The following is a 113,537-nucleotide window of genomic DNA, read 5'->3' on the forward strand; positions in this document are numbered from 1 at the left end:
GCGCCTCGCGCGGGCGGTATTCGGCGAAACGCGGATCCTCGGTGAGATCGAGACGGTCCATGGCCCGGCACAACGAGTGCCAGAACTTCTGCGACGACGACAGGTGGATGGCCAGGGATTCTCCCGAAGCGGTGCGGACACAGAAGTTCTGGGCCTGCGGGTGCCTGCTCTCCCGGGTCGGGTCGGCGCCGAGTTCGAAGGACTGGGTGATGCCGTCGGCGGTCAGGACGCTGACCGCCTCCATGATCGAGGTCTCCAAATGCTGGCCCGCACCGGTCCGCAATCGGCCGACCAGAGCGGCGAGCACGCCCGCCGTCGTTGTCAGGCCGGTCACCAGGTCGGCGCTCAGGCCACCGGTCAGCTGCGGGTGGCCCTCGTCGCCGAACAGCGAGTACATGCCGCCGAAGGCCATGCCGATGGTGTCGTAGGCGGGCCGGTCGGCCAGCGGGCCACCGGCGCCGAAGCCGGTGACCGACCCGTAGACAAGGTCTTCCCGCAACTCCCGGCAGACCTCTGGGCCGAGACCGAGGGCGGCGAGCTTGCCCGGCCGCATGTTCTCCAGCACCACGTCGAATCGCGGGATCAGCGCCTTGACCAGGGCCACGCCCTCGGGGCGCTTGAGGTCGACGGCGAGGCTGCGCTTGCCCGTGTTGTACTGCCGGAAATAGGGACTGCCGTCGTTCTGATGACGGCGGAAGTCCTCGCCCACGACCGGCCGCTCCACCTTCACGACCTCGGCGCCGAGTGCGCACAGCATCGACGTGCCGAAGGGAAGGGAGATGTATCCACCGATCTCGAGGATCCGGATACCATCGAGCGGCTTGTGCTGCATTGCCTGCCTCCTGTGGTCAGCCTGTTCATATTATATATTGTCGCCGTGCTCGGAGTTGTCTCCGGTCACCTCGGCGCGACCGATATCGGCACGTGGCAGTGGGCATCCCTAGAGGATCGAGTGGCCCGAGCGCAACGAAATCTTGGTCTCAGCGATTCAATATTATATAGTTTGTATGACCGGGATCACGACGGGCACTCTGCACCGCGGCCCGGAGACACCGGCGGCCGGGGCCGACACCGCACCGAGAACGCCGTGATCGTGAGCGAGGAGCTACCCATGACTGTGCCGACGGACGTCCGGCAGGGGCAGTACGACAAGGTGTTCATCGGCGGCGCGTGGGTGATCCCCGCGACCGAGGACCGGTTCGATGTGGTCTCGCCGGCCACCGAGCAGGTGCTGGCCCGGGTCGCCGACGGTTCGGTCGCCGACATCGACGCCGCTGTCGCCGCCGCCAGGGCCGCTTTCGACTCCGGCCCGTGGCCGCGCCTGGACCTGAGCGAGCGCATCGCGGTGCTCACCCGGGTGAGCGAGGCACTGGCCGCTCGCCAGGACGAGGTCGCCCGGCTCATCAGCGCCGAAATGGGGTGCCCGATCACCCTGTCCACGCGGATGCAGTCGATGGGCACCCGGATGCTGCTCGATGCCTTCCTCGAGCTCGCCCCGCGGTACTCGTGGAGCGATGTCCGCCGCTCCGTGACCGGCAACGCCCTGGTCACCCGGGAGCCGGTCGGCGTGGTCGCCGCGATCGTGCCATGGAACGCGCCGCTGCAGATCGCCATCATCAAGCTCGCGCCCGCGCTGCTGGCCGGTTGCACCGCGATCCTCAAGCCGTCGCCGGAGACCGCGCTGTCGGCCTACCTGCTGGCGGAGATCTTCGCCGAGGCCGGTCTGCCCGAAGGCGTGCTGAACGTGGTGGTGGCCGGTCGCGAGGTCAGCGAGCACCTGGTCCGGCATCCGGGCGTGGACAAGGTCTCCTTCACCGGGTCCACCGCGGCGGGCCGCCGAATCGCGGCGATCTGCGGGCAGGATCTGCGGCGGGTCACCCTGGAGCTGGGCGGCAAGTCCGCCGCGGTGCTGCTCGATGACGCCGATCTGGACGCCGTGGTGCCGGTCATCCGAGCCCTGTCCTTGCGCAACAGCGGACAGGTGTGCAGCAACAAGACGCGTATCGTGGTCGCCCGCTCGCTGCGCGACGACCTCTACGACCGGCTGCGCGACATGATCGGCTCGATGCCGGTGGGTGATCCGTTCGATCCGGCCACCGAGATCGGCCCGCTGGTCAGCGCCGCGCAGCGCGATCGCGTCGAGCATTTCGTGGCCGCGGCGAAGGCCGAGGGCACCGAGATCCTGGTCGGCGGCGGGCGCCCCGACGGGCTGGAACGCGGCTGGTATGTACAGCCGACCGTGTTCGCCGATGTCGACCCCGACGCCCGCATCGCCCAGGAGGAGGTGTTCGGCCCGGTGTTGACGGTGCACACCTTCGACACCGAGGACGAGGCGATCGCCATCGCCAACAACTCGCACTACGGCCTCAACGGATCGGTGTTCGCCGCCGACCCGGCGCGCGCCCTGTCGGTGGCCCGCCGCATCCGGACCGGAACCGTCGAAATCAACGGCACCCCGGCCGGATTCTTCGCCCCCATCGGCGGTTTCAAGAACAGCGGCATCGGCCGTGAAGCCGGCCTGGAGGGCTTCGACGCCTACGTGGAACCGAAGTCCTACGGCCTGCCCCCGGCGCTGCTGGACACCCTCGGCTGATCCCACGCGAAAGGTTTACCCATGTCGACCACTCCCCCGCTCGAGTCCGCCGTCGCCCGGCTGGTCACCGAGCTGGACTACGACTCGATTCCGGCCGACGCCATCGACGGAGCCCGGCGGCTGATGCAGGATCAGCTGGCGGTGCAGATCGGCTGCGCGTCACTGCCGTGGAGCCGGGCCGTACTCGAGCTGACGCTGGCCTCGCACGCGCCCGGCGCGGCGCACGTCACCGGCTCCGCGCACACGATGAGTGCCGCCGACGCCGCGTTCGTCAATGCCACCTATGGGCACGGCTTCGAATACGACGACGCGCACCGCTCTAGCTCCAGTCATCCTGGCAGCACGGTTGTCTCGGCCGCGCTGGCCGTCGGCGAGGAAATGGGAGCGACCCTGCGCGAGGTGATCACCGGTATCGTGGCCGGTTACGAGGTCTACACGCGCATCGGCATCCTGGCCGCGCCGGAACTTCTGGAGCGCGGTTTCCATCCGCACGGACTGCTGTCGACGTTCGGCGCCGCGGCGGTCGTGGCCAAGATGCGTGGATTCGACGCCGAGACCACCGTGCACGCCTTGTCGATCGCGATGAGCCACAGCGCGGGCACCACCGAGTACACCTCCTCGGGCGGCTCGGTCAAGCGCCTGCACGCCGGTATCGGCACCCGCAACGGCATCCGCGCCGCGGAGATGGCGGCGGCCGGGATCACCGGTCCCACCACCTTCCTCACCGGCCGGAAGGGCCTCTACCGCAGCTACGTCGGGCGGCCGGTGGCCGAGAACGCCGCGCAGCTGTTCGCGCCGGACGCCCCCTTCGAAATCACCCGGCTCTGGATCAAGCCCTACTGCTGCTGCGGTATCAACCACGCCTACATCGACGGCGCCCGGCAGCTGGCGGCGAAAGCCGGTGCGGTGACCGCCATCCGGCTCGGCATCCAGTCCGGCGGCGATGTGATCATCGGCAACCAGAACGCCATCGCCTACGCCCCCCGGATCATCGAGCACCTGCAATACAGCCTGCCGTTCCAGTTCGCGCTCGCGATCACCGGGCACGGCAACGGTTTCCGCGTCCACCACGACTACCTGTCCGGTGCGCTGGACCTGGGTCCGGACAGTGCGGTGGCCGAGATGGCCCGCCGGGTGCGCATCGAGGTCGACACCGAACTCGACGCCGCCTACCCCGGCCGCTGGATCGCCGACATCACCGCCACCTACGACGACGGCTCCTCCGAGCACGTCTTCGTCGACAACCCTCTCGGCACCGCCGAGAACCCGATGTCGGCCGACGACCTCGACGCCAAGTTCCGTGATCTGACCGCGGTCGCCATGGGCACCGAGCGCAGCGAGGCCCTGCTGAAGTCGATCACCGCGAGCGACCCGGATCTGCCGGTCGCCGAATTCGCAGCCCTGCTGCGACCCTAGAACCGGCGCCGTATCCGGGGCCTACCGTCATCCCGGACACGGCGTCCCGGCCGGGCCGGGACGGACAACTGGTGATCGAAGTACCCGAGGGGGAGTCGGACTTCGATCGCCTCCGTCCCGGCCCGTTGCTGTGTCCGGACTCCGAATACTCTGCTTTGCAACGGAGTCGGGCCCCGGCCGACCTGTTCGATCGACCGGGGCCCGGCTCGTCTTACCCGAGTGGGTCTTTCAGGCAGTCTCGAAGGTGGCCGCGAGCCCCTGCCCGCCACCGATGCACATGGTGGCCAGGCCACGGCCGCCGCCGCGCCGTTTCAGCTCGTGCAGCAGGGTGGTCACCATGCGGGCGCCGGTGGCGCCGATCGGGTGTCCCAGAGAGATGCCGGAGCCGTTGACGTTGAGCTTGTCGTGCTCACGCCAGCCCCAGCCCTCCAGCACCGCCAGCACTTGGACCGCGAACGCCTCGTTCAGCTCGACCAGGTCCATGGTGTCGAGCAGCGACACGGTGTCGGAGCCCTGCCGCGCGGCCAGTTTCGCCACGGCGGGCACCGGCCCGATGCCCATGCGGGAGGGGTCGCAGCCGGCGGCGGCCCAACCGGTCAGATAGCCGATCGGTTCCAGGCCCAGCACGTCGAGCTGGTCCTCGGCGACAACGAGCATGCCCGCCGCGGCGTCGTTCTGCTGGCTGGAGTTGCCCGCGGTCACGGTGCCGCCGGGGGTGATGGTGCGCAGTTTCGCCAGCGACTGCGGGGTCGAATCGGCCCGGATGCCCTCGTCGGTGGCGAAGACGACCGGGTCGCCCTTGCGCTGCGGGACACGCACCGCTACGACCTCGTCGGTGAAACGGCCCTCGGCCCAGGCCGCGGCGGCGCGCTGGTGGCTGCGGGCGGCGTAGGCGTCGGCTTCCTCGCGCAGCACGTTGTAGTCCTGAGCGAGGTTCTCGGCGGTCTCGATCATCCCGGAGATCTTGCCGAATCGGGTCTCGGGCTGGGACCGCTCGCGTCCCCGGTCGAGCCGGTCGAACAGTTGGACGGTGCCCGCGCGGGCGCCCCAGCGGGTGGCGGTCGAGTAGTACTCGATGCGGCTCATCGATTCGACACCGCCCGCGAGCACCACGTCGGCGGCGCCGGTCTGCACCATCATCGCCGAGGTGACCAAGGCTTGCAGGCCGCCACCACAGCGACGGTCGAGCTGCATGCCGGGCACGCCGATCGGCAGACCGGCGTGCAGTGCCAGCCACCGGCCGACACAGGGCACCTCCGAGCTGGCGTAGGACTGGGCGAACACCACGTCATCGATGCGTTCGGGGTCGACTCCGGACCGTTCGACGACGGCGTTCACCACGGTAGCGCCCAGATCCTCGACCGGGACGTCACGAAGCGCGCCACCGAAGGTGCCGACCGCGGTGCGGGACGGTGCGACCAACGCGGCACGGCGGAGACTGGAAGTCATTGTCGGAAACTCCGATTCGGGTCAGATCGCGTTGCGGGCGATCAACTGTGCGGCGATGACATTGCGCTGGATCTCGTTGGTGCCCTCACCGACGATCATCAGCGGCGCGTCCCGGAAGTAACGCTCGACGTCGTACTCCTTGGAGTAGCCGTAGCCGCCGTGCACCCGGATGGCGTCCAGAGCGATCTGCATGGCGGTCTCGGAGGCATAGAGCTTGGCCATGCCCGCCTCCATGTCGGCGCGTTCGCCACGGTCGAGCTTCTCGGCGGCATCGAGGGTGAGCAGGCGGGCGGCACGCTGCTTGGTGGCCATGTCGGCCAGCAGGTTGCCGATCGACTGATGTTTCCAGATCGGCTTGCCGAAGGACTGCCGTTCCTGGGCGTAGCGCACGGCGGCGTCCAAGGCGGCCTGCCCGACGCCCAGCGCGCGGGAAGCGACCTGGATGCGGCCGACCTCGAGGCCGCGCATCATGTGCGCCCAGCCCTGGTTCGGCACACCGCCGAGGATCGCGTCGTCACCGACCCGGCGCCCTTCGAATACCAGCTCGCACGCTTCGACGCCGCGGTAGCCGAGCTTGGGGAGCTTCTTCGAGACGGTCAGTCCCGGTCCTGGTTCCACCAGGATCACACTCATGCCCTTGTGCGCGGGCTTCGCGTCGCGGTCGGTGACGCACAGCAGCCCGATCAGGCCCGAGTGTGCGGCATTGGAGATCCAGGTCTTGGATCCGGTGATCGACCAGGATTCCCCGTCGCGGGTGGCGGTGGTGCGCATGGCCTGCAGGTCCGAGCCGCCACCGGGTTCGGTCAGCGCCATGGTGGCGCGGATGGCGCCCTCGGCCATCTTCGGCAGGTAGCGGTCCTTCTGCCCCTGGGTGCCGAAGGTCTTGATGAGGTAGGTGATCACCGAGTGGCCGCCGATGGCGCCTGCCAGGCTCATCCAGCCGCGGGCGAGTTCCTCGGTGACGCGAGCGAAACAGGCGGTGCTCACGTCGACGCCGCCGTAGTCGGCGGGGACGAGCAGGCCGAAGAAGCCCAGCTTTTTCATCTCCTCGATGAATTCCTCGGGATAGATGTCGTTCTCGTCGAACTCCCGGACGCGCCCGGACACCCGCTGGTCCACGAATTCGGCGACCAGGTCGACCATCTGCTGTTCATCGGCTGTGAGACTCATCGTCGGTCACCACTTCTTTCGGTTCGGTTCAGTTCGCGCGTCATGGGCGCGCGACGGCGGAAGTGCCCGCGACAGGCGCGAATTCGGCCCGCAGCGCCTCGGTGTGCGCGCCGAGAGCGGGGACGGCGCCGTGCACAGCGGGCCAGTCCCGGGCCAGGACCGGCGGCAGCAGCGCGGGCACCGGGCCGGACGGGGTTCCGACCTCACGCCAGCGGCCGCGTTCGCGCAGCTGAGGATGATCGGCGAGCTCGCGCACGCCGTTGAGGCGCGCGTTGCCGATCCCGGCGGCGTCGGCCGCGGATTGGATCTCGGCGAGCGTGCGCTGCGCGCACCACTGCCCGACGATCGCGTCCAGTTCGTCGCGATGCCGGACCCGGTCGTCGTTGTGCGCGTAGCGCGGATCGGCGGCGAGTTCCGGGTTACCCATGAGATCGGTGAGGCGCAGCCATTCGCGATCGCTGGTGGTACCGAGCACGGCGGTCTGCCCGTCGGCGGTCGCGTAGGCGCCGTAGGGGGCGATCATCGGCGAGCCCATGCCGACCGGCACCGGTTCGGTGCCCGCGTGCAGCACCTGGTTGAGCGCGAAGCCCATCATCTCCGAGACCACGTCGAGCATCGCGACCGGCACCACCGAGCCACGGCCGGTGTGCTCGCGGTCGTAGAGCGCGGCCAGGATCGCCGAGTACGCGTAGAGCGCGGTGCCGATATCGGCCACCGGAATTCCCGGTTTGGCGGGGTGGCCCGGGGTGCCGGTGATCGAGCACGACCCCGCTTCGGCCTGGATCAGCAAGTCGTAGGCGCGCTTGTGGTCGAGGGGACCGCCGCGACCGTAACCGGAGATGTCGACCACGATCAGGCGCGGGAAACGTGCGGTCAACTCGTCCACGCCGAGGCCGAGGCGGTCCAGCGCGCCCGGTCCCAGATTGCTGACCAGCACGTCGGCCACGCCGAGCATGCTCTCCAGCACGGCCAGGTCCGCGGGAGCGCGCAGGTCGAGGGCCGCGGATTCCTTGCCGTGGTTCAGCCAGGTGAAATGCGCCGACAGACCGCCGACGACGGTGTCGTAGTGCCGGGTCGAATCGCCGTAGCCGGGCTGTTCGACCTTGATCACGCGGGCGCCGAGGTCGGCGAGGTGGCGGGTGCACAGCGGGGCGGCGATGGCCTGTTCGAGGCCGATCACCGTGACACCGGCCAGTGGGCCGTGCGCGCGGGGAGTGCTCATGAGAACTTCGGCTCCCGCTTCTCCCGGTGGGAGGTGACGCCCTCGATCACATCGGGGCCGGCGAAGTTGTAGAACTCCAAGCCCAGCGACGCGTCGAAGATCGGCATGGCCTGGCGGTACCAGCCGTTGAGGGCCATCTTGGTGCCCTGCAGACCGGCGCGCGACCCCGCGGCGAGCTTCTGCGCGACCTCGAAAGCCTTGTCCTGCACCTGATCGTCGTCCACGCACAGCGACACCATGCCGATGCGCTCGGCTTCCTCTCCGGTGAGCACTTCGTTGGTGAGCAGGTGGTACTTGGCCTTGGCCATGGAGGTCAGCAGCGGCCAGCAGATGGCAGCGTGATCACCGGCGGCGACACCGAGGCGCACGTGCCCGTCGACGATCTTGGCCTTGCGGCCCGCGATCGAGATGTCGGCCAGCAGCGCGGCCACCAGACCCGCGCCGACCGCGGGGCCGTTGATGGCGGAGATGATCGGCTGGGGCACCTCGATGATGTTGCGCACCAGGTCGCGTGCTTCGCGCATGACGCGGGTGCGGGAGGCGTAGTCGCCGATCATGTCGTCGATCAGGTCGAAGCTGCCGCCCGCGGAGAATGCCCGGTCACCCGCGCCGCGGATCAACACCGCGCGCACGGATTCGTCGAGCGCGACGACCGGCCAGATGTCGGCCAGGTGCCGATGCGCTTCGGCGCCCACCGCGTTCAGGTTCGGTCCGTCGAGCACGATGCGCAGCACGCCCTCCGCCGGGCGGTCGACCCGGAGCGCCGAGAATTCCTCGTAACCGGTCACTGTTGTCCTCTCATTCTCCGACCGACACGGCGTCGGTGCGAGTGGCGGCGGTCTCCCACCGGGCGTGGATGTCGGCGATGTCGTCCGGACCGGCGGGGGGAACAGTGGGCGTGCGGGCCGGCGTCCCGCTGAACCGCGGCGCGGGCGCGGGGTGCAGGACTCCCGAAATCCGGGTGTACACACCACGTTCCACGTTGTGCGGGTCGGCGGCGGCTTCGTCGAAGGTGAGCACCGGTGAGACGCAGGCGTCGGTGCCCCGGTAGATCCGCGCCCACTCGTCGCGGGTGCGCCGGGCCACCGCCTCGGCGATGAGCGCACGCAGCCGCGGCCACTGCGCGCGATCGTCCTGCTCGGGCCAGCCGGCGCTGTCGACACCCAGACGGCTGACGAACTCGGCGTAGAAATCCGGTTCGAGGGCGCCGACGGCCAGGTAGCGGCCGTCGGCGCACAAGTAGGTGTCGTAGAACGGCGCTCCGGAGTCCAGGAAGTTGGTGCCCGGTTCATCGGAGTACAGCCCGGCCGCCCGCAGCCCCTGCAGTTTGGCCGTCAGTACCGCCACACCGTCCACCATCGCCGCGTCGATCACCTGTCCCCGGCCCGTGCGCGTGGTTTCGACCAGCGCGCAGGCGATCCCGAACGCGCCGATCGCCCCACCACCGGCGTAGTCGCCGAGCAGATTGATCGGCGGCCGCGGTGCGCCACCGGCGGAGGCGAGCGCGTGCAGGGCGCCGGACTGGGCGACATAGTTGATGTCGTGTCCGGCGTCGTGAGCGCGCGGCCCGGTCTGGCCGTAGCCGGTGAGCCGGACGTAGACCAGGCGGGGGTTGCGGCCCAGCGCGTCGTCCGGGCCGAGCCCGAGCCGTTCGGTGACGCCGGGGCGGTAGCCCTCGACGAACACGTCGGCCGAAGAAGCGAGGCGCAGAACGGCTTCGCGTCCCTGCGGATCCTTGAGATCGACGGCCACCGAGCCGACGCCGCGGTTGACGACGTCGGTCTGCTCGGTGAGCCCGTCGGTCTGGCTCAGGGCCCGCGCGGAGCGGTGCGGCGGCCGCACGACGCGCACGACGTCGGCGCCCATGTCGGCCAGCAGCATCGACACATAGGGCACCGGGCCCATGCCCGCCAGCACGACGACCCGCACTCCCGCCAGTGGTCCCGTCATCGGTTCGGCTCCTCTTAGTACGACCGGGGCAGGCCCAGAACCTGCTGGGAGATGTAGTTGCGCACCATCTCCTGGGAGAACGGCGCGTTACGCAGCAGGCGCACCTCCCGCCACAGCCGCTCGATGTGATACTCCTTGGCGTAGGCGTACCCGCCCAGGGTGGAGAACGCCCGGTCACAGGCCTCGAACCCGGCCTCGGCGCCCAGGTACTTGGCCGCGGCGGCCTCGGGGCCGCACGGCAGGCCCGCGTCGAAGAGTTTCGCCGCCCGCAACGCCATTCCCTCGGCCGCCTCCAAGCGGATCCAGGAGTCGGCCAGCGGATGCGCCACGGCCTGGTTCCGGCCGATCGGCCGGTCGAACACGACCCGGCTCTTGGCGTATTCGCTGCCGATCCCGAGGGCGGCGCGGCCGAGGCCGATGCCCTCCATGCCGACCACGATGCGCTCGGGGTTCAGCCCGTCGAGCAGGTAGTAGAAGCCCTTGTCGACCTCACCGACGAGGCGGTCGTCGGACACTTCCAGATTGTCGATGAACAGCTCGTTGGTGTCGATGGCGGCGCGCCCGAGCTTGTCGATCTCGCGGACGGTGATCTTGGAGCGGTCCATGTCGGCCAGAAACAGCGACATGCCCCACAGCGGCTTGTCCTCGCGCCGCGGCGAGGTGCGGGCCAGCAGCAGAATCTTCTGCGCGTTCTGGGCGTTGGTGATGAACACTTTCTGCCCATTGACGATCCAGCCGCCGTCGACCTTGGTCGCCTTGGTCTTGATGCGCGAGGTGTCCACACCGGCGGTGGGTTCGGTGACGCCGAAGGCCATGAGCAGTTCGCCGGAGGCGAGCTTGGGCAGGTATTCCCGCTTCATCTGCTCCGAGCCGTACTTCACGACCGGGGCGGGCGGGAAGACATAGAAGTGAATGGCCGAGCCGCCGCTCATGCCGGCGCCGGAGGCCGAGATCTCGGCCATCATGACCGCGGCTTCCTCGAGGCCGAGGCCGATGCCGCCGTACTCCTCCGGGATCATCGCGCCCAGCCAGCCGCCCGCGGCGAAGGCTTTGACGAAATCCCAGGGGTATTCGTGCTTGCGGTCTTTGTCGAGCCAGTAGTCGTTGTCGAACTTGCGGGCCAGCTCGCGGGTGGCCTGGCGGACGACCTCGACCTTGTCGTCGGTGTCGGGGGTGGTCGTCATGGACTACTCCTGTTCGTCGCCCACGGACACGGGGATCGCGTCGAGGGGGGTGGTGGGATCGAGGGCGGACATGTCGCCGATGGGCGCCCCGAGGAAGCGCGCGCGGATGGCGCGGCGCATGATCTTGCCGTTCTTGGTCTTCGGCAGCGTGCTGACGACGTGCACCGCCGGGGAGAACGAGCGGCCCGCGTTGGCGGTGGCGGTCTCCTGCAGGTCGGCGGGTGCCTCGCCAGCGGCGCGCAGCACCGCGAAAGCGACCGCGCGCTGGCCGCGCTGCTCGTCGGGCACGCCGATGACGGCGACCTCGGCGATCCGGTTGTCCCGCAGCAGCGCCGCCTCGATCTCGGCGGGACCGACCCGGCGTCCGGACAGTTTGAGCGTGTCGTCGGACCGGCCGTGGATGCGCCACATGCCCGCCTCGTCGACGCTCGCGAGATCGCCGTGCACCCAGACGCCGTCCCAGCGATTCCAATAGGTGTCGAGGTAGCGCTCGCGGTCCTGCCAGAAGGCGTGCGTCATGCCAGGGAAGGTGTTGCGCACCACCAGTTCCCCGATCTCGCCGGTCACCGGTGCGCCGTCCTCGCCGAACACCGCGGCGTCCACGCCCGGCAGGGCGCCGTTGAACGCGGCCGCCCCGGCGGGCAGGAACGGGTAGCCGATGAGCAGGCCGCCGCCGACTTCGGTGCCACCGCTGTAGTTGACGATCGGCGTCTTCTTCCCGCCGATCTCCTCGAACAGCCACCACCAGGTCGGCTCGTCCCAGGCTTCGCCGGTGGAGACGAAGGCGCGCAACGTTTCCAGCGACTGGGTGACCGGTTCGCCCGCGGCCTTGAGCGCCCGCGCCGCGGTGGGCGCGATGCCTGCGACGGTGACCCCGTTGCGATCGATGATCTCCCACATGCGATTCGGCGTGGGGTGCACCGGAAGGCCCTCGATCATGACGATCGTGGCGCCCAGCTGCAGCGGGCCGGTCATCAGCATGGGCCCGACCAGCCAGCCCAGATCGGTGATCCAGGAGACCACGTCCCCGGCGTGCACGTCGAAGCCGTAGCCGAAGTCGACCGCGGTCTTCACCGCGAAACCGCCGTGCGAGTGCACGATGCCCTTCGGGCGGCCGGTGGTGCCGGAGGTGTAGACGACGGTCAGCGGATCGTTCGCCTCGGTGGGCGCGGTCTCCACCGGCGCGGGCGCCGGGTCGAGTTCGTCGTAGTAGACATCGCGTCCGGCCCGCATCGGCACGTCCGAACCCAGATGCCGCACGACCACCACCGAGCGCACCGCGGGCGCGGTGGTCAGGGCCTCATCGAGAGTGACCTTGAGCGGCACGGTCTTTCCGCGCCGGGTGGTGCCGTCGGCGGTCACCACGGCCACGGCCTCGGAGTCCTGCAGGCGGGTGGCCAGCGCGTCGGGAGCGTAGCCGCTGAAGGTGGGCACGGAGATCGCGCCGAGCATGGCGATGGCCAGGAACGCCACGGCCGCCTCTGGCACCACCGGCATGAACAGCAGCACCCGGTCGCCGCGGCGCACGCCACGGGCGGCCAGGTTCGCCGCGAATCGGCGCACCTCGGTGTCCAGTTCGCCGAAGGTCAAGGTGCGGCGCGCGCCTTCGTCGCCTTCGTAGACCACCGCGAGCCGGTCCGCGGCGGACCCGCGCGCGTGCCGGTGCGCGGTCAGCTGCGCGACGTTGACGCGTCCGCCCGGGAACCACCGGGGGAACGGCGTGCCGCCGGACTCGTCGAGCACCCGCTCGAACGGCGTGGTGAACTCGACATCGAGGTCCGATACCACCGCCCGCCAGAACCATTCGGGGTCGGCGATGGCACGCCGGTTGAGTTCGGTGATCGCGGCGGCATCGGTGTCGAGGCCCCACGAGCGCATCGCCGCCAGCAGGCGGCTGCGTTCGCGGTCCCCGTCACCGGGCACCCAGGCCGGCTGGTCCTCGGTCATGATGGACTCCCTCTCAGGCCTGCTCGGCCGGGCGCTTGAGCATCAGGCCGACGCGCACGGCGTCGCAGACGATCTCGTCGCGCTGGTTGATGCCCAGGTGGCGGAAGGTCACGATGCCGGAGTCGTCGCGGCTCTTGGACTCCCGGCGAGCCTCGATCTTGGTCTGCACGTGGATGGTGTCGCCGTGGAAGACCGGCTTGGGGAACTTGATCTGCTCGAAGCCCAGGTTGCCCAGGGTGGTGCCCTGGGTGGTCTCCGGCACGGTGATGCCCGAGACCAGGCCCAGGATGAACAGGCTGTTCACCAGGCGCTGACCGTAGATCGATTTCTTCGAGTACTCCGCGTCCAGGTGCAGCGGCGCCAGGTTCAGGGTCATGACACTGAACAGGGTGTTGTCGGCCTCGGTGACCGTCCGGCGGGTGGGGTGATCGATGACCAACCCGGGTTCGAGTTCCTCGAAGTACAAGCCCGGCATGTCGTGTCCTTTCGCGATACGTGCGGCCGATCCGCTGTCACGTATGGGGTAGCGCATGGATACTGGATATATTATGTATCAAATGCCAACGGTGGACGGTTTCCGAGATCCCGCCTTGCCGCCGATCGTATGCTATACGATCATATATTATATTGGAAATGGCGAGAGGAGCCGAGGGTGTCCGAACTCAGCGCAGAGGATTTCGAACCGATCCTGGCGCACGTGCGCACGTTCATCCGCACCAAGGTGGTGCCGCGGGAAGCCGAGATCATCGAAACCAATGCCATCCCCGACGACATCCGCCGCACGGCCGCGGAGATGGGACTGTTCGGCTACGCCATCCCCCAGCAGTGGGGCGGCCTCGGCGCGGACCTGACCCAGGACGTCGAGCTGGCGATGGAGTTCGGCTACACCAGCCTGGCCCTGCGCTCGCTGTGGGGCACCAACAACGGCATCGCCGGACAGGTGCTGGTCAACTACGGCACCGACGACCAGCGCAAGAAGTGGCTAGAGCGTATCGCCACCGGCGAGGTGCTGGCTTCCTTCGCGCTCACCGAACCCGGCGCCGGATCCAACCCGGCCGGCCTGCGCACCCGGGCCCGCCGCGACGGGGACGACTGGGTGATCGACGGCCAGAAACGCTTCATCACCAACGCGCCCCTGGCGAATCTGTTCGTCACCTTCGCACGCACCCGCGAGGCCACACCCGGCGACCCGGGCATCGCGGTATTCCTCGTTCCGGCCGACACCGCCGGGGTGATCGTCGGGCCCAAGGACGCCAAGATGGGTCAGGAGGGCGCCTGGACCGCCGACGTCACCTTCGACAACGTCCGCGTCCCGGCGGACGCTCTGGTCGGCGGCGCCGAAGACGTCGGCTACAAGGCGGCCATGGCCTCGCTCTCACGCGGGCGCGTGCACATCGCCGCGCTGGCCGTCGGCACCGCCCAGCGGGTCCTCGACGAATCGGTCGCCTATGCCGCCACCGTCACCCAGGGCGGCACGCCCATCGGTGACTTCCAGCTGGTCCAGGCCATGATCGCCGATATCCAGACCGGTATCATGGCCGGCCGCGCGCTGGTCCGCGACGCCGCGGCCAAATACGTCTCCGGCGAGGACCGCCGGATCGCGCCCTCGGTGGCCAAGCTCTTCTGCACCGAGATGGTCGGCCGCGCCGCCGACAACGGCGTCCAGATCCACGGCGGCAGCGGCTACATGCGCGAGGTCACCGTCGAGCACATCTACCGCGATGTGCGGCTGCTGCGCCTCTACGAGGGCACCAGCGAGATCCAGCGCCTGATCATCGGCGGAGGGCTCGTGCGCGAAGCGAAGAAGCGCGCATGAGCACGGTGAGGACCGGGCCGCGCGACCATACGGCGCCGACCGGCGCTCCGCCGGGACCCGCGACGCTCGATCGCGTCCGATCCGCCTCCACGCTGCTGTTCGTCCCCGCCGATCGTCCCGAGCGCTTCGACAAGGCCGCCGCGGCCGGCGCGGGACTGGTGGTGCTCGATCTGGAGGACGCCGTCGCCCCCGACGCGAAGGACGCCGCGCGCGCCGCCGCCGCCGAGTGGGTCGAGGCGGGCAAGGTATGCGCGGTGCGCATCAATGCCGCCGGAACCGCTTGGCACGCCGCCGACCTCGAAGCCTTGGCACCGCTCGGTTGCGCGATCATGCTGCCCAAGGCTGACGCCGGCTCGATCGGCTCGGTGGTCGCGGCCCTCGGCGCGGGCGCGAGCCGATCGGACCCGAACCGCACCCGCGCCGCGTCGCCGGCCTACGACGGTGCGGTCAGCCGGACTGACGGCACCCCGCTCATCGCCCTCATCGAGACCGCGGCCGGTGTGCTCGACGCCAGACAGATCGCGGCGACACCCGGTGTGCATCGGCTGGCGGTGGGCACTTTCGATCTGGCCGCCGAACTCGTCGTCGACCCCACCGACCGCGAGGCACTGGCCGGAACCAGACAGTTGCTGGTCCTGGCGTCGGCCGCGGCGGGACTGCCGGGCCCGATCGACGGGGTGACCGCCGCCGTCGACGACGCCGACCTGCTCACCGACGACGCCGCCTACGGCCGTCGCCTCGGCTTCGCGGGAAAGCTTTGTATCCATCCCCGGCAGCTACCCCCTGTGACTGCCGCCTTCCGTCCCACCGAGGCCGATATCGCCTGGGCGCACGCGATTCTGGCGGCGACAACGGACAGCGCGGGCGTGGCCGTCGTCGACGGCGCGATGGTCGACAAGCCCGTCGTCGATCGCGCCCACCGCATCCTCGACCTGCTCGACCGACTCCCCTTCGATACCGAGGACACCAAATGACCGGACCACTCCTGGCGGGCAAGACCGCCGTCGTCACCGGCGCCGCCCAGGGCATCGGCTACGCCATCGCCGAGCGCTTCGTCACCGAGGGCGCGCGCGTCGTCATCGGTGACATCGACGGCGCGGCCGCCGAAGCCGCCGCGGCGAAGCTCGGCGACCCCGAGGCGGCGCGGGGCGTGCGCTGCGACGTCACCGTGGCCGAGGACGTGCAGGCGCTGCTCGACGCGGCCGCGGAGTCCTTCTCCCCCGTCGACGTCATGATCAACAACGCAGGCATCACCCGCGACGCCACCATGCGCAAGATGACCGAGGACCAGTTCGACCAGGTCATCAACGTCCACCTCAAGGGCACCTGGAACGGCACCCGCCTCGCCGGTGCGGTCATGCGCGAGCGTGGCAGCGGCGCCATCGTCAACATGTCCTCGCTCTCGGGCAAGATCGGCCTGCCGGGCCAGACCAACTACTCCGCGGCGAAAGCGGGCATCGTCGGCCTGTCCAAGGCGGCGGCCAAAGAGCTGGCGCATCTGGGCGTGCGGGTCAACGCGATCCAGCCGGGCCTGATCCGTACCGCGATGACCGAGGCCATGCCGGCGAAGGTGTGGGACCAGAAAATGGCCGAGATCCCGCTGGGCCGCGCAGGCGAGGTGGACGAGATCGCCTCGGTGGCGCTGTTTCTCGCTTCGGATCTGTCCTCCTACATGACCGGCACCGTGCTCGAGGTGACCGGCGGGCGGTTCATGTGAGCACCTGGCAGCCGCACCTCGAGACCACCACGGAACTGCTCGACCCCGCCCCCGCCGCGGCACTGGCGGCGCTGTTCGACGACGGACTGCCCGCCCCGGCTCCGGGTGAGCAGTTGCCGCCGCTATGGCACTGGGTGGCGCTTCCGCGCTGGGCCGCGTCCGGGGTCCTCGGCCCCGACGGGCATCCACGCCGTGGATCGTTCCTGCCGCCGGTCGCGCTCCCCCGGCGGATGTTCGCCGGAGGCGAAGTGCGATTCCACGCGCCGCTGACCGTCGGCGAGACCGTGCGCCGCGAAGCCGAAGTGGTGTCGGTGACCGAGAAGAACGGCCGTTCGGGCGCACTCGTCGTGGTGGACGTGGCCATCCGGTTGTTCACCGCCGCAGGCGAACTCGCGGTCGAGGAGCAGCAGAACCTGATCTACCGGGAGGCCGCGCCGCGGCCGGACAAGCCCGCCGCGCGACCCGACTCACCAGAACCCGGCACTCCGCTGACCCGGATCTCCGGCACCGAATGGGCCCTGCGCACGGACCCCAGTCTGCTGGCCCGGTTCTCGGCCGCGACAGCCAACGCGCATCGCATCCACTACGACTGGCCGTACGCGACCGGCGTCGAAGGCTACCCCGGTCTGGTCGTGCACGGTCCGCTGCAGGCGCTGGCCCTGGCGGAGGTCCACCGGCTCATGGCCGGCGAGCAGGTCCGGGAACTGCGTCATCGCGGCCGCGCGCCGCTGTTCTGCGGCGAACCGGCACGACTACTGGCCACCACCGTGCCCGACGGCGTCGCGCTCGAACTGTTCGGTCCCCGTGGCGAATCCGCGGGCCCCAACGCGACCGTCGACATCGTCACCACCGACAGGAGCGACACGTGACCCGGATGTTCACCTCGGTCGATGACCTGCGCGCGGCGATCGGAGAGCCGATCGGTCCGAGCGCCCCGCTGCTCGTCGACCAGACGCGCATCGATGCCTTCGCCGAGGCGACCGGCGACCGGCAGTGGATCCACGTCGACCCCGACCGCGCCGCCCGCGGCCCCTACGGCACCACCGTGGCGCACGGCTACCTGACGCTGTCGCTGATCTCGCACTTCCGGCAGGAGCTGCTGGAATTCGGCTTCGGCACGGCACGAGTCAACTACGGGGTCAACAAGGTTCGCTTCCCGTCCGTGCTGGCGGCCGGCTCGCAGATCCGCGCCACCGCGACCGTCACCGAGGTCTCCGAGACCACCGCGGGCACCGCCGTGACCGCACGGTACGTCCTCGATGCCGGAGCGGCCAAGCCGGTGTGTGTGGCCGAGACGGTCGTCCTGATCACCGGGTGAGTCGATGACATCCCGGAGCCAGCCACCGCCGCAGCGCCGTCATCAGCAACTGCCCGACCGGGTCGCCGCTCACGTACGCGAGCAGATCATGTCCGGCGCCATGCGGCCGGGCGACTTCCTGCGGATGGAACCCATCGCCGAAGCGGTCGGCGTCAGTGTGACGCCCGTACGCGAGGGTCTCTTGACGCTCAGCAGCGAGGGTTTCGTCACGCTGGTGCCGCGGCGCGGGTTCGTCGTCGCCGCGTTCAGCCGCCAGGACGTGCGGGACCTGTTCTGGGCGCAGAGCAAGTTGGCCGGCGAACTGGCGGCCCGCGCCGCGCAAACGGCGACCCCACACGATCTCGTACTCCTGCGAACCCTGATCGCCGCATCCGTCGCGGCGAGCGACGCGGGCGACACCGCGCGCATCATCGCGCTCGGCCACGAATTCCACCGCGCCGTGAACCTTCTCGCCGGCTCGGATCGACTGGCACGCCTGCTGGCGGGGATCGTGCACCAGTTGCCAAACAGCTTCTACGCCTCGCTGGAATCCGACGCGGCGACCACAGCATCCGAACACGCTGAGCTGGTAGCCGCGCTGGAGCGACGGGATACCCACAGGGCGCGCGCGCTCGCCGAAACCCATATCGCGGACGGCGCCGATTTCGTCGTGGACGCACTCGATCAACGGGGAGTCTGGGCTGAGTGACCGTTCCGAATACCGGATCGAGCGCATGACATTTCCATTCGGGCCATGCCCAGCCCCGCCTGACTGCCGTCTTCTCGGAGATCCTGGAAAGACTCCGGACGCCCACGCAAGGAGATCATCGCCCACGACCCGCATGAGCTGCAAAACTCATCCCACTGCAGCGTGATACAGCTCGCGATGCTCCGCCCACGGACGCGCCCGCTCCTCCGCACTCATCGCCAACAACGCCCGCAACTTCCCCCACGCCACCTCATCCACCGGCGTATACACCTGCATCCACGCATTCGGCACCGACGGCAACGACATACTCGTCAAAAACATCTCCAACTCCCCCACCGCCAAATTCCGCACCGCCTTCGTCCGACTCACCGGCACCGCCACATCATTCAACGCCCACAACGACGCGAAACTCTCACTCTCCGCACACAACTCCGCAATGAACTCCTCCCACCCCGGATCACCAAGATTCTTCGCATACGCCCCACGCAAATACCCCACCATCCGCCTCAGATCATCCCAATTATGGCGATACGCGTTGCAGCACTCCGGAGTCAAAAACACCCGACGGGCCACATTACGCTCCCCCGCCAGAAACCCTGGGCACAACGCCTCATACGAAGAGTTGTGCGCCAACACGTCATACCTCGCACTCAACACCACCCCCGGCAACGGCTCCAAATGATCCAAAATCACCTGCAACTCCTCCGGCAACGCCGACCCCGAATCCACCGAAGGCACCGTCGGCACATCCGCCAACCGATACAAATGCGCCTTCTCCGCCGCATCCAACGACAACGTCCGCGCCACCGCATTCAACACCTGAACACTCACATTGATGCTGCGCCCCTGTTCCAGCCACGTATACCAGGTCACGCCGATTCCTGACAATTGGGCGACTTCTTCGCGACGGAGCCCCGGTGTACGTCGACGCGTTCCGGTGGGGATGCCGACATCCTCGGGTGCGATACGCGCTCGCCGGGATTTGAGGAAGGCTCCTAGTTCCGCGCGGCGCGCCCTGCGTACTGCTCGCACATCGACGACTTCGGTCATTCCAGAGATCATCCCGTACCGGGACACAAGTATCCAGGTGCTGCTGGTACCAGTTTCAGCGCGGTGCGGCGCCGGTGATGTTCGGTTCGTCCCGGCTGGGTACGACTGTGAAGTGGTGCGATGGCGTGAAGCACTCGAAGGCGTCACCGCGTTCCTGGCCGCCGCGGTGGCCGGGCTGTTGCTGGTCGTGCCGCTCAGCTTCGGCAGGACCTGTCATTGCACGCCCTATCAGGTGAACCGATTGGTGTTGAGCGTGCCGCGGGAGGCAGCGATCGGTGTGCTGGTCGCGGCGGTCACCGCGGTGGTCGCGGTCAGCCTGGCCCGGGCGCGTACCGCGTGGTGGATCGCGCTGGCGGCGACATCGCTGTTGTTCGTCACACACACGGTCGAAGCGAACAGTGCCTCGCCCGACGTCCTGACGACCACCGCCAACCTCGACGCGATCGGCAGCGGCATCCTGCTCGGCGCGACGGGCGTGGCCGTACTCGGCCGCCGCGTGCCCGCGACGGGTTTGGTACTCGGCGCTGTCGGCTGCTTCGTGGTCATCACGCTCTCGCAGGCATCGGGGCTGCTGGGCAACCCGCATCGGGCGACCGCCGAGCCACACGTGTGGTCGGTGTTGGAAACGCAACCTCTGTGGTTGCTGGCGGCGGTGGCCGGGCTCATCCTGACGTGCCAGGTGGTCACCCGGCACCGCTTCACGCCGGAACCGATCTATCCGGAACTGCCGCTCAGCCCGGTCATCGCCGCGATCGTGCTCGTGCTGACCGAATTGGCCGTCGCGGAGTGGCGCTTCCGTCACGGCGACGGCAGTCTCGCGCTGATCGTGACGGCGCTGTGCACGCTGCTGGCCACGACCCTCGCCGCCTGGCTGCTACCGCGCCGGGACGGGATCGCGATCTACCTCGCGGTCGGGCTCAGCGCCACAGGCAGCGCGGTGGGCAATGGTCCGCGACCGATATGGAGCGTGCCGCTCCTGCTGGGCCTGATCCTGCTCGGGTATCTGGTCGGAACCCGAATCCGACCCTCGGATCCCCTGATAGGCGCCGGTTTGCTCGCGGCCGTCGCGCTGTTCGCCTCCGTTGCCCCACCAGGTGGCACGCGCAACGTGGTCACGGCCGCGCTCGCCGTCGTCGCGGGGTATTGCGCGGTCTGCGTCCAGCCACGAACGGCGGGCAGCATTCTGGCGATCGCCATCCTGTGGCGCCCCTCGACCGTGGCGCCCACCCGCACCGAGTCGTTCGACTGGACGATGGTGTCGCCGCACCATCTGCACGATTGGGGTCCGGTCACCGTGGTGTCGGGCTCGGAATGGGCGGCGTTCGCCATCGCGGTGGGCTGCGGGATCGGACTCGCTCTCCGCGCTCTTCCGAGGCGAAGAGCCCGCGTGCCGCGCCGCGCTCCGGCCGACATGGCGGCGATGCGACCCGCGATGTCCAGGGCGTCGACGGCTCGACATGGGCGCATGGAACCGAGTTAGACGTACCTCCGCCTTCGTCCGGCCATGCGCGGGTTGAAGACCCACTACGTCCGACAGCACCCATTGGGCGATATGTAGCGGGCACGACCATGCTCCTGGTCGACGACGTCGCTACCGGCGCGAATATGCGCGCCGCGCTGGAGCGGTGCGGCGGCCGGGTCCGACGCGAATCGTGGTGGTCGTGCCCGCTGCTCCGAGTCCACGTGCCAGGAAGTGGGTCGCGCCTTGGACCGAATCGTGTGCGCGACCACGCCCACACCGGACGTCGCCACCGGCCGCGAACCGAGCGGCGCAGTCACTACTTCCGAGCACGGATCGCCCACCGGTTCGACGCGCTGATTCACATCGAGGAGACCCGCGCACTGGAACCGCTCGACGGCACCTCCCGATGGGAAGCCGGGGAAACTGCCCGAACCTATCCCTTCGCCGTGTGACCGGTCGCACCGCCGTGGTGTGGCAGCGAACGACCGTCCTGATGCGGCGCCGATATCCCGCCGTGGGGCGGCACAGGTCGACCGAGCGGCATCTGCGGTACCGGCGGCGCGGGCGGAACGAATCGCAGGATTTCGGAGAAACCCCGGAATCCACCGGGAATGGGAACCTCCAGCGGGAGATCGGGTTCGCCGACGGACGACGGCTCCGCCCCGGCGGGAGCGGCGGGAAGCATGGCTGCCGCGGCCGCACATACCGCGGCGATCGTCCGGGCGGCCCACGAACTGTGTTGTGCGCGTCGATCAGGTCGAACATCGGCGTCAGACGCCATGATGCGGTCCTCCGATCTGCGTCGGCCGGCCCGGTACGACCCATCCGGTGCCACGGGGACGTCACCGAGCCTCGAATTCGTTCGAAACACCACGGTGCTTGCGGTCCACTGGATCCGGAGAGTCATGCTCCCGCACACATTCGAAGAGCTGGCGCGGGACACACGACGAAACGATCACGAAAAGACAACGAACAAGCGGCCGGTCGGCACCGGCCGCTTGTTGGCGTCCGTCAGGCCTTCGCTTGCGCCGACGAGCGAGCCGGATTTGCTTGCCCGGCCGCCTTGGGGTCGAGTTCGTCCTGTTTCGCGCGCACCCCGGCCTCGACCCGGTCGCCGAGATTCTTGTCGACATTGCGCCAGTACTCGAATGCCCGGTCCAGCACCGGCGCACTGACGCCGTTCAGCAGGTGCCCGACGATGTTGTCCACCAGCCGCTGCCGTGCCGCGTCGTCGAGTACGTCGCGGACCATGGTGCCCGCTTGGCCCCAATCGTCGTCGTCCCGGTGCAGCGTGTAGGCCGAGCGCACGAGTTCGCCGTCGGTGTGCCACGTCGCGGGCGGGCCAGCGACGGCGGGATCGGCGTGCGGGCCGCCCTTCGAGTTCGGCACGTACACCGGATCGCCCGGGTTGTGGTGACGCAGCGCGCCGTCCTTGCTGTACGAGCGGACGGTGGTGGCGTGCGGCGTATTGACCGGGAGTTCTTTGTAATTGGCGCCGATGCGGTGCCGGTGCGCGTCGGGGTAGGAGAACCAGCGGGCCATCAGCATCTTGTCCGGGCTCGGCCCGGTGCCGGGTACCGAACTGCTCGGCTCGAATGCCGCCTGCTCGATCTCGGTATGGTAATCCGCCGGATTGCGGTCGAGCGTCATCCTGCCGACGTCGATCAGCGGATAGTCGCCGTGCGGCCAGACCTTGGTCAGGTCGAAGGGGTTGAACCGGTATGACTTCGCCTCGTCGAACGGCATGATCTGCATCTTCAACGTCCAACTCGGGAAAACGCCGCCTTCGATGGATTCCCACAGATCGCGGGTGTGATAGTCGGTGTCCATCGCCGCCATCTGATCGCCTTCGTCCTGGGTGAAGAACTCGATACCTTGATCGGTCTTGAAGTGGTACTTGACCCAGAACCGTTCCCCGGAGGCGTTCACCCACATGTAGGTGTGGCTGGAGTATCCGTTCATGTGCCGCCACGTGCGCGGGATACCGCGGTCACCCATCAACCAGGTCACCTGGTGCGCGGATTCCGGCGACAGCGTCCAGAAGTCCCATTGCATGTCGTGGTCGCGCAGATGGTTGTCGGCGCGGCGCTTCTGGGAACGGATGAAGTCCTGGAACTTCATCGGGTCGCGCACGAAGAAGATCGGCGTGTTGTTGGCGACCATGTCGAAGTTGCCCTGCTCGGTGTAGAACTTCAGCGCGAACCCGCGCGGATCGCGCCAGGTGTCGGGGCTGCCGCGCTCTCCTGCGACGGTGGAGAAGCGGGCCAGCATCTCCGTCTTCTTCCCCGGTTGGAAAACCTCGGCCATGGTGTAGGCACTCACGTCGTGGGTGACCTCGAAGACGCCGAACGCGCCGCCGCCCTTCGCGTGCGGCTGGCGCTCGGGCACCCGTTCCCGATTGAACGCCGCCATCTTCTCGATCAGATACCAGTCCTGCAGCAGGATCGGCCCATCCGGCCCGACGGTCAGTGAATGCTCGTCGCTGGGGACCGGGATACCGGCGTCATCGGTGGTGTAGTTCGGGCCAGACATCTCTCTCCTCTCCTACGAGCCGCGGGCAGGAGGCCGGCGACGAGACCGCAGAGACATAGCGGCGCGGTCAGCTTCACGACCGCGACGTGGTTTGCGGGTAGGCACGAACGGCATCGCCGCTGCGGCAGGCCGAAGGCCGATACCCGTCCCGTCGGTCATGTCGATCGACTTCCCAGGGGACCACGGCTCAAACTAGCGCTGACCAGGCCCTCCGCGACGGCGAGCGACCGGGTCCGCGCCACCGGCGGCGCGCGATCGGTACCCGCACGACCGGCACGGGGGCTCTTTCGCGGGGCGACCGGCGCCCGGCTAGGCTGCGTCGGCTGTCGCATGCCGAATTCCGTCCGACCACAAATTCTTTCGATGGGAAACGAAATGAAGCTCGCGCTGTGCGGGGTGCTGGTCGTCTGCACGTTGTCCGTCTCCGCGATCGCGGCGGCGTTCATCGTCGCCGAAGCGCGGGCGCACGCGCCGCGCGGCGCCACCAAAGGCTATTTCGCCGATCTACAGCGGCTCGGCGTGCGGACCGCGGGCGACGGCGTGACCGCGGCGCTGCTCGATCTGGGCTACGCGGTGTGCCGGGAATTGGCGGCGGGAACGCCCGAAGCCGACATCGTCGTGCGGGTGAGCGCGCACCAATCGGTGGACGAGGCCGCCGCCGTGGTGGTGGCGGCCGAGCGGAATCTGTGCTGAACCGCCACGATCGGCGAGCGAGGCGACCCGGTCCGCGGACGTCTCCGGCCGCGAAACGGCGTGCGATGCGGGCTGACCGGAAATTCGGCTCTCCTTGGGTAGATTCCCCCGCGATGTCCAGAATCCCTGCTACATCGAGTGTGAACGACGCGGCCGACGCCGCGGTGCCCGCCGCTATGGTCGGGCGCCGGTATCGCAGCGGCGATCACTACGAGGTCGCCCGCGAGAAGATCCGTGAGTACGCCCGCGCGGTGCGCAATCAGCACCCGGCGCACTGGTCGGAGGACGCCGCTGCCGACCTCGGCTACGGCAACCTGGTCGCTCCGCCGACCTTCGGCGCGGTGCCCGGGTATCTCGCCTATGCCGAGGTGTTCGACACGATCCTGCCCGGCTACGACCTGAGCCGGACCATCCAGACCGACCAGATGATCGAATTCCACCGTCCGCTCCTGGCCGGCGACCGGATCTGTTTCGAGATGTCCTTGGATTCGTTCCGGCACGCGTTCGGCGGCGACCTCATCGTCCTGCGCCAGACCATCCTGGACCAGGATGATCGGCCGGTCCTCACGTCTCGGACCAGCTTGGTCGGGCGGGCCGACGAGGCCTTGCCTGCTTGGTTGGACGCTGTGGTGATGCACGGAGTACGTCCGGAGGCCCGGCAGCAGCGCCGTGTCCCCGACCCGCGCCGCGTGGGGAACGGCAGCGAGCCCGCCCGCGAGACGCCCGTCACATCGGCGAACCCGCGGGGACGTCGGTTCGAAGCCGTGCGTCCGGGAGCGGAACTTCCCCCACGCACACTCACGGTCAGCCAGGGCGACCTGGTCAATTACGCCGGAGTGGCGGGCGACCCGAACCCCATCCATTGGAGCACCGAGGCGGCGGCCAAGATGGGAATGGGAACGGTTGTCGCGCAGGGCATGTTCACCATCGGGCTCAGTGTGGATTTGCTCACTTCGTGGCTGGGCGACCCCGGGGCCCTGCGCTCCTACAACGTCCGGCTGACCAATCCGGTGCACGTCGGCGCGACCGGAGGCCGGATCGAATTCTCGGGCCGGGTGAAACACCTGGACGCGGACACGCGCACCGCCACCGTCGCGATCACCGCCGAGCACGACGGCCACAAGATCTTCGGTCGCGCGACGGCCGAGGTCGTCCTCGCGTGATCGCGCGACCCGTTCGTGCCGCCGGATCGGTGTGTTTGGTCCGGAGCGACGCGGGCACGTTGGAGGCGGAGCACGCGCCCGCCGGGATCGGTGGACGCGAACTCGGCACTCGATCGAGCGGGCAACCGGCCCGCTCGCACCCGAAAGGACCGGTATCTGTCGTGGTTGTGCTTCTTGCTGTGATCGGCTCGGCTTCCCTTGCCGTCATCGCGGTCCATGCCACGGTCGTCGCACGCAGCTTGGCGGAAGTCCGCTCCCCGCGCCGCGAAGGCGCGACCCGGGACGACGAGCGGAGCACCGCACGACTGACGGGCACCATGGTCTGATCATCCGGCTCCCTTCGCGCCCAGCCTCCGCTTCCGCCCAGGTGAACACCGTCATGTCTCGGTCGGGTGGCGGATCGGATACGATCTTGCCTGCCTCTCGGTCCAGCAAACGGCCGCTGAGACAGTAGGCGTGCGCTGGTGCCGCCCTTGGGGATCGGAGGCCGGGTTGTCGGTGTTCGCCGACGACGGCATCAGTGCTGTCAGTCGTTCCGTCGCAACCGGACCCACGACCGGCGGTGTCCGTGCGGCGTGACGGGACAGACGACGATCCCGAGGTGATGGTCGGCGCGGATTGGCCGTGGCAGCAACCTTCGGTGCTCTTGATCGAGGACGATCCGGGGGACGCGCTGTTGGTGGAGGAACTGGTCGTGGACGGCGCGCCGGGCCTGCGACTGGACTGGGTCCGGTCGCTGGCGGAGGCCGCCGAGCACCTCGCCTCCGCCGAGCCCGACTGTGTGCTGCTGGACCTGCATCTGCCCGATGCAAAGGGGCTCGAGGCGGTGGAGCGCATCCGCAAGCACACCGACCAGGTCGCGATCGTGGTGATGACCGGGCTCGATCAGGAGCAGACCGGGTTGGCCGCGGTCGCGGCGGGAGCCCAGGACTATCTGGTCAAAGGCCGGGTCGAGCCGGAGCTGTTCGGGCGCGCCGTGCGGTACGCGATCCAGCGCAAGCAGGCCGAGCGCACCAGCGCGGCCCTGCAGGCGAGCAATATGCGCGCGCAGGAGAACGCGCGGCTGGAGCGCGGCCTGCTGCCCACCCCGCTGTTGCGGGGACAGCGGGTCGTCGACGTCGTGGCGCGCTACCGTCCCGGCCGGGCCCATTCACTGCTCGGCGGCGATTTCTACGACGTCGTGCAGGACGCGGACGGCACGGTGCACGCCGTCATCGGCGACGTGTCGGGGCACGGCCCGGACGAGGCGGCGACCGGCGTGGCCCTGCGCCTGGCCTGGCGCACCCTGGTGCTGAGCGGCGTCACCGGCGCACGGCAACTGCGGCTGCTCGAGCAAGTGTTGCTGGCCGAACGCACCGGCAAGCAGACTTTCGCGACGGTGACGAGCCTGGTGTTGCATCCCGGCGACCGCCGCGCCCAGGTGCTGCGGGCCGGGCACCCCGGGATGCTGCTGCGCTCGGCTTCCGGATTGACCTGGGTCGAGGTCCCCGGCGGGCCCGCCCTCGGCTTTCTGCCCGGTCGCGCCGAGTGGCCCGTCCACGATCTGGAGCTGCCGCTGGGCTCCGGGCTGATGGTGTTCACCGACGGCCTGTTCGAAGGCCACGCCGGGACCGACCGGGAACGACTCGGTGAGCAAGGGCTGATGGAGGTCGCACGCGCCGTGCGAGCCACGGATCCCGACTGGTTCGTCGACGAGCTGATCGGTCGCGTGGAGGCGCTGGCGGGTGCGTCCGGCGGATTGGACGACGATGTCGCCATTCTGTATCTGGGATGGAACGGCGACGGGCAAGGACAGGACCGATGACGATGACGACCGGTCGAGCGCCGCTCAGCGCACGATTGACCGCCCAGGCCTGGTTCCAACTGGTACTGGCCGCGATGGTGCTGGTGGTGATCATCGGCACCGTGGCAGGCGCCCAGGTGATCGCGCAGACCAACCGCGTGACCGATCGGCTCATCGACAAGTCGTTGCCCGCGGCGGCCGAAGCCTACCGGTTACAGAGTGCCCTGGTTAACCAGGAGACCGGTCTGCGCGGCTACCGGATCACCGCCGACCCGCAGTTCCTCCAGCCCTACCGGGACGGCACCCGGGACGAGGCGCAGTCGGCGACCCGCCTGCGCGAGCTGCTGACCGATCGACAGCCGCTGCTCGACGAGCTCGACGCCGTGGAGCAGGCCGCACAGCGGTGGCGCGACGAGTACGCGGAGCCGCTGGTCGCGGGCTTGGCCTCTGGATCAGCCCTCGGCACCGACCCCACCACGCCGGTCCGCGGTAAACCGCTGTTCGACGACCTCCGGACACGTTTCGACACCCAGAACAGCAGTCTCGCGGCGGCCATCGCCCACGACGAAGACGAGCTGACCCACACTCGCGCGGTCCGGGACGCCGTGCTGGCCGGGATGGTCGTGGCGTTCCTGTTGACCGGTGTCCTGCTGACCGTGCTGATCCGGCGCTTGATAGTCCGTCCCCTCGGGTCCTTGACGGATGCGTCGCTGCGGGTCGCGGGCGGCGACTTCGATCATCACATCGACGCCCACGGCCCCGCCGACCTGGCGACCGTCGCGAACGCGGTGGAGAGCATGCGCCGCCGCATCGTCGCCGAGCTGGATTCCTCCCGCGCCCAGGAAGCGGTGCTCGCGGAGCAGAAGACGGATCTGGACCTGCAGGCCGTGGAACTGCGCCGGTCCAACGCCGAGCTGGAGCAGTTCGCCTATGTCGCCTCGCACGATCTGCAGGAGCCGCTGCGCAAGGTGGCGTCGTTCTGCCAGTTGCTGGAGAAGCGCTACGGCGACAAGCTCGACGAGCGCGGCAAGCAGTACATCGACTTCGCCGTCGACGGCGCCAAGCGGATGCAGGTGCTGATCAACGACCTGCTCACCTTCTCCCGCGTCGGCCGCGTCACCGACCGCACCGAACCCACCGGTCTCGGCCCGTCCCTGGACAAGGCGCTGACCAATCTCTCCGCGGTGATCGACGACACCGCCGCGAGCATCCGGCGGCCCGACGAGCTGCCCGAGATCATCGGCGATCCGACCCTGCTGACCATGCTGTGGCAGAACCTGATCGCCAACGCCATCAAGTTCCGCGAGCCCGACCGCGCACCGCGGATCGAGATCACCTGCGAACCGGCCGAGAACGGCAGTGGCTGGCTGCTGTCGATCTCGGACAACGGCATCGGTATCGCGCCCGAATTCGCCGAGAAGGTGTTCGTCATCTTCCAGCGGCTGCACAATCGTGAGGAGTACAGCGGAACCGGTATCGGGCTGGCTGTCTGCAAGAAGATCGTGGAGTATCACGGCGGCCGGATCTGGATCGACACCGAGTACACCGCGGGCGCACGCTTCTACTTCACCCTGCGCACCGCCGAAGCCGACCTCTCCGCCCGCACCGCCGACGTACCCGCCCCTGAAGGAGCCACCGCATGACCGATCCCGGCCAGCCCATCGACATCCTGCTCGTGGAAGACGACCCTGGCGACGAGCTGATGACGCGAGAAGCCTTCGAGGACAACAAGATCGGCAACACCTTGCACGTCGCCAGGGACGGCGAAGAGGCGCTCGAATTCCTCTATCGCCAGGGACGGCACGCCGACGCTCCGCGGCCGGATCTGATCCTGCTCGACCTGAACCTGCCCAAGTACGACGGCAGGCAGGTGCTGGAGAAGATCAAAGCCGACCCTGATCTGTCGCACATCCCGGTGGTCGTGCTCACCACCTCCGCGGCCGAGGAGGACATCCTGCGCAGTTACCGGCTGCACGCGAACGCGTACGTCACCAAGCCGGTGGACCTCGACCAGTTCGTCGCCGCCATCAAACAGATCGACGAGTTCTTCGTCCAGGTCGTCCGGCTGCCGCGCCAAATGCTGTGATGGCGTTCGCCGCGGTGCCGGTGCCGGTGGTTCTCACCGACGGGACCGCGGCCTTGCTTGGGGAATGATCAACTGGGTATAGCTTCGGGGAGAACGGCACATCCACGGCGAACACGACAGCCGAGCTCGACGGGGGTCCACGTGCTCGGCGTGGCGAGTACAGCGCACCGATCCCCGATAGGGAGGTAACGAGGTGACGGCGCATCGACGCTATCGGCAAGGCACGACGACGGGAAAACCGGCCCGCGACAGACACACTGCGATCCCGGCGGCTGGTACGCGCTCGTGAGCGCGGGCGAGCGGGTTCCCCTACCCAACGCCGTGACGCCGCTGGAGCTGGACTTCCCCGCCGAGGCGGTGCAGTTGGCTACCGTCCGGCATACCTTGCAGGATTGGCTCACCCAGTGCGGCATGGCCGCGGCCCCGGCCTACGACGTGCTGCTCGCCGTCGGTGAGGCGTGTACCAACGCCGTCGAGCACGGCCATCAGGGCGACGGCGGCGTGGTCCGCTTGCGCGCGTCGCTCGACGGCGACGAACTCCGGGTGACCATTTCCGACAGCGGCCGATGGAAACAGCCCGATCCGCAAACCGATTCGCTGCGGGGCCGGGGCATGCCACTGATCCGCGCACTCATTCCAGAGGTCACCGTGACTGCCGGCGATACCGGCACGGTGGTCGATCTGCGCACACCTTTTTCGGCGTAGTCCCGGAACCTACGCGCCACCGGGCGGATGGTTCCGCGCGTCCCGCAGACGGACGTTGTCGGCCTGCAACCGGTCGTTGTCCGCGTGCAGCCGGTCGTTGTCCGCGTGCAGGTCGGCGTTCGCGTCCTCCAAGTCGAGAATGCGGCGGATGCCGGCCAGGTTCGCTCCCGTGGCGACCAAGTCGGTGATTCGCCGCAGCCGGGCCAGATCGTCGCCGCTGTAGCGGCGGGTGCCCCCGTCGCTGCGCGCAGGGGTCAGCAATCCGTGACGCTCGTAGAGCCGGAGCGTCTGCACCCCGATTCCAGCCAGTTCGGCAGCGACCGAAATCCCGTACACCGCTCGGTCGGGATCCGGCAGATGCACCGAGTCGCCCCTCTCCTGCGCCATCCATCCTCACTTCACTTCGGCCGACAGATTTCCTAGTTTAGCGCCTTGCGCTCAACTTTCTCTGGTGGTACAAAAAATCTATGCCAGACAACAGAGGTTATCTGGCCCCTACTATGGAGAATGGAGTGAGTTGGAGGTGGCGACCATGCTGATGCGCACCGATCCGTTCCGCGATCTGGACCGTCTGACGCAGCAGGTGTTCGGCACGAAGGCGCACCCCGCGGTGATGCCGATGGATGCCTGGCGCGCCGGCGAGGAGTTCGTCGTGGAGTTCGACCTGCCGGGTATCGATCCCGAATCCCTGGACCTGGACATCGAGCGCAATGTGGTGACGGTACGCGCGCGTCGTCCCGAACTGGACTCGGGCCGGGAGATGATCGCCGCGGAACGCTCTCGCGGCGTGTTCAGCCGTCAGCTGTTCCTGGGCGAGAACCTCGACACCGACAAGATTCGCGCCGACTACACCGACGGCGTTCTCCGCCTCACGATTCCCGTGGCAGAGAAGGCCAAGCCACGCAAGATCGAAATCGGCCGCGGTAACGGGCACAAGGCGATCGACGTCTGAGAAGCCGCGTAGACCGCGAGATTCCCGCACAATCGAAAGCGAGGTGATGTCGCAGCCAGTGATATCGGAATCAATCTGCGAAGAGTGTCATTCCCGCTTTTTCGGGCGGGCCCGGAATACCGGGCCCGCCTCTCGCCGGAATATGGAAGATGTTGTCGCACAGGTTGTTTCGTGCGAACGGAGCGTACTTGATGGAGCATCCGATTATGGCAGCCACCGATCCACCCGACCCCATGCTCACCGCGACCGAGGCCGGAGCCGGGATTTCCTCCGACGCCGCGATCGTCTGGCCCGACCCGAGTCCGCTGGACGCTTGGTGGCGGCGGATCATGCATTCCGATCCGGTGCGCCGCAGCGCCGCGTGATCCGGCCTCTATCCTTGACTTTCGTGACCGAACAGCCCTACCGCCCCCGTGCCGCGGCGGAATACTGGCGCCGCGGCACGGTGGTCTGGTTCAACATCGAGAAGGGCTTCGGGTTTCTACAGCCCGAAGACGATCCCACGCCGGTTTTCGTCGAGTACACCAGCATCGAGACCACGGGATACAAAGCGCTGTACGCGGGTCAGCCCGTGGTGTTCACCGCCGCCATGCGCAAGCGCGGCCCCGAGGCCACGGCGGTGCGCCCGGTGCTGCCCGACGCTTGACCACGGCCCTGGGCCCGGCGGCAACGGTCAGATGACCGTGCCGACGTCATCGGCCACCAAGGTGTCCAAAGCGCGCTCGGCAACAGCGGCAATCGTCATCGACGGGTTGCACGCCGCGGTGTTCCCGGGCATAAGAGCACCGTCGAGCACGTACAGGCCCCGCTGGCCGTGCACCCGGCCCTCCAGATCGCAGACGGCTCCCATACTCGCACCCCCCAAGGGGTGCCAGGTCGACGGGAACAGCAGGTTGGTGTCGGTGAGAATGCCTGCCGGACCGGCGATCCGGTGGGCCGCGGGACCGATGTAGTTGTCCTGGATGTAGCTGTCACCGTCCTGCGGCCACTGCAGAATCGCGTCGCCGCGGGCCGCGTCGTAGACGAAGTGCCCACGACCGTCGCTGACGCCGTACCCGACCATCATGGTGCTGTCGGCATCGGCGCCCATGGGCGGGATGGACGCCTGGATCAGGGTGTGAGCGGAGTGCGGGTCGGACCAGTTCTTGCTGCCGTAGACCACTGGACCGCCCTGCTCCGCACCGAAACTCGCGGTCGGATCGGTCCACAGGTAGATGCGGTCGGCGTTGGTGCCCCAGCCTTGGCCGAGTCCGTCGGGCATATCGGGGATCAAGCCTTTCGCCGAGGCGCGCACCAGCAGTCTTGTGGTGTTGAGGCTTCCGGCAGCCAGCACCAGCGCACCTGCGGTGATGATCTTGTTCTCCAGCACGGCGCCACTGGTGTCCAGGCGCTCGACGTGGACGATCCACTTGCCGTCGGCGGCACGCTCGACATCGGTGACCTGGTGCAGCGGCTCGACCGTCACCAGGCCGGTCGCCTCGGCGGCGGCGATGTAGGTGACGTCGACCGAATGCTTGCCACCGTTGTTCACCCCCATGGCGCCGTCGCCGTTGGTGTAGGAGGGCTTCATCTCGCCCCGCAGTTCGGCCAGGGCGAAGTTCCAGTCGATGGGCATCGGGATCTTCGACAGCGGAAGCCCGGCGCGGCGCACACGGTCGGCGAAGGCCCGCGCGGCCGCGTAGTTGGGACTGGCGATCAACTCGTCCGGGGCGACGGCCAAGCCGAGCATGCGTGCCACCCGCGGGTAGTGCACCCTATCCATCGTCGCCCAGTCCAAGGCCTCGGGGAAGTGGGTATCGAACACCTCCCGCGTCGGTTGCAGGGACATCCCTTGATAGACCAGCGATCCCCCGCCCACGCCCGCCGCGCACAGCGCGGTCATATTGGTACCGGGCACCGCCTCGACGAGTCCGGTGTACGGCTCGAAGACCATCGGCTTGCCGAACAATACGGGGCTGGACTTGTACCAGAGCACCCGCTTGTCCAGCGCCGAAGCGCGCGGGAAGGTCTCCGCGTTCGGGCCCGTCCGCCAGCGCAGACCACGTTCGAGCACCAGGACCCGAACTCCGGCCTCGGCCAGGCGCAGGGCGGTGACACCACCGCCGAACCCCGATCCGATGACGACCACACGATGCTCCTCGCGGGTGAGCGGAACGCTGTTCACCCGCGCGGCGATCGGACTCGTCGTGTTCGCGTAGCGGGAGGCGATCACGAGACCGCCCGCCGCGGCTGCTCCGGTCAACAGTGACCGGCGCGAAATTGCTGACATCACACACCCTCGAAGATCAGACGCGAGCTCGGATCTCGCGCGGCCCACCATGGCCGCTACGGGACAGTAATATAACCGGACATGCATGTCCGGTAGTGGCCTGATCTGTAGCAGAGGTCACAATCGCATCGGAGGTGGTCGGGTGCTCGATGAAGTTCCGGATGCGGCTGCGGTCCTCGCGCAGGCACCGCTGGATATCGGGTTCCCCCTGCGGTCCTCGACGTACTCGGAGAACTAATCGCGACGTTCCGTTCAACCGGGTCGAAAACGGGCGATGACCCGCGCGAATCGAGTAGTCGGCTACCCGTGCTCCGATGGCCGACGCCCGCGACCATTCAGCCATGTCAGACAACATCTACGCCGGCGCGTCGGTTCAGGTCTACCCGCAGGACGCCCCACTGAGTCACCCGCACGCCTGCGTCAACGGCTTCCTCGACTACGTCGCGAAGTTCAACACGATCAATTTCCACGCCAAGGACGACGACGTCCGGGAATGGCGCTACGACAAGGAGTACGACAACTGGCAGGACCGCCTCGGCATGGACTCGGTGAAGGTCTTCTACCACTACGCGCACAGCACGACCATGGACGACGGCGTGTTCCTCACCGCGATGGGCCGGACCTGGGACGACACCATCTACGCGTGGTCGGATCGGATGAGTTTCGGTGACCAGCGGTTGCGCTACTTGTTCCTCCACGGATGCGAGTCGTTGCGAATGCACGACGGGCACAGCCCATTTCGTACCTGGCATACGCCGAACCTGGGCGCGCGGATGCTGTTCGGGTTCGACAGCCTCACCTTCGACACCGATCAGCAGGGGACGCGGTTCTTCAAGGAGTGGAACACCGGCAAGTCGTTCAGCCAGGCCTGGCAGGACGCGGCGCTGTCGATCTTCCACAACGATCACCGGGTGTCCTCGGCGGCATGTGGCGCCACCGACCGGGAAGCACAGGACCGGCTGTGGAACGAGCGTCTCTTCTTCGGCGAGCCGGTGTCGGACAATTGGTACTGGTGGCGATGGGCCGGCCAAGTCCCCATCGAGGTCGACCTCGGCATTCACGTTCCTCGCCGGCCGCGGGCGCTGCGCTTGTCGCGCCGTCGCGCCGACGCGGCTACCGCCGCCGAACTCGCCGAACGGTTCGGTCTGCGGTCCGTGCTCGCCTCGCCTGCGTCACCGACAGCCGAGGAATATTCTGCCCCGGTCGAATTCGAACCGCGGCTGGTCATGCATCCGGACGGCGCGTACCACGTGTTCTACGCCGAGCCGGACCGCACCGCCGACAGCATCGCACCACAGGAGGTTCGGGATATCGCCGATCGCGCGGTCCGGCAGCTCGACCTCGGCCACGACCTGGCGTTGGCCGGCATGTCGGCCACCTTCCACGGCGGTGGCAGCCGCGACGGCGACGAGGTAGCGGCATCGGTGGCCGACTACACCCTGCACTACCGCCAGGTCTACGACGGCGTCGCCGCGGTGGCAGGCGGCGATGGTCAACTGAGCGTGACGCTCGACCCGGCCGGTCGGCTCTGCTCGATATCGGACACGACAGTCCCGATCGCGGGCGCCGACGAGACCCGCCCGCCATCGGGCGACGATTTCGACGCCATGGCGGCTCTGGACGCGGCGACCAGCGCGCGAGCCGAATGCCTGCGCGACGGCGCGCGCTCTAGCGTCGTGCCCGATTCGCTCGAGGTCGGCTACCGCTTCGATCGCGACGCCGCGGTCGTGGTCGCCCGGCAGGCGGTCGAGATCACCTCCAGTGACCGCTTCCGGATCCGCGACGTCGTCGAGATCACCGTCTGAGCCGGGCCCGGCGCCCTCTTCCCCGCGCATTCCGGTCTCAGCCCTGGATGGTTTGTCGACCAGAACGAACCGCGCCCACCCGCACCTACGTCGACAGGCGCGGATTCATCCCGGACCCGGCGGAGTCAGGGCGCGCAGGCAGAAGGCCGTGATGCGCTCGACGTCGCCGGGAGCGGGCTCGCCGCGTCGGCGCAACCGCTCGGCGAGCGTGCCGGTAATCGCGTGAGCGTCGCGTCGTAATCCGGTGCGGCGCTTACCAATTCCGCGAGCGTGTCGCGCAGTAGCCCGGCAGGCGCGGTGTCCACCACGCCAGGTCCGGCCGTCAACCCAGACCCGGCCCAACGGCTTTCCAGAGCACGGCCAGTGTCGCGGCAGCGGTCCGCTCTTCGGCCTGCGGCAGGATCGCCGCGACCCAGCGCCGCACGCGCGCACGCGGGTCGGCTTCCTTGGCCATCGGGTGGGCCACACAGCCGGTCAACCGCTCCGCTCCGTCCTCCAGCAGGGCGGCCACCAGCGCGTCCTTGGACGGGAAATGCCGATAGAACGCGTCGTTGGACAGCCCGGCGGCGGCCACGATGTCCGATACCCGTGGACGTCCGGTGGTACCGGCCGCGCTGATCACCGTCAGCGCGGCGTCCACCAATTTGCGCACCACCGCGTAGTCGGCGCCGCGTTCGGCCAACGTCCGCCGGGCGATCCGGGTGAAGGACATCGCGCTCACCGGCAGCGCCAAGATCAAGTCCAGCGAGTTGCGGCAGCTGGCCGCGAAGCGACTGGCCGGCTAGCGGCCCTATCCGATGCGCCGCGATTCGCGTCGGCACCGGACTTCACACCGCTGCTCCGAGCTGCTATACATTAGGGGAGGCTTACCTCGTTAGTCGAGGCTAACCTCAGTGATAAAGTGACCTGGTTGTGAGGCTTCATGTATGTCTGCATCTGTAACGCGGTGTCCGAAGGTGACGTGCACACCTGCGTTTCGGCGGGCGCCGACAGCATCCGCCAGGTGAAGAACGCCTGCGGATGGAAGCCCGGTTGCGGCAGCTGCACGGCGCGGTTGGCCGAGGTGATCGGCCGCGCGCGGGCATCCACCGGAGCGCAGCCCTCGGCCGCCTGAGCCGACACACCAGGCGGTCTGTCCGCAGCTGCGCGCATTTTGTGCCACGATCGCTGCTATGGACGGCGACAAGGACATCGTTGCGTTGCTCAACGAGCAGCTGACGGCCGAACTCACGGCGATCAACCAGTACTTCCTGCACGCCAAGATGCAGGAGAACTGGGGCTTTACCAAGCTGGCCCGGCACACCCGGCACGAGTCCATCGATGAGATGAAACATGCCGAGATCCTCACCGACCGGATCCTCTTCCTGGAGGGCCTGCCGAACTACCAGAAGCTCAACCCGCTGCGCATCGGGCAGAGCGTGCCCGAGCAGCTGCGGGCCGACCTGCAGATCGAGATGGAAGCGGTCGAACGGCTGCGCCGTGGCATCGAGTTGATGCGTTCACGCGGCGACGTGACCTCCGCTCGTATCTTCGAGCAGATCCTGGAAGACGAAGAACAGCACGTCGACTACCTGGAAACCGAACTCGATCTGGTGGAGAAACTCGGCGAGCCGCTGTACCTCCAGCGCTTCACCGAGACTCCGGACGACTGATCTGCACTCGCGGTGCGCCTCGGAGCGGCCGACCGGCGTTACGCTCCGGCGCTCGTCACGCCGAGGCGTATCGCCGGGCCAGCCGCCTCCGGCGGTCGGCGGGCGTACCGAACAGGGACCGATCGAGCGCGGAACTCGGCGTGGGCCGGGTGCCGGCCATCCGGTCCCGTCAGGTCGAAACGCCGGCCGCCGGGCTGCACGCTCCGATGGGTGTCGCCTTTGGCCCGGACGGAACCGTTCTGGTCTCCAAAACCGGTGTGGGGCGGATCGTTTCGGTGCGCGGCGCCGGGATCGACACGGTGGTGGACGGGGCGAAGTGGTTCGGGAATCCGTGCGACAGGATGCCGTGCACCGTGCGGAATCCTTTGTCCCAGTGGGCTTAGAGGGACCGGCGTCTCCAGTCCACAGCGGCGCCGGGCGTGGAGCGACGGGACACGCCCGCCCGATCGGCCGGCGGTCGCCACGGCTCGGTCAGCCTTCGGGCCAGACGTCCTTCAGCAGCAGCGCGGCATCGGCAGACTGCCGCACGCCCGCCGCATACGCGGGAGCAAGCGCCGCCGAGTCGAACACGTCGATTCCGAACGCGGCGACGCCTTCCTCGTCGGGGACAATGGAAACCTCTGTCGCCGAGCCCAACTCGCGATCGCTGGGGATGCGGGGGAACATGTGCGCCAAGGGTTCGAGGATCACCACGACATCCGCGCCCGCGGCCAGGTCCGCGTTGACCGGCGAGCGCAACCCGCCGTCGAAGTAGTGGCGGCCGTCGATCGGGATCGGCGGGAAGACACCGGGCACCGCCGTGCTGGACGCCAGCGCTTCGGGCAACGACGCCGCGCCGTCCTTGGTCCATGCCCGCAATTCACCGGTGGTGATGTCGATCGCGGTCACGACGAGATCGCGCGTCGGCCACTGCGCCACACCGGCCAGCCCGCCGATGCGCGCGATGTGCTCGTCCGGATCACCGGCCTGCGCGGCCAGCGCCAGCTCCCCCGCCCGGCGGCGCGCCTGGGCCGGGTCCTGGCCGGGGGCGCGCAGCACGGCGAATATCTCCGCGATTCGCGCCGGATCCGCCCGCACCGGCGCCGCCGACGTGGACGGCGGCCGCAACAAGCGCGCCGGATCGCCACCGTCGGCCAGGACCGCACCGACCACCGAGCCGGCGGAGGTCCCCACGAACCGGTCGGCCAGCGTCAAGTCGATACCGTTGTCCCGCAGCCCCGTGGCCAGTCCCGCCAACCACGTCAGACCGACCGGACCACCCCCGCCCAGCACCAGCGCGACCGAGAAACCCTTGGATGACACCGTGTCCGACATGACGCCAGCCTATCCGCACCGGCCCGGCCGACCGCTTGCTCATTCGGCCGACTCGTCGACCTGGCTCGCGATCTCTCAACGGTGATAGATCTCCACGACGGCGTTGCCGACCACCCCGACAAGACCGGGACCCCAGTTCATGCACCCTGTCGTCGTACGCTGCCCGTTCGGCGTGAAGGGATAACTGAGCTGGACGTAGGAACCGACCGCGTACAGCGGGAACGGCCCCGAGCCGTAGATGCCTTCGCATTCCACGGCAAGACGTTTTCGGCTCCCTCGAGCTCGTCGGGTTGGCAGACCGCCGAAGCGCTGAACAGATCCCGCTCGACGACGCAATCCCGCGGCGTCGCCTGAGCCGGGCCCGAACCGGCGACCGCCACGAAGGCCGGCACCGGAATCCCGGCGACCCCGAGCCGCGCGAGTGCGGTGACAGTTCTTTTCATAGAAGCTCCACATCATCTCGCCACGGGGCGGTAGCCGGTCAGCCTTGTTTGCGCTGGCGCTCTCGCAACACATGGGAACGCAACCGTGAGAATCCCTTGACCCGCACGCTGCGCAGATGGCGCAAGAGGAATTGCTCGTCGTCGTCCAGAGCCGCGGCGGCGCCGTCGTCGAGGAGGACGGTCCCAGGGCGGGCCACGCCGGTGAGCCGAGCGGCGACGTTGACCACCGTGCCGTAGAGGTCGCCGAAGCGGGTGAGGACGGGCCCGTACGCCAGGCCCACCCGGATCTGGGGCATTTCCGGAACGGTTTGCGCCGCTCGGGCGACCGCCGCGTGCATTGCCAGGGCGATTCGCGCACCGTCGCGGGGATTCTCGGCGGCGAACATCACCTCGTCGCCCACGTTCTTGATCACCCAGCCGCCGTGGGCGGTGACCGCTTCGGTGGTGGTGGTCTCGAATGTTTCCAGCAGATCCGTCAACTCGTCGAGGTCGAGGTGACGGGAGAGCCGGGTGTAGCCGACCATATCGGCGAAGCCGACGAGCAGTTGGCGTGTGGCGCCATCGGATTCGAGTGAGCGGCTCAGCGCCGCGGCGAGATGTCGTTGCCACGCGTACTGCTGCAGATCGGTGAGCACCGCGATGGTCCGGGCAGTGGCCTGGCGGTTCGATTCGGACATCGACTGCCCGCCTTCGGCGGCGATGCGGCTGCCGATCTCACGGGCGATCAGATCCGCCTGCCACTCGGCCAGTCGCGCCATCGCCTGACCGACACTGCGGGCGGCGGCGATCTGACTCTGCTCGCTCGCCCCCGCGACCGGGTCCATCGCGGTGAAGTGGCGCACCGCGGCGATGTCGGCATCGGTGAACACCACGTCGTCGTCACTCGCCGTGGCGGGGAAGCCGAGCGCAACCCACAGCTTCTTGGCACGTTCGACAGACACTCCGGAAAGCTCGGCCACCTGGGCGCGCGTGTACCGTCGTGGGCCGCCGAGCAACGACTGCTCGACCACAGCGTCGACCACGTCGGTCACCTCACCGGATTCGATCACCCCGCCAGTACAGCACATGCGGCGGCGACCGGCGCCCGATGATTCATGCCCAGATTCGCGACAGCGCCGAACGGGAGTACGTCTGCTGGGGCGTCACGGTGATCAGGTCGCAAACCTCGACGAGTTCGCCCGGCACCGCATTGCCGAAGTGCTGCAGACCCGGTGCGATCACGGCGTCGACGCCGAAGGTGCGGACGACGTCGACGAGGCGATCCACCGGTGCGTCGGTGCCGGCGCCGAAGGTCACCGTCTTACACAACTCGTAACCCAGGCGTTTGGCCAGACTCCGCATCTGCGCTTCGTCCCAATCCTGGGACACACCCGAGACGTCCTTGCGGAGATATCCCAGTGCGGGTGGTTTGGCCCTCATCGGTACTCCCTTGCCGCGTTGCCGAAGTAGTCGAAGCGCCTGCACTCCTGCGGCTCGCGCGGTGTCGGCGCATCGAATTGCAGGCTGAGCAAGTTATTGACATCATATGTTGTCAACAGCAGTCGATGTCAACATGTGAGGCGTTCGACAAAGCGGCTTTCCGGCATCGCCCGCACCGAGCGTACCGCCGAAGGGCGAGCTGCGCCGGTTGCGCCGCCTGGCAATGGGATTTGTTGGACCACAACACTTTTCGGTAACAGACCGGACACGGGGTGGTGTCGGGACACAGCCTTCGAACCGGCGGTCCATTCCCGTGGACGACGCGGCCGATGCGTCGGCTATTCCAGAATTCCGGTCTGCCTGCCCGCGCCGGGCGCCTGGGTCAGGGGCCGCCGCGCCAAGACCGCACCGAGGGCGATCATGCCCGCGCCGAGCACGAAATGCAGCCAATTGTCGGCCGTATCGAGCGGCACGAAGTTCGCGTCGCTGCCGGGGTTCACGACGAGTCCGTACAGCCACAGCACGAGATAGAGGGCGCCGCCGCCGAGGAGGAACGCGCGCGCCGACGGCGCGGTGCGGGCGGCCAGCACTCCGGCGAGGCCGAAAGCCAGATGGACCGCGTTGTGCAGCACCGACACGCTGAACAGACCGAGCAATTGGGCCTGCGAGTGATGTCCCGCCCAATCGAGTTCGCCGTAATCGGTCGTGATCCCCGGAATGAACCCCAGGATCCCGACCAGGAGGAACGTGGCTCCTACCGCCATGGCGGCGACCTGAAGAGGAGACCGCCGATCCGTTGTCGCGCCCGGTGTGGAATTGGACATCGCCGAACCAGCCCTTTCGGTGTGGGTGGACCTCCGTCCCCACCGTGCTACCCGGGCGACAACGAGGCAAACAACGACAGCCCAGCCCGGCGGGACGACATCGTCCCGCAGCGAGCGGCCGAGTCCGCGCACCGCCCATCGCGGCGAACGAGCGAGACATGGTCGCGCTGAGACGCCACCCACATACCGAGCGACAGAGGCACTTTCGTGATTCGCATCTCCTCCGATCGGCGCGCCGAAAGCCACGGCGGCGAAAACATCGGCGTTCGCGCTGGTTATTCCGTTCGCGGCGGGATAGGTCGCGGCTTTCGGACACGATTGCGGAGGCATCGGCCCCGCACCGCGGACTCGCGCGCGCCATCCGGTCGGTGAATACTGTCGGCGACTCGAAAACAACTGTCCGCCTTGGTAAGCCGACGCAGTCTGTCAACCGGATGGTGATGCCAGGGAGGCAAGGACCGTGTTGGTCTGGTGTGTTGTGACGATGATCGTGGTCGTTCTGCTGGGAGGAGCGGCGTCGGCGATGGCGTGGGATCCGCGGGGGCGTCGCCGCTCGGCCGCCGCTATGCCGGTTCCGGTGTCGGTGACCTCGGAGTCCACTGTGCAGAACCAGGGCGAGTGGCCGCGCACACGGTGAACGCGACGTCCGGCCCGCGAGAGGGATACCCGGACGAGTGCACGGGCGCGGTAGCGACGATGCGCAGGCCGCTGTCGCCGGAGACGCGTTTGCGGCCGCATTGCTCGCTCTAGCACCTTCCGTCATCAGCGGCATACTCGGAATCTCTCGGGCGCATTCTGTTCGCACGAAGGTGCGGTCGTAGCCTTCCCCGGATCGGGATCGCAGCGGCGGCAAGATCGTCCGCACCACCACCGAACTTTTGCCGGGAAGCATCGTCGTCCCCGCAATTTCCGATCACGCTGATCGAGTCCATTGCCGCCGATTCACGATCCGAGGCACGGTTGTCCAGGGCGGGCAGGCGGTTGGAGGCGTGGTGGCGAATGGATCAGCCCGGACATTCCGGTGTCCGGGGTCATGAGCTACGGGAGAGGCGCACTGCTCGCCGCGGCCGCCGACAGCGAGGCCGGGCAGGACCCCCGCACCCTGCGCAGCGGGCTGGCGATCATGCTGCGCGGGTGCGGGCGGGCACCGGGCGCCGCCGCGGTCGCGATCGGCTCCGGCCTGGTGAACGCGTGCTGCATGGTGCTCGCCGCGAGAGCCGTCGGATGGAGTACGGAGCACGTGGTGGTCGCGAGCTTCGCCGAGGGCCGTTTCCTGGCGGGCGCCGCCGCGACCGGTGCGGCCTTCGTGCTGGCGGTCTCGCTGCTGCGCATCGCGACGATCATCCTGCGCGGTGTGGCGACCGGCACGGTGCAATTCCGTAACGAGGCCCAGACCCGCAAAGCCGTGGTCGCGCAATACCTGCGGCTCGGCATCGCCTGGCATCGCCGCAGGCCGGCCGGGCAACTGGTCTCCCGCGCGATCTCCGACGTGGAGACGGCCTGGGATCCCATGCAGCACTTCCCTTTCGCGGTCGGTATGACCGCCATGCTGCTGTTGGTCATGGTCGACATCGCGCTCGCCGACCTCTGGCTCGCTCTGATCGCGCTGGTGCTCATCCCGCTGGTGCTGGCCGCGAATCTGCTTTACCAACGGGTGCTCGCACCGCGGGCCCGGGCGGCTCAGCAGCAGCGAGCACTGGTCAGCGGGCTCGCGCACGAGGCCATCGCCGGACGGCAGGTGGTGCGCACCCTCGGCATCGGCGAGCGGGAAATCGATCGTTTCGCGGCGGCCGCCGACGCCTCCCGCGCGGCGAACCGGCGCATGGGCAACGCGAGCGCCGTCTTCGACCCCGCGATCGAGCTGATGCCGCCCCTGGCGGCGCTGGCCATCCTGGCCGTCGGCGTGGCACGGGTCGACGCCGGTCTGCTCGGCGTCGGCGCCCTGGTGGAGGTGATCTACCTGCTCATCACCACCGCGATTCCGCTCAACGTCATCGCCCGCTTCCTCGGCGTGCTACCGCTGGGCGTGGCGGGGCAGACCCGAGTCGACCACGTGCTGACCGCCGCCGACCGCCCGGCGCACGGGCAGCTCCCACTCGGCGCGCACGATCGCGGCGTCGCCGTGCAGCTCGCCGGAGCCGGTTACGGCTACACCGGCGACACCCGCGCGGTGCGCGACCTGACCGTACGGGTACGTCCCGGCGCCGTACTGGCGGTGGTCGGCGCGACCGGCGCGGGCAAGAGCACGCTGCTGGCGCTGCTGGCGCATCTGCTCGAGGCCGACCGGGGCGCAGTCGCGCTCACCGGGGTCGACACCCGGCTCCTCGCACCGGACGCGGTGCGCCGCCGGACCGCGCTGGTCACCCAGAACGCCTTCTTGTTCGCCGACACCGCTCGCGCCAACATCACCCTCGGCGCCGCGGCCTCGGACGAAGAGATCGAGCGCGCGCTGCGCATCGCCGACGCCGCGGGGTTCGTCGGCCGCCTCCCCGACGGCCTGGACACCTACCTCAGCGAAACCGTGCAACTCTCCGGTGGTCAACGTCAGCGGTTGGCGCTGGCGCGCGCCGTCTTCCGCCGCCCCGGCCTGCTCCTGCTCGACGACGCCACCTCCGCGCTGGACCCCCTGGTGGAGCGGACCGTGGTGGAGGCGCTGCGCGCCGAGTACGCGGGCGACGACCGCCGCACCACGGTGGTGCTGGTCGGGCATCGCGCCGCGACGGTCGGTCTCGCCGACACCGTGGTTTTCCTCGCCGGTGGGCGCATCGTCGCGCAGGGACGGCACGAGGACCTTCTCGCTACCGAACCGGCGTATCGCGCGCTGCTCGGTGCATACCACGCGTCCGATCAGACCGACGCCATGGAGCCGGCGTGGTGAACACGAGTCCAACCGAGCCGACCGGACCCGACTACCGAACCACCGGTCTACTGCGCCGGGTGCGCCGCGACACCGTGCTGTCCCGCCGCGCTCTGGCGGTGATCTTGCTACTGGCCGTCGTCGCGGCCTCCGGCCGGATCGTCATCCCCGTCACCATCCAATACGCCCTCGACCACGCGCTGCTCGGTGCGATCGACCAGGCCACCCGCGCACGCGTCGTGACCGGCGCCGTGTTCGCCGGAGTACTCGCGGTACTGCTGGCGATGCTCGCTTCCGCGTTGATGAACCACCGGGTCATCCGCACCGTCGAGCAGGCACTGCTGGATCTGCGGGTGGCCGCCTTCGCCCGCATCCTGCGCCTTTCCCCCGCCGATCCCCGCGCGGATTCCGCCGGCGCTCTCGTCGCGCGCGTCACCAACGACGTCGACGTGGTCACGCTGTACGCCCAGTCCGGCGGAATCACACTGGTGCAGAACATCTCTCAGATGCTGCTGGCGCTCGTGGTGATGCTGGTCTACTCGTGGCCGCTCGCGCTGCTCGTGCTATTGATCGGCATCGGCGTCCCGGTCGCGGGCCACACCTTGCAGCAATGGGTGGCGCGCCGCTTCGATGCCGTGCGCCGAAGCATCGGCGAACTCTACGGCGGCCTGCTGGAAGTGCTTGTCGGCATCGACACCATCCGCGGTTACGGCATCGAGGAACGGATGCGCGCCCGCGCCGACGCGCAGATCGACGCCGTTTTCGACGCCCAGCGGCGAACCCTGTGGCCGATGGGATTCAACGTCTCCATCGGCGAGGTCGCCAGCGGGCTCATCACCACCTCGGTCGTGGTGGCGGGCACCGCGGCCGGAATGGGCGTGCTGGGACCGGAGCTCGGGCTCAGCGCGGGCGACATCGTCGCCTTCCTGTTCCTGGTGACCTTCTTCGTCCGACCCATGCAGTTCGCCGTCAGCAGCCTCGCCGACGCCCGCAATGCCGAGGCCGGCCTGCGGCGCGTGGTCGAAATCCTGGACATCCCCGAGGAATCCACGGCGGCTCGGCGCACAACGCTGCCATCCGGCCCGGCTACCGTGGAACTGCGCGGCGTCGGCTTCCACTACTCCCCCGACCGGCCCGCGTTACGCGGCCTGGACGTGCGTATCGCGCCCGGCGAGCACGTCGCCGTCGTCGGCGAGACCGGCTCCGGCAAGAGCACTTTCGCGAAACTCGTGACCCGGCAGCTGCTGCCGACCAGCGGCGCGCTCACCCTGTGGGGTGTCGACCTCACCGAGATCGCCGACGAAGCACTCACCCGGCGGGTCGCGATCGTCCCGCAGGACGCCTTCCTCTTCGATCGCACCGTCGGCGAGAACATCGCGCTCGGTCGCGCGGGCGATTCCCGCGACGCCGTGCTCGGCGTACTGGCCCGGCTCGGGTTGCGGGATTGGGTGCGGACTCTGCCGCAGGGACTGGAGACTCCGGTCGGCCAGCGCGGCGAGGCCTTGTCGGCGGGTGAACGCCAGCTCGTGGCCTTGGCCAGGACCGCACTGGTCGATCCGGATCTGCTCGTCCTCGACGAGGCCACCAGCGGCGTCGACGCAGGCACCGACGTGCGGGTGCAACACGCGCTGGCGCGCCTCACCCACGGCCGCACCACCCTCACGATCGCGCATCGGATGCACACAGCCGAGACCGCCGATCGGGTGCTGCTCTTCCACGAGGGCCGGATCACCGAGGACGGCACCCACACCGAACTGATCGAACGCGGCGGGCGTTACGCGCGCCTCCACGCGGTGTGGGCACGCGACACCGTGTCGCCCTCGCAACGGATTCCCACCGACGTCGGCGGGTGATCCGGGGCGCGGCAGGCGATCACGAAAACGGCCGAGGCGGTCGCACCACACCGGCGAAGTTCGTGCGATGGGTGACGCCACACCTCGGCCGCCATTGCGACGAGCGGCTCAGCTGACGGAGACGCTGCCGCCCTTGGGCAGATACCCGATCTTCTCCACGGGCAGCTCGCCGACCACGGAACCGGTGCAGTCCCTTCCGGAGTACAGCGTGACGGCACGATCGGTGCTGTTGACGACGGTGATCTGGAACGTGGTGTAGAAAAGTCCGTCGGTGTTCAGGCAGCCCACCGGATCCGCGTGCAGTTCGCCGTTGATCCCCAGCGTGCCGACCGCGGCCTGCGCCGTCCCCGCCGACAGCATCGCCGCGGCCCCCGCCAGGGCCAGCGCACCGACAAACCCAGCAGTACGAATCATTCGTGCCTCCAGTTCTTTTCGATGTCGACCAACCCCGAAGCCGACGTCTGGTGAAAATGCGCCTGTGATTCTGTCACGAGTTCCAGCAGGACGGAACCGTGCTGGTCAGACGCACGGCAGACACGGCACCGCCCGGCCGGGCACCGGTGGCGCCCCGCCGAGCGGATTCGTGATCAGGCGACAGCGCCCTCGGCGCGAAGGGCCTTGACCTCCCGGCGCACCCCGAACGCCACGATGATCTCCACGAGGCCGATGATGATCAGCCACACTCCGGCCAGGAGGGCCAGCGTGGCCACCGACTGCACCGGCCAGACGATCAGCACGACACCGGCCGCCGCGGTGACGACCCCGAAAAACACCTGCCACCAGCGTCCCGGCATCTCCGGCTCGGAGATGCCGGCCACCAGCAGCGCGATCCCGCGAAACAGCCAGCCGATGCCGATCCACAACCCGAGCAGCAGCAACGAGGCCAGTTCGTCGCGGAAGCAGAACACGCCGATCACGATGGACACCACGCCGATGATGAACGCCAGCACCCGCAGGCCGGTGCTCGCCGGTGCGGCGAAGGCCGCGACCAGCTGCAGGAAGCCGGTGACCACCAGGTAGATGCCGAAGACGATGCCCGCCGCCGCCAGAGTGATGTCGGGCCAGACCAGGATCAGGATGCCGAGGATCACCGCGAAAACGCCGGTCAGCAGGATGGTTTGCCACCCACGGCGGGCAAGAGACTGCAGTGGACCCTCTACCACGCTGTTTGTCGTCATTCACTGATGCTATAGCCGCTCCACATGAGTTCTCTGGACATTTGCTGATTGGGATTTCCCGCGGTTTTCCGGTAGGCGCGACAACGTTGCGCGGTGTTCACGTTTCGCTGTTCGAACGTCCGGGTAGTTATGCCTTAGTGACTCTTCGTTGGCGCCCCTGGGCTGAACGGGTGGGTCGGGGTTCGGTGAGACTCGGGTGGCTAGGAGAAGAGGGTGGCGGTTCTGCTCGTGTTGCAGGCGCGTGGGCTGGGTGATCTACTCACCGCGGTCCCGGCTCTACGTGCGCTGCGCCGGGCCAAACCGCACGATCGCATCGTCTTGGCGGCACCGCTGCGACTCAAGCCGATCGTCGACCTGATCGCCTCGGTCGACGCCTTGATGCCGACCGCCGATCCGAGCGGCTTCCGCTGGGACGCGCCTCCCCCCGAGTTGGCGGTCAACCTGCACGGCTCGAGCGCCGAAAGTATCGTCACGCTGTCCAAGACCCGGGCCGAGCGCATACTCACCTTCCGCAATCCCGCGTTCCCCGAATTGTCCGGCCCGGAGTGGGAACCGGACATGCACCAGGTGGACCGCTGGTGTCACCTGCTGGAGTACGACGGCATCGGCGCGGATCGCCGCAACCTCGGACTGGTTCCGCCGGTGTCGACGACCAGCCGCCGCGACTGCGTGGTCGTGCACGTCGGCGCGGGCGCACCGGCTCGCCGCTGGCCGGCGGACCGGTTCGCCGCCGTCGTCCGGCACCTGCTCGCCCTCGGGCGAGAGGTGGTTCTCACCGGGGACGAATACGAACGCCAACTCGCGCTGGGCGTCGCCGCGCGGGCAGGCCTGCCCGTGGGCCGGGTGCTCGCCGGGCAGCAGAACCTCATCGATCTGGCCGCCACCGTCGCCGAGGCCGCCCTGGTGATCTGCGGAGACACCGGCGTGGCGCATCTGGCCACGGCGTTCGGCACCCGCACCGTCCTGTTGTTCGGCCCGACGCCGCCGCGGTGGGCGGGCCCGCCCGCACACCTGCTCGGCAGGCACGCCGTGCTGTGGACCGGCCACGTCGGCGATCCGGACGCCGACACCCCCGACCCCGGTCTGTTGCAGATCGGCGTCACCGAGGTGATCAACGCCGTCGACAAGCAGCTGAGCAAGCGCAATTGGCCCGGCACGGGTACCGACCGCCGTAAGACGGCGTATCGACGCGTGGGATGACAGGCGTTCGGTGCGGTCACACCGCCGCGGTCAAGCGTTCGCCGTCGCGGCGGTTTTGAGGGCCGCGGAATAGGCGGCGATCGCACTCGGCCAGAACTGCTCGAGGTAATCGCGGGCGTCGGCGAGACCGCGCGGGTCGAGGGAATACAGCCTGCGGTTGCCGTCCGGCCGCATCATCACCAACCGCGCCTCGCGCAGCACACGCAGATGCTGTGAGACCGCCGAGCTGGTCACTCCGAGTTCTCGAGCGAGTTCGCCGACCGAGCGCGCGGCCTGCGGCAGGGCTTCGAAGATCGCGCGGCGGGTCGGGTCCGCGAGCGCCGTTAGGGCACGAACTCCATTAGTCGCCACTCACACAGTCTGCGCACCCAGCTTTTCTCTGGTCAACTATCGACACGGCATCGTCTTCCCAGCTCGCATGGGAATCCGGCGCCTTTCGTCACCTTTCCGTGACCGGCGAGCTGGGTTTTTGCCCGGCGGTGATGGTTGCCACAGGATTGCGGATGCCCGAGACGGCTCCCGTACGTTCGACGCATGCCCGTGACCTTTCCGTTACCGATCCGTCGCGCCGCGACGCGGTTGCGCCGTGATCGCGCCGCCGCCCGCGTCGTCGCCGCCGCCGCGGTCGTCACCGCCTCCTTCGGCATCCTCGCCGCGGCGCAGCAGGACGAGGACACCGACGCGTCCGCCCGTCTCGTCGCGGGGAAGATCGCCTCGGGCGAGATCCGCCCGGCCGAGGGCATGGCTCGATTCGCCGTCTTCACCCCGCCGACCGGTCCGGCGCCGCAGGCCGCCCCGATGCCCGCGCCCTCGGACGTGAACCGCATCGCGCAGAACTTCGCGCGCCCCATGACCGTCCGGCCCGCAGCGGGCGTGCTCACCTCGAATTTCGGCACGCGCTGGGGCGCGATGCACGCGGGCCTGGATTTCGGTGACCCGCTCGGAGCTCCGATCGCCGCGGTCACCGACGGCGTGGTGATCGAGGCCGGTCCCGCTTCGGGCTTCGGCCTGTGGGTGCGCGTGCAGCAGGACGACGGCACCATCGGCGTCTACGGCCACGTGAACGACATCCTCGCCACCGTCGGCCAGCAGGTCCGCGCGGGCGACGTCATCGCGACGGTCGGCAATCGTGGCTACTCCACCGGCCCGCATCTGCACTACGAGGTCCGTCTGCCCGACGGCACGCCGATCGATCCGCGGCCCTGGCTGGCCGGACGCGGCATCGACGTCGGGTATGCGCAGGAGGACTGATCTCGCGAACGGACCCGGCGACAGCGCCGTCGCCCGCGAGGGCCGCGAACGCAACGACGCGTTCGCGGCCCGCTTCTTCTCTCCAGGCGGGCCGGGCACGCCGAGCACGACGGCCCGCGATCTCGCCGCGGGATCACATCGTGTGAGCCGACTGGACGAGCTGTGACAGCGAGCCGGGCGCGACCTATGCGGCGGCATGTGCGTCTGCGGTACCGACCGATCGTGTCGCCCGATACCCGGGTACTAGGAGCGAATAGCGCCGCGGCGGGACGCCCTCCGGCGTCCGTGATTTCTACGTTCGGTGCATGTCCACAACATATTTCGCCACCGCGCCCGAAGACGGGTCGCGGGCGAGCGCGAAGACGGCGACGCGCGGGCGACTGCATCGGCCACTGCTGGGCACGGTCGCCGCGATGACGGCGCTCGTCCTGTTCTCCCTCGCGGCGATGCCGATCGACGACCGCGCGCTGCTCGGCGAATCGGTCTGGCTCAAGCCGATGAAATTCGGCCTGGCGTTCGCGCTCTACAGCCTCACCCTCGCGTGGCTGCTGTCGTTGCCGCACAAGGGCAGCCGGGTCACCTGGTGGCTGGGCTCGGTGTTCGCGGTGACCGGATTCATCGATGTGGGATTCATCGTGCTGCAGGCCGCACGCGGCACGTTCAGCCACTTCAATACCGAGGACGACCCGGTGAACTCGATCGGGCAGATGGTCTTCGCCTCCGGCGTGCCCGGCCTGTTCCTGGCCAACCTGCTCATCGTGCTGATCTTGTCCTGGCAGCGTTTGGTGGACCGCCCGACCGCACGCGCTGTCCACGCCGGACTGGCACTGGCCGTGGCGGGCATGGCGCTGGGCTACCTGATGGGCTTCACCGGCAAGCAACTCGTCCGCGACAGCGACGGACGAATCGTCGAATTGGCCGCCGGGCACACGGTGCTGCCCGGCGCGGGCGATCTCGCCGCGCGCGACGCCATGCGCGGCATGCCGATCACGCACTGGAGCACGGTCGGCGGTGACCTGCGCGTTCCGCACTTCGTCGGGCTGCACGGCATCCAGGTGCTGCTGCTGGTTGCCGTCGCGCTCGCCTGGCTCGCTCCCCGGTACCGCTGGCTGCGCCCCGAACGCGCCCGCGCGGCCGTCGTGGGTGTGCTCGCGGCGGGCTACGCAGGCCTGCTGGCGCTGGTCTTCTGGCAGGCGATGCGCGGCCAGTCGCTGGTCCACCCGGACACCGCCACCTGGTCGGCGGGCTGCGGACTCGCCGCGACCGTCGTCGCGCTGCTCGCCGCGGTGTATCTACGCCACCGCGACCGCGCCGCACACCCGAACCCGGCGGACCCGGTCAGCGCAGACGTTCCGCGTCACGGGTGAGCGCGACCAGCGTCTTGCCGAGCACGGCCAGCTCATCGGGCGTCGCCCCCTCCGCGATGGCGGTGGCGACGTCCTCGGCGGCGCAGCGGGCAGCGAACCAGCGATCGGCCAAGTCGGCGGCCTCCTGGGCACTGAGTACCACCGCGTCGTCGGGAATCCCCGTTCCCTTCAGACTGTTGCGGTGTTCGTAGGCGCGTTGGCGACAGGACTGGCGGCAGTACCGGCGACGGCGGCCGGCCTCCGATTCCACGATCTCCCGCCCACACCACTGGCAGGACAAGCGGCGCGACATGACGCAGAACACTAATAGCTCGCCATCCGCGGTCCACTCAGCGACCCCCGGCGAATCACCCGCCATCGGGCGCGACGAGTCCTGTGCGCCGCGGGCACTACAATGGAACGGTTCACCGCGGCCGCGTCGGGAACTATCGGCGCAGGCCCGATCGTTGTACATCAGGTCCGGCGGGTGCCCCGCGCACTCGCGCGGACACGGTCGCAGCGCACGAAGACTCGAGCACACAGGGAGAGGCACACCATGGCAGATCGCGTACTCCGAGGCAGTCGGCTCGGAGCGGTGAGCTACGAGACCGATCGCGACCACGACCTGGCTCCGCGTCGGATCGCCCGGTACCGGACCGACAACGGCGAGGAATTCGACGTTCCCTTCGCCGACGACGCCGAGATCCCGCCGACCTGGCTGTGCCGCAACGGCCAGGAGGGCGTGCTGGTCGAAGGCACCAGCCAGGAGACCAAGAAGGTCAAGCCGCCGCGCACGCACTGGGACATGCTGCTGGAACGCCGCAGCAAGGAGGAGCTCGAGGAGTTGCTCAAGGAGCGCTTGGAGCTGCTCAAGACCCGCCGCCGCGCCTGACGGTTCGCGAATACGGAAACGGCCGCCGCATCGTCCGGATGCGGCGGCCGTTCGCTGTGCGCGTGGTCGTGCGGGTCAGTGACTGGCCACCTTGCGGTAGCGCAGCAGCGCCAGCGGCACGGCCACCACGAGGATCGCCACCGAGCAGGCTGCCGCGTATTCGACGCTGTGGTCGGCGGCCCAGCCGCTGGGCGGGACGAAGGTGGGCGGCGAGTCGTTGTCGAACAGCTTTCGTCCCGCCGCCGAGACCGCGGTGATCGGATTCCACTCGGCGATCGTGCGCAGCGGACCCGGCAGCGTCTCGGCCGAGATGAACGCCGAGGAGATGAACGTCAGCGGGAACAGCCAGATCAGGCCGGCGCTCTGTGCCACTTCGACGGTCGGCGACATCAGGCCCGTCAGCGCGCCGACCCAGGACATCGCGAAGGCGAACAACAGGATCACCGCGAACGCCAGCACGGCGTCGGAGACGCTGCCGTGGATGCGCCAGCCCACGATGTACCCGCACCCGACCATCACCGCCAAACTCAGGATGTTGACCACCAGGTCCGACAGCGTGCGGCCCATCAGCACGGCCAGTCGCGACATCGGCAGCGCGCGCATCCGGTCGATGATGCCCTTCTGCAGATCCCCGGCCAGGCCGACCGTGGTGAACGCGGCGTTGAACGCCACCGTCTGGGTGAAGATGCCCGCGAGCAGGAATTCGCGGTATTGGCCGCCGCCCAGCGAGGCGCCGAAGATATAGGCGAACAAGAACACGAACATCAGCGGTTGGATCGTGGCCGTCACCAGCAGCGTCGGCACGCGCAGAATGGTGAGCAGATTGCGGTGCGCGACGATCGCGCTGTCCCGGAACAACCGCAGCCGCGGGGCGGAATTCGGTTGCGTCATGGCCTTTTTCGGCTCCTGTTCCGCCTTCGCGGCGGCCTCCCCAACGATTGCCGTGCTCACGACATGATCTCCTCTTGTACGTCGTCGGTCTCCGGTTCCGTGACGGTCGCTCCGCTCGGTTTGCCGGTGAGGGAAAGGAATACGTCATCGAGGCTCGGCCGGTGCACGTTGGCGTCGACCACGCAGACGCCCGCGTCGTCGAGCCTGCGCAGCGCCTCCACCATCGTGCGCGAACCGTCGCCGACCACCACCGATACCTCGTCGGTGCCCGCCTCGTGGCCGGGCTCGCCGACGCCGACCTGCGCCAGCACGGCCAGCGCGGGCGCGGCGGCCTGTCCGGCGGCCAAGGTGACGGTGAGCCGGTCGCCGCCGATCGAGGTCTTCAGTTCGTCCGCCGAGCCGCGCGCGATGACCTGCCCGTGATCGATGACGGTGATGCGGTCGGCCAGCAGGTCGGCCTCTTCCAGATACTGGGTGGTGAGCAGCACCGTGGTGCCGTCGTCGACCAGGTCGCCGATCACCCCCCACATGTCCAGTCTGCCGCGCGGGTCCAGACCGGTGGTCGGCTCGTCCAGCACCACCACGGTGGGCCGGGCGACCAGCGCGCCCGCGAGGTCCAGCCGCCGGGCCATGCCGCCGGAGTAGGTTCCCGCTCTGCGGTGCGCGGCGTAGTCGAGCCCGAGAGCGCCGAGCAGTTCGGTGGCCCTGGCGGTCGCCTGCCGCGGCGACATCCCGTACAGCCTGGCCACCATGCGCAGGTTCTCGTAACCGGACAGATTGGCGTCGACGGCGGCGTACTGGCCGGACAGGCCGATCCTTTTGCGCGCCGCCGCGGGATCGCGCAGTACGTCGACGCCCGCCACGCGCACCGACCCGGCGGACGGCTTCAGCAGCGTGGTGACGATCCGCACGGTCGTCGTCTTGCCCGCGCCGTTGGGGCCGAGCAGGCCCATCACGGTGCCCGTGGGAATTCGTAGGTCGATCTCGTCCAGCACGCGGACCCGGCCGTAGTTCTTCACCAGGCCGGTCACTTCCACCGCGAAACTCACCTGTGCGTCTCCTTCGTCTCCAGCCACCTCCGCAGCACCGGCCCGATCACCGCCAGTGCCTCCGGGGTGGTCATCGCGGAGTGCGCGCAGCGCAGCTCGTGGTCGTGGACGGCGCCGGTGACGTACGGCTCCCAGGCGTCGGCGCGCCGGTCGGGATCGGCCCGGTTGATCGGGTCGTCGCCCGCGCTGAAGAACAGCAGGTCGCCGTCGAACGGGCGGGGCCGGAAGCTGTGTGCGAGCACGGCGCCGTTGTCGTAGCCCGCGTAGAGCCGCTCCAGATGCTCGACGGTCAGCGCCGCGAACGGTCCGGACCGGGCGCGCAGCAGTTCGGCCGCCTCCCGAAGACTCATGCCGGGATCGATCTCCGCGCCGAGTTCGTCGCTGCCGAACTCCCCGACGATCTCGGCGACGCTCGGCGTCGCCTGGTCGAGCAGTTCGTCGGACAGGCGGTAGCTGTCCATCATCGACAGCAGCGCGACTTCGTCGCCCGCCTCTTGCAACTGCACGGCCATCTCCTGTGCGATCAATCCGCCGAGCGACCAGCCGAGCAGGTGGTAGGGCCCCTCGGGCTGGATCTCCTTGATCGCGGCCACGTAGTGGCTCGCGGCCTCGTCGATCGACGCGTAGCCGTCCTGCCCGGCGGCGTGCGGCGCCTGCAACCCGTACACCGGCCGGTCCCCCGGCAGGTGCGCGAGCAATCCCGAGTAGCACCAAGCCAGACCGATCGCCGGATGCACACAGAACAGCGGCGCCCGGCTCGCCGCGGTACCCGGCCGGATCGGCAGCACCGGCGCCAGCATCGCCGCCACCGCGGCGCCCGCGGTCGCGCCCGCGTCGTCCAGCCGCGCCGCGATGGCGGCGGGCGTCGCGTCGCCGAACATCAACTGCACCGGCAGGTCGATGCCCGTCTCCCGCACGTGCGCGACGACTTTCGTGGCCAGCAGCGAGTTGCCGCCGAGTTCGAAGAAACCGTCGTCCGCGCCCACCGACTCCACACCGAGCACCTCGGCGAAGGCCGCGCACAGCGCCTCCTCCGTCGGGGTGGACGGGGCCCGATAGCCCTCACCCGTGGTGAACACCGGTTCCGGCAGCTTCGCCCGATCCAGCTTGCCCACGGGGCTCAGCGGAACCTCATCGAGCAGCATGATCGATTGCGGCACCATGTAATTCGGTACCAGTCCGGCCACGTGCCCGGTCAGCTCGGCCGCGGTGAGCGACACTCCGTCGCGCGCCTTCACGTACGACACCAGCGCTGTCGCGCCTGCCGGGGTGCGATGCCCGATGGTGGTGGAGAACGCCACCCCGCCGTGGCGCGCGAGCGCGGCGTCGATCTCGCCGAGTTCGATACGGAAGCCGCGGATCTTGACCTGATGGTCGGTACGGCCGACGTACTGGATCTCCGGCACGGCGTCCGCCGACGACCCGTGCTCGCGCGACCCGGCCCACCAGCGCACCAGGTCGCCGGTGCGGTACATCCGCTCCCCCGGTTTGCCGAACGGGTTGGCGACGAACCGCTGCGCGGTCAGACCAGGACGGTTCAGGTAACCGCGGGCCAGCGCGTCTCCGGACAGGTGCAGCTCGCCGGTCACTCCCAGCGGAGCCGGATGCAGCCGCGCGTCCAGGACCGCCGCGTTGACGCCGCGAATGGGTCCGCCGATGGTGATCGGCTCGCCGGGCGTCATCGGCTGCGACATCACCGTGACGATGGTGGTCTCGGTCGGGCCGTAGACGTTGTACAGATTGCGGCTCGGCGCCCACCTGGTCACCAGGTCCGGCGGCAGCGCCTCACCGCCGACCAGCACGTGCTGCAACTCCGCGAGGCCATGCGGGTCGACCGTGCCGAGCGCCGAGGTGGTGATGAACGCGTGGGTGATTCCCTCCGCGGCGAAGACCTGCCGCAGTTCATCGCCGCCGACCACGCCGCTGGGCGTGATCACCAGGGTCGCCGCGCCGCCGAGGGACAGCAGCAGATCGAGCATCGCGGCGTCGAAGCTCGGCGTGGCGAAATGCAGCACCCGGCACCCCGGCTGGACGTCGAACCGGTGGGCGGTCTCGGCGGCGAAGTTCGACAATCCACCATGGGTGACCATCACGCCCTTCGGCGTGCCGGTGGAGCCGGACGTGTAGATCACGTACGCGGGATTGTCGATGCGCAGCGGGGCGAGGCGCTCCGCGTCGGCGATCGGCACGTCCGGCGCGGCGAGCACCAGGCGGCGGAACGCCGGGTCGTCGAGCACGATCCACTCCGCGCCCTCGGGCAGCTCGCCGCGGTAGCCCGCCAGCGTGATCCCCAATGACGCACCGGAATCCGACAACATGTGCGCGATGCGCTGCCGCGGGTACAGCGGGTCGACCGGCACGAACGCCGCTCCGGCCTTGGCCACCGCGAGCACCGTCGCCACCGACTCGATCGACCGCGGGATGCCGAGTGCCACCAGTGTTTCCGGGCCGACGCCACGGGCGATGAGTACGCGCGCCAGCCGGTTGGTCCAGCGATCCAGGGCGTCGTAGGTCACCTCGGTGCCGTCGGCCACCAGGGCGATGCCGGCCCGGTCGACGCTCGCCGCCAGCTCGAACACTTCGGGGAAGGTGATCGGCCGGTCCGGTTTGGCCCCGCGCACCGGAGCCAGCCCTGACCACTCGGCGGGATCGAGCACCTCCAGATCGCCCACCGCGGTGGTCGGGTTCGCGGCGATCGCGGCCAGCAAGCGGGCCAGGCGCTTGCCCAGCCGCTGCGCGGTCGGCTCGTCGAACAGGTCACTCGCGTAGTTCACCGCCACCGTGATGCCGGCCGGATCACGTTGCGGGGTCTGCGTTTCGGTCAGGGTGAATTGGAGATCGAACTTTGCTATCCCGGTGTCGATGTCGGCCGCCTCGATGCGCAGCCCCGGCAGGTCCAAACCGCCGACCGGCTCGTTGCGGACCGAGAGCATCACCTGGAACATCGGATGGTGCGCCTGGGACCTGGCCGGGTTGAGCACCTCCACCAGACGTTCGAACGGCAGGTCCGCGTGGGCGAAGGCGTCCAGGTCGGTTTCGCGCACGGCGTGCAGCAGGTCGGTGAACCGGGCGCCCGGGTCGATCCGCGTGCGCAGCACCAGCGTGTTGACGAACATGCCGACCAGCCGGTCCAGCGCGGGATGACCGCGACCCGCGATCGGGGTGCCGACGGTGATGTCGTCGGTGGCGGTCATCCGGTGCAGCAGCACCGCGAGCGCGGCGTGCAGGACCATGAAGAGGCTGACGTTGTTGCTACCGGCGATCATCTGCAACTCGCGGTGCGTGACCGGGTCCACCGCGCACTCCACGGTGCCGCCCCGATAGGACGGGGCGGGCGGACGCGGCCGGTCGGCGGGCACGGTCAGCAACTCCGGGATGCCGTCCAGGGTGCGCCGCCAGTACTCCAGCTGCCTGGTCACCGCCGAGTCCGGGTCGTCCTCGCTGCCGAGCACCTCCTGCTGCCACAGGGTGTAGTCGGCGTATTGGACCTCGGGCTCCGCCCACTCCGCCGCGCCGCCACCGCAGGCGGCGCGGTAGGCGACGGCGACGTCGGCGGCCATCGGTTCGAGCGACCAGCCGTCCATCGCGATGTGATGCACCACGACGACGAGCACGTGCTCCGCGAGCTCGCCGGTCTGCACCGAGATCAACGCCGCGCGGATCGGAACGGTGGTGGACAGATCGAATCCCGGTGCGGCGAAACGACGCACGGCGGACTCGACCTCGTCCGGGCGCACCGTCATCCGCGACAGCGAGATGGCCGCCTCGGCCGGGTCGAGTACGACCTGCGCGGGTGCGCCGTCGGTCTCCGGGAACACCGTGCGCAGGGTTTCGTGTCTGGCTTGCACCGCGTGCAGTGCGGAGACCAGCGCGCCGACATCGAGGGCACCGGTCATCCGAAGCACGAGCGGGACGTTGTAGGCGCCCGACGACTGCCCGGCGCCCGACCCGGCGTTGAACCGGTTGAGGAACCACAACCGCCGCTGAGCGGCCGACAGCGGGATGCGCTCGGGGCGCTCCCGGCGCACCAGCGCCGGGCGGTCCGCATCGGACGCCGCGCCCGCGTCCAGCAGCTCGGCGAGCCCGGCGACCGTCGGCGTGGCGAACACGGTGCGCACGGCGAGCCGTACGTTCGTCGCCGCGGCCAGCCGCGCGACGAGCTGGGTCGCCAGCAAGGAGTTGCCGCCGATGTCGAAGAAGCTGTCCTCGGCGCGCACGCCGTCGGCCCCGATCAACTCACCCATCACCGCGGCCACCAAACGCTCCGCGTCGGTCCGCGGCGCACGGCCGGACGAATCGCCGAGCAACTGCGGTTCGGGCAGTGCGCTGACGTCCAGCTTGCCGACCGGAGTCAGCGGAATGGCGTCCAGCACGGTGAGCCCGGAGGGCACCATGTGCGTGGGCAGCCTGCCCGCGACGAAGGCGCGCACTTCCTCGGTGTCCACCCCGGCCGCCCGGTCGGCGGGCTGTACGAACGCGACGATCCGGTCGGCGCCGGCGATGCGGCGCACCTCGGTGTGCGCGAACCGCACCGACGGGTGTTCGCCGAGCACGGCGGTGATCTCGCCGAGTTCGACCCGGAAACCGCGCAGCTTCACCTGGTGGTCGCTGCGCCCGAGGTAGACCAGCTCGCCGGCGGCGTTCCAGCGCACCACGTCACCGGTCCGGTACATCCTGGCGCCCGCGGGCCCGCACGGGTCGGCCACGAAACGCGTTGCGGTGAGCCCGAACCGGTCGAAGTACCCGCGCGCGAGGCCGTGCCCCGCGAGGTACAGCTCGCCGGGAACACCGACCGGCACCGGGCGCAGTCGCTCATCGAGCACCAACGCCCTGGCTCCGCGCACCAGGCTGCCGATCGTGATCGGATCGCCGAAGCGGATCGGGCGGGAGATCGTGATGACCACGGTGGTCTCGGTCGGCCCGTACACATCGCACAGCAGACGTCCCGGCGCCCAGCGCGCCACCAGATCCGGCGCAACCGCCTCGCCGCCGATCATGAGCGCACGCAGGTGCGGCAGCGGCCAGCGTTCGTGGTCGATCGTGGCGAGCGCGGCCGGGGTCATGAAGCCGTGGGAGACGCGCTCGCGTTCCAGCAGCGCGGCCAGCTCGTCACCGCCGTAGATGTCGGCCGGGCAGATCACCATCGCCGCGCCCGCGCCCAGCGCGATGAGCAGATCCAGGATCGCCGCGTCGAAACTCGGCGTCGCGAAGTGCAGTGTGCGGGAACGCTCGTCGACGCCGATGCGGTCGCGGATCTCGTCGGCCAGGTTGGACAGACCGCCGTGGGTCACCGCGACGCCCTTGGGCGTTCCGGTCGATCCGGAGGTGTAGACCAGGTAGGCCAGGTCGGCCACCTGGTTGGCGCGCGAGCGTTCGTGGTCGTGGATCGGCGCGTCGTCGTGGCCGTCGAGTTCCGCGGCGAATTCGGGACGATCCAGTAACAACCACTCGATCTCCCGCCCGGCCGGGGAGCCCGCGCGCAGCTGCTCCGCGTGCGCGGTGATCGTGACGCCGGTCGCGCAACCGGAGTCGGCGAGCATGTGCCGGATGCGCTCGGCGGGGTACTTGGGGTCGACCGGGACGAACGTCGCGCCTGCCTTCGTCGCCGCCAGCAGCGCCACCACCGAATCGATCGAGCGGATGAGCCCCAGCGCCACCCGCGTTCCCGGGCCGAGTCCGCGCGCGATGAGTGCCCGCGCCAAGCGGTTGGAGCGCCGGTCGAGCTCGGCATAGGTCAGTGAGGTCGTCCCCGCGCACAGCGCCGTGTTGTGCGGGAACCGCTGCGCGGTGGCGGTGAAGTACGCGGCCAGCGTGCACGGCTCGGCCGCCTTCCCGCCCCGCGCCGGGGCGAGTGTGCGGCGCTCGTGGTCGGTACGCGCGTCGACGTCGCGGATCGGCACGCGCGGGTCGGCGGTGACGGCGGCGAGCACGCGCAGGAATCGGTCCGCCAACGTCTCGATCGTCGTCGCGTCGAAAAGTTCTGCGGCGTAGACGAACTCGTAGACGCTGTCGGTTTCGTCCGCGGCGGATCCCGGTGCGCCGGTGTCGTTCGCGACCCGCAGCTCCAGGTCGAACTTCGCCAGCGCGATGTCCAACGGCTCCGCGCGCAACGCGAGGCCGGGCAGTTCCAGCGCGGGCACCGGACCGTCCTGCACGCTCAGCGCAACCTGGAACAGCGGATGACGGCCCGTGGCGCGGGCCTCGGCGCCGAGTTCGTCCACGATGCGCTCGAACGGGATGTCGGCGTGCGCCAGCGCGGCCAGCTCGGTATCCCGGTCGGCGCGCAGCAGGTCGGTGAAGCTGCGGTCCGGGTCGACGTCGGAGCGCAGCACCAACGTGTTCACGAACATGCCGACCAGTTCGTCGAGCTTGGTGTCGGTACGCCCCGCCACCGGGGTGCCGATCACGATGTCCCGACCGCCGGTGACACAGCGCAACAGCACCGCGAACGCCGAACGCAGCACCATGAACTTGCTGACACCTCGATCGCGAGCCAGCGCGGCGAGCCCGCGCCGCACCTGCTCCGGCACCGTGAAACGCACCGTTCCCGCCTGCTGCGTCGGCTCCTCCGGCCGCGGCCGGTCATAAGGCAGCGGCAACTGGTCGGGAATGTCGGCCAGCGCGGTGCGCCAGTACTCCAGTTGGGTCGCCGCGACGCTGTCCGGATCGCCTTCCGAGCCGAGGCAGGCACGCTGCCAGAGCCCGAAGTCGGCGTACTGCACCGGAAGCGGCGTCCACGACGGCGCCGCACCCTCGTGCCGCGCCGCGTAGGCGGCGGCCAAGTCCTTGGTCAGCGGACCGAGCGACCAGCCGTCGGCGGCGATATGGTGCAGCACGACGCCGAGCAGGTAACGCTCCGGGGAGGTGCGCAACAGCGACAGACGCAGCGGCGGCTGCCTGGTGAGATCGAAACCGCTGTGCGCCAAAGCTTCCAGCGCGGCCTTCGCGCCGGAGTCATCGATGTCGGTGACCACCACCTCGGGCACCGCCCGCTCGACCGGCAGCACCACCTGCTGCGCGCCGTCGGCGTCCTCGGGGAAGACGGTGCGCAGCACTTCGTGCCGCCCCACCACGTCGGTGATCGCCTCGCGTAGCGCGGGCACGTCCAGATCGCCGGCCACGCGGATCACGAAAGCGATGTTGTACGCACTCGATTCGGGCGCGAATCGGTTGATGAACCACAAACGCTGCTGCGGCAGCGACAATGGAATGCGTCCCGGACGCGGCGTCTGCACCGCCAGCGCCTGCCGCTGCGTCCGGGGCGCTCGATCCAGTTGCTCGGCGACTCCCGCGACCGTCGGCGCCTCGAAGATCGACCGCACCGGCAGCTCCACACCGAACTCCGCGTGCAGCGCGGCGGCGAGCCGGGTGGCCAGCAGCGAGTTGCCGCCCAGATCGAAGAAGCTGTCCTCGGCTCCGGTCACCGGGCGTCCGAGCACCCCGCCGAACACGCCCGCCACGCCCAACTCCAGTGCGGTGCTCGGCGGACGGGACGTCGCCGCGGCCTCGAACACGGGCTGCGGCAACGCCTTTCGGTTCAGCTTGCCCGCGGGCGTCACCGGGATCTCGTCCAGCACCGCTACCGACGCGGGCACCATGTAGCCGGGCAGCCGCTGCCGCGCGGTCTCCAGCACGGCCCGCGCCTCGACCGGCCGATCGGCCGTCACATACGACGCCAACCGTACCTGGCCCTGCTCGTCGGTGTGCACCACGGTGAGCGCGAACCGGATGCCGGGATGCAGGCGCAGCACGTTGTCGATCTCGCGCAGTTCGATACGGAAGCCGCGGATCTTGACCTGATCGTCGGCGCGCCCGAGGAACCGCAGCTGTCCGGACCGCTCCATGACGACCAAGTCGCCGGTGCGGTACATCCGCTCGCCACGCCTGCCGTGCGGGTTGGGCACGAATCGCTGCGCGGTCAGGCCGAAACGGCCGTGGTAACCGCGGGCGACGCCGGGACCCGACACGTACAGCTCGCCCGGCGTGCCCGGCGGCACCGGATGCAGGCGACTGTCCAGCACGAACAGACGCATGCCACGCACCGGCGCACCGAGCGGCACGGGCCGACCCGGCCGCATGGGCCCGCTCGCGGTCGCCGCGACGGTGGCCTCCGACGGACCGTACATGTTGTGCATGCGATGCCCGGCGGTCCAGGTCTCGACGAGTTCCTCCGAGCAGGCGTCACCGCCGACGATGACCGTCTCCAGCTCGTCGAGCCCCTCGCTCGGCACGGTGGCCAGCGCGGCCGGTGTGACGAAGGCGTGGGTGACCCGCTCCTCGCGCAGCAGCGCGGCCAGCTCGGCGCCGCCGTACATGCCCGGCGGGGCGATCACCATTGTCGCGCCCGCGGCGAAGCCGAGCAGCAGCTCCAGCACCGACGCGTCGAAGCTGGGCGAGGAGAAGTGCAGCGTGCGCGCCGCGTCCGAGACGCCGAACAGGTAGTTCTGCTCGCCGGCGAGGGAGGCGATACCGGCGTGGGTCACGACGACCGCCTTCGGCGTGCCGGTGGACCCGGAGGTGTAGATGAGATAGGCCGGGTGGCTCACCCGCATCGGGTGGTGCCGCTCGTCGTCGGTGATCGGATCCGCCGAGTGGCCCGCCAGCTCGGCGGTCAGTTCACCCGAGCCGAGGACCAGCCAGTCGACCTGGGTCTTGCGGTGCCTGCCCCGGGTCGCGGGCAGGGCGGGCATGGCGTCGAGGCATTCGGGGTCGGTGACGCCGAGCGTCGCCCCGGAGTCACCGATCATGTGCGCGATCCGCTCGCCGGGGTAGCTCGGATCGATCGGCACATAGGCCGCACCGGTTTTGGCGACGGACCACACCGCGGTGATCGCGTCGAGCCCGCGCGGCAGCGCGATCGCGACGACCGTCTCGGGACCGGCCCCGTGCTCGATGAGCACGCGCGCCAGCGTGTTCGATCGCTCGTCGAGTTCGCGGTAGGTGGTATCGGCGCCGAGATAGCGAACCGCCACCGCGTCCGGCAGCCTGCGCGCGGTGCCGGACAGCAAGGTGGCCAGCGTGATCGACGGCTCCGCGGGCGCGCCCCCGATGGGCACCAGATTCTCGGACTCCCTGCGGTCGAGGATCGGCAGGTCGCCGACCGGCAGCTCGGGAGCGGCCACGCCGCCCGCCAGCACGGCGATGAACCTGCGGGCGAACGACTGCACGGTGGAGTGGTCGAAAACGTCCGTCGTATAGCCGAATTCGGCCGACAGCGGTCCGTCGCCCGAGTCGTCGTGGACGACCAACTGCAAGTCGAACTTGGCGACGTCCGAGGCGATCGGCAGCACCGCGGCGCGGACCCCGGGCAGCTCGATCCGCAGATCCGGCGCGTGGTCGTAGGACAGCATCACCTGGAACAACGGATGCCGCGACGGAGAACGCTCCGGGTTGACCACCTCGACCAGCCGCTCGAACGGTACGTCGGCGTTGGCGAAGGCGTTGAGGTCGGTCTCGCGCACCACGTCGAGCATCCGGTCGAACCCGGCCGCCGGGTCGACCGCGGTGCGCAGGACGAGGGTGTTGACGAACATGCCGACCAGGTCGTCGAGCGCCGGATCGGAACGACCCGCGATCGGGGTGCCGATCGCGATGTCACCGCTCGCGCACAGTCGCGACAGCAGGGTCGCCAGCGCCGCGTGCAGCACCATGAACATGCTCACGCCCCGGCCGGCCGCGAGTTCGACCGCCGCGCGGCGGATCTCGGCCGGAATGGTGAACTCGACCCGGCCGCCCACGGTCGACCTGCGCAGTGGGCGCGGGCGGTCCAGCGGCAGATCGAGTTGCTCGGGGAGCCCGGCCAGCGCCGTGCGCCAGTGCGTGAGCTGACGGCTGAGCGCGCTGGCCGGATCGGACTCGTCGCCGAGCAGTTCGCGCTGCCAGAGGGCGAAGTCGGCGTACTGCACCGGCAACTGCGTCCACTCCGGTTCCACGCCGTTCGCGCGCGCGGCCACCGCCGTCATCAGGTCCTTGGCCAGCGGTGCGATGGACCAACCGTCACCGCAGATGTGATGCAGCACGACGAGGAAGACGTGGCGCTGCGGGCCGGTGCGGTAGAGCGCCACCCGGATCGGGGCTTGGCTGCGCAGATCGAAGCCGTACCCGGCGTACTCGGTCGCCAGGTCCGCCACGTCGGCCGCTGTGACATCGATCGGGTCGAGCGTCAGCGGGATCGCCTCGGCCGAGTGGATCAGTTGGTAGGGCCCCTCCGGCGACTCCGGGAAGGTGGTGCGCAGGCTCTCGTGCCGTTCGATGACGTCCACCAGGCCCGCACGCAACGCGGCCACGTCCAGTGGGCCTTCTACCTCCACCGCGAGCGGCATGTTGTACGCGGCGGCGTGTTCGGAGAACCGGTTCAGGATCCACAGCCGCTGCTGCGCCTGCGACAGCGGGATCCGCTCCGGTCGTTCGGCGGGCGTCAGCCGCGGCGAGGCGACGTCGGTGGTCTGCATGGCGAATCGCCGGGTGAGCGCCTCGATCGTCCCGGACTCGAACAGGTCACGGATGGTCAGCGCGGTGCCGAGGGCGGCGTTGATCCTGGATACCGCCCGCGCGGCGATGAGCGAGTTGCCGCCGAGATCGAAGAAGTTGTCCTCGATGCCGACCTCGGTGTCGAGCACCTCGGCGAAGATGCCCGCGAGCACCCGCTCGACCTCGGTGCGGGGTTCGGCGATCGGCCGGATCGACCGCGTGCCCGGCGTGGGCACGGGCAGCGCCTTCCGATCGATCTTGCCGTTGGCGCTCAGCGGCAGCTCGTCGAGTTCCATCAGCGCGGACGGCACCATGTAGCTGGGCAGCGTGCGCCGCAGCGCGGTCAACAGCGCGGCCGTGTCCAGCGGGGCATCGTCGTCGTCCTGCTTCGCCGCGACCACGTAGGCGACCAACTCGTCGCCCGCGCGTCCGGTGTGCGCCACGCATACCGCGCGAGCCACCTTCGCGTCCTCGAGCAGTGCGGCCTCGACCTCACCGAGCTCGATGCGCAGGCCACGGATCTTGACCTGGAAGTCGCTGCGGCCCAGGTATTCCAGCACGCCCGGCTCGGCACCGGAGCGGCCGATCTGCCAGCGTGCCAGGTCACCGGTGCGGTACATCCGCGCGCCGGGAGTGAAGGGGTCGGCAACGAATCGGTCGGCGGTCAGCCGCGGCTGTCTCAGGTAGCCGCGGGCCAGCTGGACTCCGGCGAGATACAGTTCGCCGACCACGCCGGGCGGAACGGGCTGCAAGCGGTCGTCCAGCACGTAGGTCTGGGTGTTCCACACCGGCGAGCCGATCGGCACGGCGGCGGCATCGGGTGGGCACGCCCAGTAGGTGACGTCCACGGCGGCCTCCGTCGGGCCGTAGAGGTTGTGCAGTTCGGCGGCGGGCAGCGCCGCGTAGAACTCCCGCACGGCGGCGGCGGGCAGCGCCTCACCACTGCAGAACACCCGGTGCAGGCAGGCGCAACCGCGTAGATCCGCCTCGGTGACGAACACCGATAGCATGGACGGCACGAAATGCGCTGTGGTGATGCCTTTTTCGGCGATGACCCGGGCGAGGTACGTCGGGTCGCGGTGCCCGTCGGGGGCGGCGATCACCAAGCGCGCGCCGACCTGCAAGGGCCAGAAGAACTCCCACACCGAGACGTCGAAGGTGGCCGGGGTCTTCTGCAGCACCGCGTCGTCGCGGCCGAGCGGATACTCGTGCTGCATCCAGCGCAGCCGGTTGACGATGGCGGCATGGGTCACCCCGACGCCTTTGGGCTTTCCGGTCGATCCGGAGGTGAAGATGACGTAGGCGAGGTGGTCGGGGCGCAGCGCGCCCGTGCGGTCGGCGTCGGTGACCGGCGCGTCGTCGAATCCGGAGAGCCGCACGGTGTCGATCTCCAGCCGGGTGACCGTCGCGGGCAGCTCCACGTCGTCCCGGCTGGCCGTGAGCACGCACAACGGCTCGGCCTGACGCACGATCTGCGCGATCCGCTCGGCCGGGTGCTCGGTGTCCAGCGGCAGGTACGCCGCGCCCGCTTTCACGATCGCGTACATGCCGACCACCAGGTCGAGGCTGCGGCGCAGGCACAGGGCGACCGTCGTATCGGGCCCGGCGCCGCGCGCGATCAAAAGCCTGGCCAGGCGGTTGGCGCGGCCGTCGAGTTCGGCGTAGGTCAGCGACTCGTCGCCGAACTCGAGTGCGGTGGCGTCCGGATCGGACCCGACGCGTTCGGCGAAGAGGCTCGCGAGGGTGCCCTCCTGCCGGGGCGCGGCGGTGGCGTTCCACTCGTGCAGGACCTGCTCGCGCTCGGCGTGGGTGATCGCGCCGAGCGACTCGGCGGGCACTGTGGGATCGGCGGCCAGGAAGCGGCCGAGGAAGTCCAGATAGCGTGCGTGGTGCACGCCGACTTCGGCCTCGCCGTAGAGGCGGGGATTGGCTTCGAAGTCGATGTGCAGGCGGCCACCCGCGCCGTTGTAGACGTTGACCGAGAGGTCTTCCACCGGGCCGGTGGCCAGCACGTGCATGGAGCCGACCAGACTGCCGAAACGCAGCTCGTCGTGGAACAGCATCAGATTGACCATCGGGCCGAAGAATCCGCGCGCGTCGCGGGAGTAGCCGCTGTCGCGCCGGATGTCGTCGTGCCGGTAGCGCTGATGCCGCAACGCGCCGGTGATCTGCAGCTCGGCCGCCTTCACCAGGTCGCCGATCGTGGTCGCCTCGTCGAAACGCAGCCGGATCGGCACGACGTTGGAGATCACGCCCGCCGAGCGGCGCAGCGACACTGTGGTGCGCGCCGAGACCGGCAGGCTCAGCACCACGTCGGCGTTGCCCGTCACCGACCGCACGTAGGTGGCCAGCGCCGCGACGAACATCGCCGAGTCGGTGGTGTTCCACGCGCTGGTCGCCGCGTCGATCGCGGCATGTTGCTCGTCATCGAGCACGGCGGTGGCCAGCCTGCGGCCCGCGTCGTGGGTGGCGGCGCCGAGCCGGGCGCCGCCGAGGCTCACCGGCTCGCCCACGCCCGACAACTGCCCGGCCCAGTACTCGCGGTCGCTCTGGAAACGGCTGGAATCGTGGTAGCGCGCCTCGTCGGCGTAGATTTCGGCCAGCGGCGTCGCCCGCGACGCGACCGGCTCGGTCCGGTTCTCCAGCGCGGTGTAGATCTCCGCGGTACGGGTCAGCGCGTTCATCGCACCGTAGCCGTCGATGACGATGTGGTGGGCGAACGAATACCAGATGTAATGGGAGTCCCCGATCCGCAGAACCGCGTTGGAGGTCAGCGGATCGCGTTCCAGATCGATCGGCGAGCTCGTGTGTTCGTGCATCCAGCGCAGCGCCGCGGCGCGCGGGTCGGCCTCGCCGCGCAGATCGATACGGCGCCAGCCGGGCCGTGTCACCGGGTCGACGATCTGATACGGAGTGCCATCTATTTCCATCAAGCGCACTTGACCCACCTGGGTCTCGGCGCCGAAACGCTCGATCGCGTACAGCAGCCGCCCCTCGTCCAAGTCACCGTGGATCTCGACGTACTGAGAGATCGTGAGCGGTACGTCGGGGCGAATCCGCTGCGCGTACCAGAGAGCTGTCTGCGCGGGTGACAGAGCAAACGGTTGGGCCGAGAATTCGCCGGATGAACATTGGTCGACGCGATCCGTGGCCAATGAACTCATCAATCACTCCGTTCTGCCGCTGTTGACGCAACTCCCCGAGCACCGCCCCAGCAAGCGCACGCGCGCCAGCCGTAGGACGTAATCCACGCCCTATGATTCGGAGCGTCGCATCAGCCGGATTGCCGACGTTTTGGATTTGTTTCACATCCAACGTCCTTGGCAGAAGGCCACTTTGGTTGGTTACATTTCCGCAAACATTGCGACTCAACTAGGTCGAACCGAAGCAAAACGGGCCCTGACCAGACTGTTCGATGCTACTCCGCAGATCGCTTCAGTTGTCTGGCGAACGGCGCGCAACTTTACTACGCACCTTCGTTTTCGGGGCGGTAGGGGCAAGAACAAACCGAGTGTTCGGTAAAAGCTGGTTCGACAGGATCTATCGGTCGTCGACGGCTCGACGGCCGCTTCGCTCATCCACGCGGGTAGCAGATCGCCGCCGGAGGGCCGCGGCCAGCGCGGCGGCAGCCGTCAGGATAACGAAAACTCGCTCCGGCGCGGGCCCGATTCGTGTTGCGAGAGTGGTGTCGTTGCGCAACGGAAGCGCGGAGACCAGAGCCGCGGGCGCGAACAACGCCGATTCCTGCCGCACACTGCCGTCGGCGGCGATGACGGCGCTGACACCCGACGTGGCCGCGACGACCAGCGCTCTGCCGTGTTCGACGGCGCGAACGCGGGACATGGCCAGCTGCTGATAGGTCATCTCGCTGTCGCCGAAGGTCGCGTTGTTCGTCGGCACGGTGAGCAGTTGGGCGCCCGCGCGCATCGCGTCCTCGAACGAGCGATCGAAAGCGACCTCGTAGCACGTCGCCACGCCGATGTCGATACCCGCCGCGTGCACAACTCCGTCACCATTTCCCGGTACGAAATACCCCGCCCGATCGGCGTATTCGGAGAAATGCCGGAAGAAGCTCCGCATCGGCAGATACTCGCCGAAAGGCTGGATGATCTTCTTGTCGTGCCGGTCTCCCGGACCCGCCGCGCCGTTCCACACCATCACCGAGTTGGTCGTCGTCCGGTCCGGGTTGATCAGCACGGCGCCGACCAGAATGGGTGCGCCGATGCGCTCGGAGGCGGCGGCGATCAGGGCGGCGGCGTCGGCGTTGCGCAAAGGATCGATGTCGGAGGAGTTCTCCGGCCAGATCACCACATCCGGGCGCGGCGCGCGGCCCGCCGCCACCTCGTCGGCCAGTTCTTCGGTGCGCCGGACGTGATTGTCCAGCACGGCCCGCCGCTGTTCGTTGAAGTCCAGTCCGAGGCGGGGCACGCTGCCCTGGATCGCCGCGACCGTGACCGTTCGGTCGCCCGCGTCCGGATCCGGCAGAGCCGACCGGAGCAGCAGACCGCTGAGCGGCATGATCAAGACGGCGAAAGCCACAGCGGCGTATCCCAGTCGGGTCGCCGGGACGGGTCCGCTCCCGGCGGTCGACTCGGGCGCGCCGTTCTCGGAGACCGTGGTTTCGCGCGCGTCATCCGTGGTACGCACCGACCACAACATAGAGACCAACGCGGCCAGCCCGGTTCCGGTGAGCGCGACGGCGAACCCGACCAGCGGGGCTCCACCGATCGCCGCCAGTGGCAGGAACCAGCCGTCGGCCTGACCGAAGGCCAAACGGCCCCAGGGAAAACCACCGAACGGGAAGCTGGACCTGCCCCACTCCGTCGCGGCCCAGGCCAGTGCCACCCACAGCGGCCAGCCGGGCAACGCGCCGACCAACCGCCCGAGCACGCCGAAGACGCCGAGGTAGACCGCGCAGGCGGTGGACAGCGCCAGCCACGGCAGCGGTCCGACGTAGATGCCGGTCCACGGCAGCAGCGGGACGAAAAACGCCAGCCCGGCCAGAAATCCGTAGCCGAAGCCCGCCCGCAGGCGGCCGTCGCCGCGTACGGTGAGCGTGAGCACCGCCACGCCCAAAGGGGCGAGAAACCACCACGGCCTGGGCGGGAAGCTGCCGAACAGCAACAAGCCCGCGACGACCGCCGCCACCGACCGCGTCGCCACCGGATGATCGCGCGCCACCGCGGACGCCTGCCGCACCGACGCGAGCATTCGCTCTCGCACCATCACTCGGCCACCGTCCGCCACCGTGCGGGCCCTCGCCAGTCGGCGGTCGACAACCGAGCCGTCCATCGGTCCGAGTCCGTCCCACGCCGCTCGACAAATCTCGACCCAGCAATGGACGTGATGTTTATCACACGGAATATCAAGTCCGCCATGCTTCGAGTGCGCGCAGGCGACTCGCCCAACCGATCGACTCGCCCGGGGGCGTATTCACACCAGACGGCCGACCGAGCGGAGGCGAGGCCCGGAAAACGGCGGATACTCGAGTCATCGGGTATCCATTTTTTCATCGCCGGGCCCCACTGAATCGTTAGCCGCCGCGTACGCGATATCGGTTCGCCGCTCGCGCTCCGTCGGACAGACCGCAGCGTTCCAGCCGGTGCGTGCGAAATCGCTAGCCGCCACGCTCGGTTATGCGGCTGGTTCTCGCACCGATCCGCGGTGGCGCCACGGTTCACCGGAGAGCGTCCGGCAAACGGAGAAGATGGAGTACTGGCACGCAGTGCCACATCGGACCGCCGTGGACGAACAGAGTGCACTCGGCAAGGGGTGTTGTTCGCCCGGCCCGAGCCGAGCCGCTCACGAGCCGCCCCGTGCACCCGAACGCCGGGCACGAGACGGCCGAGAACCGTCGCGGACTCCGCCATCACGCGCTCACTTCGCATAGATCGTCACTCCCCGGTGCACGGTGCGCAGGCACGTGGGCAGCGGCGCGCCCGGCTCCAGCGCGGGCAACCCAGGGACGCGCGAACGCGGGTCGGTGGACCAGCGCTGCACCGAGTCGGCGGCCGCGCTGACGACCAGTTCGCCGGCATCCCAGATCGCATAGGAGGCGGGCGCCCCGGGGACCAGTGTGCCCGCCACCCCGTCGCGAACTCCGCCCGCGCGCCACGCGCCTCGCGTTGCCGCGGCGAAGGCGGCCCGCGGGGACAGGGCGTGGCCGGGCGTGCGGTGCCCGGCGGCGGCACGCACCGCCGCCCACGGATCGAGCGCGGTGACCGGGGCGTCGGAACCGATCGCCAGGGCCACGCCCGCGGAGGCCATGGCGGCGAACGGGTTCAGCGCCGCGGCGCGCTCCGCGCCGAGCCGAGCCGCGTACATGCCGTCGGTTCCACCCCACGCGGCGTCGAATCCCGGCTGCACACTGGCGATCACGCCCCAGCGGGCCAGGCGGGAGATGTGCTCGGCATCGACGAGTTCGGCGTGTTCGACGCGATGCCCCAGCGCCGCGACGGCGGGACCGCCGAGTTCGGCGACCACCCGTTCGACACCGGCGACCACGGCATCCATGGCGGCGTCGCCGATCACGTGGAATCCGGCCTGGATGCCGGCGACGGTGCAGGCGCGGACGTGATTCGCGATCGCCTCGACATCGAGATAGCTTCGGCCGCAGCCGGATTCGTCGGAGTAGGGTGCGCGCAGCCACGCCGTGCGCGATCCGAAGGAGCCGTCGACGAACAGGTCGCCGCCGAGTGCGTGCACGCCGAGTTCGTCGATCAGGGCGCGAGCCTGCTCGGCGCTGCGCACCGCCTCGCCCCAGTAGGCCCGCACCTGGACGCCGTGCTCGAATTCGAGCAGTTCGCGGACGTCGTCACGGCCCGCGATCTCCGGTCCCGCGCATTCGTGGACCGCGACGACACCGCGCGCGGCGGCGTGGTCCAGTGCCGCGGCGCGCGCTCGATCCCGTTGTGCCCGAGTCAATCCGGCGAGCGCGGCGGCGCGCACCATGTGGTGGGCGGCGGCACGCACGGGCTCGCCTCGGGTGAATCCGTCGGTCGCCGCCAGCCCGGGCAGCGCGTTCAGCAGCGCCGAGGACGCCACCGCGGAGTGCGCGTCCACGCGGGAGAGATAGACCTGCCTGCCCGCACCCGCCGCCGCGTCGATCTCCTCGACGGTGGGCGGCCGTCCCTCCGGCCAGGTGGTCTCGTCCCAGCCGTCACCCAGTACCGCGCTGTCGGGGTGCGCCTCGGCGAACTCCCGCAGCAGCCGCAGGCAGTGTTCGAGCGACCGGGCGGCCGACAGGTCGAGCCCGGTCAGCTTCAGGCCCAGCGCGGTGACGTGCACATGCGGATCGACGAACGCGGGCGCGACGAAGGCGCCGTGGAGGTCGACGATCTCGGCATCCGGATGCAGCGCCCGTCCGGGTTGCTCGGCGCCCAGCCAGACGACGGTTCCGTCGCTCACCGCCATCGCCGTGGCGTCGGGTGAACTGGCACTGTAGAAACGGCCGCCGATCAGCAACTGGGTACTCACGAGGCACCAGTCTGCCCCATGCCCGATTCGGCGGTTTCGGTCAGGCGTTCAGCACGGAGTGGCGGTCCAGATCCTCCGGTTGCGCGAGCACCGCCATCACCTCCGCGTATTCCGGCGGCGTACCGCCGGTTCTCCCGGCCGCCGCGGGCAGGCAGCCCGCCTCCACGGCGATCAGCTCCAGCCGCAGCGCCGCGGCCGTGAATCCGGAAATCGACTGTCCCGCAGCGGCGGCCGCTCGTTTCACCGCGGCGGCCAGCTCTTCGCTCACCGTCACGGTGAGTTGCTCGGTGGTCATCGCGTCACGATAGCCCTTCGCGGCGCGACACGGAACCGGGTGCGGCGAGTTCACTCAGGACGAGGGGATCGCGCGGCGCGCGTTGCCCTGACCGTCGTCGTACCACTGCCCCACGACGACGCCGTCCACCACGTCGCCGCCGTCGACGACCACCCCACGGTAAGGCGCGGTCGCGACCAGCTTGCCGAAGCGCCGTGCGGCGAAGGCCGCCAGCACTGGACGCGCCAGCAACCGCGTGGGCGGCAGCAGCAGGAGCAGACCGAACAGCGAGGTGACCAGGCCGGGTACGAACATCAGCACACCGCCCGCCGCGACCAGGGCGCCGTCCGCCACGGCGGTCCCTGGCGCCACTTCCCCGCGCGCGGCCCGGCGGAACTGCTCGAACACCCGCCGTCCCTGCGAACCGACCAGCAGCATGCCCGCTCCCGATCCGGCGATCAGCAGCAGAATGGTCGGCAACGCGCCGATCAGCTGACCGACCGCGACCAGCGCGGCGATTTCCACGACGACGTACAGCACGAACAACAAGGCGGGCATGGCGATCCTTTCGGACGATCTACCCCGGTCAACGTCTCGCGCCCGGTTTTTTCTCCGTGATTCGCCTGATAGGTCGCTGAGAGCCCGCGCCGTCATCCGCCCGGCCGCACCAGCCCGGTCTCGTAGGCGAGCACGACTGCCTGAACCCGATCGCGCAGACCGAGTTTGGTCAGCACCCGGCCCACGTGTGTCTTGACCGTGGCCTCCGAGAGGTACAACTGCTCGGCGATCTCCGCGTTGGAGCGGCCTGCCGCGATCTGCTCGAGCACTTCACGTTCGCGGGCGGTGAGCACATCGAGCACGCCCGGGTCGCGGGTGCGCGCCGGGTTCTCCGCGATGAGCCGGTCCAGCAGACGTTTGGTGACCTTCGGCGACACCACCGCGTCACCGGCGGCGACGCTGCGGATGGCCGAGACGAGATCCTCCGGCGGGGTGTCCTTCAACAGGAATCCGCTCGCCCCCGCCCGCAGCGCGCCGAGCGCGTGCTCGTCGAGATCGAAGGTCGTCATGACGAGCACCCGGCTGCCGTGCCCGGCCTCCACGATGCGGGTCGTGGCGACGACCCCGTCCACCACGGGCATCCGCACGTCCATCAGCACCACGTCGGGACGCAGTTCCGCCGCTGTGGTGACCGCGGCCGCGCCGTTGGCCGCCTCGCCGATCACTTCGATGTCCGGGTGCGCGCCGAGCACCATCTTCAATCCCATCCGCATGAGTTCCTGGTCATCGACGACGAGCACGGTGATCGGCACGTTCCCCAATGTAACGTGGCCGCTTCGCCGCGCCGGGCGGCAGTTGCGGCGCCGGTCTCGCCTACCGGTCGACATGGGCCGAATTCCACTGCCGCTCATTACTTTTCACGCAACGAGCGGTCGGGCGGCTCGTTCAGTCCGCCGGGTCGGAACGCAGCGGGATGCTGGCGTGCACCCGCCAGGCTCCGTCCGCGTGGCGGCCCGCGTCCAGGCTGCCGCCGAGCACGGCGACGCGTTCACGCATCCCCACCAAGCCGAGACCGCTGCCCTGGATGCGCGCGGCCGGTTCCGTCGGCGACGGCCCGCCGGTGTCCGTGACGTCGATCAGCACGTCGGCATCGGTGCGGCGCACCCGCACCCACGCCTTCGGATGCGGCCCGGCATGCCGCAGCGTGTTGGTGAGCGATTCCTGCACGATGCGGTGCACGCCGAGACTGACCTCCGGCGCGATGTCGTCGAGTTCGCCGGTCAATTCCAGCTCGACGGCCAGGCCGGTGCCGCGCATCATCTCCACGACCTTGGCGATGCCCGCGGTGCCGTGCTGGGGCAACTGGTCGGGCGCGTGCTCCGTGCGCAGCAGGGCCACGGTTCTGCGCAGTTCGCGCAGCGCCTCCCGGCCGGTGCTCGCGATGGTGGCGAGCGCTTGCTCGGCCGCGTCCGGGTCGCGGCGCAGCGCGTACTTCGCCCCGTCGGCCTGCACGATGATCACACTCACCGCGTGGGCGACCACGTCGTGCAGTTCCCGCGCGATGCGGGTGCGTTCGGCCGCGACGGCGTCGTGCGCGCGACGCTCTTTGTCGTAGTCGGCGACCGCGAGCCGGGCCGCCACCTCGGCGTCGTAGGCGTGCCGCGCGCCGATGAACTCCGCGAGCGTCCAGCACAAGGCGTAGAACATGGCGGTGAACACGCTGTCGGACCCGGACGGCTTCCCGATCGCGACGATCGAGAGCACGAGATCCACCACCAGACCGAGCCCGTACCACAGTCCGTCCCGCCTGCCGACGTATGCGACCAGCGTGTACAGCATGATGCCGTGGGACAGCTGCGCGATGTGGTCCGCGTCGTCCTGGACCAGGAAGCCCACCAGCGTCTCGGTCAGCGACAACGCCAAGGTGGCCGCCGCCATGGCCCGTGGATACACCCGCCGCAGGGCGAGCGGCAGCGGAAGCAGCACCCCGATGGCCAGGTAGGCGAGCTTGTTGTGCGCGTTCCCCACACCGATGATCTCGAGCAGCACGAAAATCGCCGCCAGCGCCGAGTCGGCCACGACGGGCTTGCCCCGGAGCCACAGACTGAAACGACGCACCGGATCAGAGTAGGTGGCCTCGGCACGCGGGCGACCCGGCCCAGCCGACGACTGCCCGTCCCCGGCACCGGGCAGGGTCCGGATCCGCGGTCTGGTTGTCTGACCGGGTGGAGATCGGAGACTGGGCGGTTTTGTTGACAGCGGCGACGGCGGCGGGCTGGGTGGACGCGGTGGTGGGTGGCGGCGGGCTGATCGTGCTGCCGACGTTGTTCGTGGTGGCCCCATGGATCGCGCCGCAGACCGCGCTGGGCACCAACAAGCTCGCCGCGGTCGCGGGGACCAGCGCCTCGGTGCTGACCTTCGCTCGCAAGGTGCCGATGCGCTGGCGGGTGCTGCTGCCCGCGGCGGTGATCGCCGCGGGGGCGGCGGCACTGGGCGCGGCCGCGGTCTCGCTGATCGACCGGGAACTGTTCATTCCGATCGTCATGGTGGTGCTGGTCGGTGTCGCGGTGGTGGTCACGCTGCGTCCGTCGATCGGCGTCACCCTGGCCACGCATCCACCCACCAGGCGGAAGGTAGTCCTCACGGTGGCGTTGGCGGCCGGGTTGATCGGCTTCTACGACGGCTTGCTCGGGCCCGGCACCGGAACGTTCCTGATCATCACCTTCGCGACCCTGCTCGGGACCGAGTTCGTGCGGGCCGCCGCGATGGCGAAGGTGATCAACTGCGGCTCCAACCTCGGCGCTCTGCTCTTCTTCGGGGCGACCGGGCACATCCTCTTGGCACTCGGCGCGGGGATGGCCGTCGCGAATGTCCTCGGCGCCGTGGTCGGCGCGCGCATGGCGCTGCGGAAGGGCGCCGAGTTCGTCCGCGTCGTGCTGCTGGTGGTGGTGATCGGGATGGTGATCCGCTTGGGCTGGCAGCAGTTCGGCTGATCAGCCCACCGGTTGGGGGTGCTGGGTGGCCAGCCACGGTTGCAGCACCCGCGAGGTGGTCTCGTGGATCTCGCGCTGCAGGCGCTCGCCGTCCTCGACTCCCGCCACCGGTCGCTGGAACAGCACCGTCAACGCACCCGACACCGCACCGACGACCGCGCCGACCAACGCGGCGGCGCCGACCTCGTCGAGCTCGGCGGGGAACGCCTTGTGCAACTGCCTGGCGATCTCGCGTTGGGTGACCAGCTGGGCGTGCGCGGCGCGGCCGCTCACCGCGGGCACCGTCCGCGACACCTGGGCGCGCAGCGCCCCGATCCGGGCATGGAGGTCGTCGACGAGGTGCTCGCCGGGGTTGTCACCCGCCGCGCGCAGCCCGCGCAGCACGACCTCCACCGGCCGTTCGCCCGGACGCCTGCTGGCGATGGCCGCCACCGCGGCGCGCACCCGCTCGTCGGATTCCGGAAAGAGCAGCTCTTCCTTGCTCGCGAAATAGTTGAAGAACGTGCGTGTGCCGACGTCCGCCGCCGCGGCGATGTCGGCCACCGTGGTCTCCTCGTAGCCGCTCGTCTCGAACAGCTCGGCTGCGGCTTCCAGAATGGCTCGGCGGGTACGTTCGCGTTTACGGTCACGGAGGGCGGATGGCGGCACGCGGGCACAGTACGGCATCCGGCGAGCAACACGCGGTAAAGCCCGAGTGTCGCGCGCGCCGTTCACCCAGCGCCACTACGCATCGCGCGCGAATCGGCACCCGATGCGCTGTCGCACGGCGTGTGATCACCGCGCACCCGCGGCGAGACCGACTAGGTTGGTGCGGGTGAGCATCGCGACTTCCAGAGACGTGGACGCCGAGTTCCTCGGCCTGCCACTGGCCGCGCTCGCCGACGCCGCACTGGCCGCGGCCACGGCGGCCGGCGCCGAGCACGCAGACCTGCGGGTGCACCGCCAGGTGACCCAATCGATCCGGTTGCGCGACGGGCGCGTGGAGGCCGTCACCGACAGCACCGAACTCGGCTTCGCCGTGCGGGTGATCGTCGACGGCACATGGGGTTTCGCGTCGCACGCCGCGCTCACGCCCGGTACCGCCGCCGAAGTGGCGCGCACCGCCGTCACGGTCGCGACCACGCTGCGGGCACTCAACCGCGAACGCGTCGAGCTGGCCGACGAGCCGCGTTACGCCGACGCGCGCTGGGTGTCGGCCTACGACGTCGACCCGTTCGCCGTCCCGACCGGCGAGAAGGTCGCGCTGCTGCAGGACTATTCGGAGCGCCTGTCGCACGCCGACGGAGTGGATCACGTCACCGCGAGCGTGTTGCAGGTCAAGGAGCAGACCTTCTACGCCGACACCGCGGGCTCCTCGATCGTCCAGCAACGAGTGCGGCTGCACCCGAGCCTCGAAGCGATCACCGTGGACGCGTCGGCAGGTGTGTTCGAGACCATGCGCACGCTCGCCGCACCGGTGGGCCGCGGTTGGGAATACGTCACCGGGGCCGACGGCATGTGGGACTGGGACGGCGAACTGGCCCGGATTCCGGAGTGGCTGGCCGAGAAGGTGAAGGCGCCCAGCGTGCAGGCCGGGCCGACCGACCTCGTCATCGATCCGACCAACCTGTGGCTGACCATCCACGAATCCATCGGCCACGCCACCGAGTACGACCGCGCCATCGGCTACGAGTCCGCTTACGCGGGAACCTCGTTCGCCACTCCGGACCAGCTCGGGTCACTGCGTTACGGCACGCCGATCATGCACGTGACCGGCGACCGCACCGAGGCGCACGGGCTGGCCACGGTCGGCTACGACGACGAGGGCGTCGCCGGGCAGCGCTGGGATCTGGTCCGCGACGGCATCCTGGTCGGCTATCAACTGGACCGGGTGTTCGCGCCGCGCCTCGGCCTGGAGCGGTCCAACGGCTGCTCGTACGCGGATTCGGCGCATCACGTGCCGATCCAGCGCATGGCCAACGTGTCACTGCAACCGGATCCCGACCGCGACACCAGCACCGAGGAACTCATCTCCCGGGTGGACGACGGCCTCTACATCGTCGGCGACCGGTCCTGGTCGATCGACATGCAGCGCTACAACTTCCAGTTCACCGGCCAGCGGTTCTTCCGCATTCGCGGCGGCAAGCTCGACAGCCAGGTGCGCGATGTCGCCTACCAGGCCACCACCACCGACTTCTGGGGCGCGATGGAAGCGGTCGGCGGGCCGTCGACCTGGCAGCTCGGCGGCGCGTTCAACTGCGGGAAAGCGCAGCCGGGCCAGGTCGCCGCGGTCAGCCACGGCTGCCCGTCGGTCCTGGTGCGCGGCGTCAACATTCTCAACACCCGGACGGAGGCAGGCCAGTGAGCGACGATCTGTTCCCCGCCGGCGTGACCGTGGAGCGCGCGCTGGCGCTGTCGCGCGCCGACGAGGCCATGGTGATCGTCCGTGACGAGCACGAGGCGTCACTGCGCTGGGCGGGCAACTCCATGACCACCAACGGGTCGTCGGTGTCGCGCAAATGGGCGGTGATCTCGGTGTTCCGCGAGGGGCCCACGCTGGCCCGCGTCGGCACCATCGCCTCGTCCAGCGTCGACCCCGACGACATCGAGGCCGTCGTGCGCGCCAGCGAGGAGGCCGCGCGCGGCGCCGAACCCGCGCGCGACGCGATGCCGCTGCTGGAGCCCGACACCGTCGACCACGACTGGGCCGCCCCGGCGACCGGCACCGGCATCGAGGTGTTCACCGATCTGGCCGAGGGCCTGTCCGCCGGATTCGACAGCGCCGACCGCCTCTACGGCTTCGCCCATCACCAGATGCACACCACCTGGCTGGGCACCTCGACCGGCATCCGGCGCCGCTTCGTGCAACCCACCGGTTCGGTGGAGATCAACGGCAAACGCGCCGAGGGCGCGGATCTGGCCAGCGCGTGGGTCGGGGTGGGTACCGCGGACTTCACCGACGTCGACGTATCCGGCTTGCTCGCGGACCTTTCCCGCCGCCTGGACTGGGCCAAGCGCAAGGTCGAGCTGCCAGCGGGCCGCTACGAGACGCTGCTGCCGCCCTCCACCGTGGCCGACCTGATGATCTACCTGGCCTGGTCGATGGAGGGCAGGGGCGCGCAGGAAGGCCACACGGCGTTCGCGCGAGCGGGCGGGACCCGGGTCGGCGAGCGACTGAGCGATATCCCGCTCACGCTCTACTCCGATCCGCACGCGCCCGGACTGGAATATCAGCCGTTCGTGGCGGCGACCGCGTCGTCGGAATCGATGTCGGTGTTCGACAACGGCCTGACCGCGGAGCGCGTCGACTGGCTGCGCGACGGCGTGATCTCCGCGCTGATCTATCCGCGCGCCACCGCCGCCGAGTTCGACGCACCCGCCACGGTTCCCGGCGGCAACCTGCTGCTCACCGGCGGTTCCGACGCCACGATCGACGACATGATCGCGCGTACCGAGCGCGGCTTGCTGCTGACCACCCTGTGGTACATCCGTGAGGTCGATCCGGCGACGCTGCTGCTCACCGGTCTCACCAGGGACGGGGTGTATCTCGTCGAGAACGGCGAGGTCACCGCCGCGGTGAACAACTTCCGGTTCAACGAGAGCCCGCTGGATGTGCTCCGGCGGGTGAGCGAGGCGGGCGCCACCGAGCTCACGCTGCCCCGGGAATGGAAGGACTGGTTCACCCGGACCGCGATGCCGCCTTTGCGGATTCCGGACTTCCACATGTCGTCGGTCAGCCAGGCGACCTGAGCGCGGCGGGTCAGGCCTCGAGGTCGATCTCGATGCCGATGGTTCCGGACTTGCCGCGCCGCAGGTTGCTGCCGAGGATGACGAGGGGACCGGTGAGCCAGTACTTGCGCCGCAGCAGCTTGCGGACCCGCTCCGTGCCCTCGGCATCGAGGATCCGTCCGGTTCCTTCGACCACCGCGCCGTGCGGCTTGCCGGTCGCGCTGCACGGTTGCACGCTGACCGCCGGATTGCGGCGCAAGCGCTTGACCTTCCAGCTGTCGGTCACGGTCCAAACGTACAGTTTGCCGTTCTCGGACACCGCCCACACCGCGGTGCCGACGGGCGATCCGTCCTTGCGAAAGGTGGTCAGCAGCACGTAGTCCGCCTTGGCGACGGCGTCCAGCGAAATCGTCATGCGGGCAGCGTATCCCGCATCCCGGTGCGGTGAGCGAGGCGGGAAAGGCGCGGGTTCGTGCCGGACATTCACTCCGGCAGTCGGTACTCCCCCGCTTCCAGACGCGCCAGTACTCCGTCGGTCCACTTCGACAGGTTCTCGAACACGCCACTCCACAGCTCCAGCAGATCGGTCGCGTGCGGCGCTTCGTACCGCCCGGGAAAGTCCGGGATCATGGCGAGCAGGTCGGCGCGCACTTCCTCGCTGCGGCGGCGCTGTTCCCGCAATTTCGCGATGACGTGCGCCCTTGGCAGCGCGTCCATGAAGGCGATGGCAGCGCCCAGTTCCTCCATATCGATGCTGACCAGCGCCTCGTCCATGAGCCCGCGGAACTCGGCCTCTCCCGCCTCGGTCAGCTCGAACAGCGTGCGCCCAGGGCCCTGGTCGCTGGTCTGGGTGCCGAACGCGCTCAGCTTGCCCTCGCGGGTGAGCTGCTTGAGAGCGTGATAGATCGAGCCGGGCTTGACGTTCGTCCAGGTTTCGGCCCGCCAGGACAGCAACTCCTGACGCACCGCGTAGCCGTGCACGGGCTGACGCAGGCGCATCACCCCCAGCACGAGCAGGCGCACCACCGACATCGCGAACTCCTTCCGCTCCGAGATCGCATGGTAGTCAAGTTTGACTTCCGGCGAAAACCATCGCTACGCTCACCTAGTCAAAATTGACTACCGCAGGTAAATGGGAGTTTTCATGGCCGACACGGCGGTACCGCAACTCTGGACCGGCGACCTGACCGACACGCTCGACTTCTACCGGACGCTGGGCTACACGGTGACCCATGAGCAGACCCGTCCCTACGTCTACGGAGCGGTGGAGGACCACGGTTGCGCCCTGCACTTCGTGCCCGCGCCGAAGGACTCCGACATCCCCGCCGAACGCGCAGGCTGCCTCGTGATGGTCGACGACGTCGCGAGCAGGCATCGAGCCTTCTCCGCGGCGCTGCGCAGCCGCTACGGCAAGATCCCCGCCAAGGGTCTGCCCCGGATCACCCGCTTCCGGCCGGGGCAGTCCCGGTTCACCGTCATCGATCCGGCGGGCAACCAGGTGATCTACATCCAGCGCGACGAACCCCCGAAGGTGGAGTACGGCGGATCGAAGGAGCTGGACGGGCTGTCCAGAGTGCTGGACAACGCCCGCATCCTGCGCGATTTCAAGACCGACGACAAGGCCGCGTTCCGCGTGCTCGAGGTCGGTCTCGGCCGGTTCCGCAGCGAAGCGCCTCGGCTCGACGTGGCGCGGGCACTGGCGGCGCTCGCCGAACTCGCCGTCGCGACCGGCGACCCCGGCGGAGCCGATGGATTCCGGGCGGAGTTGCGCGCGATGGAACTGTCCGCCGAGGAACGCGCGTTCATCGCCGACGACTTACGCGCCTCCGACGACCTGTCTTCCTGGCTGTCGGAGACTTAGACCCTCACGCCGCGGTCAGCACCTGTGGCCCGTCCGGCGTGATCGCGATGGTGTGCTCGGAGTGCGCGGTGCGGGAGCCGTCCGCCGAACGGATGGTCCAGCCATCCGGATCGGTGACGATGCGGTCGGTGGTGCGCGCGAACCACGGTTCGATCGCGATGGTGAGTCCGGGGCGCAACCGATAGCCGCGCCCCGGGCGGCCGTCGTTGGGCACGTGCGGGTCCTCGTGCATGGTGCGGCCGAGGCCGTGACCGCCGAATTCGGTGTTCACCGGATAGCCGTACGCCCGCGCCACCTCGGCGATGGCGGCGGAGATGTCGCCGATCCGGTTGCCCGGCACCGCGACCGTGATCGCCGCGGCCAGCGCCTCCTCGGTCGCCCGCACCAGCCGCACGTCCTCCTCCGCGGCCGAGCCGACCACGACCGTGGTCGCCGCGTCCGCGACCCAGCCTTCGATGCCGACCGCGAGGTCCATGGTCAGCACGTCGCCGTCGCGCAAGGCATAGTCGAACGGAAGTCCGTGCAGCACAGCGTCGTTCACCGACAGGCAGACGGTATTGCGAAACGGTCCTCGCCCGAACGAGGGCGCGTAGTCCCAGTAGCAGGACTGGGCTCCGCGCGCGCGGATGCGTTCTCGGACGTGGGCTTCCAGGTCGAGCAGGTTCACCCCTACCCGCGCCCGGTCGCGCAACTCGGCGAGCACGTCTGCGACGAAGCGCCCCGCCACTCGCATCCGCGCGATCTCCGCGGGGCTCTTCAACTCGACCATCATTCCTCCAGTGCGCCGGTATTTTAATACCACCCTAACTGCGCCGGTATTTTAATACCAATCCGTCTTGCGACCTCGCACTGCCGTCCGTAGCCTGAGCGCATGGTCCGCCTCCCGTTGACCCCCGCGCAGCTCGAGTCGGGTCGCCGCTTGGGCGCCGCCCTGCGCGCGGCCCGCGCGAACCGCGAACTCACCGACGTCGCCCACGCCGCCGGGATCTCACCGGAGACGCTGCGCAAGATCGAGACCGGACGGTTGCCCTCGCCTGCTTTCGGCACCGTGGTGGCATTGGCACAGGCGCTCTCGATCCCGCTCGACGATCTCGCGGACATCTGGCGCTCGGCCGGTCTCGCCGAATCCGCTTAGGCCGGATCGACTGTCGCCTTCGGAGCGATCGCGATCCCGACGGACGCGTTCGCGCCGCGCAGCAGCTTGTGCCCGCGAATGGCGAGCTTGCCGATGATCCCGTACTTGTCCGCGACCACATCGCGCACGCGCTGGGTGCCGTCCGCGTCCAGAATGCGCGCGCTGCCCGGCAGGACCTCCGCCGCCGTCGGTCGGCCGCGCCCGTCGCAGACCTGCAGCGTGACGTCCGGATTGCGGCGGATCCGCTTGACCTTCCAGGTCTCGGGATTGGTCCACACGACGATCCGGTCACCATCCGGAGCCACCCACACGGGTGTGCCGACCGGCGTCCCGTCCTTCTTGAAGGTGGTCAGCCGCACGTATTTGCTCTGGCTCATCTCGTTCCACGTCATAGGGCAACGGTAGGCCCGCGCGACGGCGGCGACATCCGACCGCAGGACGGTTCGCGATTACGTGTATGGGCGTAGGTGGCGGCAACCGTGTCCGTCGAGCCGCCGCCACAATTCGTATGTTGCTCACCACCAGCCGGTGGCGAATTGCAGCGCGAGGCTGGAGATTCCGAGGATGACGGAGAGGATGCCGCCGAAGAGCAGGGGGCGATGGCCTGCGGTGCGTAGGCGCTGCGGCGTGAGGGTGGCGCCGACGGCGGCCAGGACGGCGGCGATCAGCCAGGCGCTCACATGGCTCAGGGCGGTCGTCCACGAGGGCCGGATCACGCCGGTGGCGGCGAGGGCCGACGCGGCGAGGAACAGCACCACGAACAGCGGAATGGTGCGCCACAGTGGCGTGACGCCGGAATCGCGCCGGGCTCCGAAGTGCAATCCGACGCACAGCGGGACGATCGCCAGGCTGCGCACCAGCTTGACGATGACGGCGAAATGCGCGGCGGCGGATCCGAACGCCACGCCGGCGGCGAGCACCGAGGACGTGTCGTTGATGGCGGTGCCCGCCCACAAGCCGAATGCCTGCTCGGACATGCCGAGCAGGTGGCCAAGCGGCGGATAGACCAGCACCGCGACGACATTGAAGACGAAGATGGTGCCGAGTGCGTAGGCGGCCCGCTCGCGGTCGGGCTTGATGACCGCCGTGGCGGCGGCGATGGCGGAGGCCCCGCAGATGGTGGTGCCCACCGCCACCAGGATGGCGGAATCCCGGTCCAGGGCCAGCAGCCTGCCGACAACCAGCGCGGCCAGGGCGCCGACGAGCAATGTGCCGATCAGTACGACTATCGTGCCGCGGCCCACGCCGACCACCGCGCCGACGGGCAACCCGAGACCGAGCAGGACGATGGCGGCGCCGAGCAATCGTTGCTGCGCCGAGGCCAGCCCGGGAGTGAATCGCTCGCTCCCCGTGCGGCGTGCGAAAACACCGAACATCGCGCCACCGGCCAGGGCGAGCACGGGCACGCCGAGGACGGGCCACACCGCGCCCAGGAAAGTCGCGGCGGTGGCGAGCACCGCTGCCACCAGAAGGCCGGGCCCGTGCCGGCGAAGATGCGTCATTCGACAACGATCGCGGCAAACGATCTGTCCGGGTAGCCGTCGGGACGACAGCACCTCATAAGCCGCGCTGATGGGGCGGGGAATGCCGCTCCAGCGCAGCAGGCTCATAATCTGCCCATGACGCTGCCGCCAGGAACACCTGATCTGGAGGTGCTCGACCTGCTGGTCTCCGTCGCGGAGTCGGGCAGCCTCGGCGCGGCCGCGCGCAGGCACGGCATCAGCCAGCCCGCCGCGAGCATGCGGATCAGCGCCCTGGAACGACGGCTACGGCTACGGCTGCTGGATCGCGGGCCCACCGGGTCGGCGCTCACCGACGCGGGGCGCTCGGTCGTGGCGCACGCGCAAGCCGTGCTCGACGCGGCGCGGGCCTTCGGCGCGGGTGTGGCCGCGCTGCACGCCGCTCAGGTGCCACACCTGCGGATCGCCGCGTCGAAGACCATCGCCGACCATCGCATTCCGCAGTGGCTCGACGCTTTCCGCGAGTCCTATCCGGAGGTGGCGGTATCCCTCGAAGTCGACAACACCCGGCATGTCGAGGAACTGGTCCGCAACGCCAGGGCGGACATCGGTTTCGTGGAGGGACCGCACCCGCCGCCCGGACTCGGCAGCCGAGTGCTCGGCGCCGACGATCTGGTTGTCGTGGTCGCGCCCGGCCACCGGTGGGCACACCGCCGACGGCCGGTGACATTGCGCGAACTCGCGACCACTCCCCTGCTGTGGCGCGAGCCTGGATCCGGCACCCGCGACACGGTGTGGGAAATCCTGGGCGCGGAGTGCCAGCCTGCCCGCCCGGCCGCCGAACTGGGCTCGGCGGCGGCGATCGTCGCGTCGGCGCGGGCCGGAGTCGCACCCGCGGTGCTGAGCCGGTTGATCGCGGCGCCCGATCTGGACAGCGCGGCCCTCGTGGAGGTGCCCACGGCCGACTCCGTCGTGCTCACCCGGGAATTCCGTGTCATCTGGCGTCGGCAAGCTCCTCCGTCTGGACCCGCGGAAGCGCTGGCCCGGTGCGCCGCGGACGGCGGCGTGGCGCGCAACCGGTGAAGCACTCGGTCCGCGCACACGGGCACCCACCCGGCCGACGGGCAAGGAATGACGCCGCGTCGGCGGCCGACCGCGTCCTTCGGCCGGAAATGTCAGGTGGGCGCTACGTCGCGAACAGTCGAGAATGGGTGCCATGACGGCCTGGCATACCGACGGCGCGACAGCGACAGCGACAGCGCCCAGCGCGCGACCGGACGTGAGTCGGTCCGAGCCGCCCGTGCGCACGGATCCGGTCTGGTACGCCGCGTACGGCTCGAATATGAGTCTGGCCAGGCTGCGGACCTATCTTCGCGGTGGCAAGCCCGCAGGCGGAACACTCACGCTGCCCGGCTGCCGCGACAACGCCGACCCGATCCGCTCGACGCCCCTCCTGCTCCGGGGCGTGCTGTATTTCGCCACCGAATCGTTGACCTGGACCGGCGGCCGCGCTTTCTACGACCCCGACTGCCCGGGCGAGATGGCCGTGCACGCCCACTTGCTCACCACCGCCCAGTTCTCCGACATCGTGGCGCAAGAGATGTATCGCGCCCCGGGGGCGGACATGGATCTCAGCGAGGCGATCGCGCAGGGGACGATGACTCTCGGCCCGGGACGCTACGAAACGTTGGTCTGCGCGGGAACGCACGCCGGGCACCCGGTGCTCACCTTCACCGCCCCGTGGCGTTGTCGCGACGTTCGGGGCAATCCGCCCGCCGCCGCCTACCTGCGGTATCTGGCCGCGGGCCTGCGCGCGGCACACGGCTGGTCCGCCCGCGCGACCGCGGGTTATCTCGCCACTCGGCCCGGCGCCGACCGGCGCTGGACCCCCGAGACGGTCCATGCCCTGCTCGGCGACGATGAAGTGGTGCGCCGAACCTATGAGGAGACCGCCCCCGCCCACGCACCGACCGGTGATTCGTCCTCGGAGTCCCGGTAGCTGCGGGCGACCAACGCCGCACGCAGGTACCACACCCCGGATGCCTGCGCGGGGTCGAAACCGGTGAGCTGGCCGATGCGCTTGAGCCGGTAGTCCACGGTGTTGGTGTGGATGTGCAGCGATCGCGCCGTGCGCTGGCGATTGAGATTCGTGCCGATATGACGTTTGAGCGTCTCGAGTAGTTCGGGGTGCTCATCGAGTGGGTCGAGCAGTGTGCGCAGGGTTTCCAGTCCGGGTCCGGGCCGGGTGAGCTGATATTCGAGCGCGAGGTCGTCGAAGCGGAACAGTCCGCGGGTCCAGCGCAGCCGTTGCACCATGTCCAGCAGCTCGTGCGCGCGGTCGGCGGCCGTCGGCACTTCGACCGGGGTCGCGGCGATCACCGTCGCGACGATCGGCACCTGCGCGGCGCGGCCGAGACTGTCCACCAGTTCGTCCAGCGACTTGTCCTCCGGCGACGCGGACGGTAGCAGGATGGTGCCGCCGTCGACGCTGAGCAGCGACAACACCGATTCACCGCAGCGGGTGGCGAGTTCGGATTGCACCCGGCGCAGCTTCCGCCGCGCGACCACCGCACCGTCGAGATGCGGGTTGCGCTCCTCCGGGTGCGGCGGAATTGCCAGGGCGACAACGGAATACGAGTCGGCGATCTGGATTCCGCATTCGCGGGCCATGGTGAAGGTGGGGTGCCCGCCGAGCAGGGCCGAAGCGAGGGTGTGCGCGGCCGTGTGGTGCTCGCCGACCACGGCGCGCAACTCGGTCACGTAGGCCCGCGAGACGGTCGAGGTGATGGTGTCCAGGATCTCCAGCAGGCGGCGGCTGATCTCCTTGAGACTGTCGAAGTCCGCGGCGGTCGCGTTCGCCACGATCAGGTCGAAGCCGAGCTTGAATCCCTCGTGCACGGCGTGGTGGATGGTGTCGATCGGAATGCCTTCTCGCGCCCAGCCCGCCGCGGCGTTGCGCAGCAGGAGGGTCTTCTCCGGGATGTCACTGCCGTCGAGCATGCTGACGGCCAGTTCCAGACACAGGCGGGTGATGTTGGTGATGTCGCCGTTGAGCGCCTCACCGGGGAGCGTCCGGCAGTGCGCGACGGTCTCGATGAAATGGCCGACCATCTTGCGCGACAGATTCCGCACGTCCCGCAGTGAAGAACTGGCCGGGCGGCCCGACAGGGTCAGATCCGGGCCTGCCGAATCGGTGATGGACATGTGACTCCTTCCCTCCCCGATCGCGGAAAGTACTCCACGGTAACTTGACCGGGTCGGCGTGCCGAGGTCCAAGCCTCCGGTTGGGGACACCACCCGAAACGGGCGACGCGCGTCTGTGAAGCCTCACAAGTCGTAATCGCGCGGTCGAATTCTTTCGATCCCCGTCGTAACGTCGGTGGCAGCAGGGTCGCCGCGCGGAGGGAGGGCCATGAACATCGGCCCGCACGAAGAAGATCGGGACATCACCGAAGTGTCCGCGAGATTCACTCGTGGCGCCCATCGCGGCGGTCCCGACGCGCTGATCAGAATGGGCTTGGAACTGGCCCTCGTCCTGGTCGACGCGGCCGAGGCGGCGGGCAGTCTGGCGCTGGGCCGGTTCGAGCACGCGGCGACCCGATGCGCCCAGGCGGGCATCCCGATCGAAGCGGTGCACGCCGTCCTGCGCGACAGCGTCGACGCGGGCCTCGCCGCACCCGCCGCGGATTCCCCCGGACGGCGCACCGCGCGCGATCGGGTCGAGCCCGGCGTGCTCAGCGAATTCCTGGAGACGCTGAACTCGGTGGTGGCGCGCAGTTACGCCAACTGAGCGCGGCCGACGCACCGGCCGCTGATCACAGCGCCGCTACGAGCGCGGCGCTCTGCAGCGCGCATCCGTGGCCGATGGTGATGCCGGAGCCGCCGTGGCCGTAGTTGTGGACGACGGGCGTGCCGGGTAGCACGGCGGTGTCGAGTTCCACGCGGACTTCTCGGCGACCGGGGCGCAGTCCCACCACGGCGTCCAGCACCTCACTGCCGTCGAGCCCTGGGACCAGATCGCGGCAGCGCCGCAGGATAGATCGGGTGAGGTCGGGGTCGGGCGCGGTGTCCCACTCGCCGGTGTCCAGCGAACCGCCCAGGACGCAATCGTTCGCCCGGGGATGGACGTAGGCGCGACCGAGCGGATGGGCTTCGTCGCGGACCGACACCGACAGCCCGGGGTTCGCGACCCGCACGATCTGGCCGCGGATCGGATACGCCTCCGGGTCGCCCACCAACTCGGCGGCCCGCAGACCGGCGCAGTTCACCACGACGTCCGGCGACAGGTCCGCGAGATCATCGAGGCTCCGCACAGCACGCGGCACGCGACGCGCGCCTGCCGCGTCCACCTGCGCGCTCAAGAACGGCAGGTAGGTCGGCATCTCCACCAAAGGAACTTCGAAACGGAATCCGAATCCGTAGCCCGGAGGCAGGTCCACCCGATCGGCCTGCCGGAACGAGCGCACCGACCGCGACCACGCGGGAATCGCGGGCTCGTCGCGATACAGCGCCATGGACGCGCACATCCGCACACCCGGCGCTTCCGCGGCGGCCAGCGCCGCCAAGTGCTCGAAAGTCGTCTCGCTCCAGGCCAGCACGCGATCGGCGGGACCGGCGGCCGTCGGAAACCAGACCGCCGCGGCCAGGAAGGACGTCGTCGCCGTGATCGGCTCGGCGCTGACGACGATGACCTCGTGCCGGGCTCGGAGCAGTTCGGCCGCGGTGGACAGACCCGAGATGCCCGAGCCGAGGACGACGATCCGCATGGGAGCGAGAGTATCGAGCCCTACCCGCCCAGCGCTGTTCCCGCAGCACCGCCCATGGGAGGCGCGGGCCGATCAGTCGGCATCGTCGAGCGATGTGACACCGGTCGTCCTGGCCACCACCGGCCACTGCGGCCCGGCACAGGCCGCGGCCACGGTACTGCCCTCCGCGAACCCGCCCCGGCTCTCGCCGGTACCGGCCATGTCCACCCGGGGACCGGCCGCCTCGGCCGAGCCGATCAACACACAGTTCCAGTTCTCCGACGGCGGCTGGCTGCCCACCGCGATGGCGCCCTCCTCCTGGCTGTCCGCCGACAACGTCGGTCCCGGGGCGGCCACCCCCGCGCCAGCAGCGGCGACGATCACGGGCGCAGGCCCGGTAGCGGCGACACGTGCAGCGATCCGAAACATGCGACAACTTCTTCTCCTGCGGCCCCCCGTCGTTCGCGTCGCCGCCCTCTGGCCGTTCGAACCTCGTCGAAGCCGACCGGCAACTGATCGGCGAACGCGACTCGTTCGGTTGACTAGCCCGTCGGCCCGTGGGTAATGCCAATCCATGGACGATGGGCGGCTGACCATCGGGGTGGAAGAGGAGTTCCTGCTCGTCGACCCGCGCACCGGCGAACCGCTGGCACGCAATGTCGAGGTGGCGCGTACCGCAGAGGAACTCGGCATCGACCTGCAACTCGAACTCACCCGTTGTCAGGTGGAGACCAGCACCGCGGTCCACACCGATATCGGCGCACTGCACCAGCAGTTGCGCGACCTGCGCCGCGGCATCGCCGCATGCGCCGAGCGCAACGACGCCCGCCTGCTCGCGGTCGGCATCCCGCCCACCGTCCCGCACGAGTTCCCGGTCACCGACACCCCGCGTTACCAGCGCATCGAGGAGAACTTCGGCATGCTCGCCCACGAGCAGGGGCTGTCGGGCTGTCACGTGCACATCGGCATCCCCGACGTCGAAACCGCGATCCAGGTCAGTAACCACCTGCGGCCGTGGCTACCGCAACTGCTCGCGATGACCGCGAACTCCGCCATCTACCGCGGCACGGAAACCGGCTTCGCCAGCTGGCGCAGCATCCTGTGGCGGCGCTGGCCCAGCGCCGGACCACCTCCGTACTTCGAATCCGCGCGGCATTACGAGGCGATGGTCGCGATGATGCTCAACAGCGGCAGCATCCTGGACAAGCAGATGGTCTACTGGGACGTCCGTCCCTCGGTCTCGTTCCCGACCGTCGAGATACGGGTCAGCGACATTCCGGCCACCGTCGAGGAGACCGCGCTCTTGGCCGCGCTGGTGCGCGCCGTCGTCGTGATGGCGGAGAGATCGCTGGCGGCGGGGCAGTTCGCGCCGCAGGTGCCCGCGGAGATGTTGCGGGCGGCGTACTGGAAGGCAGCGCGTTCGGGGCTGGCCGGAGACGGCGTCGATCCTCGTGACGGCACGGTGGCGCCCGTGCGCGACCTGCTGTGCCGGCTGATCGACTACGCCGCGCCCGCGCTGGAGGACGCGGGCGACCGCCGATTCGTCGACGAGGCGTTCGGCCGCCTGCTCGCGCGCGGTAACGGCGCGCACCGACAGATCGCGGCGCTGCGGGCGCGCGGAGAGATCGACGACGTCGTCGAGGAGGTGGCGCGCGCGACCCTCGACGGCTGCGACCAGCCGGGAAGTTCCCGCGCGACACCGGCGACCGGAGCGCCGCTCAGCTGAGCGCGACGGTGGCTATGCGCTGCGTGGTCGGCCGCGCTGGTCCGCGCTCGGACTCGAATCATCGATCGCCCGCAGGATCTTCGACTCGAGGGTGGGTGGCGGATTCACCGCGGCGGTCGCGCTCAGTGCCGCCAACGTGTCCCGGATACGCCGCACCGCGCCGACGAACGCCGCTGCGGTGCCGGATTCGGCTGTCGCGACCCGGTTTTCGATGCGCCTGCGCTCGATCTCGGCCACCGCGTCCATCGCGTACGGGTACGCCAGATCGAGCAGATTCGCGCGACACGGCTCGGCGCCGGTCATCGCCGGTCACCTTCGACCGACCCGACCGGCAGCCCTGGGTGCGCCGATCGCGGCCTCGCCGCGACCTCGACGCGCGAGCTGACCGCCGACTCCGCAGGCGTACGACCATGCGTGGATGGACCCGCACCGCGGTCTCGGCGCACCTGCCTCGTGCCAACCCGCATGCCTTGACTTCGCGGCGCACCGTCTCGCGGATTGGATTCTCGCCATATTCGAGCCGAAAACGGGTACGCTCCTCGTCCGCCGAAGTCGTTCCTATGGTTTCGGCCCGGAACGTCGGCGGACGCGCCAGAGGCCGCCGCGCCCGCTCTCCGACGCAGAGGAGTCACCGATGCGCACCGAGCTCCGCGACGAGCGTGGCGTCCCGCTCGAACACGTCACCGTGGCGCTCGGCTGGGATCCGGCCGCCCGTTCGCGCTTCTTCGGCCGGCGCGAGGAGATCGATCTCAACGTCGCGGCCTTGCTCTTCGCCGCGGACCGGCTCGTCGACGTCGTGTACCACGAGCAGCTCAGCTCGACCGACGGGGCCGTCCGCCTGCACGGCGACAGCATCACCGGAGAAGGCGAGGGTGACGACGAGATCATCAGCGTCGATCTGTCCCGCCTCGCCGCGCAGGTGACGACGGTGTTGTTCCTCATCACCTGCTACACCGGCCAGACCTTCGAGCGGATCGCGAACGCGTACTGCCGAGTGATCGACACCGTTGCGGGCGCCCAGCTCGCCCGCCACGAGCTGACCGGCGGCGGCTCGCACACCGGCCTGGTGCTCGGTCGAGTGCGTCGCACCGAGGGCGCCTGGCACTTCCAGGACGTCGGCGCGGGCTTGCGGGCGCGGCACCCGATCGAGGCGATTCCGCAGCTCGGCCCGTACATCGAATGACCTCGTAGCGATTCGGCTTGCGCCGCAACGGCTTCGGTCTCATCGCGAGCTACGGTCTGGCGTCGGCCGCTTCGCGCGTCGCACATCCCTCCCCCGCCGGACCGGCCGCGGCGTCCGATTGGAATTCGGACGCGCGGGTAGTCGCCGGGCAGGAGGTGTGACATGCCGAAGGAGGTCTCATGACCGGGACGACACAGGTTCGCCCGCCCGCGAACGCACGGTCGGTCAGCGAACTGGTCGAGGACGCCACCACCCAGGTGTCCCGGCTCATCCGCGACGAACTCCGGCTCGCTCGCGTCGAGATGCGGGAGAAGGGCAAACGGTTCGGCCTCGGAGCGGGCCTGGCGGGCGTGGCGGCGCTACTGGCGTTCTACGGCGGGGCGGCGTTGGTCGCCGCGGCGGTGCTCGGCCTCACCGAGGTGCTGCCGGGCTGGGCGTCCGCGCTGATCGTCGCGGGCGCGCTGCTGGTGGTCGCGGCGGTGCTCGGTCTGGCCGGGAAGAAGCGCGTCGAAGAGGCGAATCCGCCGATCCCGCAGGAAGCGGTCGAGGGCGTTCGCGAGGACATCGAGGTGATCAAGGACAGGAGGCGGGGATGAGTGACAGCCGACCCGGGGCCGACCGGCCCACCGACGACGTCGCGGCCCTGCGGCGCGACCGCGACCAGGCCAGGGCGGATCTCGGCCGCACGGTCGAAGAGCTGGGCCACAAACTCGATGTGCCCGCGCGCAGCAAGGAGAAGGCGCACGACGCCGTCGAGGCGACTCAGCACGCGGCGTCCGAGGCGGCGCTCACCGTCGCGGACAAGGCCCAGCAGGCCAGGACGGGCGCGGCCGACCTCGTCCACCGAGTGGCGGCGGCCACACCGGAGCCGGTGGCCGAACGCGGCAGGCAGGCCGGTGGCGCACTGCGCGCCCATCCGATTCCCACTGCCCTCGGCGCGGCGGTGCTCGCGGCCGTGGTCTGGCAGATCGTGCGGAGGCGGCGATGAAGACGCTCTACAAACCACTCGGCCTGCTGATCAGCGTGCTCGGCGGCCTCGCGGCGAACGCCGTGTTCACCAAGGTGTGGAAGCAGATCACCGGTGAGCGGCAGGCCCCGACGTCGACCGCGCGGGATCATTCCTGGCGCGAGGTGCTCTTCGCCGCGGCATTGCAGGGCGCGGTTTTCGGCCTGGTCAAGGCCGCGATCGACCGCGCGGGCGCGACGGGCTACGAATCGCTCACCGGCACTTGGCCGGAATAACGCGGCGCATCGCCGCAGCTCGAAATCACTGCCGCCGTGACTCGACGTTCTCGAGTCACGGCGGCAATTCGGTGTGCGTCTGCATCCCGGCGTCATCACGAAGCCGCACCCGTCACCGAGGTCGATCGTCCGCCTCGGCGGTGCACGACGGGCATGCTTCGTCGCGCCGCTGATGGGGATCGGCCCCCTTCAGGTCGGCTCTTGTGTCACAGCTCCTTCGAGCCACGATCGGGCAGCCGTCGGACCGGCGCAACGAGCTTGTCCGGCCGCACGAGACCGCCTGGTCGGAGGCGCGAGCGGGCGCACAGTGTGATTAGCGCACGACGGGATGGGGTAAGTTGGCCGCGGAGTGGTCGCTCTCTGCGCCGAGAAACCGTGCGCAAGAGACGTGAACCGGAGCGGAGGTCGACGTGGCGTACTGCCGAGGACGCGTCGCCGGCACGGGAGGTGGATTGTGAGTTCCGAAAGCGCGCCCCGGGCGCTGGAGGTCGAGGTGCGGTCGGCGGAGGACACGGTCGTCGTCACCGTGCACGGCGAGATAGACATGGCGTCCGCGCCGCGCTTGCAATCGGCTCTCGACGAGGCGCTACGCGACGCACCCGCCGCCGTCGTGGTGGACATGACCAACGTCGGGTTCCTCGGCTCCGCCGGGCTGAGCGTCCTGCTGGCGGCCTCGGAAGCCACCGGCTCCGGTGGCTTGCGCGTCGTCCCCAGCGACGCCGCGCGCAGGCCGATCGAGGTCACCGCGCTGGACCGGTTGCTCACGGTGTTCGACTCGGTCGAGGACGCGCTCGCGGTGAACGAGACCCAGGCGCCGAACTGAGCTTCCCGGCACCGCATCGGTGCCGCTCAGCCCGCGACGCGGTTTCGACCCCGTGTCGCCGGGTATGTGACCGGTCGTCGGCACCGTGTCGACCTGAGCGCACCGGGAGGAGGCCGTATGGCAGAAACCCGCGAACACCGATTGGTGGGAGTGCCCGCGGTGGCGGCGTTGGCGGATCTCGGATTCGCCTCGGTCGCCTCGGGTGTCATCGCCCGGCGCAGGCCGGTGCTGGGCCTGCTGGAACGCACCGGAGCCGATTCCAGGGCGATCGAGCGCGTGCGGCAGTTGCGGCGCGAGTTCGGCGCCGGCCCGGTCGAGCTCGTGGTGCCGGGTCGCCGGATCGTGGTCGTTCTCGATCCGCATGACGTGGGACGGGTGCTGGCCGACGCGCCGACGCCGTTCAGTCCGGCGAATCGGGAGAAGCGCGCCGCGTTGCGCCAGTTCCAGCCGCACGGCGTCCTGCTCTCGGAGGGACCGATACGCGACCAGCGCCGCGCCGTGAACGAGGCCGCGCTGGACTCGGCCGAGCCGCTGCATCGCCTGGCCGGTCCGTTCGCCGAGGCGATCGCGGAGGAGGCGCGCGAGTTGATCCTGTCCGCCCTGCACCGCGGCCACCTGGACGCGCGGCAGTTCACCACGCGCTGGTGGCGGCTGGTGCGGCGGATCGTGCTCGGTGAGCGAGGACGCGACGACACCGTGCTCACCGACGAACTCTCCCGGCTGCGCTCGGCGGGCAACTGGTCGTTCCTCGCGCCTGCGCATCGCAGGCAGCGCGACCAGTTCACCAATCGGCTGTACCGCCACGTGGAGTCCGCTTCGCCGGACAGTCTCGCCGGAGCGTTGGCCGCGGTGCCCGCGGGCGGCGCCACCGATCCGGTCGGGCAGATACCGCACTGGTTGTTCGCCTTCGACGCGGCGGGCATCGCGCTGAGCCGGGCACTGGCGGTGCTGAGCACTCACCCCGAGCACCAGGCCCGCGCACTCGCCGACGCCGTCGATCCGGAACGCGTCGACCTGCGCGGTTATCTGCGCGCCTGTGTCCTCGAGTCGGTGCGGCTGTGGCCGACCACACCCATGCTGCTGCGCGACATCACCGCCGACACCGAGTGGCGCGACGGCGACGAGCGCTTCACCATCGCCGCGGGCGCCGCGCTGATGATCGCGGTCCCCGCGTTCCACCGGGATGCCGAACTGCTGCCCTTCGCCGACCAGTTCGTCCCGGAGATCTGGCTGGACGGCCGCGCGGAGCGGTACCCCCAACTCGTGCCGTTCAGCGCGGGCCCCGCCGACTGCCCCGGCCGCAACCTGGTGCTGTTCGTCACCAGCACGCTGCTCGCCCACCTGCTGACCTCGGCCGACTTCCGGCTGCGGTCCACGCCGCGCCCGAATCCGGACGCGCCACTGCCGGTGACCTTGAACAATTTCGGGCTCGACTTCACCGTCGAGCCGTGCATGACCCAGGCGGGTTAGGCGTACCTCCGCCTTCGCTCCGGCCATGCGCAGCCTGAAGACGGACTACGTCCGACAGGACCCATTAGGCGTACCTCCGCCTTCGCTCCGGCCATGCGCAGGCTGAAGACGGACTACGTACGTCCGCCCATGCCATTAGGCGTCGAGATGGCGATCGGCCGCGCCACCGGACCGATACCGGGAGCGGGCCGATCGCACAGTTCACGCGGAAGTACTACCGGACCGCGCCCGCGACACCGCCGATGAGGCCGCCGAGCACGCAGCCGGGGAACACGCCGATGATGAGGAAGATCAGGCCGACCACGGCGCCGATGGCGCAGCCGATCAGCACGCCGCCCAGGGCACTCCCGGCATCACCGACGAACTGCGGCGCACCCGGCTCCGGAATGGCGGCGCCGACCGGAGTCAGGGTCAAAGTCGTTGCGTCCGCGTTGATTTCCGGAGCAACCGCGACCTGCTGCCCCATCGCGGATCGCAGAGTGGTCGGCACCGTCGCCACCACCTCGCCGTCCGGCGCGAGCACGGTGATCACGTCCGGTGTGACGGCGAACGTGCCGGAGGCGAGCGTCAGCGTCGCGCTCGACCGGTCCGGCGCGACGACGACGGAGGAGGCCACGGCGTCGTCGCCGAGCGCGGGATCGTAGATTTCGGCCTGCCCGTAGGCGGTAGCCGCCGTGACGCCGGTGGTGGCAATGGTCAGCAGCGTGGTCGCTACCAATTTCCTGAACTTCATGAGCTTTCCCATCCTCAGCAGAATCGATCTGTCGTTACCTGGGTACAGCCATGGAACATCAGCGATTATAGACGTTACACATCACTGCTTCGGACAGTTGGTATGCCCAAGATGCCCTGCACGACAGCGCATTTCGTGACGAATCCGGAAAATGGGATGGCGGACCCTACTCCAGCTCCCCTTCGGTCTCCAGGTAGACCTGCCGCAGCCGATCGAGCGTGTCCTGTTCGGGACGTTCCCACAGTTTCCGCTCGGCCGCCTCCAGCAACCGCTCGGTGATCCCGTGCAGCGCCCAGGGATTGGACTGCTCCATGAACTTTCGGTTCGCCTCGTCGAAAACGTAGCTCTCCGTCAGCTTTTCGTACATCCAGTCGGCCACCACGTTGGTCGTGGCGTCGTAGCCGAACAAATAGTCGACGGTCGCGGCCATTTCGAACGCGCCCTTGTAGCCGTGCCTGCGCATGGCTTCGAGCCAACGAGGATTCACCACCCGGGCCCGGAACACCCGTGCCGTCTCCTCCGACAACGTCCGGGTGCGCACCGCGTCCGGGCGTGTGCTGTCGCCGATGTAGGCCTCCGGGTTCTTGCCGGTCAGCGCACGCACCGTGGCCACCATGCCGCCGTGGAACTGGAAGTAGTCGTCGGAGTCGGCGATGTCGTGCTCGCGGGTGTCGGTGTTCTTGGCCGCCACGGCGATCCGGCGATACGCGCCGCGCATGTCCTCCGCGGCGGGCGCGCCGTCGAGATCGCGCCCATAGGCGTAGCCGCCCCAGGTGGTGTAGACCTCGGCGAGGTCGTCGTCGGTGCGCCAGCTCTTCGCATCGATCAGCTGCAACAGGCCCGCCCCGTAGGTGCCGGGCTTGGAACCGAAGATGCGGGTGGTGGCGCGGCGCTGGTCGCCGTGCTCGGCGAGATCGGCCTGGGCGTGCGCGCGGACGTAGTTGTCCTCGTGCGGCTCGTCCAGATCGGCGACCAGGCGAATCGCGTCGTCCAGCAGGGCGAGCACGTGCGGGAAGGCGTCGCGGAAGAAGCCGCTGATGCGCACCGTGACATCGATTCGGGGGCGGCCGAGTTCCGCGAGCGAGACCACCTCGAGCGTGCGGACGCGGCGGCTGGCCTCGTCCCAGACCGGCCGCACGCCCAGCAGTGCGAGCACTTCGGCGATGTCGTCGCCGGAGGTGCGCATCGCGGAGGTACCCCAGATCGACAGACCCACCGACCGCGGGAATTCACCGTGGTCGGCGTGGTAGCGCTCCAGCAGGGATTCCGCCATGGCCTGCCCGGTCTCCCAGGCCAGCCGGGACGGCACGGCCTTGGGATCGACCGAGTAGAAATTGCGCCCGGTCGGCAGGACGTTGATCAGGCCGCGCAACGGCGACCCGCTCGGGCCTGCCGGGATGAACCCACCGTCGAGCGCGTGCAGGACGCGGTCGATCTCCACGCCGGTCTGCCGCAGGCGCGGCACCACCTCCGTGGCCGCGAACCGCAGCACCAGGCGCACCTGCGGGTCGTCGGCGATACCGTCGACCGCCTCCGGCGACCAGTCCGCCGCCTGCAACGCCGCGACCAACGCGCGGGCACGCGCCTCCACGGCATCCACGCGCTCACGCGCCTCGCCTCCCGACTCGTCGAGGCCTAGGGCTTCGCGCAGGCCGGGCACGGTGCGCTCGCCACCCCACAGCTGACGCGCGCGGAGCATGGCCAGCACCAGGTCGAGTTCGCTCTCCCCGGCCGGAGCCGAGCCGAGAACGTGCAGGCCGTCGCGGATCTGCACGTCCTTGATCTCACACAGCCAGCCGTCGACGTGCAGCAGCATGTCGTCGAAGGATTCTTCGTCCGGACGCTCGGTGAGGCCGAGGTCGTGGTCCATTTTCGCGGCGCGCATCAGCGTCCAGATCTGCTGACGGATCGCGGGCAGCTTGGCCGGGTCCAGGGCCGAGATGTTGGCGTGCTCGTCGAGCAGCTGCTCCAGTCGCGAGATGTCGCCGTAGGTTTCGGCGCGAGCCATCGGCGGGATCAGATGGTCCACCAGGGTGGCGTGCGCGCGTCGTTTGGCCTGGGTGCCCTCGCCGGGATCGTTCACCAGGAACGGATAGATCAGCGGCAGATCACCGAGAGCGGCATCGGTGCCGCAGGAGGCCGACATACCCAGCGTCTTGCCGGGCAGCCACTCCAGGTTCCCGTGCTTGCCCAGGTGCACCATCGCGTCGGCGCCGAAACCCTCGGGCGCGCTGAGCCACCGGTAGGCCGCCAGATAGTGGTGGCTGGGTGGCAGATCAGGGTCGTGGTAGATGGCGACGGGGTTCTCGCCGAAACCGCGCGGCGGCTGCACCATGAGCACCACGTTGCCGAAACGCAATGCGGCGATGACGATCTCACCGGCCGGGTCGGCGGAGCGGTCGACGTAGAGTTCGCCCGGCGGCGGGCCCCACGCTTCGACGACGGCCTCGCGTAGGTCGCCGGGCAGGGTGTCGAACCAGGCGGTGTAGGTCGCCGCGCCGATGCGGATCGGGTTCCCCTCCAGCTGTTCGGCGGTCAGCCAGTCGGGATCCTGGCCTCCGGCGGCGATCAGGGCGTGGATGAGCGCATCCCCGTCCTGTTCGTCCAAGCCGGGAATCTCGCCGGGTTCGCCCAGATCGTAACCGGCGGAGCGCATTTTGGTGAGCAGGCGAATCGCGCTGGCCGGGGTGTCCAGACCGACGGCATTGCCGATGCGGGCGTGCTTGGTCGGGTATGCCGACAGCATGACGGCGATGCGCTTGCGTTCGGCGGGGATGTGACGCAGCCGCGCGTAGCGCGTCGCGATGCCCGCGACACGGGCGGCGCGCTCGGCGTCGGGGACGTAGGTGGACAGGCCGTCGGCGTCGAATTCCTTGAACGAGAACGGGACCGTGATGATCCGCCCGTCGAATTCCGGCACCGCCACCTGGGTGGCGACGTCCAGCGGTGACAGCCCGTCGTCGTTGGCCTCCCACTGGGCGCGGCCCGTGGTCAGGCACAGTCCTTGCAGGATGGGCACATCCAGGTCGGCGAGCGCGCCGACATCCCACATCTCGTCCTCGCCACCCGCGGACGCGATGGCGGGCTTGGTGCCGCCCGCGGCCAGGACCGTCACCACCAGCGCGTCGGCGCGGCGCAACGTTTCGAGCAACGCGGGTTCGGCGGTGCGCAGCGACGCGCAGTACAGCGGCAGCGGCAGCGCGCCCGCCTGTTCGATCGCGGTGCACAGGGCGTCGACGTAGGCGGTGTTGCCCGCCAGATGCTGGGCGCGGTAGTAGATCACCGCCACGGTCGGCCCATCGGGATGCTCAGCGGCGACCCGGTCCAATTCGCCCCAACTGGGCAACTGGATCGGCGGCTCGAAGCCGTGGCCGGTCAGCAGCACGGTGTCGGACAGGAAATTGTGCAGCTGGCGCAGATTCTCCGGGCCACCGGCGGCCAGGTAGTTGTGCGCGTCGGCCGCGACGCCGCCCGGGACGGTGGAGCATTCCATCAATTCGGCGTCCGGGGCGATCTCGCCGCCGAGGGCGACGAGCGGGATCCCGCTGGCGCGCAGCGCCTCCAGCCCGTCTTCCCAGGCCCGCTTGCCGCCGAGAATGCGCACGATCACCAGATCGGCGCCGTCGAGCAGGGCCGGCAGGTCGTCGACCAGCAGGCGAGCCGGATTTCCCCACCGATAGTCGGCTCCGCTGGCGCGGGCACTGAGCAGATCGGTGTCGGATGTGGACAACAGCACAATCACGGGTGGCAGCCTTCCTCGGGTGACGCGCCCATCGGGGGTTCGCTGCTCGCCGGGGAGGGTCTGGCTTTCCACAGTGGCGCGACCGCACCGGACTTTCACCGGTTTCCTCGTCGTCCGCCGAGCACGCCGATGCTACCTGCCGTCCGGATCGTCCTCGTCCACGCGCCCCGCTCGATCAGCCGCGACGGTCGCGGTCGCTCGCCCTGGCTGCCAAGAAGTCGTCCACGAGTCGTGCGCAGTCGGCGGCGGCGATCGGTTCGAGCCCGACCAGCCTTGCGAAGACGATCGGGCCGACGAGCTGGGTCAGCGCGAATGTCACGTCCGGATCGCCGAGTTGGGCGCGCACGTCCGGATCGCCGAGGAGCTGGTCGAACGGCTTGCGGTACTGCTCGATGAGCCGCCTGCGCAGCCCGCCGCCTGCCTGCTGAGCAATTCGATCAGCCGTTGCCGCAGCGGACCGGCGGGCGGCGCCTCGATCACCGGTCTGTTCGTCTTCGCGGCTGCCTCGGCGGCCCCGGCGCTGCTGCACACGCCCGGCTGGTTGATCGCGGGCCGGACGGCGGCCGGGGTGGGCGCCGCTCTCGTCATGCCCTCGACGCTGTCCCTGATCACCGCCGGATTTCCCGAGTCGCGCCGGGGCGATGCCGTCGGGCTGTGGGCGGTGTCGCCGGTGCGGGCGCGGTGCTGCAGGTCACCGAGCGGATCGGTCCGCAAGCCGCGCCCCTGGCCGACTTCGCCGAATCGGCCTCCGTGCACGTCGCCCAGCAGTCCGCGCTGGCGCTGGGCATTGTCACCTTCGTCGCCGCGGCCCTGATCGGGGTGTGGGCGCCGGGGCGCTCACGCGCGACGACGAAAGGCGCCGACTCGACCGGAGACGCAACCGACGACGACACCGTGACGACCGCGCGCCGGTGACACCTGCACGACCGACCACACGACGGCCGTGCAGGATTCGCGCCGGACCTAGACCAGGTCGGCGTTCCCGTCGATCACCTTGAGGTGGTAGTGGAACCGGTTGACCCGCCACCCCTGCGATGTGCGCTCGACGCCGAGGGAGTAGCTGCCGACGAAGGTACGGGTCTTGCCCTCGGTCGCGGCATTCTTGACGTGCACCGCGATGGCGTCCGCGTGCACGCGCGCCGCGTCGCCGTCCAGATCGATGAGATGGTTGCCCGACTGGTGGTGCACCCCGTCGAGGTCGGCGAGCCCGGTGCGCCAATCCGCGATGATGTCGGCGGTGGCACGCTCCCCGACCGGCCCGCCGAAACCGCCGTCGAAATCGACGGTCGGCGTGAACACCTCCGCCGACAAGTCTTCCCAGCGCTTCTGGTCGGTGTACACGAACATCTTGGTGATCACATCGACGATGGCGAGCCGGTCGGCGAGAGTGGAAATTTCGGACATACGCCGACCTTAGTCGGCGGGCCCGCCCTATGCCTTGCGGACCACCCCGCCGAGCAGCACCAGCCCGGTTTCCGGCAGGTCGTCGCCGAGCCACTGTTGCAGGGGAACCACACCGGGCTCGAGTATCTCGAACCCTTCGAAGAACGACTCGACCACGGCCGCAGACCGATAGACCACCTGGGCCGAGGATTTGGCGGTATCCGACGACGACTGGTCGATGAAGTCCGAATTGCTGTCGTCGGAGCCGTGCGTGAACGCAAGATAGCTTCCCGGAGCCATGATTTCCCGCAGCCGAGCGACGATCTCGGCCGGGCCTTCGTCGTCCATCACGAAATGCAGGACCCCGACGAGCGTGATCGCGACCGGCTCGTCGAAGTCGATCGAACCACCGTTGCGCAGCCGGTCGATGATGTCGTCCGGACGGCGAACGTCACCCAGCATCGCCGTCACCCCGTCCGCGTGCGCCAGCAGGGCATTGCAGTGCGCGTAGACGACCGGGTCGAAATCGACGTACACCACCCGCGCCGACGGGTCGGTCTTGTGGGCGACCTCGTGCACGTTCGGTGACGTCGGGATACCCGCGCCCAGGTCGATGAACTGCCGGATCCCCGCCTCGGCGGCCGACTGGACCGCACGCACCAGGAACTGGCGACTGAACCAGGCCAAGGTTCGGGTATCCGGGGCGATGGACAGCATGCGGTGCGCGACCGCCCGGTCCACCTCGTAATTGTCTTTGCCGCCCAGGAGATAGTCGTATACCCGCGCGGAATTCGGCAGGTTCGGATCGACGCCCCGCGGTGCTCGCTCCATGCCGGACACCGTACCTCCCGATCGCCCCGAGTCATGATCCTAACAAAACAGTCGCGGGCCGTCGCCTCGGTTCTCGGCCCTGGAAAGATACGCGCGTATCGAATGACATTGCGGGGAAGGTTGTTTCACGCAATGTCGAGCACGCACGCGCGCACGGACTCACTCGCCGCTCGCCCCGCCCGCCGCTAGCAACTCCGTTCGCGCCATCAGCTCGTCCGCCACCGGGCGGGGACGGCGACCCAGACCACACGCGCAAGCGAGGCCGTCGATCGGACGGCCCAGCGCGTTCTCGATGATCCGCAATGTCTCCGTCTGCTGTGCCGCGGTAGGAACGTCGTGCACGAACCCCGCGTAGAAATTCGTACCGGCATCGAGAGCCAATTTCGCCAAAGGCGCATAGAATTCGGCTTTCTCCGATGGAGGTACGTCGCCCGCCGCGAGCGGACCGTGCACGTATTCCAGGACGCGCCCCCGCGGCCAATGACCGACGACGGAATTGGCCAGATCGACCAGCGGCCGGGCATCGCGCAACCGGCCTCGTGCCTTGTTGCGCAAACTGCCGAGGCACAGATGTACCCCGAAACGGGTACCTTCGGGGGCGGCCGCGGCCAGGGCCGCGATCCCCTCCCCCAGCCCAAGCACCCGATCGGTCAGCCGGTGCAACGGCTGTGACTTCGCCATGAGCACCAGTTCCGCGGTGGCTTCCAGCTGCACGACGACGTCGTCACCGGCGAGCTCGCGAATGGCCGTGATGTCCCGCACGGTGGCGTCGAGGAAGGCGCGTCGATGCCGCCGCACGCCGGCGGCTCCCATCGCGATGAACGTCAGCGTGAAATCGGTCGGCATGCCGATCTGGAGTGCGAGACCGGGCAGGTCGCGCTCGGCGCGCAGTGCGCGAAAGATCGGCAGCGCCTCCTCTGCCTCGCCGAGATAGCCGAGATCCATGGCTTCACTGGGCAACTCGACGCCCCGCGCGACGCGGTGGATCGTCCGCTGCCTGCTCGAGCCCCACGTCCCCTGCTTCTTCACCGCCAGGACCCCTTGGTCGACCAGGTCTTCGATGATCGGCTGGATGTAGAACTCGTAGCGCCGGGTCTCCCCCGTCGGCAGGGTACGCAGTCGCGTCCCCGCACTGTCCAGCATGGCCCGCATCGCGACGTCCGTGCTTTCGGCCGGAAAACTTCCGACGAAGTGCACCGTCCGCGTACCCGCCCCTTGTCCCGTCGCACCCACGTTTCCGCGCTCCTTGTCCATCGCGTCGTCCCGGACATCCGCTGTCCCGAAGCGATATCGGGCGCGGCCGAGTACACGCGTGCGGCATCAACTATGCGATAGCCACGGAACATTGTGCGCGGTATCGCCGTTCGCCGGGCAACCAGCGGCACGATCCGCCGGGACTGGCGGCATACGGCCATGGGCAGCACTCTCGATCGACGGCGTTCACGAATATCCGGAGCCCGTTGGCGTCCGAGGCAGCAAGTGGGCCCCACACCGAAAACGCCTGCTGGAAAATGTTTTACGGACGCCACGCGTGATCTGATCCGGCGTCCGCGGGTATTGCGCGCGGCGAAGTTCACGCATAGCCTGCGTCGCGTGCGAACCTCGCTACGGTCGATCGCCGTGTCCGCGGCGGCCATACTTCTCTGCCTGACACCGAGCACTGCCCACGCCGAGGACACCGCGCCGGGTCGTTGCACAGCGGTCTCCATCCCCGTTCCGCTCGGAGAGATGGCCGGATCCTTGTGCACCCCCACGGCGCGCGCCACCGACACCGTCATGGTCCTGATCGCGGGTTCCAACTACAACGCCACGTACTGGGATTTCCCCTACGCTCCGGAGACCTACAGCTTCCGGCGGGCGATGAACGCCGCGGGCATCGCGACGCTGGTGGTCGACCGGCTCGGCAACGGTGCGAGCACCCGCCCACCGAGCACGCAGGTGACGGCGACGGTCTCCGCCCGCGCCCTGCACGACATCGTCCGGTCCCTGCGCGCCGGACTGGCGGGCGCGCCCCCGTTCGGCAAGGTCATCACCGGAGGTCATTCCCTCAGCTCGGGCATCGATGTCCTGGAGGCGACCACCTACCAGGACGTCGACGGCGTCCTGCTCACCGGTTACTCCCACGCGCTCAACGTGTCCGAGGTGCTCGGCGTCATCTCCACCTACCACCAGGCCGCCGAGGATCCGCAATTCGCCGGGCGCGGTTACGACGCGGGCTATCTGGCGACGCGGCCCGGTACCCGCGCGGCCGACTTCTTCGCTCCCGAGACGGCCGACCCCGAAGTTCTCGCGGTGGACGAAGCCACCAAGGAGGTCTTCTCGCCGACCGAGTATCCCGACGGCCTGACCTCCACCCTTCCCCCGATGAGCAACTTCATCAATGTCCCGGTTCTCGTCGTCAACGGCAGTCGGGACCGGCTCTCGTGCGGCCCCGCGTACGCCGTCTGCGCGGATGCCGAGACATTGCGCGCCACCGAAGCGCCGTTCTTCGGCCCGGCGGCGCGACTGCGCACCTTCGTGCTGCCCGGCAGCGGGCATTCGGTCAATCTGGCGCGCAACACCGCCGAATACCGGGCCGCCGTCGTCGACTGGGTGCGTTCGATCGGGCAGTGACCGGCCGTTCCGCCCGGCAGTCGCGTCCGTAGGCTGGAGTCGCTATGACACGACGTGCTCCTGATTCCTGCCCGGGCGTACTGCGGCTGCACGAGGCGGCCGACGGGCCGTTGGCCCGCATCCGCGTGCCCGGCGGTCGTCTGGAGCCCGCACAGCTACAGGCACTGGCGGAGGCCGCGCACGACCTGGCGGACGGCAACATCGAGCTCACCTCGCGCGGCAACGTCCAATTGCGCCGGGTGAGCGATGCCGCAGCGTTGACCGACCGGCTCGTGGCCGCGGGTCTCCTGCCGAGCGCCACGCACGAACGGGTGCGCAACATCATCGCCTCGCCGCTGTCCGGCCGGATCGGCGGCCTGGCGGACGTGCGCCCGCTGGTTCGCACGCTGGACACCGGCCTGCTCGCGGCGCCGCGGCTGGCCGACCTGCCCGGCCGGGTGCTGTTCACCCTCGACGACGGACGCGGGGATGTCAGCGGCCTCGGCCCCGACATCGGCGTGCACGCGGTCGGGGCAGACGAGTTCGCGCTGCTGCTGGCGGGCGGCGACAGCGGCCTGCGGCTGTCCGCAGCCGACGCTGTGGACGTCATACTCGCCGCCGCGCACGCATTCCTGGATCTGCGCGGCGCGGACCCCGGCCGGTGGCGGCTGCACGAGATCGCACACGGCGCCGAACGCGTCATCGATCGCCTCGGCTCGGCACCGAGCGCCGCGAAACTCGAATTCCCCGCCGCACCGAGTAATCCGATCGGCTGGCTGGAGCAGGACGACGGATCGGTCGCCCTCGGCATGGGTGTGCGCCTCGGCTCCCTGCCCGCCCGCACCGCCGCATTCCTCGCCGCGGTCGAACGACCGGTCTTCCTTACGCCGTGGCGCAGCCTGGTGGTCACCGACCTGGCGGAGTGGACCGCCGAGCAGGTGGTGCGCGTGCTCGCGCCGATGGGCTTGATCTTCGACGCCGACTCGCCCTGGCTGCTGGTCAGCGCCTGCGCCGGGCAGCCGGGCTGCGCGAAGTCGCACACCGACGTCCGAGCCGACGCGGCGGACGCCGTCGGCGCAGGCCGGGTGCTGCCGGGACCCGCCGATCCGCTCGACCTCCCGCGGACGATGTCCGCCGCGGAGGTCGCGGTGGCCGACCGCCAGCACTGGTCCGGCTGCGATCGTCGCTGCGGCCGTCCCCGGGGGGAGGTCACCGACATCGTCGCCACGAGCGAGGGTTATCGCGTCGACCGGCCGCCCCGCGTTCCCTGAGTTTCCGGCAGGTCACCCGCCATGGATCTCGAGGGTGCAGCATTTGACGGAGCCACCGGCTTTGAGCAGCTCGGACATCTCGATCCCCACCGGATGGTAGCCACGGGCACGCAGGGCTTCATTCAGGTCGGTGGCCGCGCTGCTGAGGAAGACGTTCGCGCCGTCGCAGACCCCGTTCAGCCCGAGCACCGCCGCGTCCGCGTCGGTGGCCACGATCGCGTCGGGGTAGAGCTCCGCCAGCACCGCGCGCGCCGCAGGGCTGAAGGCGGGCGGGTAGTAGGCGATGGTCGCGGCGTCCAGCGGAAGCAGCACCGTGTCCAAGTGGTAGAAGCGCGGATCGACCAGTTCCAGCGACACCACGGGCAGACCGAAGTGGCGCGACACCTCCTCGTGCGCGGCAGGTGAGCTGCGGAATCCCGTTCCGGCCAGGAGCCGGTCGCCGACTAAGAGGAAGTCGCCTTCGCCTTCGTTGCATTCCGTGGCGGCCACCAGGTTCGCCACGCCGGACTGGGCGAACCAGGCGTGGTAGGCCGGGCCTTCCGCGGCACGCTCGGGGTGCGTGAAGCGAGCCGACATGGCGCGGTCGCCGACGATCAACCCGCCGTTGGCGGCGAACACCATGTCGGGCAGGCCCGCGACACCGGGCACCACCTCCACGGTGTGCCCGTGTTCGGCGTAAGTGGCGCGCAATCTCTCCCACTGCGTGATGGCCAGCGAGCGGTCGACGGGCTCGGCGGGATTCATCCAGGGATTGATGGAGTAGGTGACGTCGAAGTGGTCGGGACGGCACATCACGAACCGGCGCGGGGACGAACGGCGGACGGTGGACTCGAGGGGGAGGGTGGCTACAGACGTCAACGGAACTCCCGGCAGTGAGCGTGGACTTTCAGCTGTCATGACGGTAAGTCGCCTAGCATTGCGCTAGAAATGACGATTCATTGCGTATGGAAGGCAAAAACCAGCGAATTGTTGTGCAAGGCGAGAGAAGGTGTGACGTGGACGACCTCGACCGGCGGATTCTCGAGCAATTGCTGAAGAATGCGCGGGCTTCGTTCCAGGAGATCGGCGGCGTGGTCGGATTGTCCGCGCCCGCGGTGAAACGGCGAGTCGACCGGCTGGTGGCGGGCAAGCAGATCACCGGGTTCACCGCGCTGGTCAATCCCGCCGCGCTGGGCTGGAAGACGGAGGCGTACGTCGAGGTGTACTACCGCGACAACATCTCCCCGGCCGAACTCAAACGCAGTCTCGAACCGATCCCGCAGGTGGTCGGCGTGTGGACGATCGCGGGCGAGGCCGACGCGCTGGTGCACGTGATGGCCACCGACATGGCCGAGATCGAGGTGACCGTGGAACGGATCAGGGAGAACGCGCGCGTCGGGCGTACCCGCAGCGCCATCGTCATGTCCCGGATTCTCGAGCGTCCGCGGACCTGATCCGGCGGCCCCGCCCCCTCGGTGTCCGGCCGCCGGGCCCGGGATGCGAAGCGCCCGACCCGGACCGATCTGTCCGGACCCGCACCCATATGGTGGACCGCATGTCCGACGTACGTGCCAGCTATCTGACCGACGGGGCCGAGATCTACCGTCGCTCGTTCGCGACGATCCGCGCCGAGGCCGATCTGAGCGGATTCCCGCCGGACGTGGCGCAGGTGGCGGTGCGGATGATCCATGGCTGCGGTCAGGTGGATCTCGCCGCGGACATCGCCTTCTCCCCCGGCGTCGTCGCCTCGGCGCGGGCGGCGCTGCGCGCGGGCGCGCCGATTCTCTGCGATGCCACCATGGTTGCCTCCGGCGTGACCAGGAAACGACTGCCCGCCGACAACGAGGTGCTGTGCACCCTCGCCGACCCGCGCGTGCCGGAGTTGGCCGCCGCCAGGGGCACGACCCGCTCCGCCGCCGCGCTCGAACTGTGGCGCGACCGTCTCGACGGCGCCGTCGTCGCGATCGGCAACGCGCCCACGGCGCTGTTCCATCTGCTCGACCTGCTCGACGCGGGAGCGCCCCGGCCCGCCGCCGTGCTCGGCATTCCGGTCGGCTTCGTCGGCGCGGCCGAATCGAAGGACGCGCTGATCGAGTTCGGCGGCGTCGAATACCTCACCGTGCGTGGCAGGCGCGGCGGCAGCGCCATCACCGCGTCCGCGCTGAACGCGATCGCGAGCGAACAGGAATGAGCACTCCGGGCAAGCTGTGGGGCGTCGGACTCGGTCCGGGCGATCCGGAACTGGTGACGGTCAAGGCGGCCAACGTGATCGGCGCGGCCGACGTGATCGCGTTCCACAGCGCGCGCCACGGCCGCAGCATCTCCCGCCGTATCGCGGCGCCGTACATGCGCCCCGGCCAACTGGAAGAGCATCTCGTCTACCCGGTGACCACCGAGACGACCGACCATCCCGGCGGTTATCAGGGTGCGATCGACGAGTTCTACGAACAGGCCGCCGAGCGGCTGGCCGAGCACCTCGCCGCGGGCCGCTCGGTCGCGCTGCTCGCCGCGGGCGACCCGCTGTTCTACAGCTCCTATATGCACATGCACCGGCGGCTGGCCGACCGGTTCGAAGCCGAGATCATCCCCGGCATCACGTCCGTGAGCGCGGCGTCGGCGGCGCTGGGCACACCGCTGGTCGAAGGCGAGCAGGTGCTCACCGTCCTGCCGGGCACCATGCCGGTCGACGAGCTCACCCGGCGGCTGCGCAGCACCGACGCCGCCGCGATCATGAAACTGGGACGCACGTATCCCGGTGTGCGCCAGGCCCTTACGGATTCCGGCCGACTCGCGGGCGCGTACTACGTCGAGCGCGCGAGCACCACCGAACAGCGCGTGCTGCACGCGGGCGCGGTGGACGACGCCGAGGTGCCCTACTTCGCCATCACCCTCGTGCCGGGTCCCGAGCCGACCACGCCGCTGCCCCGCCTCGAAGAGGAGGCCGTTCAGCGTCACCGCGATGCGGAGGGACCCGGTGAGGTCGTGGTGGTGGGCCTGGGTCCTGGCGCGCCCGAGTGGACCACCGACGAGGTGCGCGCGGCATTGGCGGAGGCGACCGACCTGGTCGGCTACACCACCTATTTGAACCGAGTGCCCGAACGCCCGGGCCAGCGTCGTCATCCCAGCGACAACCGGGTCGAGTCCGAGCGCGCGGCCATGGCCTTGGATCTGGCCAAGCGGGGCGCGCGGGTCGCGGTCGTCTCCTCGGGGGATCCCGGCGTCTTCGCGATGGCGGCGGCGGTGCTGGAGGAATCCGCCGACCCGCAGTGGCGCGCGGTGCCGGTGCGGGTGCTGCCCGGGCTCACCGCGGCCAACGCGGTGGCCAGCCGGGTGGGCGCGCCGCTCGGGCACGACTACGCGATGATCTCGCTCTCCGATCGTCTCAAGCCGTGGGAGGTTGTGGCGCAGCGCCTTTCGGCGGTCGCTGCGGCCGACATGGCGATCGCGATCTACAATCCGGCATCCTCGCAACGCACCTGGCAGGTGGGCGCGATGCGGGATCTGCTGCTGGAGCATCGCAAGCCCGACACGCCCGTCGTCATCGGGCGCGACGTCGGCGGGCCCACCGAGTCGGTCCGGGTGGTGCCGCTCGGCGACCTCGACCCCGCGGAGGTGGACATGCGGACGCTGCTGATCGTCGGCGCGTCCACCACCACGGCGCTGGAAACCGGTACGGGCACCCGGGTCTTCACCTCCCGCCGCTACGGCCGCACGCGCGACGCGGCCGCCGGCGACGCGTAGTATCGCCTGACGCACCGAAGCAGATCGGAGGGACCTTGGCCGCGACACTGTCGGAGCTGACGCTGCGCGCCCGAGCCTTGGAGGCCAGGGCCACCGCGAGCGAACAGGCACTCGACGAACAGGGCGAGGTCCTCAACGAACTCGCGGTGCTGACCAGGAAGACGCTCGACGGCATCGGCCGGATCGAACTGCGCGCGGAAACCCTCGGCGAAGCCGTCGGCGAGCTGCGCCAGGACGTCGGAGACCTGCGCGAGAATGTGGGCGAACTCAACCGCAGGGTGACCGTGCTCGAACAAGGACAGGTCCGTCTGGAACAGGGCCAAGCCGCGCTCGCTCGCGGCCAGGCGCAGCTCGAACAAGGACAGGCACGGCTGGAGCAGGGAATGGCGCAGGTGCTCGCCCGGCTCGACAAGCTGACCGGCGACGCCTGACCCACCACGTTCCGGTAACATTCCATTATGGAATGTTGAGAGCGAAGGGAGCAGTCGTTGACCAACACCGCGACCAAGCGCAAACCACTGAACTCGACGGCGGCGTCGTTGCTCGGATTTCTGCACGAAGGCGCGATGTCGGGATGGGATCTGGTGACCGAGGCCCAGGAGCGCATCGGCGACTTCTGGACCATCACCCAGAGCCAGGTCTACCGGGAACTCGCCGCCATGGACGCGGCGGGACTCGTCGAGAAGGGCGAGACCGGCGCCAGGGAGCGCACCCCCTACCACATCACCGACGCGGGCCGGGAAGCGTTCCTGGAATGGGTCGTCCGCGATCCCGGCGGGGAAACCATCCGGGTGCCGTTGCTGCTCACGCTCTCCTTCGGCGAGCATCTCGATCGCGATCGGCTCGACGGCATCATCGCCGCCAACCGGGAGATCCATCAGGCCCGGCTCACCCGGTATCTCGCCGAAGACCCGGAGGGTAAGACCGCATTCGCCCGCGCCACCTTGGATTTCGGGATTCGCTACGAGCGCACGGTGCTGGACTGGTTCGATCATCTGCCGGAAATTCTCGGCGGCTGATCTCTCCGGCTCGTCGCGAGCCGGAACGTCTCAGCCGCGCCGGGTTCGCCGGATGCGCAGCCAATCCAGCGCTTGCGCAGAGGATTCCACGATCCGCGCGCCCTCGGGCAGCGGCGGGCGGTCCACCACGACCACCGGGATGCCCGCGGCGCGGGCGGCGGCGAGTTTGGCCTCCGTCTGCTCCCCGCCGCTGTCCTTCGTGACGAGCGCGTCGATCCGATACTCCGCGAGCAGCCGCGCTTCGTCCTGCACCGCGAACGGCCCACGGGCGAGGAGCAATTCGTGCCGCGGCGGCAGCGCGCCCTCCGGCGGGTCGATGGCACGAATCAGAAACCAGGGCCGGTCGAGTCCCGCGAACGCGTCGACGCCTTGTCTGCCGATGGTCAGGAACACGCGCTCGCCGAACGTGCCGACTGCCGTCGCGGCCGCGGGGAGATCAGGTACACGCATCCAGCGGTCCCCTGCCTGCTCTACCCACCTGGGCCGGCGCAGGTGCACCAGCGGCACGCCCGAAGCTCGCGCGGCGACTGCCGCGTTGGCGCTGATGGCCGCCGCGAACGGATGGGTGGCGTCGACCATCGCGGCCACGTCGTTGGCCGCGAGCCAGGCGCGTAGTCCTTCAGCGCCCCCGAAGCCGCCGACGCGGACCTCACCCTCGGGCAGCAAGGGTGCGCGCACACGACCGGCGAGCGAGGACACGATCTCGAATCCTCGCTCGCCGGAAGCGATGTGGGCCAGCTCCCGCGCTTCCCGGGTGCCGCCCAGAATCAGAATTCTCAGGGCTGGCCGCTGAAGTAGGCGATACCCGCGTTCAGCAGCGACGGCCCGCCCGCGACGGCCAGACCGATCAGCGCGCCGAGCACCGCGCCCGGCAGGATGCCGACACCGAAGAACACGATGCCGATGGCGGCGCCGATCAGGCCACCGACCAGAGCGCCGAGCGAGGCGCGCTGCAGTTCGGCGAAGAACCACTCCTGCGCGCCGATGAACTCGGCGGCGACCGGCGCGTTCGCGGTCGGCGCGACCTGCGGCGTCAGCGTGAGCTGCCTGCCCTCGTCGGCGACGGCCGCGGCGATCCGGACCTCCTGACCCTTGGCCGTCGCGGTGAGCGGAATGCTGGTGACGGTCTCGCCCGCGGAGTTCTTCAGCGTGACCGCCCGGTTGTCGGTGTCGACGCTGAACGCGCCCCCGGTCACGCTGGTGACCACCGACTTGCCCGCGTCGGCGAGTTGCAGCGCGTAACCGACGCCCTGATCGCTGCCGGTGACGGTGGGCGCCGCAGCGGCCTGGTCCTGCACCGCGGGCGGCACCGGGGCGGCGTAGGAAGTACCGGCGGCCACTCCGGTGGCGGCGACAGCCAGCAATGCGGTAGCGGCGAACTTCTTGTATCTCATCTATCTCCCCAACAGGAATCGGATTTCCGGTCAATGATCGGAACTCGGCCCCGACCCTACCGCGTGACCAATAACATGTTCACGCCTCCGCGGGGAAGGATCGCGCGGTTTTCACCACCGACCACTGTGTGACCGGAAGCTGCGGACGCCAGGTGGTGAAGGAGCCCAGTGGTTCCCCGCGATAGATCTGGAACTTCCGCAATATGCCGCCCTGGGCGTTCGACCAGTTGAGCAGCAACGATTCCGATTCCGCCGTGACCGCGTTCGCGACGAGCCTGCCGCCCTGACGCAACTGCGCCCAGCATGTCTCGAGCACGCCATCCTGGGTCAGGCCCCCACCGACGAAAATCGCGTCGGGCGCGGCGATTCCGGTATCGGCGGCGAGTTCGCCACGCACTTCGCCGCGCACCTGGATGTGCGGCACGCCCAGAACCGTGGCATTGTCGGCGATCTGGCGTCGCCTGCGCTCGAGCCGCTCGAACGCGACGGCCCGGTTCCCCGCATGCGCCCGGCACCATTCGATGGCGATGCTGCCCGAACCGCCGCCCACATCCCACAGCAATTCCCCGGGCGCGGGCGCCAGGGCCGCCAGCGTCAGCGCGCGGACCTCATGCTTGGTGAGCTGGCCGTCGCCGCCGAACAATTCGTCCGGCAGTCCGGGCATGCGGGTGGTGCGCGGCCGGTCCGGGTCGGCCGAGCAGGTGATCGCCACGACGTTCAGCGGGTCGCCCGGCGGGTGTTCCCACTGCCGCGCGATTCCGGCGCGGCGCCGTTCGGCGGAACCGCCCAGTTGCTCGAGGACCGTCAGCTCCGAACCGCCGAAACCGTGGTCCCCGAGCAGTCGCGCCAGATCCCGCGGTGTGTGCTCGTCGGCGCTGAGCACCAGCAGCCGCCTGCCGTCGGCCAGCTCGGGCAGCACCGTCGCCAACGGACGCCCGACCACGCTGACCACCGGTGTTTCGGCCAGCGGCCAGCCAAGGCGGGCGCAGGCCAGGGAGGCGGAAGACGGTTGCGGCAGCACCCGCAGCGCCTGCGCGCCCAGCAATCGAGCCAAGGTGACGCCGATTCCGTAGAACATCGGATCGCCGCTGGCCAGGACGCACAACCGCACCCCGCCATGCCGTTCGAGGAGGCCGGGCAGCGCGGGCAGTAGAGGCGACGGCCACGTCACCCGGTGCGCCGCCACGGTGGGCGGCACGAGCGCGAGCTGGCGCACGGAACCGAACAAGACCTCGGCGTCACCGACGGCCTCCCGCGCGGCGCGACCGAGGCCGTCCCAGCCGTCGGCGCCGATTCCGACGACCGTGACCGGTGTTCCTGTCCACGACCCGGGCGCGGCGCTCATCGAGGCATCCGGCGCCAGATCGGTTGTGGCAGTAGACGCATCGCGAAGAACACCGGTCGCAGGATTCCGGGCACCCAGACTCGGCTCGCGCCCCGGCGCAGACCCTTGACCACCGCGTCGGCAACCTGATCCGGGGTGCTGGAGAACGGCGCCGGGGACATCCCCTCGGTCATCCGCCCGATCACGAACCCGGGACGGACCAGCAGCAACCGCACGCCAGTGCCGTGCAGGGCGTCCGCGAGACCGGAGGCGAATCCGTCGAGTCCCGCTTTGGCCGAACCGTAGACGTAGTTCGCGCGCCGGACCCGCACACCGGCGACCGAGCTGAACACGACGATCTGCCCTGCGCCCTGCGCGCGCAACAGATTCGCCACCGTGGTGAGAACGCCGGCCTGGGCGACGAAGTCGGTATGCAGGATCGCCGCCGCGTGGGCGGGATCCCGCTCGGCGCGCTGCTGATCGCCGAGCACACCGAAGGCGAGCACCGCGATCCCGATCGGCCCGTGCTCGGCGGCGATCTTCTCCAGCAACGCCGGATGACCCGCCATGTCGTCGGCGTCGAATTCGACGGTGTGCACTTCACTCGCGCCCGCCGCGGTGATCTCCGCGCGCTGCGCGTCCAATTCGCCGCTGCGCCGGGCCGCCAGAACCACCGCTCGTCCCGGCGCCAGCCGTCGCGCCACCTCGAGTCCGATCTCGCTCCGCCCGCCCAACAGCAGCACGGTCCCGTCGGACAAACCACGCGTTCCCATGCGCCTCAGTCTGTCATTGGCACGGGCGGGGCTCGTCATCGCGCACCGGCGCGGTTCGGGCTGATGCGGCGGGGGCGGGCGCCGACGGCTACGGTCGGAGGATGCCGACGAGTACTGCTGAGCTCTCGCCCGCCGCCCTCGAGTTCGTCGCCGAACGGCACCTCGCCACGCTGACGACCTTGCGTGCGGACGGAACGCCCCATGTGGTGGCGGTGGGATTCACCTGGGACCAAGAGGCCGGGATCGCGCGCGTGATCACCAACGACGGGTCGGTGAAGGTACGCAACGTGCGCCGCTCCGGCTACGCGGCGGTCAGCCAGGTCGACGGCATCCGGTGGCTCACGCTGGAGGGCCCCGCCACCGTGCTCCAGGCACCCGACGAGGTGGCCGAGGCGGTCGAGCGGTACGCGGGTCGTTATCGCGTGCCCCGGGAGAACCCGACCCGCGTGGTGATCGCCATCCAGGTCCGGCGCGTCCTGTCCAGCAGCACGCTGGTCGCATCGGCCGGGGACGGCGCGCCGGGCGAGAACGGCGCGGGCGCTTAGCGCCTCC

General features: G+C 69.5%; 105 protein-coding genes and 1 pseudogene (1 of these 106 cut by a window edge). 53 read left to right on the forward strand and 53 right to left on the reverse strand.

Annotated features, from left to right (window positions below; genetic code table 11):
* Positions 1-832, reverse strand: the 5' portion of a protein-coding gene (locus ACFV2O_RS10830; RefSeq protein ID WP_067810327.1) for a CaiB/BaiF CoA-transferase family protein. It extends 341 nt beyond the left edge of the window; only the first 832 of its 1,173 coding nucleotides appear in the window; the start codon lies at positions 830-832; its stop codon lies beyond the left edge, outside the window.
* Between the two features lie 279 nt (positions 833-1,111).
* Here ACFV2O_RS10830 and ACFV2O_RS10835 point away from each other — a divergent pair, with 279 nt between their 5' ends.
* On the forward strand, positions 1,112-2,593 hold the full coding sequence (locus tag ACFV2O_RS10835) for an aldehyde dehydrogenase (protein WP_379251663.1): 1,482 nt from the start codon (positions 1,112-1,114) through the stop codon (positions 2,591-2,593).
* A gap of 21 nt (positions 2,594-2,614) precedes the next feature.
* Positions 2,615-4,009: an MmgE/PrpD family protein gene (locus ACFV2O_RS10840; protein WP_379251664.1), complete on the forward strand. Its 1,395-nt coding sequence runs from the start codon at positions 2,615-2,617 to the stop codon at positions 4,007-4,009.
* Positions 4,010-4,237: 228 nt separating this feature from the next.
* Here ACFV2O_RS10840 and ACFV2O_RS10845 read toward each other — a convergent pair whose 3' ends face one another.
* From ACFV2O_RS10845 to ACFV2O_RS10880, 8 genes are read right to left on the reverse strand one after another with little or no spacing between them, the layout of a single operon-like run.
* A complete protein-coding gene (locus ACFV2O_RS10845; RefSeq protein ID WP_379251665.1) occupies positions 4,238-5,458 on the reverse strand; it encodes an acetyl-CoA C-acetyltransferase in 1,221 nt (406 codons plus the stop codon).
* Between the two features lie 21 nt (positions 5,459-5,479).
* Positions 5,480-6,628 (reverse strand): acyl-CoA dehydrogenase family protein, encoded by a 1,149-nt coding sequence (locus ACFV2O_RS10850; protein WP_379251666.1) that lies wholly within the window; start codon positions 6,626-6,628, stop codon positions 5,480-5,482.
* A 40-nt stretch (positions 6,629-6,668) separates the two neighbouring features.
* The gene (locus ACFV2O_RS10855) at positions 6,669-7,850 is read right to left on the reverse strand and encodes a CaiB/BaiF CoA transferase family protein (RefSeq protein WP_379251667.1); all 1,182 of its coding nucleotides are present in this window, start codon (positions 7,848-7,850) and stop codon (positions 6,669-6,671) included.
* Positions 7,847-8,638: an enoyl-CoA hydratase/isomerase family protein gene (locus ACFV2O_RS10860; RefSeq protein ID WP_067810345.1), complete on the reverse strand. Its 792-nt coding sequence runs from the start codon at positions 8,636-8,638 to the stop codon at positions 7,847-7,849. Before ACFV2O_RS10860 ends, ACFV2O_RS10855 begins: the two co-directional genes overlap by 4 nt.
* Before the next feature lie 10 nt (positions 8,639-8,648).
* On the reverse strand, positions 8,649-9,800 hold the full coding sequence (locus tag ACFV2O_RS10865; protein ID WP_379251668.1) for a CaiB/BaiF CoA transferase family protein: 1,152 nt from the start codon (positions 9,798-9,800) through the stop codon (positions 8,649-8,651).
* 14 nt (positions 9,801-9,814) lie between these two features.
* On the reverse strand, positions 9,815-10,984 hold the full coding sequence (locus ACFV2O_RS10870; protein ID WP_379251669.1) for an acyl-CoA dehydrogenase family protein: 1,170 nt from the start codon (positions 10,982-10,984) through the stop codon (positions 9,815-9,817).
* 3 nt (positions 10,985-10,987) lie between these two features.
* Positions 10,988-12,931: an AMP-binding protein gene (locus tag ACFV2O_RS10875; RefSeq protein ID WP_379251670.1), complete on the reverse strand. Its 1,944-nt coding sequence runs from the start codon at positions 12,929-12,931 to the stop codon at positions 10,988-10,990.
* A gap of 13 nt (positions 12,932-12,944) precedes the next feature.
* Complete coding sequence (locus tag ACFV2O_RS10880) at positions 12,945-13,406, reverse strand: MaoC family dehydratase (protein WP_067810351.1); 462 nt, start codon at positions 13,404-13,406, stop codon at positions 12,945-12,947.
* Positions 13,407-13,583: 177 nt separating this feature from the next.
* On the opposite strand from ACFV2O_RS10880, the gene ACFV2O_RS10885 reads away from it, so the two are divergent.
* The 6 genes from ACFV2O_RS10885 to ACFV2O_RS10910 are packed head-to-tail and all read left to right on the forward strand — an operon-like array spanning position 13,584 to position 18,470.
* On the forward strand, positions 13,584-14,747 hold the full coding sequence (locus ACFV2O_RS10885; RefSeq protein WP_379251671.1) for an acyl-CoA dehydrogenase family protein: 1,164 nt from the start codon (positions 13,584-13,586) through the stop codon (positions 14,745-14,747).
* A complete protein-coding gene (locus ACFV2O_RS10890; RefSeq protein ID WP_379251672.1) occupies positions 14,744-15,721 on the forward strand; it encodes an HpcH/HpaI aldolase/citrate lyase family protein in 978 nt (325 codons plus the stop codon). Before ACFV2O_RS10885 ends, ACFV2O_RS10890 begins: the two co-directional genes overlap by 4 nt.
* Positions 15,718-16,464, forward strand: a complete 747-nt coding sequence (fabG, locus tag ACFV2O_RS10895; RefSeq protein WP_379251673.1) for a 3-oxoacyl-ACP reductase FabG — start codon at positions 15,718-15,720, stop codon at positions 16,462-16,464. The genes ACFV2O_RS10890 and fabG overlap by 4 nt, the downstream gene beginning before the upstream one ends.
* Positions 16,461-17,333 carry a MaoC family dehydratase N-terminal domain-containing protein gene (locus tag ACFV2O_RS10900; RefSeq protein WP_379251674.1) on the forward strand — a complete coding sequence of 291 codons (873 nt, stop codon included), beginning with the start codon at positions 16,461-16,463 and terminating at the stop codon, positions 17,331-17,333. The genes fabG and ACFV2O_RS10900 overlap by 4 nt, the downstream gene beginning before the upstream one ends.
* A gap of 5 nt (positions 17,334-17,338) precedes the next feature.
* The gene (locus ACFV2O_RS10905; RefSeq protein ID WP_379251911.1) at positions 17,339-17,782 is read left to right on the forward strand and encodes a MaoC family dehydratase; all 444 of its coding nucleotides are present in this window, start codon (positions 17,339-17,341) and stop codon (positions 17,780-17,782) included.
* 4 nt (positions 17,783-17,786) lie between these two features.
* The gene (locus ACFV2O_RS10910) at positions 17,787-18,470 is read left to right on the forward strand and encodes a GntR family transcriptional regulator (RefSeq protein ID WP_379251675.1); all 684 of its coding nucleotides are present in this window, start codon (positions 17,787-17,789) and stop codon (positions 18,468-18,470) included.
* Positions 18,471-18,617: 147 nt separating this feature from the next.
* Here the strand turns inward: ACFV2O_RS10910 and ACFV2O_RS10915 are convergent, their stop codons facing one another.
* Positions 18,618-19,520: a helix-turn-helix transcriptional regulator gene (locus ACFV2O_RS10915; protein ID WP_379251676.1), complete on the reverse strand. Its 903-nt coding sequence runs from the start codon at positions 19,518-19,520 to the stop codon at positions 18,618-18,620.
* A 115-nt stretch (positions 19,521-19,635) separates the two neighbouring features.
* On the opposite strand from ACFV2O_RS10915, the gene ACFV2O_RS10920 reads away from it, so the two are divergent.
* Positions 19,636-21,000: a hypothetical protein gene (locus ACFV2O_RS10920; protein ID WP_379251677.1), complete on the forward strand. Its 1,365-nt coding sequence runs from the start codon at positions 19,636-19,638 to the stop codon at positions 20,998-21,000.
* Positions 21,001-21,993: 993 nt separating this feature from the next.
* Here ACFV2O_RS10920 and ACFV2O_RS10925 read toward each other — a convergent pair.
* Entirely contained in the window at positions 21,994-23,514 is a 1,521-nt protein-coding gene (locus ACFV2O_RS10925; RefSeq protein WP_379251678.1) for a catalase, read from the reverse strand.
* A gap of 363 nt (positions 23,515-23,877) precedes the next feature.
* Between ACFV2O_RS10925 and ACFV2O_RS10930 the strand changes: the two genes are divergently transcribed.
* The 7 genes from ACFV2O_RS10930 to ACFV2O_RS10960 all read left to right on the forward strand — a co-directional run bounded on the left by ACFV2O_RS10930 (position 23,878) and on the right by ACFV2O_RS10960 (position 29,944).
* Positions 23,878-24,207, forward strand: a complete 330-nt coding sequence (locus tag ACFV2O_RS10930; protein ID WP_379251679.1) for a DUF732 domain-containing protein — start codon at positions 23,878-23,880, stop codon at positions 24,205-24,207.
* Positions 24,208-24,320: 113 nt separating this feature from the next.
* Positions 24,321-25,370 (forward strand): fused (3R)-hydroxyacyl-ACP dehydratase subunits HadA/HadB, encoded by a 1,050-nt coding sequence (locus ACFV2O_RS10935; RefSeq protein ID WP_379251680.1) that lies wholly within the window; start codon positions 24,321-24,323, stop codon positions 25,368-25,370.
* 161 nt (positions 25,371-25,531) lie between these two features.
* On the forward strand, positions 25,532-25,696 hold the full coding sequence (locus tag ACFV2O_RS10940; RefSeq protein WP_379251681.1) for a hypothetical protein: 165 nt from the start codon (positions 25,532-25,534) through the stop codon (positions 25,694-25,696).
* 278 nt (positions 25,697-25,974) lie between these two features.
* Entirely contained in the window at positions 25,975-27,174 is a 1,200-nt protein-coding gene (locus tag ACFV2O_RS10945) for a PP2C family protein-serine/threonine phosphatase (RefSeq protein WP_379251912.1), read from the forward strand.
* Positions 27,171-28,796, forward strand: coding sequence for a CHASE3 domain-containing protein (locus tag ACFV2O_RS10950; protein WP_379251682.1), 1,626 nt, complete (start codon positions 27,171-27,173; stop codon positions 28,794-28,796). Before ACFV2O_RS10945 ends, ACFV2O_RS10950 begins: the two co-directional genes overlap by 4 nt.
* On the forward strand, positions 28,793-29,239 hold the full coding sequence (locus ACFV2O_RS10955; protein ID WP_355080889.1) for a response regulator: 447 nt from the start codon (positions 28,793-28,795) through the stop codon (positions 29,237-29,239). The genes ACFV2O_RS10950 and ACFV2O_RS10955 overlap by 4 nt, the downstream gene beginning before the upstream one ends.
* Positions 29,240-29,524: 285 nt before the next feature.
* Positions 29,525-29,944 (forward strand): ATP-binding protein, encoded by a 420-nt coding sequence (locus ACFV2O_RS10960; protein WP_379251683.1) that lies wholly within the window; start codon positions 29,525-29,527, stop codon positions 29,942-29,944.
* Positions 29,945-29,953: 9 nt separating this feature from the next.
* On the opposite strand, the gene ACFV2O_RS10965 is transcribed toward ACFV2O_RS10960, so the two are convergent.
* Positions 29,954-30,331, reverse strand: a complete 378-nt coding sequence (locus ACFV2O_RS10965) for a MerR family transcriptional regulator (protein WP_355080893.1) — start codon at positions 30,329-30,331, stop codon at positions 29,954-29,956.
* A gap of 145 nt (positions 30,332-30,476) precedes the next feature.
* Between ACFV2O_RS10965 and ACFV2O_RS10970 the strand changes: the two genes are divergently transcribed.
* The 3 genes from ACFV2O_RS10970 to ACFV2O_RS10980 all read left to right on the forward strand — a co-directional run bounded on the left by ACFV2O_RS10970 (position 30,477) and on the right by ACFV2O_RS10980 (position 31,542).
* Positions 30,477-30,896, forward strand: coding sequence for an HSP20 family small heat-shock protein (locus ACFV2O_RS10970; protein ID WP_355080895.1), 420 nt, complete (start codon positions 30,477-30,479; stop codon positions 30,894-30,896).
* A gap of 206 nt (positions 30,897-31,102) precedes the next feature.
* Positions 31,103-31,261 (forward strand): hypothetical protein, encoded by a 159-nt coding sequence (locus tag ACFV2O_RS10975; RefSeq protein WP_356962146.1) that lies wholly within the window; start codon positions 31,103-31,105, stop codon positions 31,259-31,261.
* 23 nt (positions 31,262-31,284) lie between these two features.
* Positions 31,285-31,542 (forward strand): cold shock domain-containing protein, encoded by a 258-nt coding sequence (locus ACFV2O_RS10980; protein ID WP_356962144.1) that lies wholly within the window; start codon positions 31,285-31,287, stop codon positions 31,540-31,542.
* Between the two features lie 27 nt (positions 31,543-31,569).
* Here ACFV2O_RS10980 and ACFV2O_RS10985 read toward each other — a convergent pair whose 3' ends face one another.
* Entirely contained in the window at positions 31,570-33,165 is a 1,596-nt protein-coding gene (locus tag ACFV2O_RS10985) for a GMC oxidoreductase (RefSeq protein WP_379251684.1), read from the reverse strand.
* Positions 33,166-33,506: 341 nt separating this feature from the next.
* Here ACFV2O_RS10985 and ACFV2O_RS10990 point away from each other — a divergent pair, with 341 nt between their 5' ends.
* Complete coding sequence (locus tag ACFV2O_RS10990; protein ID WP_379251685.1) at positions 33,507-34,970, forward strand: DUF6345 domain-containing protein; 1,464 nt, start codon at positions 33,507-33,509, stop codon at positions 34,968-34,970.
* Between the two features lie 322 nt (positions 34,971-35,292).
* Here the strand turns inward: ACFV2O_RS10990 and ACFV2O_RS10995 are convergent, their stop codons facing one another.
* Positions 35,293-35,682 (reverse strand): TetR/AcrR family transcriptional regulator, encoded by a 390-nt coding sequence (locus ACFV2O_RS10995; protein WP_379251686.1) that lies wholly within the window; start codon positions 35,680-35,682, stop codon positions 35,293-35,295.
* Between the two features lie 210 nt (positions 35,683-35,892).
* Here ACFV2O_RS10995 and ACFV2O_RS11000 point away from each other — a divergent pair, with 210 nt between their 5' ends.
* Together ACFV2O_RS11000 and bfr are read left to right on the forward strand one after the other, a co-directional pair.
* Entirely contained in the window at positions 35,893-36,084 is a 192-nt protein-coding gene (locus ACFV2O_RS11000) for a (2Fe-2S)-binding protein (protein ID WP_355080904.1), read from the forward strand.
* Between the two features lie 58 nt (positions 36,085-36,142).
* Entirely contained in the window at positions 36,143-36,622 is a 480-nt protein-coding gene (gene bfr, locus ACFV2O_RS11005) for a bacterioferritin (RefSeq protein ID WP_039801806.1), read from the forward strand.
* 471 nt (positions 36,623-37,093) lie between these two features.
* On the opposite strand, the gene ACFV2O_RS11010 is transcribed toward bfr, so the two are convergent.
* From ACFV2O_RS11010 to ACFV2O_RS11030, 5 genes are all read right to left on the reverse strand, one after another.
* Complete coding sequence (locus tag ACFV2O_RS11010; RefSeq protein ID WP_379251687.1) at positions 37,094-37,936, reverse strand: patatin-like phospholipase family protein; 843 nt, start codon at positions 37,934-37,936, stop codon at positions 37,094-37,096.
* A 75-nt stretch (positions 37,937-38,011) separates the two neighbouring features.
* Complete coding sequence (locus tag ACFV2O_RS11015) at positions 38,012-38,191, reverse strand: hypothetical protein (protein ID WP_379251688.1); 180 nt, start codon at positions 38,189-38,191, stop codon at positions 38,012-38,014.
* Between the two features lie 226 nt (positions 38,192-38,417).
* Complete coding sequence (locus ACFV2O_RS11020) at positions 38,418-39,428, reverse strand: adenylate/guanylate cyclase domain-containing protein (RefSeq protein WP_379251689.1); 1,011 nt, start codon at positions 39,426-39,428, stop codon at positions 38,418-38,420.
* 43 nt (positions 39,429-39,471) lie between these two features.
* Positions 39,472-39,798, reverse strand: a complete 327-nt coding sequence (locus tag ACFV2O_RS11025) for a hypothetical protein (protein ID WP_379251690.1) — start codon at positions 39,796-39,798, stop codon at positions 39,472-39,474.
* Positions 39,799-40,136: 338 nt separating this feature from the next.
* On the reverse strand, positions 40,137-40,562 hold the full coding sequence (locus ACFV2O_RS11030; RefSeq protein ID WP_379251691.1) for a DUF4383 domain-containing protein: 426 nt from the start codon (positions 40,560-40,562) through the stop codon (positions 40,137-40,139).
* Positions 40,563-41,655: 1,093 nt separating this feature from the next.
* On the opposite strand from ACFV2O_RS11030, the gene ACFV2O_RS11035 reads away from it, so the two are divergent.
* Together ACFV2O_RS11035 and ACFV2O_RS11040 are read left to right on the forward strand one after the other, a co-directional pair.
* Entirely contained in the window at positions 41,656-43,500 is a 1,845-nt protein-coding gene (locus ACFV2O_RS11035) for an ABC transporter ATP-binding protein (RefSeq protein ID WP_379251692.1), read from the forward strand.
* A complete protein-coding gene (locus tag ACFV2O_RS11040; protein WP_379251693.1) occupies positions 43,497-45,332 on the forward strand; it encodes an ABC transporter ATP-binding protein in 1,836 nt (611 codons plus the stop codon). The genes ACFV2O_RS11035 and ACFV2O_RS11040 overlap by 4 nt, the downstream gene beginning before the upstream one ends.
* Before the next feature lie 108 nt (positions 45,333-45,440).
* Here the strand turns inward: ACFV2O_RS11040 and ACFV2O_RS11045 are convergent, their stop codons facing one another.
* Together ACFV2O_RS11045 and ACFV2O_RS11050 are read right to left on the reverse strand one after the other, a co-directional pair.
* Positions 45,441-45,746 carry a hypothetical protein gene (locus ACFV2O_RS11045; protein WP_355077673.1) on the reverse strand — a complete coding sequence of 102 codons (306 nt, stop codon included), beginning with the start codon at positions 45,744-45,746 and terminating at the stop codon, positions 45,441-45,443.
* A 173-nt stretch (positions 45,747-45,919) separates the two neighbouring features.
* On the reverse strand, positions 45,920-46,510 hold the full coding sequence (locus tag ACFV2O_RS11050; RefSeq protein ID WP_379251694.1) for an HdeD family acid-resistance protein: 591 nt from the start codon (positions 46,508-46,510) through the stop codon (positions 45,920-45,922).
* 213 nt (positions 46,511-46,723) lie between these two features.
* Between ACFV2O_RS11050 and ACFV2O_RS11055 the strand changes: the two genes are divergently transcribed.
* Complete coding sequence (locus ACFV2O_RS11055; protein ID WP_379251695.1) at positions 46,724-47,710, forward strand: glycosyltransferase family 9 protein; 987 nt, start codon at positions 46,724-46,726, stop codon at positions 47,708-47,710.
* Positions 47,711-47,740: 30 nt separating this feature from the next.
* On the opposite strand, the gene ACFV2O_RS11060 is transcribed toward ACFV2O_RS11055, so the two are convergent.
* A complete protein-coding gene (locus ACFV2O_RS11060) occupies positions 47,741-48,061 on the reverse strand; it encodes an ArsR/SmtB family transcription factor (RefSeq protein ID WP_379251696.1) in 321 nt (106 codons plus the stop codon).
* 183 nt (positions 48,062-48,244) lie between these two features.
* On the opposite strand from ACFV2O_RS11060, the gene ACFV2O_RS11065 reads away from it, so the two are divergent.
* The 3 genes from ACFV2O_RS11065 to ACFV2O_RS11075 all read left to right on the forward strand — a co-directional run bounded on the left by ACFV2O_RS11065 (position 48,245) and on the right by ACFV2O_RS11075 (position 50,328).
* Complete coding sequence (locus tag ACFV2O_RS11065) at positions 48,245-48,961, forward strand: M23 family metallopeptidase (protein WP_355077667.1); 717 nt, start codon at positions 48,245-48,247, stop codon at positions 48,959-48,961.
* Complete coding sequence (locus tag ACFV2O_RS11070) at positions 48,945-49,127, forward strand: hypothetical protein (protein WP_379251697.1); 183 nt, start codon at positions 48,945-48,947, stop codon at positions 49,125-49,127. The genes ACFV2O_RS11065 and ACFV2O_RS11070 overlap by 17 nt, the downstream gene beginning before the upstream one ends.
* A gap of 139 nt (positions 49,128-49,266) precedes the next feature.
* Positions 49,267-50,328, forward strand: coding sequence for a hypothetical protein (locus ACFV2O_RS11075; protein WP_379251698.1), 1,062 nt, complete (start codon positions 49,267-49,269; stop codon positions 50,326-50,328).
* Here ACFV2O_RS11075 and ACFV2O_RS11080 read toward each other — a convergent pair.
* Entirely contained in the window at positions 50,300-50,620 is a 321-nt protein-coding gene (locus tag ACFV2O_RS11080; protein ID WP_355077663.1) for a hypothetical protein, read from the reverse strand. The genes ACFV2O_RS11075 and ACFV2O_RS11080 overlap by 29 nt on opposite strands.
* Before the next feature lie 243 nt (positions 50,621-50,863).
* Here ACFV2O_RS11080 and ACFV2O_RS11085 point away from each other — a divergent pair, with 243 nt between their 5' ends.
* Complete coding sequence (locus ACFV2O_RS11085) at positions 50,864-51,199, forward strand: RNA polymerase-binding protein RbpA (RefSeq protein ID WP_355077661.1); 336 nt, start codon at positions 50,864-50,866, stop codon at positions 51,197-51,199.
* Between the two features lie 75 nt (positions 51,200-51,274).
* Here ACFV2O_RS11085 and ACFV2O_RS11090 read toward each other — a convergent pair whose 3' ends face one another.
* The 9 genes from ACFV2O_RS11090 to ACFV2O_RS11130 all read right to left on the reverse strand — a co-directional run bounded on the left by ACFV2O_RS11090 (position 51,275) and on the right by ACFV2O_RS11130 (position 73,975).
* The gene (locus tag ACFV2O_RS11090; protein WP_355077700.1) at positions 51,275-52,057 is read right to left on the reverse strand and encodes an ABC transporter permease; all 783 of its coding nucleotides are present in this window, start codon (positions 52,055-52,057) and stop codon (positions 51,275-51,277) included.
* 89 nt (positions 52,058-52,146) lie between these two features.
* The gene (locus ACFV2O_RS11095) at positions 52,147-53,139 is read right to left on the reverse strand and encodes an ATP-binding cassette domain-containing protein (protein WP_355077659.1); all 993 of its coding nucleotides are present in this window, start codon (positions 53,137-53,139) and stop codon (positions 52,147-52,149) included.
* A complete protein-coding gene (locus tag ACFV2O_RS11100) occupies positions 53,136-66,773 on the reverse strand; it encodes an amino acid adenylation domain-containing protein (RefSeq protein WP_379251699.1) in 13,638 nt (4,545 codons plus the stop codon). The genes ACFV2O_RS11095 and ACFV2O_RS11100 overlap by 4 nt, the downstream gene beginning before the upstream one ends.
* A 376-nt stretch (positions 66,774-67,149) precedes the next feature.
* Positions 67,150-68,820, reverse strand: coding sequence for an apolipoprotein N-acyltransferase (gene lnt, locus ACFV2O_RS11105; RefSeq protein ID WP_379251913.1), 1,671 nt, complete (start codon positions 68,818-68,820; stop codon positions 67,150-67,152).
* 666 nt (positions 68,821-69,486) lie between these two features.
* Positions 69,487-71,085, reverse strand: a complete 1,599-nt coding sequence (locus tag ACFV2O_RS11110; RefSeq protein WP_379251700.1) for an amidohydrolase — start codon at positions 71,083-71,085, stop codon at positions 69,487-69,489.
* A gap of 40 nt (positions 71,086-71,125) precedes the next feature.
* The gene (locus ACFV2O_RS11115; protein WP_356962121.1) at positions 71,126-71,380 is read right to left on the reverse strand and encodes a hypothetical protein; all 255 of its coding nucleotides are present in this window, start codon (positions 71,378-71,380) and stop codon (positions 71,126-71,128) included.
* Between the two features lie 54 nt (positions 71,381-71,434).
* On the reverse strand, positions 71,435-71,917 hold the full coding sequence (locus tag ACFV2O_RS11120) for an FxsA family protein (RefSeq protein ID WP_379251701.1): 483 nt from the start codon (positions 71,915-71,917) through the stop codon (positions 71,435-71,437).
* A 92-nt stretch (positions 71,918-72,009) separates the two neighbouring features.
* A complete protein-coding gene (locus tag ACFV2O_RS11125) occupies positions 72,010-72,669 on the reverse strand; it encodes a response regulator transcription factor (RefSeq protein ID WP_039798341.1) in 660 nt (219 codons plus the stop codon).
* Positions 72,670-72,802: 133 nt separating this feature from the next.
* Positions 72,803-73,975 (reverse strand): sensor histidine kinase, encoded by a 1,173-nt coding sequence (locus ACFV2O_RS11130; protein WP_379251702.1) that lies wholly within the window; start codon positions 73,973-73,975, stop codon positions 72,803-72,805.
* A gap of 107 nt (positions 73,976-74,082) precedes the next feature.
* Here ACFV2O_RS11130 and ACFV2O_RS11135 point away from each other — a divergent pair, with 107 nt between their 5' ends.
* On the forward strand, positions 74,083-74,850 hold the full coding sequence (locus tag ACFV2O_RS11135) for a TSUP family transporter (RefSeq protein WP_355077647.1): 768 nt from the start codon (positions 74,083-74,085) through the stop codon (positions 74,848-74,850).
* On the opposite strand, the gene ACFV2O_RS11140 is transcribed toward ACFV2O_RS11135, so the two are convergent.
* The gene (locus ACFV2O_RS11140; protein ID WP_356962114.1) at positions 74,851-75,498 is read right to left on the reverse strand and encodes a TetR family transcriptional regulator; all 648 of its coding nucleotides are present in this window, start codon (positions 75,496-75,498) and stop codon (positions 74,851-74,853) included.
* Positions 75,499-75,664: 166 nt separating this feature from the next.
* On the opposite strand from ACFV2O_RS11140, the gene ACFV2O_RS11145 reads away from it, so the two are divergent.
* Both ACFV2O_RS11145 and ACFV2O_RS11150 read left to right on the forward strand, forming a co-directional pair.
* Positions 75,665-77,194, forward strand: coding sequence for a TldD/PmbA family protein (locus ACFV2O_RS11145; protein ID WP_379251703.1), 1,530 nt, complete (start codon positions 75,665-75,667; stop codon positions 77,192-77,194).
* A 68-nt stretch (positions 77,195-77,262) separates the two neighbouring features.
* The gene (locus tag ACFV2O_RS11150; protein ID WP_379251914.1) at positions 77,263-78,579 is read left to right on the forward strand and encodes a metallopeptidase TldD-related protein; all 1,317 of its coding nucleotides are present in this window, start codon (positions 77,263-77,265) and stop codon (positions 78,577-78,579) included.
* A 10-nt stretch (positions 78,580-78,589) separates the two neighbouring features.
* Here ACFV2O_RS11150 and ACFV2O_RS11155 read toward each other — a convergent pair whose 3' ends face one another.
* Together ACFV2O_RS11155 and ACFV2O_RS11160 are read right to left on the reverse strand one after the other, a co-directional pair.
* The gene (locus ACFV2O_RS11155; protein ID WP_379251704.1) at positions 78,590-78,973 is read right to left on the reverse strand and encodes a PPOX class F420-dependent oxidoreductase; all 384 of its coding nucleotides are present in this window, start codon (positions 78,971-78,973) and stop codon (positions 78,590-78,592) included.
* Between the two features lie 68 nt (positions 78,974-79,041).
* A complete protein-coding gene (locus tag ACFV2O_RS11160; protein ID WP_355077641.1) occupies positions 79,042-79,590 on the reverse strand; it encodes a helix-turn-helix transcriptional regulator in 549 nt (182 codons plus the stop codon).
* A 112-nt stretch (positions 79,591-79,702) separates the two neighbouring features.
* Between ACFV2O_RS11160 and ACFV2O_RS11165 the strand changes: the two genes are divergently transcribed.
* Positions 79,703-80,419, forward strand: coding sequence for a glyoxalase (locus tag ACFV2O_RS11165; RefSeq protein ID WP_379251705.1), 717 nt, complete (start codon positions 79,703-79,705; stop codon positions 80,417-80,419).
* Positions 80,420-80,423: 4 nt separating this feature from the next.
* On the opposite strand, the gene map is transcribed toward ACFV2O_RS11165, so the two are convergent.
* Positions 80,424-81,188, reverse strand: a complete 765-nt coding sequence (gene map / locus ACFV2O_RS11170) for a type I methionyl aminopeptidase (RefSeq protein ID WP_356962111.1) — start codon at positions 81,186-81,188, stop codon at positions 80,424-80,426.
* Between the two features lie 102 nt (positions 81,189-81,290).
* Between map and ACFV2O_RS11175 the strand changes: the two genes are divergently transcribed.
* Positions 81,291-81,554: a helix-turn-helix domain-containing protein gene (locus ACFV2O_RS11175; RefSeq protein ID WP_379251706.1), complete on the forward strand. Its 264-nt coding sequence runs from the start codon at positions 81,291-81,293 to the stop codon at positions 81,552-81,554.
* Here the strand turns inward: ACFV2O_RS11175 and ACFV2O_RS11180 are convergent.
* Complete coding sequence (locus tag ACFV2O_RS11180; protein ID WP_356962108.1) at positions 81,551-81,946, reverse strand: PPOX class F420-dependent oxidoreductase; 396 nt, start codon at positions 81,944-81,946, stop codon at positions 81,551-81,553. The genes ACFV2O_RS11175 and ACFV2O_RS11180 overlap by 4 nt on opposite strands.
* A 123-nt stretch (positions 81,947-82,069) precedes the next feature.
* Positions 82,070-83,056: a YeiH family protein gene (locus ACFV2O_RS11185; protein ID WP_379251707.1), complete on the reverse strand. Its 987-nt coding sequence runs from the start codon at positions 83,054-83,056 to the stop codon at positions 82,070-82,072.
* A 117-nt stretch (positions 83,057-83,173) separates the two neighbouring features.
* Here ACFV2O_RS11185 and ACFV2O_RS11190 point away from each other — a divergent pair, with 117 nt between their 5' ends.
* Positions 83,174-84,097 (forward strand): LysR substrate-binding domain-containing protein, encoded by a 924-nt coding sequence (locus ACFV2O_RS11190; protein ID WP_379251708.1) that lies wholly within the window; start codon positions 83,174-83,176, stop codon positions 84,095-84,097.
* Between the two features lie 133 nt (positions 84,098-84,230).
* Positions 84,231-85,013, forward strand: coding sequence for a histone deacetylase (locus ACFV2O_RS11195; RefSeq protein WP_379251709.1), 783 nt, complete (start codon positions 84,231-84,233; stop codon positions 85,011-85,013).
* Here ACFV2O_RS11195 and ACFV2O_RS11200 read toward each other — a convergent pair.
* A complete protein-coding gene (locus ACFV2O_RS11200; RefSeq protein WP_355077629.1) occupies positions 84,953-86,218 on the reverse strand; it encodes a helix-turn-helix domain-containing protein in 1,266 nt (421 codons plus the stop codon). The two genes, ACFV2O_RS11195 and ACFV2O_RS11200, sit on opposite strands and share 61 nt — an antisense overlap.
* Before the next feature lie 208 nt (positions 86,219-86,426).
* On the opposite strand from ACFV2O_RS11200, the gene ACFV2O_RS11205 reads away from it, so the two are divergent.
* A complete protein-coding gene (locus ACFV2O_RS11205; RefSeq protein WP_379251710.1) occupies positions 86,427-86,804 on the forward strand; it encodes a hypothetical protein in 378 nt (125 codons plus the stop codon).
* A gap of 25 nt (positions 86,805-86,829) precedes the next feature.
* Here ACFV2O_RS11205 and ACFV2O_RS11210 read toward each other — a convergent pair whose 3' ends face one another.
* Positions 86,830-87,780 carry an FAD-dependent oxidoreductase gene (locus tag ACFV2O_RS11210; protein ID WP_379251711.1) on the reverse strand — a complete coding sequence of 317 codons (951 nt, stop codon included), beginning with the start codon at positions 87,778-87,780 and terminating at the stop codon, positions 86,830-86,832.
* 72 nt (positions 87,781-87,852) lie between these two features.
* The gene (locus ACFV2O_RS11215; protein WP_379251712.1) at positions 87,853-88,188 is read right to left on the reverse strand and encodes a hypothetical protein; all 336 of its coding nucleotides are present in this window, start codon (positions 88,186-88,188) and stop codon (positions 87,853-87,855) included.
* A 145-nt stretch (positions 88,189-88,333) separates the two neighbouring features.
* On the opposite strand from ACFV2O_RS11215, the gene ACFV2O_RS11220 reads away from it, so the two are divergent.
* Positions 88,334-89,485 (forward strand): glutamate--cysteine ligase, encoded by a 1,152-nt coding sequence (locus tag ACFV2O_RS11220; protein ID WP_379251713.1) that lies wholly within the window; start codon positions 88,334-88,336, stop codon positions 89,483-89,485.
* 12 nt (positions 89,486-89,497) lie between these two features.
* Here the strand turns inward: ACFV2O_RS11220 and ACFV2O_RS11225 are convergent, their stop codons facing one another.
* Positions 89,498-89,788: a hypothetical protein gene (locus ACFV2O_RS11225; protein ID WP_379251714.1), complete on the reverse strand. Its 291-nt coding sequence runs from the start codon at positions 89,786-89,788 to the stop codon at positions 89,498-89,500.
* A 331-nt stretch (positions 89,789-90,119) separates the two neighbouring features.
* On the opposite strand from ACFV2O_RS11225, the gene ACFV2O_RS11230 reads away from it, so the two are divergent.
* The 6 genes from ACFV2O_RS11230 to ACFV2O_RS11255 all read left to right on the forward strand — a co-directional run bounded on the left by ACFV2O_RS11230 (position 90,120) and on the right by ACFV2O_RS11255 (position 94,203).
* Positions 90,120-90,668 (forward strand): TerD family protein, encoded by a 549-nt coding sequence (locus ACFV2O_RS11230; RefSeq protein WP_379251715.1) that lies wholly within the window; start codon positions 90,120-90,122, stop codon positions 90,666-90,668.
* Positions 90,669-90,847: 179 nt separating this feature from the next.
* Positions 90,848-91,264, forward strand: a complete 417-nt coding sequence (locus tag ACFV2O_RS11235) for a phage holin family protein (protein ID WP_379251716.1) — start codon at positions 90,848-90,850, stop codon at positions 91,262-91,264.
* Entirely contained in the window at positions 91,261-91,656 is a 396-nt protein-coding gene (locus ACFV2O_RS11240) for a DUF3618 domain-containing protein (protein ID WP_379251717.1), read from the forward strand. Before ACFV2O_RS11235 ends, ACFV2O_RS11240 begins: the two co-directional genes overlap by 4 nt.
* Entirely contained in the window at positions 91,653-91,910 is a 258-nt protein-coding gene (locus tag ACFV2O_RS11245) for a DUF4235 domain-containing protein (RefSeq protein WP_355077613.1), read from the forward strand. The genes ACFV2O_RS11240 and ACFV2O_RS11245 overlap by 4 nt, the downstream gene beginning before the upstream one ends.
* 454 nt (positions 91,911-92,364) lie before the next feature.
* Positions 92,365-92,733 carry an STAS domain-containing protein gene (locus tag ACFV2O_RS11250; protein WP_355077611.1) on the forward strand — a complete coding sequence of 123 codons (369 nt, stop codon included), beginning with the start codon at positions 92,365-92,367 and terminating at the stop codon, positions 92,731-92,733.
* A gap of 117 nt (positions 92,734-92,850) precedes the next feature.
* The gene (locus ACFV2O_RS11255) at positions 92,851-94,203 is read left to right on the forward strand and encodes a cytochrome P450 (RefSeq protein ID WP_379251718.1); all 1,353 of its coding nucleotides are present in this window, start codon (positions 92,851-92,853) and stop codon (positions 94,201-94,203) included.
* A gap of 214 nt (positions 94,204-94,417) precedes the next feature.
* On the opposite strand, the gene ACFV2O_RS11260 is transcribed toward ACFV2O_RS11255, so the two are convergent.
* The 3 genes from ACFV2O_RS11260 to ACFV2O_RS11270 all read right to left on the reverse strand — a co-directional run bounded on the left by ACFV2O_RS11260 (position 94,418) and on the right by ACFV2O_RS11270 (position 99,207).
* Positions 94,418-94,936, reverse strand: coding sequence for a hypothetical protein (locus ACFV2O_RS11260; RefSeq protein WP_379251719.1), 519 nt, complete (start codon positions 94,934-94,936; stop codon positions 94,418-94,420).
* A 166-nt stretch (positions 94,937-95,102) separates the two neighbouring features.
* A complete protein-coding gene (cobN, locus tag ACFV2O_RS11265; RefSeq protein ID WP_379251720.1) occupies positions 95,103-98,678 on the reverse strand; it encodes a cobaltochelatase subunit CobN in 3,576 nt (1,191 codons plus the stop codon).
* A 175-nt stretch (positions 98,679-98,853) separates the two neighbouring features.
* The gene (locus tag ACFV2O_RS11270) at positions 98,854-99,207 is read right to left on the reverse strand and encodes a hypothetical protein (protein WP_379251925.1); all 354 of its coding nucleotides are present in this window, start codon (positions 99,205-99,207) and stop codon (positions 98,854-98,856) included.
* On the opposite strand from ACFV2O_RS11270, the pseudogene ACFV2O_RS11275 reads away from it, so the two are divergent.
* A pseudogene (locus ACFV2O_RS11275) lies at positions 99,154-99,371 on the forward strand (MFS transporter); the annotation flags it as partial. The gene ACFV2O_RS11270 and the pseudogene ACFV2O_RS11275 sit on opposite strands and share 54 nt — an antisense overlap.
* Positions 99,372-99,641: 270 nt before the next feature.
* On the opposite strand, the gene ACFV2O_RS11280 reads toward ACFV2O_RS11275, so the two are convergent.
* The 3 genes from ACFV2O_RS11280 to ACFV2O_RS11290 form a co-directional block, all read right to left on the reverse strand.
* On the reverse strand, positions 99,642-100,082 hold the full coding sequence (locus ACFV2O_RS11280; protein ID WP_355077603.1) for a nuclear transport factor 2 family protein: 441 nt from the start codon (positions 100,080-100,082) through the stop codon (positions 99,642-99,644).
* A 27-nt stretch (positions 100,083-100,109) separates the two neighbouring features.
* Positions 100,110-100,892: an SAM-dependent methyltransferase gene (locus ACFV2O_RS11285; protein WP_379251721.1), complete on the reverse strand. Its 783-nt coding sequence runs from the start codon at positions 100,890-100,892 to the stop codon at positions 100,110-100,112.
* A gap of 159 nt (positions 100,893-101,051) precedes the next feature.
* A complete protein-coding gene (locus ACFV2O_RS11290) occupies positions 101,052-102,125 on the reverse strand; it encodes a hypothetical protein (protein ID WP_379251722.1) in 1,074 nt (357 codons plus the stop codon).
* A 495-nt stretch (positions 102,126-102,620) separates the two neighbouring features.
* Here ACFV2O_RS11290 and ACFV2O_RS11295 point away from each other — a divergent pair, with 495 nt between their 5' ends.
* Both ACFV2O_RS11295 and cobG read left to right on the forward strand, forming a co-directional pair.
* Positions 102,621-103,505 (forward strand): alpha/beta hydrolase, encoded by an 885-nt coding sequence (locus ACFV2O_RS11295; RefSeq protein WP_379251723.1) that lies wholly within the window; start codon positions 102,621-102,623, stop codon positions 103,503-103,505.
* Between the two features lie 44 nt (positions 103,506-103,549).
* Positions 103,550-104,755 carry a precorrin-3B synthase gene (gene cobG, locus ACFV2O_RS11300; protein ID WP_379251724.1) on the forward strand — a complete coding sequence of 402 codons (1,206 nt, stop codon included), beginning with the start codon at positions 103,550-103,552 and terminating at the stop codon, positions 104,753-104,755.
* Between the two features lie 12 nt (positions 104,756-104,767).
* Here the strand turns inward: cobG and ddaH are convergent, their stop codons facing one another.
* The gene (gene ddaH / locus ACFV2O_RS11305; RefSeq protein ID WP_379251725.1) at positions 104,768-105,652 is read right to left on the reverse strand and encodes a dimethylargininase; all 885 of its coding nucleotides are present in this window, start codon (positions 105,650-105,652) and stop codon (positions 104,768-104,770) included.
* A gap of 98 nt (positions 105,653-105,750) precedes the next feature.
* Here ddaH and ACFV2O_RS11310 point away from each other — a divergent pair, with 98 nt between their 5' ends.
* From ACFV2O_RS11310 to ACFV2O_RS11330, 5 genes are all read left to right on the forward strand, one after another.
* The gene (locus ACFV2O_RS11310; RefSeq protein WP_043726335.1) at positions 105,751-106,188 is read left to right on the forward strand and encodes an Lrp/AsnC family transcriptional regulator; all 438 of its coding nucleotides are present in this window, start codon (positions 105,751-105,753) and stop codon (positions 106,186-106,188) included.
* 101 nt (positions 106,189-106,289) lie between these two features.
* Positions 106,290-106,925 (forward strand): precorrin-8X methylmutase, encoded by a 636-nt coding sequence (locus ACFV2O_RS11315; protein ID WP_355077592.1) that lies wholly within the window; start codon positions 106,290-106,292, stop codon positions 106,923-106,925.
* Positions 106,922-108,475, forward strand: coding sequence for a precorrin-3B C(17)-methyltransferase (gene cobJ, locus ACFV2O_RS11320; RefSeq protein WP_379251726.1), 1,554 nt, complete (start codon positions 106,922-106,924; stop codon positions 108,473-108,475). Before ACFV2O_RS11315 ends, cobJ begins: the two co-directional genes overlap by 4 nt.
* Before the next feature lie 35 nt (positions 108,476-108,510).
* Entirely contained in the window at positions 108,511-108,906 is a 396-nt protein-coding gene (locus ACFV2O_RS11325; protein ID WP_379251727.1) for a hypothetical protein, read from the forward strand.
* A gap of 57 nt (positions 108,907-108,963) precedes the next feature.
* Positions 108,964-109,494 carry a PadR family transcriptional regulator gene (locus tag ACFV2O_RS11330; protein WP_379251728.1) on the forward strand — a complete coding sequence of 177 codons (531 nt, stop codon included), beginning with the start codon at positions 108,964-108,966 and terminating at the stop codon, positions 109,492-109,494.
* A gap of 30 nt (positions 109,495-109,524) precedes the next feature.
* Here the strand turns inward: ACFV2O_RS11330 and ACFV2O_RS11335 are convergent, their stop codons facing one another.
* The 4 genes from ACFV2O_RS11335 to ACFV2O_RS11350 all read right to left on the reverse strand — a co-directional run bounded on the left by ACFV2O_RS11335 (position 109,525) and on the right by ACFV2O_RS11350 (position 112,985).
* Positions 109,525-110,268, reverse strand: a complete 744-nt coding sequence (locus tag ACFV2O_RS11335; RefSeq protein ID WP_379251915.1) for a cobalt-precorrin-6A reductase — start codon at positions 110,266-110,268, stop codon at positions 109,525-109,527.
* 2 nt (positions 110,269-110,270) lie between these two features.
* The gene (locus tag ACFV2O_RS11340) at positions 110,271-110,888 is read right to left on the reverse strand and encodes a hypothetical protein (protein ID WP_356962073.1); all 618 of its coding nucleotides are present in this window, start codon (positions 110,886-110,888) and stop codon (positions 110,271-110,273) included.
* A 79-nt stretch (positions 110,889-110,967) separates the two neighbouring features.
* Complete coding sequence (gene cbiE, locus ACFV2O_RS11345) at positions 110,968-112,233, reverse strand: precorrin-6y C5,15-methyltransferase (decarboxylating) subunit CbiE (RefSeq protein WP_379251729.1); 1,266 nt, start codon at positions 112,231-112,233, stop codon at positions 110,968-110,970.
* A complete protein-coding gene (locus tag ACFV2O_RS11350) occupies positions 112,230-112,985 on the reverse strand; it encodes an SDR family NAD(P)-dependent oxidoreductase (RefSeq protein ID WP_379251730.1) in 756 nt (251 codons plus the stop codon). The genes cbiE and ACFV2O_RS11350 overlap by 4 nt, the downstream gene beginning before the upstream one ends.
* A 101-nt stretch (positions 112,986-113,086) precedes the next feature.
* On the opposite strand from ACFV2O_RS11350, the gene ACFV2O_RS11355 reads away from it, so the two are divergent.
* The gene (locus ACFV2O_RS11355) at positions 113,087-113,530 is read left to right on the forward strand and encodes a PPOX class F420-dependent oxidoreductase (protein ID WP_379251731.1); all 444 of its coding nucleotides are present in this window, start codon (positions 113,087-113,089) and stop codon (positions 113,528-113,530) included.
* The last annotated feature ends 7 nt before the right edge of the window (positions 113,531-113,537 follow it).

The organism is Nocardia sp. NPDC059691, assembly GCF_042733915.1.
In the GTDB taxonomy this organism is placed as follows: Bacteria; Actinomycetota; Actinomycetes; order Mycobacteriales; family Mycobacteriaceae; genus Nocardia; species Nocardia sichangensis.

Excerpts from the sequence above, each read along its gene's own strand:
- ACFV2O_RS10990 (WP_379251685.1), top strand. The coding sequence starts at position 33,507 with ATGTCAGACAACATCTACGCCGGCGCGTCGGTTCAGGTCTACCCGCAG.
- ACFV2O_RS10855 (WP_379251667.1), bottom strand. The coding sequence starts at position 7,850 with ATGAGCACTCCCCGCGCGCACGGCCCACTGGCCGGTGTCACGGTGATC.
- ACFV2O_RS11260 (WP_379251719.1), bottom strand. The coding sequence starts at position 94,936 with ATGAAGTTCAGGAAATTGGTAGCGACCACGCTGCTGACCATTGCCACC.
- ACFV2O_RS11010 (WP_379251687.1), bottom strand. The coding sequence starts at position 37,936 with ATGTCGGACACGGTGTCATCCAAGGGTTTCTCGGTCGCGCTGGTGCTG.
- ACFV2O_RS10945 (WP_379251912.1), top strand. The coding sequence starts at position 25,975 with ATGGTCGGCGCGGATTGGCCGTGGCAGCAACCTTCGGTGCTCTTGATC.
- ACFV2O_RS11025 (WP_379251690.1), bottom strand. The coding sequence starts at position 39,798 with ATGAGGGCCAAACCACCCGCACTGGGATATCTCCGCAAGGACGTCTCG.
- ACFV2O_RS10910 (WP_379251675.1), top strand. The coding sequence starts at position 17,787 with ATGACATCCCGGAGCCAGCCACCGCCGCAGCGCCGTCATCAGCAACTG.
- cobG (WP_379251724.1), top strand. The coding sequence starts at position 103,550 with ATGACACGACGTGCTCCTGATTCCTGCCCGGGCGTACTGCGGCTGCAC.
- ACFV2O_RS11160 (WP_355077641.1), bottom strand. The coding sequence starts at position 79,590 with ATGTCGGTGGTGCGCCTGCTCGTGCTGGGGGTGATGCGCCTGCGTCAG.
- cbiE (WP_379251729.1), bottom strand. The coding sequence starts at position 112,233 with ATGAGCGCCGCGCCCGGGTCGTGGACAGGAACACCGGTCACGGTCGTC.
- ACFV2O_RS10840 (WP_379251664.1), top strand. The coding sequence starts at position 2,615 with ATGTCGACCACTCCCCCGCTCGAGTCCGCCGTCGCCCGGCTGGTCACC.
- ACFV2O_RS11195 (WP_379251709.1), top strand. The coding sequence starts at position 84,231 with ATGACGGCCTGGCATACCGACGGCGCGACAGCGACAGCGACAGCGCCC.
- ACFV2O_RS10890 (WP_379251672.1), top strand. The coding sequence starts at position 14,744 with ATGAGCACGGTGAGGACCGGGCCGCGCGACCATACGGCGCCGACCGGC.
- ACFV2O_RS11115 (WP_356962121.1), bottom strand. The coding sequence starts at position 71,380 with ATGACCACCGAGCAACTCACCGTGACGGTGAGCGAAGAGCTGGCCGCC.
- ACFV2O_RS10995 (WP_379251686.1), bottom strand. The coding sequence starts at position 35,682 with ATGTCCTTCACCCGGATCGCCCGGCGGACGTTGGCCGAACGCGGCGCC.
- ACFV2O_RS11045 (WP_355077673.1), bottom strand. The coding sequence starts at position 45,746 with ATGATTCGTACTGCTGGGTTTGTCGGTGCGCTGGCCCTGGCGGGGGCC.
- ACFV2O_RS10970 (WP_355080895.1), top strand. The coding sequence starts at position 30,477 with ATGCTGATGCGCACCGATCCGTTCCGCGATCTGGACCGTCTGACGCAG.
- ACFV2O_RS10845 (WP_379251665.1), bottom strand. The coding sequence starts at position 5,458 with ATGACTTCCAGTCTCCGCCGTGCCGCGTTGGTCGCACCGTCCCGCACC.
- ACFV2O_RS10870 (WP_379251669.1), bottom strand. The coding sequence starts at position 10,984 with ATGACGACCACCCCCGACACCGACGACAAGGTCGAGGTCGTCCGCCAG.
- ACFV2O_RS10915 (WP_379251676.1), bottom strand. The coding sequence starts at position 19,520 with ATGACCGAAGTCGTCGATGTGCGAGCAGTACGCAGGGCGCGCCGCGCG.
- ACFV2O_RS10975 (WP_356962146.1), top strand. The coding sequence starts at position 31,103 with ATGGCAGCCACCGATCCACCCGACCCCATGCTCACCGCGACCGAGGCC.
- lnt (WP_379251913.1), bottom strand. The coding sequence starts at position 68,820 with ATGCTCGCGTCGGTGCGGCAGGCGTCCGCGGTGGCGCGCGATCATCCG.
- ACFV2O_RS11245 (WP_355077613.1), top strand. The coding sequence starts at position 91,653 with ATGAAGACGCTCTACAAACCACTCGGCCTGCTGATCAGCGTGCTCGGC.
- ACFV2O_RS11235 (WP_379251716.1), top strand. The coding sequence starts at position 90,848 with ATGACCGGGACGACACAGGTTCGCCCGCCCGCGAACGCACGGTCGGTC.
- ACFV2O_RS10930 (WP_379251679.1), top strand. The coding sequence starts at position 23,878 with ATGGGAAACGAAATGAAGCTCGCGCTGTGCGGGGTGCTGGTCGTCTGC.
- ACFV2O_RS11190 (WP_379251708.1), top strand. The coding sequence starts at position 83,174 with ATGACGCTGCCGCCAGGAACACCTGATCTGGAGGTGCTCGACCTGCTG.
- ACFV2O_RS11070 (WP_379251697.1), top strand. The coding sequence starts at position 48,945 with ATGCGCAGGAGGACTGATCTCGCGAACGGACCCGGCGACAGCGCCGTC.
- ACFV2O_RS10865 (WP_379251668.1), bottom strand. The coding sequence starts at position 9,800 with ATGACGGGACCACTGGCGGGAGTGCGGGTCGTCGTGCTGGCGGGCATG.
- ACFV2O_RS11155 (WP_379251704.1), bottom strand. The coding sequence starts at position 78,973 with ATGACGATTTCGCTGGACGCCGTCGCCAAGGCGGACTACGTGCTGCTG.
- ACFV2O_RS10965 (WP_355080893.1), bottom strand. The coding sequence starts at position 30,331 with ATGGCGCAGGAGAGGGGCGACTCGGTGCATCTGCCGGATCCCGACCGA.
- ACFV2O_RS11340 (WP_356962073.1), bottom strand. The coding sequence starts at position 110,888 with ATGAGATACAAGAAGTTCGCCGCTACCGCATTGCTGGCTGTCGCCGCC.
- ACFV2O_RS11220 (WP_379251713.1), top strand. The coding sequence starts at position 88,334 with ATGGACGATGGGCGGCTGACCATCGGGGTGGAAGAGGAGTTCCTGCTC.
- ACFV2O_RS10935 (WP_379251680.1), top strand. The coding sequence starts at position 24,321 with ATGTCCAGAATCCCTGCTACATCGAGTGTGAACGACGCGGCCGACGCC.
- ACFV2O_RS11085 (WP_355077661.1), top strand. The coding sequence starts at position 50,864 with ATGGCAGATCGCGTACTCCGAGGCAGTCGGCTCGGAGCGGTGAGCTAC.
- ACFV2O_RS11185 (WP_379251707.1), bottom strand. The coding sequence starts at position 83,056 with ATGACGCATCTTCGCCGGCACGGGCCCGGCCTTCTGGTGGCAGCGGTG.
- ACFV2O_RS11035 (WP_379251692.1), top strand. The coding sequence starts at position 41,656 with ATGAGCTACGGGAGAGGCGCACTGCTCGCCGCGGCCGCCGACAGCGAG.
- ACFV2O_RS11030 (WP_379251691.1), bottom strand. The coding sequence starts at position 40,562 with ATGGCGGTAGGAGCCACGTTCCTCCTGGTCGGGATCCTGGGGTTCATT.
- ACFV2O_RS11295 (WP_379251723.1), top strand. The coding sequence starts at position 102,621 with ATGGCCGGATCCTTGTGCACCCCCACGGCGCGCGCCACCGACACCGTC.
- ACFV2O_RS11205 (WP_379251710.1), top strand. The coding sequence starts at position 86,427 with ATGAACATCGGCCCGCACGAAGAAGATCGGGACATCACCGAAGTGTCC.
- fabG (WP_379251673.1), top strand. The coding sequence starts at position 15,718 with ATGACCGGACCACTCCTGGCGGGCAAGACCGCCGTCGTCACCGGCGCC.
- ACFV2O_RS11355 (WP_379251731.1), top strand. The coding sequence starts at position 113,087 with ATGCCGACGAGTACTGCTGAGCTCTCGCCCGCCGCCCTCGAGTTCGTC.
- ACFV2O_RS11050 (WP_379251694.1), bottom strand. The coding sequence starts at position 46,510 with ATGACGACAAACAGCGTGGTAGAGGGTCCACTGCAGTCTCTTGCCCGC.
- ACFV2O_RS11225 (WP_379251714.1), bottom strand. The coding sequence starts at position 89,788 with ATGACCGGCGCCGAGCCGTGTCGCGCGAATCTGCTCGATCTGGCGTAC.
- ACFV2O_RS10835 (WP_379251663.1), top strand. The coding sequence starts at position 1,112 with ATGACTGTGCCGACGGACGTCCGGCAGGGGCAGTACGACAAGGTGTTC.
- ACFV2O_RS10985 (WP_379251684.1), bottom strand. The coding sequence starts at position 33,165 with ATGTCAGCAATTTCGCGCCGGTCACTGTTGACCGGAGCAGCCGCGGCG.
- ACFV2O_RS11100 (WP_379251699.1), bottom strand. The coding sequence starts at position 66,773 with ATGAGTTCATTGGCCACGGATCGCGTCGACCAATGTTCATCCGGCGAA.
- ACFV2O_RS10850 (WP_379251666.1), bottom strand. The coding sequence starts at position 6,628 with ATGAGTCTCACAGCCGATGAACAGCAGATGGTCGACCTGGTCGCCGAA.
- ACFV2O_RS11230 (WP_379251715.1), top strand. The coding sequence starts at position 90,120 with ATGCGCACCGAGCTCCGCGACGAGCGTGGCGTCCCGCTCGAACACGTC.
- ACFV2O_RS11215 (WP_379251712.1), bottom strand. The coding sequence starts at position 88,188 with ATGTTTCGGATCGCTGCACGTGTCGCCGCTACCGGGCCTGCGCCCGTG.
- ACFV2O_RS10905 (WP_379251911.1), top strand. The coding sequence starts at position 17,339 with ATGTTCACCTCGGTCGATGACCTGCGCGCGGCGATCGGAGAGCCGATC.
- ACFV2O_RS11065 (WP_355077667.1), top strand. The coding sequence starts at position 48,245 with ATGCCCGTGACCTTTCCGTTACCGATCCGTCGCGCCGCGACGCGGTTG.
- ACFV2O_RS11240 (WP_379251717.1), top strand. The coding sequence starts at position 91,261 with ATGAGTGACAGCCGACCCGGGGCCGACCGGCCCACCGACGACGTCGCG.
- ACFV2O_RS11080 (WP_355077663.1), bottom strand. The coding sequence starts at position 50,620 with ATGTCGCGCCGCTTGTCCTGCCAGTGGTGTGGGCGGGAGATCGTGGAA.
- ACFV2O_RS11120 (WP_379251701.1), bottom strand. The coding sequence starts at position 71,917 with ATGCCCGCCTTGTTGTTCGTGCTGTACGTCGTCGTGGAAATCGCCGCG.
- ACFV2O_RS11210 (WP_379251711.1), bottom strand. The coding sequence starts at position 87,780 with ATGCGGATCGTCGTCCTCGGCTCGGGCATCTCGGGTCTGTCCACCGCG.
- bfr (WP_039801806.1), top strand. The coding sequence starts at position 36,143 with ATGGACGGCGACAAGGACATCGTTGCGTTGCTCAACGAGCAGCTGACG.
- ACFV2O_RS11285 (WP_379251721.1), bottom strand. The coding sequence starts at position 100,892 with ATGGAGCGAGCACCGCGGGGCGTCGATCCGAACCTGCCGAATTCCGCG.
- ACFV2O_RS10880 (WP_067810351.1), bottom strand. The coding sequence starts at position 13,406 with ATGCCGGGCTTGTACTTCGAGGAACTCGAACCCGGGTTGGTCATCGAT.
- ACFV2O_RS11175 (WP_379251706.1), top strand. The coding sequence starts at position 81,291 with ATGGTCCGCCTCCCGTTGACCCCCGCGCAGCTCGAGTCGGGTCGCCGC.
- ACFV2O_RS11315 (WP_355077592.1), top strand. The coding sequence starts at position 106,290 with ATGTCCGACGTACGTGCCAGCTATCTGACCGACGGGGCCGAGATCTAC.
- cobJ (WP_379251726.1), top strand. The coding sequence starts at position 106,922 with ATGAGCACTCCGGGCAAGCTGTGGGGCGTCGGACTCGGTCCGGGCGAT.
- ACFV2O_RS11150 (WP_379251914.1), top strand. The coding sequence starts at position 77,263 with ATGGTGATCGTCCGTGACGAGCACGAGGCGTCACTGCGCTGGGCGGGC.
- ACFV2O_RS11255 (WP_379251718.1), top strand. The coding sequence starts at position 92,851 with ATGGCAGAAACCCGCGAACACCGATTGGTGGGAGTGCCCGCGGTGGCG.
- ACFV2O_RS11350 (WP_379251730.1), bottom strand. The coding sequence starts at position 112,985 with ATGGGAACGCGTGGTTTGTCCGACGGGACCGTGCTGCTGTTGGGCGGG.
- ACFV2O_RS11000 (WP_355080904.1), top strand. The coding sequence starts at position 35,893 with ATGTATGTCTGCATCTGTAACGCGGTGTCCGAAGGTGACGTGCACACC.
- ddaH (WP_379251725.1), bottom strand. The coding sequence starts at position 105,652 with ATGACAGCTGAAAGTCCACGCTCACTGCCGGGAGTTCCGTTGACGTCT.
- ACFV2O_RS10925 (WP_379251678.1), bottom strand. The coding sequence starts at position 23,514 with ATGTCTGGCCCGAACTACACCACCGATGACGCCGGTATCCCGGTCCCC.
- ACFV2O_RS11180 (WP_356962108.1), bottom strand. The coding sequence starts at position 81,946 with ATGACGTGGAACGAGATGAGCCAGAGCAAATACGTGCGGCTGACCACC.
- ACFV2O_RS11075 (WP_379251698.1), top strand. The coding sequence starts at position 49,267 with ATGTCCACAACATATTTCGCCACCGCGCCCGAAGACGGGTCGCGGGCG.
- ACFV2O_RS10950 (WP_379251682.1), top strand. The coding sequence starts at position 27,171 with ATGACGATGACGACCGGTCGAGCGCCGCTCAGCGCACGATTGACCGCC.
- map (WP_356962111.1), bottom strand. The coding sequence starts at position 81,188 with ATGGTCGAGTTGAAGAGCCCCGCGGAGATCGCGCGGATGCGAGTGGCG.
- ACFV2O_RS11200 (WP_355077629.1), bottom strand. The coding sequence starts at position 86,218 with ATGTCCATCACCGATTCGGCAGGCCCGGATCTGACCCTGTCGGGCCGC.
- ACFV2O_RS11165 (WP_379251705.1), top strand. The coding sequence starts at position 79,703 with ATGGCCGACACGGCGGTACCGCAACTCTGGACCGGCGACCTGACCGAC.
- ACFV2O_RS10955 (WP_355080889.1), top strand. The coding sequence starts at position 28,793 with ATGACCGATCCCGGCCAGCCCATCGACATCCTGCTCGTGGAAGACGAC.
- ACFV2O_RS11280 (WP_355077603.1), bottom strand. The coding sequence starts at position 100,082 with ATGTCCGAAATTTCCACTCTCGCCGACCGGCTCGCCATCGTCGATGTG.
- ACFV2O_RS10875 (WP_379251670.1), bottom strand. The coding sequence starts at position 12,931 with ATGACCGAGGACCAGCCGGCCTGGGTGCCCGGTGACGGGGACCGCGAA.